The sequence below is a fragment of the Candidatus Anaeroferrophillus wilburensis genome (genome assembly GCA_016934315.1).
Classification (GTDB): domain Bacteria; phylum Desulfobacterota; class Anaeroferrophillalia; order Anaeroferrophillales; family Anaeroferrophillaceae; genus Anaeroferrophillus; species Anaeroferrophillus wilburensis.
Genome location: JAFGSY010000039.1, coordinates 1 through 93000, shown reverse-complemented (window position 1 = coordinate 93000; position 93000 = coordinate 1). Strand labels below are relative to the sequence as shown.

Here is a 93000-nt window from a genome sequence, read left to right as displayed (position 1 = left end):
TGACGGCTTCTGCGGATGTTTCATAGCAGGACAGCGACGGCACAAAGCTCCAGGATTGTCCCACGGCAACCAGAGGTTTCCCCAGTTTCCGAGCAATACTAATCTCCGCCAGAGTTCCATCAGACCCGGGGAGGGCAACAACACCGTCAGCTGAGTGTATAATCACGAAATTGCGGAGATGACCAAGGCTGGTGACAATCTCATAATCGACAAAAGGATTTGCCTGATGACGCTCCCCTCCGGGAACAATGCCGATGGTCGTTCCCCCAGCCCCCTTGGCACCCCGGGCGGCTGCTTCCATAACCCCTCCCAGTCCGCCACACAAGAGAAGGTGGCCGGCCGCCGCCAGACGGCGGCCCACATCAGCAGCTAGGCAGGCAACGTCGGCATCACACACACCGGCACCGATAACGGCAATCTGCCGACCTGGCGCGCGATCCGGGTCATCCCGTACCATATTTCCCCACTAACTTGACAAAGTTGCAGGGGATCAATTTATCCTGCTGGCAGAGACCTTGGAAATCCTTGGTAATGCGGTAGAGATATTGACCCTCCTCTTCTATGAGAGGAAGGAGCAGTATGCCGCCGGGCATCAGTTGCTCAAGCAGGGGCGGCGGCGGAGAAACGGCAGCGGCAGAAACCACAATAATGTCAAAAGGAGCTTCATTACTCCAGCCATAGCTGCCGTCAAATATTTTGACCACAACATTGTGGCAGTTCTGCTGTTCCAAACGCTGACGTGCATGAATGGCGAGGGAACGATATTTTTCGACCGTAAAGACCCGCTCGGCCAAACGGCTGAGGAGGGCAGTCAGGTATCCCGATCCCATGCCGATTTCGAGCACTTTTTCATGGCCTTGGAGGTTTAGCTGACTGAGAAGAAAGGCAACCACATAGGGTTGGGTCATGGTCTGCCCTTCACCGATGGGCAGAGAATGGTCACCATATGCCTGATCCGCCAGGGCCGAATCAAGAAAATAATGGCGTGGAACCGTGGACATGGCCGCTATGATCCGGGGGTCATCAATCCCCCGGGCGACAATGTGTTCCTCAACCATCTTTTTTCGCCAGCCAACATATCTCATGATCTGTTGTTAACAAAAAAAGATGGAAAAAAGCAACTTAAAACCGCACAATTAGTCATGATTATCAATAACAGTTGCGCAATAACTAGTGCATGAAGCTGACCCAAGGCCAGCTTCACCGGCAGGTGAAAGCCTGCGGTAATTGGCTGCAAGGCAATCACGCGTGTTTGCCGTCGAACCCTGATAGATAATCAGACGGGGATCACTCAATCCCCGGAATAGTTGGCTTCAATAAATTTTTCCGCCTGAACGGCCGCCACCGCACCGTCAGCAACTGCAGTGACAATCTGGCGTACAGGTTTCTGGCGAGCATCACCAGCTGCAAAAAGTCCCGGACAGGAAGTAAGCGTATCTTCACCGGCCTTGATAAAGCCCCGCTCATCCATTGCCACCAGGTCCTGGAGAAAATCTGATTGTCCCCGCATGCCAACATAGATAAAAACGCCGGCAACCGGAATCAGCTGCACCTCCCCAGTCTGCACATGCTTGATTTCGATCCCTTCAACACTCCCCTGACCGGCAATACGGACCGGTACATGGTTCCAGAGAAACGCTATCTTTTCATTGGCGAAGGCACGTTCCTGGACAATTTTCTCTGCCCTTAGAGCGTCACGACGATGAACGACATAAACCTTTTGGGCAAATTTCGTCAGAAAAATCGCTTCTTCAATAGCCGCGTTGCCACCACCGATGACCGCAATCTCCTGATCGCGGAAAAAAGCACCGTCACAGGTGGCACAGTAGGAAACTCCGCTGCCCCTCAGCTCCTGCTCACCGGGAATTCCCAGTGAAGACCACTGAGTGCCGGTGGCAACAATGACGGTTTTGGCGGTCAGCTGCTCACCGGAAGGTGAGAGCTCAACCTCAAAACCACGGGTCTGGGGGGAAAGTTTTACCCCTTCCTGAAACTGGCGGACCTCGAGGCCAAACTTCTTGCCTTGGGCCTCAAACAGCGGCCCGACGGTGGCACCAATCAACGGATCGGTAAACCCGGGATAGTTTTCCACCGTCTCAGTGGTGGCCACCTGCCCCCCCAGCATCATTTTTTCCAGCACCACCGTTTTCAGCCGTGCCCTCGCTGCATACAATCCGGCAGTCAAACCCGCCGGTCCACCACCAATAATGATCACATCATAATCAGCCATTATGCCCTGCCTCCTTGAAAATTAAGACAATAATCATCCAACGACAACAACCTAATGGTTTCATCTTTCGTTGTCCAGCAGAAAATACATACCATAATAAACAAGTTTAACAATAAATGCTTATCTGATTGAATTATTGGTCTTTTATGAATTACATCACTGGCGAAGAACCTGTCTGATGCTTCACTTTGACGACCCGTAGGGCGGCAGTAAATGTGACAGCAACAAGGCGCGGCGTGAGTACCTCCGGCTGCCCTTCAAGGAGAAAAAAGCATCAAGGCTCCCTGAGCATGTGACAGTTTATTTCCTGAATATCAAAGGGTACCTGCTGTCGCGACAGAGAGACCGGATTGAGCGGCTGGTTGATCTGCAGGGCGGAGAAATGCAGATCCATACTGCCAGCCGAACAATGGATCACCAACCGACGGGGAAACAACTTGCCTTCTTCAACAGCAACAAAATCGTCAAAGCCGATATGCCATTCATCTCCGTCAATAAAACGGATAATTTTGCCGGCCGGCACCTGCCTCTCTTCGGCCACCAGATACTGCACGGTATCAACCGGCATACGAGGGATTTCAAGCTGCGGTTCGGCTGTCGGATCTGCCGGCGGGCGGGATAACATCTGTGACCAACCGGCCAGCAGCTGGATATACGTCCACCAGGAATTGCCCTGCCGGCACTCCTCGCCCTGGTCAGCTGTCAGAAATCCATGATAGGTTGCCTGCTGATTGCTGTCAGAAAGCCAGAACTGGCGATCGGCGATCAAGAGCTGCCAGGCAACACTCTGCCAGGGGGTTAACCATTGAACTTTTATCCGGTCCGGAGCCTGGGCAATAAAGCGGATACGCTGCGAAGCCGACTGACCGTCACCCGTCTTCAGCTTCACCACTCCCCTTGCCGTCACCGTCTCAACATTCACCAGTTTGTTCCAAACGGCCGCCGTCATTCCGGGACCGATCACGCCGGGAGAAAGAACCTCCAGCCGGCGGCCGGCACAACCGCCGACAATAACAACGGCCAGCAGCACTGCAACCAGCAGACGACTAACGGCGGTGAAATCTCTTTTCCAGTTCATTCTTACCCATGGTTATGTAAAGGGGACGTCCATGGGGGCAGGTTCGCCCCACGTCCACCTGATCAAGCTTGGCCAGCAGCAACTGAATTTCTTCAGGACTCAGGAAGTGATTGGCTTTGACCGCCAGCCGGCAAGCCATGCGGGCAGCCAGGTCATCCGCCCCGGGAACAGCCTGCAGCTGCCCTTCACTTTCCTGCAGGTCGCTGATCGTCTGCTGGAAAAGGCTTAGGGGCTCCCGATCACCGGCCACCGGCGGCACACCGGTGAGAATGATCGCCCGGTTGCCGAAGGGTTCATAGAGAAAACCTAGCTTTTCAAGCAGATGGCGATACTCCTCCGCCACGGCCTGCTCAGCGGGAGACAAATCAATAGTTACCGGCAGCAGCAGCTGCTGGGTTGGCTGAGCCCCATCCATCTGCCGGCGCAATTGATCAAAAAGAATCCGCTCATGGGCGGCATGCTGGTCAACCACATACAGCTGGCTGCCATGACTCAGGATAAGATAGCTCTGCCAAACCTGGCCGACAATCTGCATGGCGGCAAAAAATCCGCCGGTGGCCGGCTGAGGAAAACCAGGTTCCGGAGTTGCCGGTTCCTGGTTCTGATGGCCATAAAATGCCGTAGCGTCGGTTTCTCTGATCGCCGACGATGGCGGATGCCAGGGGGGCAGAACCGATGGCTGATACGGTTGGTTTCCTGCGGCTGGGAAGCCGGTGGCTGTATGCACCGGACTAAAAAGCAGGGAAAAAGGGTCATCACTGAGCATTTCTCCAGCCGTCGGCACACGATACCCACTCAAGGATTCCTGGATTGACCGACTGATGAGCGAAAAAATCCGCCCGGGCTCGGCAAAGCGCACCTCCTCTTTGGCAGGATGGACATTCATATCCACCAGTGCCGGGTCGATGGTCAAAAAAAGGACACAAACCGGATAGCGCCCTCTTTCCATCAGCCCCTGGTAGGCCCTGATGACGGCTTGGGAGACCATCTGGTCACGCACCACCCGGTTATTGACAAAAAGGTAGAGGGAGCGGCGGTTGGGGCGATGAACCGTTGGCGGAGAGATATAACCGTCCAGTTGGCCGCTATCCGTCCGGCCGCTGGCTATCGGCAGCAGTTCCTCCCCCACCTGCCGCCCAAGCACCTCAATGATCCGGCTGCGGACACGGGCAGAGGCAGTCCTGACAAACAGGGTTTTCTGATTATGGATCAACGTAAAACTGCATTGGGGATGGGCGAGGGAAAAGCGGTTCAGACAATCGACCACCCCCCCCCGCTCGGTAGAGGTGGCTTTGAGAAATTTTCGCCGGGCGGGAATATTATAAAAAAGATCCCGTACCGTCACCGTTGTCCCGATGGGCGCACCTGCCGCCGTCACCAGGTGAGCATTGCCATCACATACGATACGTACCGCTTCTGATGCCCCTTCCTCCCTGGTCTCAAGAATAAAACGGGAAACAGCGGCAATACTGGGCAATGCCTCGCCACGGAAGCCAAAGGTCTGCAGAGCAAAAAGATCGGCATCGCTGATGATTTTGCTGGTGGCATGCCGTTCCAGAGCCAGGAGGGCATCTTCCCGCCCCATACCGCAACCGTTGTCGATAACCTTGATCAGTTGTTTGCCGCCCTCTTCAATGATGACGGTAATCTGATCGGCACCGGCATCAAGGGCGTTCTCCACCAGCTCTTTGACCGCTGAAGAAGGCCGCTCAACCACTTCACCGGCGGCAATCTTATTATGAACCTGGGGAGGCAGGATATGAATTCTGGACACAGCACTCATGCGGACAACCTCCGCCGATGCTCATTGACAATTTCCGGCGGCACCAAGGAAAGAAAGAGGCGGCAGGCAAGAACGATAACGACTAGGTCATCAAGCTGGCCAACCACCGGCAGCATAAAATCGGGCAGCAGATCATACGGTGACAGCAAGTAAAAAACTGCCGCCACCGGAATCATTTTAACCGGCAGCGAAACCCGGGAATCCAGCAGCAGTCGCCAGCACAATCGTACCATGAAGAGCAACTGATGCAACACATTACCCAGCTGCCACAGATTTCGGGACTGAAAATTCTTACTCATGATTTTATCCAGCCTGCAGCCGGCAGTCAACCTGGTTGAACAACCCATGACTATCTCAACAGGAATTTTCGCCGGCCAGCGCTTCGACCTCCGCCACCAGGACATCCAGCAGCCGGTCTTCCGCCACCTTGCAGACCACTTCACCCTGCTTGAACAGCAGACCGTTCCCTCGACCGCCGGCAATGCCCACATCTGCCTCCCGGGCCTCACCGGGACCGTTGACCACGCAGCCCATCACCGCCACCTTCAGCGGTTTGCGAATATGCTGCAGGCGGTGTTCCACCGCCTGCGCCAAGCCGATGAGATCAATCTCGGTTCGACCGCAAGTGGGGCAGGAGATCAGCTCAATTCCACGATGCCGCACTCCAAGGCTCTGGAGTATCTGGTAGGCGACGAAGATCTCTTCCACCGGATCGCCAGTCAATGAAACCCTAAGGGTATCCCCGAAACCAAGATAAAGCAAAATACCAATGCCCACCGCCGACTTGATAGCGCCCCGCAGGGGAGTCCCCGCTTCGGTGATCCCGATGTGAAAGGGATAATCCACCTCCTGAGCCAGCAGGCGATAGGCTTCAACCGTATGGGGAACGTTGGAGGATTTCAGCGACACCTTGATCAGATCAAACTGTTCATCTTCCAACAAACGAATATGGCCCAGTGCACTGGCAACCATAGCCCGGGGGGTATGACCATGGGCTGCCACCACCTCTTTTTCCAGAGAGCCGGCGTTTACCCCGATGCGGATGGGAATCGAGTGGTCCCGACAGGCCTGAACCACTTCCCGCACCCGGGCAGCCGAACCGATATTGCCGGGATTCAGCCGCAGGCCATCCACCCCCTGTTCCACCGCCTCAATGGCCAGTCGGTGATGGAAGTGAATATCGGCAATCAAGGGAATGGCAATCCCTGCTTTAATCGCCCCCAAGGCTTTTGCTGCCGCCATATCCGGCACCGCCACCCGGACTAGTTCGCAGCCCACCGACTCCAGCCGCTTAATCTGGCCAATCGTTGCTGCGACATCCCGGGTGTCGGTGTTGGTCATCGATTGAACCGCGATCGGCGCATCACCGCCAACCGGCAGATTGTCGAAAACGATCTTTTTTGTAGGTCGCCGCATTGCTCTGGAGCCTCTTGACTTTACTCTACCAGATCACTAGTTTGACAGTTATATACCCTTAATGGTAAAAATTGACAACCGCAATAAAAACTCATAACACCTGAAAGACTATCTTCATGAACCAGCCGCAACCGGCATCTCCATGCTTTATCCAGCTGGAAAAGCTGACAAAAACCTATGCCGGTGCCGTGCCGGTTGAGGCCCTCAAAGGCATAGACCTACAGATTATGGCCGGCGATCGCCTGGCCCTGCTGGGCAAAAGCGGCTCAGGGAAATCTACCCTGCTGAACCTCCTGGCCCTGATTGATAAACCAAGCAGCGGCCGCCTGTTGATCGACAGCCAGGAAGCATCTTCATTCTCGGAAAAAAATGCCACCCTTTACCGCCGCCATGACATCGGCTTCATCTTCCAGTTCTTCAACCTGTTGCCCACCCTGACGTTGGCGGAGAACATCAGTCTGCCGCTGGCCCTGCTGGGCCGCAGAGAAGGTCAGCTCCTTGCCGATCTCTGTCAGGCAGCCGGCATCAGTGACAAGCTTCACCGCTACCCTGAGGAGGTCTCGGGTGGAGAGCAGCAGCGGGCGGCAGTGATCAGGGCCCTGGTGAAAAAACCCCGGCTGATCCTGGCCGACGAGCCGACCGGCAATCTTGATCTGGAAACCGGACTGAATATCGTCGCTCTCATGAACCATATCTGCAAGACCTTCGGCACCACCCTGATTATGGTCACACATAGCAGCGAAGCAGCGGCGGTTTGCTCCCGCCGTCTGCATATTATCGACGGACACCTGCAAAACGATGTTTAGACTTCTAAAAGCCTTCATGCTGCACCACCGGCGGCAGCCGCTGTCGACGGCCATCTGGATTTTCGGCGTTGCCCTGGGGGTGAGCATGGTCTCCGGTATCCACCTGGCCAACCGCTCCGCACTGCAATCCTTTTCCCAAGCCACCACGGCCATCACCAGCCGGGCAACCCATGAAATTTCCTCTGCCAGCGGCATCATTGATGAAAGCATCTACGGCCTGCTGATGACTGCCATCCCAGGCCTGCAGGCAGCACCGGAAGTGCGTGGCACCCTGCCGGTTAGCGGCCGGGAAATAACCATGGTTGGTCTCGACCCGCTGGCGGCCAGGAAACTCAACCCGCTGTTTGACCAGTCCCTGGCACCGGACACTCTGAGCCGTTTCCTGACCGAACCCGGCACCGTTGCCGCCACCCCTGCAGCGCTCAAGCTGGCCAACGGACACCAGCAGCTGCACCTTGACAACGGCGGCCGGGACAGCAGGATTCGCACTTTAGGCATTCTGACAACCATCGCGGTTCCCGAAAGCAGTGACCGACCGGTTGTCTATGGTGATATTTCCTGGGTCCAGGAGATGCTGCAGGGACGTGGCAAGCTGAAAAGCATCTTGCTTCTTATTGATAATCAAAAGACGGTAACGGAGGTCGAGCAGCTATTGCCCGAACATCTCCAACTGGTAAAAACCGCCAGCCGCACCGACCTTTACACCTCCATGCTGGACTCATTCAATCTCAACCTCACTGCCTTGAGCCTGCTATCGCTTTTTGTGGGGTTTTACCTGGTTTACAATACCGTTCTCTTCTCTCTGCTCCAGCGCCGCCGGGAGATCGGCATCCTGCTGACCATGGGCTTTTCCCCAACCCAGATTTCCTGGGCGCTGCTCACGGAAATCACTCTGGTCGCCATCATCGGATCCTTGGTCGGCCTGTTGCTCGGATATGGCCTGGCCCGCTACTCGCTGGTGATCATCAACCAGACCATCTCCGATCTCTACTTTTTTCTTCGCTCACAACCACCTAGAATCACAGTTGTTTTCCTTGTTCAGGGATTGCTGGTGGGAGTTGCCGCCGCTTGGGTAGCGGCTTTTTTCCCTCTCTTGGAGATTCGTCACGCCACCATTGTTTCCCTGCTCTCCCGCCGTCAGGGAGAGGATCGGACCTTTACCCACCGCCGGCGAAATTTCCTTGCCGGGCTCGGAACCATTCTTCTTTCTCTGATCATTGCCTACCTTCCTTCACCTACCCCCTACTTCGGCTTCGCCGCCGCCTTCGGCATTTGTCTTGGTTCCTCCCTGATGGTTCCATTGGCCACCGAACGCTGCATCTCATTCCTTACCGCCAGCACCATGCCCCTCATCAAGTGGCGGCTGGCGGTCGGCGCCGTCAAACGCTCACTGAGCCGGAGTGCACCGGCCATTGCCGCCCTGATGGTTGCTTTGGCGATGTCGATGGCCATCTCGTTGATGATCGGCTCCTTTCGTCAAACGGTCGACCACTGGTTTCTCAACAGTATCCAAGGTGATTTTTTCATTACCGACAGCGACCGGGATTATGACGCCAGTCTCCTTGATCCACAGCTGATCACCGCTGTCCGACAGCTTGACCACGTAGCAGCCATCAACCGCTATCGCAACATCCGCTATCAGTTCAATCATCGCCTGGTGAGGCTTTCCGGGGTTGATGCCAGAACCCTGCAGCACCACTCCAGCTATCTCTTTACCGCATCCCTGCCGGGAGATCCCTGGGAGAGAATGGCCACCGGCGACGAAGTGTTCATTTCCGAAAGCCTGGCACGAAAAAACCAGCTGACCGCCGGCGACACTATCAGTCTGGATGGTTATGCGGGCCGCCGGGCGTATACCATTGCTGCGGTTTTTCGCGATTATATCACCGAACATGGCGTTATTCTGCTGGATTACGACAACCTGGCCAGTTTGCTCAATGATCAGGGAATTAATTCCATGGCGCTTTTTCTATCTCCGGGTGTGGATCGGAAAGCATTTGCTGCCACCTTGCAGCAACAGCTCAAATCCCTGCCCTGCTTTGTCTATGCCAACCATGAACTGCGGCAGCGGATCATGGAGATTTTTGATCGCAGCTTTGCCATTACCCTCAGCACCAGGATGATTGCCATTCTGGTGGCTTTTTTCGGCATTATCAGCGCCCTGCTGGCCATCTATATAGAAAATGAGCGGGAATACGGCATTCTTCGGGCCCTGGGGCTGAGCCGGGGAGAGGTCTTTTCCCTGGCCCTCGGCCACTCTTTGACCCTGGGAATGCTGGCGATTGCTGGTGCGGCATTCTGCGGCCCCCTCCTCGCCTGGGTTCTGATCAAGGTTATTAATCTGAAATCGTTCGGCTGGACGATCGATTTCAGATTTGATGTAAGCCTCTATCCTGGCATGGCGGCCGTCACCGCCCTTGCATCGATGGCCGCCGGTCTTTATCCCGCTTGGCGGATAGCCAACAGCCAGCCATCATTCCAGATGCGGGAGCGGTAGCCATGACCACCATCGGTAAAAAAACCATTGGCTGGCTTTTTTTCCTCCTGCTGGCCCAGAGTTTCTCCGCTTTTCATCCCGCCCTTGCCTGGCAGCAGGCCGTCGCTCCCCGACCCTTCCAATTTCCCAGGGATCACGGCAGCCACCCGGATTTCAAAACGGAATGGTGGTACGTCACCGGCCATCTGGAAACCGAAACCGGCAGGCAGTTCGGCTACCAGTTCACCATCTTTCGCCAGGGACTGCGGTTGGAAAAGACCACGGACAAAGATAACGTCTGGAAAATCCGGGACCTCTTTATCCTCCATAGCGGTTTGAGTGACGTCGAAAACCAGCGTTTTTTTTCCCATCAGGATATTAGCCGAGCGGGTCCCGGATTGGCAGGGGCGGCGATCACTACCATGAATACCTGGCTCAAGGGCAGCCGGATCACCATGAAGCCGGATGGCAAGGGCATGGAGTTGACGGTTAAAACGCCGGAGTATGGCATCAGCCTTCAACTTCAGCCGTCCTACGCCCCGATCCTGAACGGTACCAATGGCCTCAGCCATAAAGGTTCCGGTCCGGGACAGGCATCCTATTATTATTCCTGGCCTCGGCTGGAAAGCCGTGGAACCATTACGCTCCACGACCAGCAGATGACGGTAAGCGGCCTCAGCTGGCTCGACCGGGAATTTGCCACCAATCAGCTGGGCGCCAACCAGGCTGGCTGGGACTGGTTGGCTATTCATTTTAATGATGGCCGGTCCCTGATGCTCTACCGGATGCGCAACAAAGACGGCTCTCAGGATCCAGCCTCCAGTGGCACCATGATTGCTGCCGATGGGACGGCTACACATCTGACCAGCAGCGATTTCACGGCAACTCCGATGGACGACTGGCAAAGCCCGCACACACACAACAACTATCCGCTGTTCTGGAAGTTGAACATTGTACGACCGGAAAAAATGCTGCTGCAGCTCTCCCCTCTACAGCTTGACCAGGAAATCAGAGCTACGGATACCACGCTGGCCAACTACTGGGAGGGCGCGATCAAAATTAGCGGCACATCGGCTGTCAATGAACCACTGCTGGGCTACGGCTACCTGGAACTGGTGGGCTACGGCCAGCCACTCACCACTCTGAAATAAAAAAACCGGGGCCATATACTTCATGGCCCCGGTCCAGCAACATTCTGCAGTCATTGAACAGCGGCCTACTGCCGCCGGAGAAGAATCAAAAACTCCCGATTTCCCTTCTGGCCAAGAATGGGGGAATCCATCCGCCCATCACAACGCAGCCCTCGATCACTGGCCACGGCAATAACGTTTTCCACGGCCTCCAGCTGCTTTTTTTCATCCCTGACAATACCACCTTTACCAATATCAGAGCGGCCTACCTCAAATTGTGGCTTCACCAGGGCAACCAACGGCGAACCCGGAGCCACCAGGTTGGCAACAACCGGCAGCACCTTGGTCAATGAAATAAACGACACATCGACAACCGTAAAAGTAAACAACTGGGGAAAATCACCCGGGACAAGTGAACGGATATTGGTTCTATCCTTCACCACCACCCGTGGATCCTGCTGCAGCTCCCAAGCCAGCTGGCCATAACCCACGTCAACGGCAACCACCTGCCGGGCGCCATGGAGCAGCAGGCAGTGGGTAAAGCCGCCGGTTGATGCTCCCACATCAAGCGCTACGCAACCGGTCGGATCAATGGTAAACGTTTCCAGCGCGGCTGCCAGTTTAACCCCACCGCGACCGACATAGGGGATATCATTCCCCTTCAAGCGGATTTGAGCATCGCCAGGCACTTTATGTCCGGCCTTGTCAACCGTCTGATTGTTGCAGATAACCTTGCCGGCCAGAATGAGGGACCGGGCACGCTCACGACTGGCGGCCAAACCCCTGGAAACCAGGAGCATATCAAGCCGTTCCCGATGACCGCTCATCTCACCCCTTAAGGGCGGCGTTCATCTCATCAACCAGCTTCTCTGGATCAAGCCCATGAGCCAAAGCTCCCTCCTCAACCGTTTCAAACATTGAGGCAGAACAGCCCAGACAGCCCATGCCCTTGTCGGCAAACACCTGAGCAGCTTTAGGATATTTGGTCAACAGATCACGAATGGGGGTAGATTTACCAATCATATGCGTTTCCTCCGATCACATCATTGCAGCTTTATGTTAACTAATTTAATGCTCTTTATATCATATCCTGATAACCATGTCAGCTTAAATCTGCCAACAGCATGGTGTCATCATAATGACGGGGAATTACCTGGTGTTCATGGTTAAGGCAGGAGGCAATTTGGGTGGCCGGCACCACAATGAAAACGGAAAGATAGTTTCTCGAATATCCCACTAAACCGCTGCCGCGATTATCCATTACTGCCTTCTCTTCAGCCAGAACCTTGAGAGGCTGGTTGAGGCAGTGGCGGTAATGATCACGCTTCTTGTTCGCAGCCATGGCCAGCAGCATGGCTGACCGGTCTTTCTTTTCAGCCGCTGAGATCTTGTCGGGCAAACCAGCCGCTGCCGTTCCCGGCCTCGGGGAGTATGGAAAAACATGGAGATAAGCCAGGGGAAGATCAGCAAGTACCTGGCTGGTATCGGCAAAAGCAGCTCTTGATTCGGTGGGAAAACCAACGATAATATCGGCCCCCATGGTTACCCGGCTGTTCCGGTTCCGGATTATTTCCACCAGCGAAACAATATCACGCTGACCATAGGGGCGGCCCATTGCCGCAAGCACCTCATCATTGGCCGACTGCAACGACAGGTGAAGATGCTCGCAAAGATTATTGTCTTCGTCACACAACAGCTCCAGAAGGGCCGGGGAAATCTCCGGCGGCTGAAGAGAACCCAGACGAACACGCATTGTCGTATGCATACACAGCAACCTGAGCAAATCGACCAAACCGTCTTTCGTGCCGCCATCAATTCCGTATTGACCAAGATGAATGCCGGTGAGCACCAGTTCACGGTAGCCATTATCTTCCAGCTGGACCGCTTCAGCCACAACATCATCCATCGGCAGACTGCGGGGGCGCCCGCGAAGATAGGGAATAATGCAATAGCTGCAAAAAGCACTGCAGCCATCCTGGATTTTCATGAAGGCCCGTGTCCGGCCAAGTGAATGGCGAGCCCGCAACGCCGCCACCGGCATCTCACCAGCAAAGCCGAACCGGACCGGAAACTGACTGCCCATGCGGCCATCCCCGGATAACCATTGGGGAATTTCAGCTTTGCCGGCATTACCAACAACCGCCCTAAGTCCATCAATGGCGGCAGCAATATCAGGCTCATACTGGGCATAGCAACCGGTCATAATCACCCGGGCATTCGGGTTATTCCTTATCTCCCGGCGCACTGCCTGGCGGCTTTGCATTCCCGCTTTGCCGGTCACTGCGCAGCTGTTGATAATGATGACATCAGCAGCACCGTTGCTGACCACCTGCATCCCCAGATGCGCACACGCCTCGCTTAAAGCACACGATTCATAGAAGTTCAGCTTACATCCCAGGGTAATGATTTTCACGTTCATCAGCAGATCCAGCCGCCACCCAGAAGGCAACCATCATCATAGAGAGCCGCTCCCTGCCCTGGCGTTATGGCGAACTGCGGCTCGGCAAAATTCACCTTGAGATGGCCGTTATCAAGAAACTCAACCGCCGCTGCAGCCGGCTGATGACGATAGCGGATCTGACACCATAGGCTGGCCGGACAGCGTTCCGGTTTGATAAACCAGTTCATCCCTTTAATGACTGCGGTTCTGCCATAGAGGTCATCCCGCTCACCCACCACCACCTCATTGCGTTCGGGAACAAGAGCACAGACATAGAGCGGGCTGGGATGGGCAATCCCCAATCCACGCCGCTGGCCGATGGTAAAATGATGAATGCCCTGATGGCGGGCAACAACATCACCGGCGCGATTGACAATCAATCCAGGCTGGCCGTCAGTCATCCCAGGATGGCGGCGGAGCACATCAACGTAGGACCCCTGGCCGACAAAACATAGTTCCTGACTTTCCTGATAGGAATCTATCTGGAAACCAGCGGCAGCGGCAAGGGCAACCGCTTCCGTTTTCTGCAGACTGCCCAGAGGGAACCGGCAGTCAGTAAAAAGCTCACGATCAACCGCCTGCAAAAAATAGCTTTGGTCCTTGCCGTCGTCCCTGCCCTGGCCGGGAACCAGCTCACCGCCCCGCCATGACCTCTTGGTTACATAGTGGCCGGTGGCCAGCCAGCGGGCGCCACATTGCTTCTGTGCCCGGGCAAGAAAACTGAATTTCACCAGGCTGTTGCATCTGATGCATGGATTGGGAGTTAAAGCCTTGAGGTAGGATGTCGCCAGGTAATCGATCACATGACGTTGGAACGCATCACCAACCATGACAATTTTGAGAGGCAGATCGAGAAGTGCTGCCGCACTCTCCACCCGATGACGGAAGAGAGCCGCCGTTGCTGTACCCATATCAAGGGCAACCAGCTGCACAGCATATCCTTCAGTTTGGAGCAGAATGGCCGCAGCAACGCTGTCAACGCCACCGCTGAACCCGACAACTACCGTATCAGCCATGATCTGCCGTCTGCGACAAAAACAAAAAAACTGCCACTGGCAGAGGGGAGAAAATCTCAGCCACCATTATTATCGTCTCGATTATTGTCCGTGGAACATAAACTGCGGGCGGTCAAAATCCATACATGCTGCTGCCGCAGCCATTGGCCGGCCGCTGAAGAAGCAGTGCGGTAAACATCTCAATACAGGGGGGAGATGGCTTGTAAAGATGTACTGACGTTTTTCAATATCTCAACAAAGGTGTCAATCTCATCAATGGTTGTCCAGCGACCAAGGCTGATCCGCAAAGAACTCTGGGCAATGGCGTAGGGAATGCCCATGGCACCAAGCACCCGTGAACCCTTGCCATTGCCTGATGAACAGGCGGAACCAGCGGACACGGCAATACCCTGCAGCTCAAGATGGACCCGCAATGATTCACCATCAACTCCAGGGACTGAAAAACTGGTTGTATTGGTCAGCCGCTCGGCCACGGCACCGTGAATCGTTACCCCTTGCAGTTCACTGGTCAAAGATGCTTCACAATAATGGCGCAACTTCGCCAACCGCTGCATCTCCTCTGGCTGCCTATCAGTCAGCAAGGATGCGGCTTTACCCAAGCCGACAATGCCGGCAACCGCCTCGGTACCACTTCGCCGGCCCTGTTCCTGCCCTCCCCCATGGATGAGGGGTGCAACAGAAACCCCGGACCTGATCCATAGGGCACCAATCCCTTTGGGGGCATAAAATTTATGACCGGAAATCGACAGCAGATCCACCCCCAGAGATTGCACATCAACTGGCATTTTTCCCACTGCCTGCACCGCATCCGTATGCAGCAATACCCCACGTGCCCTGGTAACCTCGGCAATTTCCGCCAATGGAAAGACGACTCCCGTTTCATTATTTGCCAACATCAACGAAACCAGCAACGTCTCGTCGGTCATCGCTGCCGCCACCTGTTCTGGCGTAAGCCGTCCATGCCGGTCAACCGCAAGTCGGGTAATGCGAACACCCAGGGACTCCAGGAAGGAACAACAGTTGTCGACCGCTGGATGTTCCACCATTGAAGTGACGATATGAGGTGACGGCTGGCCGGGCCGCCAGTTGGCGAACACTATCCCCTGCAACGCCAGGTTATCACTTTCGGAGCCGCCGCTGGTAAAAACAATCTCCTCGGGGGAGCCGCCAAGCAACGCTGCCACCTGCCGGCGGCTGTGTTCTACGGCTTCACGAGCCTCTTTACCAGCCCAATGACTGCTGGAGGGATTGCCGTAATGCTCCCCCAGGTAGGGCAGCATACTTTCGCGGACCGCCTGATCAACCGGCGTTGTACCGTTATAGTCCAAATAGACGGTCATACCTGGCCGGCAATAATATCCTGCAAGGTCACCGAGCTGAGAAAATCGCCGATTACCTGTTCAAGTTTTTCCCAGACCGGCCTGGTCATGCATTCGGTGCTGTCTTTTTTAAGATTGCACCCCGGTTGCTGCATCGTGCAATCAGCACAGTTAACCGGCTGGACTGATTCCTGCACGACACTCATAATCTCGGCAACGCTGATATCATTGAGGCTTCTGGCCAGCAGGTAGCCGCCGCCCGGACCCCTGACGCTCTGCACCAGTCCGGCACGTCGCAAATGGACAAACAGCTGTTCAAGATAACTGACGGAAATCCCCTCGTGGACGCTTATCTGCTTCAGGGATACCGGCTTATGCTGATGATTGGCAATGGTGGCCAAGGCCATCAGCGCCCGGACGGAATACCTTCCTTTGGTAGATAATTTCAAAAGCTCACCTCCATCGCCCGTGGGGGACAGGCAGTGACGCACAATCCACAGGCACTACATTGTTCAGCGAAAAAATGCACTTCCATGGATGGCCAGTCAACAGCCAGGGCACCGGTGGGGCAAATGGCTGTACAGGCACCACAATGAATACATTTTTCCTCGTTTCTTTTAACATTTTTGTTAACAGGATTGACATCAACACCCTTATCCCGCAGATATGCAAGGCCCTGCTCCAACTGGAAATCACTACCGCTGATTTCCATCACCAGATAACTCTCCTGTTTGGGCAGCAACACGGCGCGCACGATATTAAAAACTAGATCATAGTCTTTAATAAGGCGGTAGACGATGGGCTTATCATAATTACTCTGATCAAAGTGGAGTACATAGGTATGTTTCATACGTATCCTTTCAACGACGACTGCCGGCCACCGGTATCAGCTCAAGCGCCCCCCCGGCAGCCAGGTCCTCGCCTTTAATAATGACAACACCATGGACACCAGCATGACGCAAGGCTTCATTAACAACCGGCTGGAGATCGTCTTTATGGTGCACCCGGTTGCCCATTGCGGTAGCCAAGGCATCGGCTGCCGCCGTTGAGTCGGCATAGATGGTGACCAGATCAGCAGAACCGAAACTCAAAGAATGCCCTATGGTTGCCGAGGAGGAGCAAACCCCGGCAGCAAATGGTAGCGGCCGGCTCAAACGGATCGCCAGCTTGCCGGCAAAGGGCGAAGCACCGGCAAAAATTCCCAGCGTGTAACTGCTTTTACCAGCCAGAAAGATATCGCCGCCATTTTCCACCATCACCGTCGGTGAATACGGCAGAAGGTCACGGCCAACCCTTTCAGCGATTGCCCCGGCAACCGCAGCCATCGGCCCCACCCCGGCCTGATGACCTGCGGCAAGCATCTCTTTCACTACCGGCGGCAAGAGCAGTTCAGTAGAGGGAACAAAGGGGTGCAGCTGCATCCGGACTTCAGGATAATCAGCCAGAAAGGCTTCAATCTGCCGCCGATAGACAATGACCCGTTCACTGACCAGCCGCTGCAAACCGGCATCAGCTGCCCGCACCAGCAGGTCGGTTTCCCCCATGGCGACGGTAAAGGATGCCAAGGAACCAGGCCCGTCCAGCTGGCGATACCAGCGCCGGCCATAGGAAGAAGGAGAAGCCAGGTTGTTTTCCATGCAGCCGTCTCAGCAAGAGATTGTAAGCCGAATCTGCCTTCTGCCATACCCACATGAGATTGTCAAGTATATGCTTAAAAAAACAGCCTCATGTGAGGCTGTTTTTTTGCTGCACGCAAAAAATCCTAACGGTTGGCGATCAATGTTGCCACCTCATCAGCGTCAAGCACTTTCTCCCGCAACCCGGCACGAAACTGCAGAACACTCCACATGAACAAATTCTGCCGTTCATTGACCTTAACAATGGTGTCGATAGTTTTCTTATCCCCGACAAACTGCCCCATCAGCTCGACAATATCCCTGAAGGTCGCCGGCGGAACTTCCTGACCCTTGATCTTCTTCGGTCGCGGGAAGAGTTCCTCGGCATCAGGGTTGCCTGAGATATCAATTTTGGCGTATGGCTTCCTGACAAAGACCGTCCACGCACGCGATTCCATCATCATGCGGGAGACAGCCATTGACATATCATCCTGTGCCAGTCCCTGGCCGGTGGGACAGGGGGAGAAAAATTCGATCAACGAAGGACCCTTGTAGGCTATGGCCTCCTTGAGAATTTTCAGGGCATAGGCGGGGTTGGCAAGGGAGAGGCGAGCCACATACACTCCGGGAATAACCGTTGCCTGCATGGCAATCTCACGATGAAAATCCTCTTTTCCCTGCAGCTCCAACCCATAGGGAGAGGTCGTACGGTTGGAACCATAGCGGCTGGCACCGGATTTCTGGAAACCGGTATTCATATAGGCTTCATTATTGTAGATAATCCAGGTAACATCCTGGTTTTCCCCCAACGCAAAATTAAGACCCTGATTACCAATATCGTAAAACGCTCCATCACCGCCGAAGACAAGAACTTTGGTCAGCTTCTCAAGGTAGAAATTCCTAAAAGCGCTGAACAGTGATATCCGGGAACCCAGGGCCGCCGCACTGGCGGTACCAAAACCATAATGGCCCGACTGGTAAATTCTCGCATTGTAGGGATTGCCCAAGCAGGACACTTGAGCACAGCCGGTGGCATTGATGGTATAGAGATGAAAACCGTGGTCAACCATATGCTGCAGCCCCTTGCCATGGTGCTTCTTCATCAGTTCAGGAATTGACTGATAGGTCTCTTCAATAATTTTTGGTTTTTTGCGGACCATCTCCGCCGCCGTAAAAACCAGATTTTCAATCACCCCTTCACCGCATCCCGGACATAAGCTGTGGCCTCCGGGAAGGAATTTCTGACCGGAATAACCAAGCATGAGCTGCTGGAGAGGCTTGCTCTCTTTGACATAGGGAAGAACCTTCGCACTCTGATCTAGGTCATAAATCCCTTCATCGAGAAACTGTTTCTGTGCATCAGGCGTTATAAGTGCCTTATCAATCATCTTTAAAGCACCGGCTTTACAAACGGCGACACAAGCGCCACAGCCTTTGCAATAGGATGGCACCACATTGATATTAAGATAACTATCTTTGAAGGAGGCATCCCCATAACCGGTGAAACGATTCAGGTTAACCGACTTGAACAGCCGCTGGCTGGCGGCGGGCAATGCATTATAATCATCATCATAAATAACCGTAACCCGCAGGGCATAATCCGGACAACTGGTGACACACATGCCGCAGGTAACACATTGCCCCGCTTCATAGACGGGCAGGGCGGTACCAATCAGGCTGGCATTGTGATATTCCGAAGTCCTTGCCGGCACAATATTGTGAAAGCGATCCCAGGGGATGTCTTCACCCTGCTGAAGGGGACGCAGGACATCGGCAATAAACTTTTCATGGTAGCGGGCACCATAGACCGCCGGAAAAATCGGTGTGGCATACTCATCATCCTCCGTGTAGCCAGCCACATGCGGCGTAAAAAAGCCCGGCAGGTCTTTAACCCCAACCTCCTTGGCGGCAACTTTTTTCTTGCTTGCGCCGGCATTGGGCAGGCCGCTGTCGGTCCTGCTTCTGATGCTATAGGCAACATCCAGAAGTTCCAGGTTGACATCGATCATCTCCGGTTTTTTGGTACCAAATTTGGCGCTCAACTCAGCCTTAAAGGCCTCCTTAAACTGCTTTTCCGGCAGCAGACCGGTGATTTTATTAATGACCCCCAAAATCGGCGTACCCGGCAGGTTGCGCTTCAACTTCTCCAGCGCCGCACTGGTGGCATCCAGCAACACCACATTGAAAGAGGCTTTTTCAAGGCTTTGTTGAATCTCCGGGGTTGTTTTCGCCAACAGTTCATCAAAATCTTTTACCGTGTTGATGATCAGATGGCCGCCCTTCTTAATCCCGAGGATAAAATGCAGTAGGCAGTTGTCCTGGAGATATTTATCATTAAAAATGGACAGGGTTTCAACCTTGGTGACATTGGAGCAGTTGCGGATATGGCTGTCCGAAACCCGGGCATTCATCACCACCATGCCGCCTTTTCGTGAGGCGCCGTATTTGGCGCTGGTCTGCACATACTTGCCGCTTTTGGCAATGATTTTAGCCAGGGTCTCCTGTGCCGTTTTCACCCCTTCGGCACCGATGCCGATAAAGGTGACGCCAACCTCTTTTTCCACCAGATCCTCTTTCACTACCGGCGCCAGGGTCTGGGGACCGCGAATGCCACATTTAAACTTTGTCTGTGGGTGATCACTGAGCATATTTTCAATAACTGCACAGCAGTCATCCAGGCTGATATCCTGATTGCCAAGACCATAGGTGCCGGCAGTAATCCGGGGATGGCAGTGGCAGTCCTGCCGGTCATTCAAAAGATACACCGCCTCTTTGACATCTTTGAGCAGGTACTGTTCATTACCCTCGGCAACCTTTTCCAAAACGCTGATCACCCGGGCATTCTGCACCCCGGCGGCAATCTCTTCACTGCAGACAGGATAGAAAAGTACCGGCCGAACGAGACCGACGGCAATCCCCTTGCTGCGATAGTAGTCGATTGCCTCCTTCATGGTTTCTGCGACGGACCCCATACAGACCACCACATACTCGGCCGTATCCGCATGATACCGTTCTACAACCTGCAGGTCAGTGCCAAGTATGACATTCATGATATTCATGGCCGCCTGGATATACTTTTTGCTGTTAAGCAATGCCTGATCCTGTTTCATCTGGACCGGCATGGTAACACCGATGTCCGTAAACGTGCCCATCAGTACCGGATGGTCAAAATCCGGTTGATAGAAGCGGTTGGGCTCACCAAGATAATGTTTCAGAAATTCGTCAGAGACCGTTTTGATGTTCTCGATGGAATGGCTCTTAAGAAAACCTTCACCGGCGACGATGGCCGGCAGCATGACCTGGCGCTGTTCTATGGCTTTAAAGGTCAGAGGAACCAAATGATGAAGCTCCTGATTGTTGCAGCTCATCAACTGAATCCAGCCGGCACCCCGGGCCGCATAGAGATCTCCATGACCATTATGAATGCTGAGGCTGCCCTTGTTGAGTTCCCTGGTCTGCACGGTCATTAAAACCGGCAGCCTTTTGCCGGCAACCGAGTACATGTTCTTGATTTTATAGGTTAGGCCCTGAGATGAGGTGTTGTCGGCAAAGCGGCCGCCCTGGGAGGCGGCACCCTCCAGGAAGGCCATCGCACCCAATTCACTTTCGGGCTGGAAATAAAAAATTTTTTCACCAAACACATTGCTGAAGCCATCGGCATAAGCCTTTGCCATGCCTTCGGCAATAGGAGTCGAAGGGGTTATGGGATAGCCGACCAGGCCGGTAACAATGCGTTTGAGCACTTCAACAACAACCGCATTGCCATCACCGATAAAGTCATGCCTTTCCTGCATTTTGGCATAGGTTTCCGGACCTCCGGCAGCAATAATATCATCGATAAACTTTTCAGCATCAAACAGCCGGGCACCATTAAACTGATGGTCAAAATCCTCACTGAAATTTTTAACTCTCCTCTTTAGAACCACGTTCATCCTCCACCATAAGCAACATGATTATTCTGTATAATGTAAACATTAACCAACCTTTACAGGCGTTCATAGAGCAAACGCATATAGCACCATTATCAACAAAAATCCACCATTAAGCACTTGGATACAATATAATATTGTCTAAATAGATCATGGTTTTAGCTGGGCTTGGTACAGAAAGAAATAAAAGGAGGGAGAAAAGCAGTAATCACCATGGTACTAGTAGGAAACGGAGCGCAGCACCAGGCCTTTGGCCGGAGCAGTAATTCCGGCAGAGCGCCGGTCGACAGCGGCAACAATGGCAGCCATCTCTTCGGCGCCTCGTTTTCCCAGGCCTATTTCGTAGAGGGTACCAACGATGTTGCGCACCATATTTTTCAGGAAACCATTGGCATGAATCATAATCAGGAGATAGGAACTCCGGCGCCAGACCCTTGCCCTGCTGATCGTGCGGACGGAGGTAGCTGTTTCACCATCGGCAGCTTTGAAGGATGCGAAATCATGGGTTCCCAGCAGCTGCCTGGTTGCCTGGCGGATCGCGGCCATATCGAGTGTTTTTCTCACATGCCAAGAATAGAAGCGGCTCAAGGGATTGGCCAGCGGCTGGTTATCAATGCAGTAGCAATAGGTTTTCCCGGTCGCTGATTTACGGGCGTGGAAGCCGGCGGACACCGACGAAAGGGAGCGAATGACGATATCGTCAGGAAGAAGGGCATTCAGACCACGCCACAACCCCTGTTCAGGAATGGATGTGGTTGTGGCAACATGGGCAACCTGCCCCCAGGCATGCACCCCGGCATCAGTCCGCCCAGAGCCAAAAACAGTCAGATTTTCGCCCGTCATCGCGGCCAGGGCATGTTGCAGCTCCTCTTGGATTGTTATCCCGTTGGGCTGAATCTGCCAACCATGATAACGGCTGCCATCATAAGCAATGACCAGTTTAAGTGTACGTACCTGCGATTGCACGACAAGAATCTACTTTACGTTAATGTCCATAAGCACAAAGGTTTTAAGGCCGCCCGGCGTTTTAACCAAAACCTCCTCATCAAGTTTTTTGCCGATCAGCGCCCGGGCGATGGGGGCGGAAATTGATATTTTCCCCTGATCAATATCCGCCTCATCCTCACCAACAATCTGGTAGGACATTTCATCACCGGTTTCTTCATCGGAAAGAGTTACAGTCACCCCGAAAACCACCCGATCCGTACCGGCGATCTTGGCAGCATCTATAACTTCCGCACGACTTAAGCGGTCATCAAGCATATTAATGCGACCTTCAATAAAAGCCTGTTTTTCCTTGGCTGCCTCATATTCGGCATTTTCGCTTAAATCGCCATGCGCCCTTGCCTCCTCGATGTCCCTTATAACTTCAGGACGGGCAACGGTTTTGAGCCGACGCAGTTCATCTTTCACCTTTTTAAAACCTGCCGCGGTCATGGGTACTGCATCAAACGTGGTCATACAATGTTTCTCCAGATCATAGGGGGATGCCGCCATAGGGCAGCACATAAATTAAGCCGCTGGCACCATTTAACTTTCCAGCACCTCCCCACGGCAATCCACCCCGATGGTGATAGACGATGCCGCTTAGTGGCGCAGAATAGAAACAGCCAGCGAACATAATGGTAAACGAGCCATAAACTAAGCATGCCTGCTGAATGAGTAGATCATTAACGATAGTCCTGAAGAGCTTTAATGGACAAGCCACCAGTGCGGATTGCCTTAATCGCCTGGGCAGCGGCTGTAGCGCCGGACAGAGTGGTGAAATATGCAACACCACGGTCAAGGGCAGTCCTGCGGATATATAATGAATCTTCCCGGGACCGGCTGTCCCCGGGAGTATTAATAACCAGATCTATCTCGCCATTAACCAGTGAATCAACCACGTTTGGCCGGCCTTCTTTCTTTTTATTGATCCGGATATTGGCAAGGCCATGGTCATCGAGATAGGCTGATGTCCCTGCTGTTGCCCTGATTATATAACCGCATTCAAGAAGATCCCGAACCACTTTTTCAATACCCGGTTTTTGATGGACACTGACAAAAGCGCAGCCGGTCAACGGCAACGGGGCCCCGGCGGCATCCTGGGCCTTGGCAAATGCTGCGGCAAAGTGCTCATCGATACCCATCACCTCACCGGTGGACTTCATCTCCGGACCCAGCATGGTATCAACCCCGGGAAATTTCAGAAAGGGAAATACCGCCTCTTTCACCGACACCCACGGTGGCCTCAGCCGCTCCACCACCTTCATTTCAGCCAAAGTCCTGCCCACCATGATCCTGGCAGCCAGATCAGCCAACGGCAGGCCCACCGCCTTGCTAACAAAAGGGACGGTCCGAGAAGCCCGTGGATTGACTTCAATGATATATATCTGGTCACCCTGGACGGCAAACTGGACATTCATCAAGCCCCTGACCTGCAGCTCCAGCGCCATAGCGCGCGTTTGACGGGCAATTTCCTGTATAATATCATCTGCAAGGGTGTACGGCGGCAAAGAACAGGCCGAATCACCCGAATGAACCCCGGCCCGCTCAATATGCTCCATAATACCACCAATGATGACCTGTTCCCCATCACAGACGGCATCAACATCAACCTCCACTGCATCGTCAAGGAATCTGTCAATCAACACCGGATGATCGAAGGAAACCTTCACCGCCTCCTTCATATAACGCTCAAGGTTTGTCTGATCATAAACAATTTCCATCCCTCGGCCGCCAAGGACATAGGAGGGACGGACCAGCACCGGATAGCCGATTCCCGTGGCAATTTTTATTGCCCCGTCAACCGAGACAGCGGTGCCATTTTCCGGCTGTCGCAGGTTGAGGAGTTCCAGCAGCTCCTTGAACCGCTGCCGGTCCTCAGCCCGGTCAATGCTGTCCGGTGAAGTCCCGAGAATCGGTACGCCGGCCTGTTCCAGGGAACCGGCCAGTTTGAGCGGCGTCTGGCCACCGAACTGGACAATAACGCCTACTGGTTGCTCGATTTTGACAATCTGCAGAACATCCTCGTGGGTAAGGGGCTCAAAATAAAGCCGGTCAGAGGTATCATAATCGGTACTGACAGTTTCCGGATTGCAGTTGACCATAATGGTCTCATAGTCTTCAAGCGCAAGAGCAAAAGAACAGTGCACGCAACAATAATCAAACTCAATTCCCTGACCGATGCGGTTCGGTCCTCCACCAAGGATAATAACTTTCCGCCTGTCGGTGGGCAAGGCCTCATCTTCACACTCATAGGTTGAGTAAAGATAGGGCGTATGGGCCTCAAATTCCGCCGCGCAGGTATCGACCCGTTTGTAAACCGGCATAATCCCATACCGGTTGCGCAGCTTGAAAATATCTTCTTCCCGGACCCGGAGCAGCGCCGCAAGCCGCCCGTCGGCAAACCCCATCTCTTTAGCCCGTTGCAGGGTATCGGCATCAAGAGGTATGGCGGTGGTATGCAACAGCTCTTTTTCAAAATCGATAATTTCCTTGATGTGATAGATAAACCAGGGATCGATACCGGTCAAGACCGCAACCCGTTCAAGGGAAAAATCGAGCCGCAGGGCATCACCAATATACCAGAGGCGATCCGGCCCCGGAATCCTCAGTTTCTCCTCCACCAGATCGATAATGTGCTCATCAGCAGCATCGTAGGCCTGGGCAGGCAACTGCTCATCAAAACCACAAGAGTCAATTTCCAGGGAACGCATAGCTTTCTGGAGAGATTCCTTGAAGGTTCTCCCGATGGCCATGACTTCACCCACTGATTTCATCTGTACGGTAAGCGTCGCGTCAGCTTGGGGAAACTTCTCAAAGGTAAACCGGGGGATCTTGGTCACCACATAATCAATCGTCGGTTCAAAAGAGGCTGGCGTTTCCCTGGTAATATCATTGGGAATTTCATCAAGGGTATATCCCACTGCCAGTTTGGCGGCAATTTTGGCAATGGGAAAACCGGTTGCCTTGGAAGCCAGGGCGGAACTTCTCGAAACCCTTGGATTCATTTCGATGATCACCAGCCGGCCATCCTGCGGATTAACAGCAAACTGAACGTTCGATCCGCCGGTATCCACTCCGATCTCCCTGATTACCCTGATCGCCGCATCACGCATGATCTGATACTCTTTATCCGTAAGCGTCTGGGCCGGGGCCACGGTAATGCTGTCACCGGTATGGATCCCCATGGCATCAACATTTTCAATGGAGCAGATAATCACCACATTATCTTGGTGGTCACGCATAACCTCCAGCTCGTATTCTTTCCAGCCGATAATCGATTCTTCGATGAGAATTTCATGGGTTGGGCTCAGCTCCAGGCCCCATTTCACATAACGTTCAAAGTCGGCGACATTGTAGGCAATATTACCGCCGGTCCCACCAAGGGTAAAGGAGGGTCTGATAATCGCAGGGTACCCCACTTCAGCAATGATTTCCCAGGCATCAGCCATCGAATGGGCATAACCACTCATGGGCAGCCCCAGACCGATTTTCACCATTGCCTCTTTAAACAGCTGACGGTCTTCGGCTTTTTTTATGGCTTCAAGACTGGCACCGATCAACTCAACATTATATTTTTCTAGCACCCCGCTTTCGGCCAGTTCCACCCCCACATTAAGGGCGGTCTGCCCCCCCAGGGTCGGCAGAAGCGCATCGGGACGTTCTGCTGCCAGTATTTTGGCAACCGTTGCCGTGGTTATGGGCTCCACATAGGTACGATGGGCAAACTCCGGATCGGTCATAATGGTTGCTGGATTACTGTTCACCAGCACCACCTCAAAGCCTTCCTCCTTCAATGCCTTACAGGCCTGGGTCCCGGAATAATCAAATTCACAGGCCTGACCGATAACGATTGGCCCTGAACCAATGAGCATGATTTTTTTAATGTCCGTACGTTTAGGCACGCTCTTATCCTTATGTCTCTAGCTTATGGTTTGGCTTCCTGATCCACTTGTTTCAAAAAGCACTCTTCTCTCTGTTTACCGATCATGTAGACCACTCTGCGGCTGGGTCCCAACCGGTGTTTTCCTAAGGAGTCAGACACATCGGCCACTGATTGCTTGACATGAACTTGACTCTGAGTCTATAAAACCAATCACTGACAGCCCCAAGCAAGCTGGGACGTCAGCAACCCTACAGATGACCCGCCACCGGATTTGATGAAATCAATTTTTATTGCCGATGCCCATTTAAAGCACCCAGCCGATAAAAATTACCGGAAAATGGTTGCTTTTCTCAGCAACCTGCCCCACGATGTGGACAATCTTATCATCCTTGGTGATTTCTTTGATTTCTGGTTCGGCTACCATGATGTGGTCTATGCAGACTATGTTCCCATCCTGGCAACCCTAGAAACACTGGTAGAGCGGGGAATCAGACTCTACTTTGTAGAGGGAAACCATGAAATCAACCTGGGGCCCTATTTTTGCAATCATCTGCGGACCCATAGCAATCCCCGCCAACTTTCACTTTCCATCGACGGACAGCGACTCTACCTGGCCCATGGTGATCTACTCAATGATGATCAATGGCTCTACCTGAAATGGCATAAACTGTTAAAAAGCCAGCTGATCACCAGGATTATTCATCTCATACCGCCTTCTGTCACCCGCCGCCTGGCCCGCCGCCTTTCAGCCGGCAGTCGCAAACGCGGCCGGCAGGCACATGGCATCCCCGCCACCCTGACGGCCAAACTCCAAAAGATTCTCCAGGTTGGCTATGACGCTGCCATTATTGCCCACTACCACCAACCACTAGAACAACGGACGACCGTCAATGGTCGGCAATGCCCGATTTTTTTCCTTGGTGACTGGCTGACCGACTACTCCTATCTACTGCTTGAAAACGGCACCTTTGAGCTTAAAACCGCCTCCTGACCAGCAAGCACTTCCGCATGCTGGACAAGGCTGCTCACAACCGGCGCAGCATTACTTGTTGGCGGCCATCAACTGAACAAACTGCTTGAACAGATAGGCTGAATCATGGGGGCCGGGGGAGCTTTCGGGATGATACTGGACTGAAAAAAGCGGATAGCGGCGATGACGCAATCCCTCCACCGTATGATCATTAAGGTTGATATGGGTAACTTCCACCTCATCTCCCAGGGACTCCGTATCAACGCAAAAACCATGGTTCTGGGACGTAATTTCAACTTTTCCAGAAGCCAGCTCCTTTACCGGCTGATTACTGCCGTGGTGGCCGAATTTCAATTTATAGGTTCTGCCGCCAAGGGCCAGCCCGATAATTTGATGCCCAAGACAGATACCAAACATCGGCTTGCGGCGGATTAATTGCTGCACCTGTTGGACGATATTAGGTAAAGCGGCCGGATCACCGGGGCCATTGGAAAGAAAAACGCCATCGGGATTCAGGCCCAGCACCTCCTGCGCAGAGGTGTCTGCGGGCACAACGGTAACCTTGCAGCCGGCATTGACCAGCAGCCGCAGGATATTATATTTGATGCCAAAATCGTAAGCAACCACATGGAAAGCCGCAGCCTCGTTTGACTGCTGATAACCGCCGGCAATGGTCCACTGCCCCTGGTGCCACTCATATTTGCTGCTGCAACTGGCCCCGTCCACCAAGTTGACTCCTTCAATACCCGCCCAGGAACTCAGCTTCCGCAGCAAACTCTGCTGATCATCATCGACGGTGGAAATAATCCCCGGCATCGCCCCGGCTAAACGGATACGGCGGGTCAGGAAGCGGGTATCAATTCCCTCAATACCTACCACACCGGCCTGCTCAAGATAGCGGCCAAGGGTGGCATTCTGCCGCCAGTTGCTGGGATAGCGGCAATATTCCTTGACGATAAATCCTGATAGAAAGAGTTTTCGCGACTCAACATCCTCAGCATTGACGCCATAGTTGCCTATTTGAGGATAGGTCATGGTTACCATCTGCCCGCGATATGATGGGTCGGTCAACACCTCCTGATATCCCGTCAGGCTGGTGTTAAAAACAACTTCGCCGATCGCCTCGCCGGCGGCGCCGAAAGAACGTCCGGAAAATGTCGTTCCATCAGCCAATACAAGGACTGCCTTGGTTGCCGAAAATGCCATGTGTCTTTGTACTCCAAACCTTATTGCGGTGAATTATGACGATTACCTGAATTGATCATCCTGATAGACTACGGTCCCGCCAACGATGGTCAGCACGGCCTTGCCGCGGACCTGCCAGCCGTTGAAAGGCGTATTGCGACTTTTTGAAGCAAAGTGCTCTGCGTCGATGGTCCATGAAATCGTTGGGTCAATAACAGTAATATCGGCATCCATACCGATCCCCAGACCTCCCTTTTGCTCCAGACCAAGAATCCTTGCCGGCGCCACACTCAAGCGTTCAACCATGACCGAGGGGCTGAACAAGCCATTCTCAACCAGACGCAATGTAAGGGGCAGGGTTGTTTCAAGACCGATCACCCCGAATGGCGCCAGCTGATATTCAACATCCTTCTCGGTCGCTTCATGGGGCGCATGATCGGAGGCAATCACATCAATAACACCGGTCGCCAGTGCCTGTCCCATCGCCGTTACGTCATCCGGTTCCCTCAAGGGTGGACTCATTTTAGTGAGGGGATTAAACCTGGCAGACTGCCGCCTCTGGCCATAAACTACATCCTGACGATAGTAGAGGTCAACCACCGCCCGATGATCAAGCGTAAAATGGTGCGGGGTCACCTCCGCGGTCACCTTCACCCCCCGTTCCTTGGCCTCGGCAATCAGACGCACCGAACCCCGGGTACTGACATGGGCAATATGAACCGGCAGTTGAAGGTACTCAGCCAACATGATGCAGCGAGCGGTGTCAATCTCCTCCGCCAGCGAAGGTATGGCCGGCAGTCCGTAGAGGGCGGAAATCTCCCCTTCATGGACCACTCCGCTGCCGAAAAGGAAGCTGTCCTGACAGTGACAAATGATTATTTTCCCCAGGCTGCCGGCATACTCCATGGCATGGCGATACAAACGTGAATTTTCGACCGTCTTCCCATCTTCAGAAAAAGCAACCACTCCGGCGGCTGCCATTTCCGCCATTTCCACCATCTGGCGCCCCTGCATGCCTACGGTGACGGAGCCGATGGGATAGACATTGACAACAGCTTCACGGGCCTGTTCACAGATAAAACGGGTGACGGCTGCACAATCATTCACCGGTCGGGTATTGGCCATGCAAGCTATGCCGGTAAATCCACCGGCGGCTGCCGCCTGTGCACCGCTGACTATGGTTTCCTTATATTCCTGTCCCGGCTCCCGCAAGTGGGTATGCATGTCAATCGCACCCGGCATAACCCATCGGTTGTCCAGCTCAATTGTATGGCCAGCCTCAGGAGCCAACTGCAAATTATTACCAACGTCAACAATGGTGCCGGCGGCGATGAGAAGATCCAGCTTCTCATCACGCGAATTCAACGGATCAATGACTCGTCCCCCTTTCAGCAGCAGCCGATTCATTCTGTATGCCCTCCTAAAAGGTATAAAACAGCCATCCGAACCGCCACACCGTTTTCCACCTGATCAAGAATAACCGAACGGCTGCCATCGGCGATTTCCGAGGTGATTTCCACCCCACGGTTCATTGGTCCCGGATGCATGATAATAACATCGTCCTTAGCATAAGCAAGACGCTGCCGGTTCAGACCGTAGAGCCTGGCATATTCATTTCCCGAAGGGAACAGGCTTTCCTCCTGACGCTCCAGCTGAATGCGCAGCATCATAACCACATCAGCTCCATCGATGGCTTCCTCGGGACGGCTATACACCCTGACCCCAGGAAAACCGGCCATCACCCGGGGCATCATCGTCGGTGGACCACACAACCGGGTATGTATCCCCAGAAGAGCAAAGGCACGCATGTTGGAACGGGCCACCCGACTGTGAACGATATCGCCGATAATCGCCACCTGTAGATCCGCAAACGTTTTTTTATGCTCTTTGATGGTCAACAGATCAAGAAGTGCCTGAGTCGGATGTTCGTTTGCGCCGTCACCGGCATTCACCACGCTGGCTCCTACCCGACTGGCAATAAAATGTGGTGCCCCCACACAGGAATGCCTGACGACAATGATATCAGGAACCATAGCCTGCAGATTTTTGACCGTATCCGACAAGGTCTCGCCCTTGACAACGCTGCTGGTGGAAGCAGAAATATTGACGGCGTCAGCACTGAGCCGTTTGGCGGCAATTTCAAATGAGGTACGGGTACGGGTACTGGGTTCATAAAACAGGTTGATGACCGTCTGTCCTCGCAAAGTCGGCACTTTTTTGATCGGTCGGCGAGATATCTCTTTGAACGATTCCGCTGTTTCCAAAATCGTCATCAATTCCTGGGCGGTCATCCCTTCAATAGCCAGGAGATCCTTATGGGGGAAAATCTTCTTTTCCATCTACCCTATCCCTTCAACTGACGTGAATCAACGCTCACCGTTACGGAATCGTAGCCATCACCTTCCTGCATCCTTACCTTGACAAGGTCGGCAGGTGATGAAGGTACATGCTTGCCGACAAAGTTGGGCATTATCGGCAGCTCCCTGAGACCGCGGTCCACCAGAACGAGCAGCTGTATGGCTTGCGGCCGGCCGAAATCCATCAAACCGTCCATGGCTGCACGAACCGTCCTGCCGGTATAGAGAACATCATCAACAAGAATGACCACCTTATCGTCAAGAGAAAAAGGAATATCCGTTTTCTCCAGGACCGGATGATGGATGCCGCGGCTTAAATCATCCCGGTAAAGGGTGATATCAAGAACCCCAAGTGGGACATCAAGATCGGCAATCCGGACAAAGAGGGCCTGTAGCCGCTGGGCCAGATACACCCCCCTGGTTCTAATTCCCACCAGCACCAGGTCGTGCTGACGGGGGTTACGCTCCAGAACTTCATAGGCCATTCGTGACAACACCATGGCCATCCCGCGATCATCAAGCACAAAGGTATCATGTGTCATGGCTTCCCCTTCACAGGCATCGACTCATCCTCACCGACAGGCTATTCAATGGGCGGCAGTTCATCGAGACTCTGTTTGATCTGCACAATCTTTTCCATATGGGTTATATGAACCACTTCCGCAACCATACCGGTTGGCCGCAGGAGAACAAGGCTGCCGTTTTTCTGGACAAGGTGTTTGTAGAGGGAAAAAAGGACGCCCAGAGCGGATGAGTCAATGTTTGGAACATCACCCAGATCAACGACCAGATGTTTCAGTCCTTCAACAGCCAACCGATCAACAATTCCGGCATAGAACTGATCCCGAACAGCAACGGAAAGTGCCCCTTGAGGACAGGCAACCAGGCGCTGTTTTTCCACTATAAACCGGATGTCCAGTTGTTGGTCCATGTTTTCCCTCCATCAATGCGGCTAACCGCATCCATGCTGCCGTTCCCCACCTTCGGCACGAACAATTACCGCCGTTGCGCTAATTTAGCAACTATCTGATTAACTGAGCCAAACGACTAACGCGCACCTTATACCAGATTTTTTTGGCCTGCTTGTCCCATGACCAGTAGATAATCATTGCCTTGCCCTTTATCTTGCCGTAATCGACAAAACCCCAGAAACGGCTGTCATAACTTCGATCCCTATTATCTCCCATGACAAAAACATTATTCGCAGGCACCACCACCGGGCCGAAATTATCCCGGGGTACCTGAGAAACAGTCAGGGGATCACGAAAAGTACCATAAGGATCATCCAGAAGCTTGCCATCTATATAAATTTTTTTCTGGAGAATCTCAACCGTTTCACCCGGCAAACCGATAACCCGCTTGATAAAATCTTTTTTATTGTCTACCGGATAGGTAAAAACTATAATATCACCACGTTCCGGTTCGTTACGGACAAGGAGTTTTTTCTCGGTAAAAGGGATATGGAAGCCATAGCTGAATTTATTGACCAACAGATGGTCGCCGATCAGCAGCGTCGGCTCCATGGATCCCGAAGGAATTTTGAACGCCTGAACAATAAAGGCTCGGATGATCAGGGCGATAATTACCGCAATAATTATCGATTCGGCGTATTCCCGGACTACCCCTATTGAACGATTAGAACTCATAGGTTATCTCCAGTGTAAAGCTACGTTATTCCCAAGGACAGATCAGTGGCCTGCGGTACCCGATAAATCAAGGACAGCTTGCACGGCAGCAGAGCACGAGCATGCACGTACCTACCACAGCCGAACTGCATGGAACAGTCCGGGAGGCACCAATGACGGCGTCTCAGCAACCAGAATATCATCGCGCAAACATCAGTTATCGATATTAAGCATTGCCAGAAAGGCATCCTGGGGCAACTCCACCTTCCCCACCCGTTTCATCCTCTTTTTACCGGCTTTCTGCTTCTCCAGCAACTTGCGCTTGCGGGTAATATCTCCACCATAGCATTTAGCCGTAACATTTTTTCGCAAAGCTCTGACAGTTGTCCGGGCAATGATCTTATTGCCAATCGCCGCCTGAATGGCAACTTCAAACATCTGCGAATGAATCAGCTGCTTCATTTTTACCGTCAGATCGCGCCCCCGCTCAAAAGAACGTGATTCATGAACAATAAGTGACAGGGCATCGACCAGCTCGCCGTTGATGAGAATATCAAGCTTCACCAGTTTTGCCGGTCGGTAGCCGGCCGGCTCGTAATCAAGGGAAGCATAGCCGCGGGACAATGATTTCAGCTTGTCGTAGAAATCGAGAACTATTTCATTAAGCGGCAATTCATAGCTTATCATCACCCGGGTTTCATCCAGATATTTTATCTCCTGCTGCTTGCCCCTCTTATCTTCACAAAGCTTCATGATATTGCCAATATACTCATTGGGGACATGGATGGTCGCCCGCACCACCGGCTCTTCTATGGAGCTGAATTCCTGGGGTGGCGGCAGCTTGCTCGGATTATCAATATACACCACAGAACCGTCTTGCATATTGACCTGATAGACAACTGTCGGCGCGGTGGAAATCAGATCGAGATTGTACTCCCGCTCGAGCCGCTCCTGGATGATTTCCATATGCAGCAAGCCGAGAAAACCACAGCGAAAACCAAACCCCAAGGCAACCGACGTTTCCGGCTGGTAAAAAAAGGAGGCATCATTAAGGCGCAGTTTTGCCAAAGCGTCTCGCAACGGCTCATACTGGACCGAATCGACAGGATACAGGCCGCTGAACACCATCGGCTTAATCTCCTGAAAACCCGGCAGGGAAACCGGCGTTTTATTGGCAGCCGTCGTTACCGTATCGCCGATTTTGCAGTCCGCGACATCTTTAATCCCGGCAACCAGGAAGCCTACTTCACCCGCAGCCAGGCTGGTAACCAGAATATCCACCGGAGTGTGCACGCCGATTTTCAATACTTCAAACTCCTTGCCGGTGGAAACCATTTTGATCTTCATTCCCGGTGTAATTTCACCTTCAAAAACCCTGATCATAGCCACCACACCCTGGTAGGAGTCAAACCAGGAATCAAAAATCATCGCTTTCAACGGCGCTGTCCGGTCACCGGTTGGGGCCGGGACACGGTGGACAATAGCCTCCAGTAAATCCCCTACCCCAACCCCGGTTTTGGCGCTGACCAATATGGCATCATCAGCCGGCAGACCAACCACCTCTTCAATCTGATGGATAATCCGTTCGGGATCAGCAACGGGGAGATCAATCTTGTTCAAAACAGGAATAATTTCCAGATTGCCGTCGATGGCCAGATAGACATTGGCCAATGTCTGGGCTTCGACCCCCTGAACCGCGTCAACCACCAGAATTGCACCTTCAGTTGCCGCAAGACTGCGGGACACTTCATAGGAAAAATCGACATGTCCGGGGGTATCAATGAGATTCAGGGAATAGAGCAGGCCATCCTTGGCTTTATAGAGGAGACGAACGGTCTGGGCCTTGATAGTTATCCCCCGTTCACGTTCAAGGTCCATACTATCCAGCAGCTGTTCTCTCATCTCCCGGGAGCTTACCGCGCCGGTGATCTCCAACAGACGATCAGCAAGGGTGGATTTACCGTGGTCGATATGGGCAATGATGGAAAAATTTCTTATCTGTTTCTGGGTAATCTGCATAAAATGTTTATACTATCCATCTATAGAAATCGATGCCGCAGGAGTTATCATGAGCGCTTCAGTCTGGCAACCTTGCCAAAATGCCTCGGAAACAATAAGCCGTTAGCTAACAAAAAAATAAAACACCAGAAGATCTTCCCGTAGCAGAAAAACATGCTTTATTTTACCACAAAAGAGGTAATGCCTTCCTGTTCCTGCAGACGTTTCTGCAAACGAATCGCAGTCTGGGGATTAGGAATATCAACAATCCGCACCCGATACCAGGTGCCTTTCCCGGCAATGGCGGCGGCCACCACCACAGCTTTACCATAGCCCTCCTGAACCAGATGGTTGCGAAACAAGCGGGCCTTCCCCTCCTGGTCATAGGACGCAACCTGCAAAACAATACCTCCAGGCTGAACAGTCGGGGTGCGGGGCAGCAAAATCGCATCCTTTTTTCCCACTCCAGTGTCCGGCTTTTTCACCGGCAACCGCCGATCAGATTCAGCGGCACCCACCGGTGTTTCCTTCTCACTGGTCAACGTTTTGTAGAACGTATAGTGAATCTCCTGGGCACCATCCCCCGGAAGCGGCAGCCCTGTGGTTGGTGACGCCTGTTGGGCACTATCTGTCGATCCGGCAACCGGCTGCAAAGACAACGGCAACGGTGCCGGTGCTACTCTGGCGCTTTCGCCTAAAGCAGTTTTTTCCCGATCAGCAACCGGAACCACCTGTTGTACCGGCAGCGTAGCCGGCATTTCTGCAACTGCCTGAGCCATTTTACGGTGAGACAGATCGCTCAGGCTCTTACCCACCAGTACGCCAGCCAAAAAAACAATAATGCCAAGAAAAAAAATAACAACAAAATTTCGCAGGGTATTCATTGTTTACCTACATGGACGTAGGAGCATCAATCCCAAGGAGCCCCAATCCCATCTGTAACACCAGTTGAAGCTCGGCAACCAGCAGCAGGCGAGCGCCCGTCAATATCCGGTCATCCGATATCACCCGGTTCTTATTGTAATAGGAATGAAAAAGCGCCGCCAACTCAGAAACAAAATAGGTTACCCGATGAGGTTCAAGGTAACGGGCGGCCGATTCAATAACAGCAGGAAAAGAATCCAGCTTTTTGATCAAGTCCATTTCCTCATCTAGAATCAGCCGTGACAGATCAGCGGTTGCCACTTCGGGGAGATTGATGCCAGCTTCCCTGGCTTTTCTGAGGATGCTGCAGAGACGGGCATGGGCATACTGCACATAATAGACAGGATTCTCATTATTCTGGGCCTTGGCCAGCTCCAGATCAAAATCCAGGTGACTGTCAGGGCGACGGAGAAGGAAAAAGAACCGGGCTGCGTCTTTGCCTACCTCCTGGACCACCTCATCCAGGGTAACAAACTGCCCGGCCCGGGTGGACATGGCTACCGGCTGGCCACTGCGCATCAAATTCACCAGCTGCACCAGCACCACCCTGAAGGCATCCTCAGCAATCCCCAAAGCATCGAGAGCAGCGGTAAGTCTGGGCACATAGCCGTGGTGATCAGCTCCCCAGACATCAATCATCAGGTCAAAACCACGCTCATGCTTATCCTGATGATAGGCAATATCTGAAGCAAAATAGGTTTTCACACCATTGCTTCTTACCACCACCCGGTCTTTTTCATCACCAAGCCTGCTGGAAGCAAACCAGAGGGCATCATCTTTTTCATACAGAACCCCCCGGGTTTTCAGATCTTCAATAACGGCATCAACCTTACCATCCTGAAAAAACTGTTTTTCGCTGGTCCAGTTGTCAAAACTGATGCCGAAACTGATTAAATCATCACGGATACCGGCCAGAATTGCCTCGCTGGCGTAGTCAATAAAGAAGGGAAGGGAGGTTTCTTCTCCCTCTTTCCCGACCAGCTCATCACCCTGTTCACCCCGCAGTTTCCTGGCCATGCCCGTGAGATAATCACCCTGATAATAGGACTCAGGATACTCGCCCCGGGAACGTCCCAGGAGTTCAAGGTAACGCCACTGCAGGGAACGGCCAAGGGTTTCCATCTGGTTGCCCGCATCATTGATGTAGTATTCACTGATGGTCGTATAGCCGGCTTTGCGGAGAATACGGGCCAGGCTATCTCCCACCGCCGCCCCGCGCCCATGGCCAATATGGAGCGGACCGGTGGGATTGGCACTGACGAATTCAACCATCACCCGCCGGCCGGCACCCATTTCCAGGTCACCAAAATGCTTGCCCTGCATGCACATGCGGGCAAGGCACTGCTGCCAGCAGGTCTTGCTCAAGGTCACATTGATAAAACCGGGGCCGGCAATGGAAGCCTGCTCAATATCCGGTGTATCAGCGAGCTGCAACTGAATCGCCGCAGCTATATCACGGGGATTTCGTTTCAGCACGCTGGCCATCTGCATGGCAATATTGCTGGCGAAATCACCAAACTTTTTCTCCTTGGGCTGCTCAACAACCACTTCCGGCAAAAAATCCTGTGGCACACCCCATGATTCTGCCACTGTTCTGACGGCATCGCCAAGCAAATTTATCAACTGTTCCTTCATAACATCCTGTCATTGCAAAAAAAATGTTTCACCAGCAGAAACACCAAGACACCACTGATAAGGGGGTATCTCCTCTGCTGACCTTCATTGAACCGGAAACCCTCTTCACCGACAAACGCCAAACAGACTGCACCATTGAGTGCTCAAAAAATGCTCATCAACTAGTGACGCTGTTTTTCGCCGGCGGATTTTTCCGACTCTGCCGGCAGGTCATGGGCAACCCGCACATCACGACAGAAATCAGGACAATGGGCATCGCCGGCCGAAACCCTGAATTTCTTCCGGCAATCCTCCCGCCAGGCACAGACGACGCAGAGAGTTTTCTCATCGACAGTCACGGTAATACCCTTGTTTTTGCCATCGCCGGCACTCTATGGTAAATGCCAGTTCAGCATGGTCTTGGCAGCCATAAAAAACCCCCCATACCGCTGGTGGGGGGATACCTATAATAATCTGAAAGTGTATCTACCGGTAAAGAATATGTCAAGGTTTTTTGCATCTGCAGGCACCAATCATCACCACATCGCCCCCATCTGGAAAAACCAGAACGCCCTGAAACTACCTGAATATAAAGACCTGTTCATTCTCCCGAACCATCCCCAGTTCTGTTCTAGCGGCCAGCTCCTGATATCTGACATCGTCCTGCAGCAACAGAACCGTACGTTTCAGACGTTCATTCTCTGCCTTCAACTCTTTGGCAGACAACTCAATGCTGGCGATTTCACGCTTCATCATTGACAAATGCAAAAAGCCATTGTCTCCGAATACGGCAAAACCTAGAAACGCACAGCACAGGCTCAGTAGCAGTAACGGTATGAGCTGTTTCATCTACTTAATGGCAAAACGAATGGTTATGGTCCCCCACTGATCGCTATGGGGGTCATCGGGCGACAGGGTGTTGAAACGCCACGCTTTCAGATATATTTCAGCAACTTTAACCAATGCCAGATCACCTATTACCAACGGTTCAACCCGACCAACAGTGCCATCGGGACGCAGCCAGAATTTAAGTTTGACTTCCGTCTCCTGTTGCAGGGAAACCTGGGGAAGCGCCGGCTGGGAAACAACCGTCCGCGATTCGGCAACCGGCCCTTCAAGACCAAGAATACGATTTTTCACCGCCGTGAAGTTTTCCTGCTGATCCACATCCTGCTGTAGTGCCGCCAGCAATCGCTGTTCACTGTCCTGCGACTCCAGATAGCCGGCTGGCAGCAACGCCTGGAGCGTCACACCGCTCATATCGCCTGGTGTTCGGGAACCAAGCTCAGCAAAAAAATCAGCAGTGGTATCGGTTGCTGAAGGCGTCATGGCGATGATCCGGTTCTCCTCAGCGGGCCGGAAACTGCTTGACGGCAATTCCAACTCTTTGGGGGCCGGCACCGGCACATCACCCAACGCCAGAATAGCATTAATCCTTTCTTCTACCAATGAGATGATTCTGCTATCCACCCTGGGTCCATCAGGGGCGTTCGGTCCGGCCGGTGGCGCAGATACGGGTTCAGGCTCAGGCGGCAGAAGCATAACCTCGATTTTAGTCTCCGGCAGCAGCTGCATCTGCTGCAAATGGATGGCAAAAAAATGGGAAATGTCCGGCAGAACAAAGAGAAACGAGAGATGAAGGAGAATGGAAATAAAAGAAAATACGATTATTCGGGAAGTAACCGACATCTACGTTATTTTTCCTTTGGTTCGGTAGCGATTGCCAATTTGTTCAGGCCGGCGTTTTTGGCAGCATCCATTACCGTGACGACGATGCCGTGGTACACTTTTTTATCGGCTTCAATAATAACCAGTGTTTCAGCATCCTTCTTTGCCAAACCATTGAAGATCGCATCAAGTCTGGCAAGCGAAACCTTTTTCCCATCGGCATACATGCTGCCATTAGCCTCGAGAGCCACCCTGATTGAAGATTTTTTGCTTTTCACCTGCTCAGCTGACGATTTAGGCAGATCAACCTTAATTCCAGGGTTGATGGAAAGCGTTGTTGACAGCATGAAAAAAATAAGCAGAAGAAAAACAACATCAACCAAAGGGGTTACATCCAGCTGCACTTCTTCCCTTCTGCGGGGTTGAAAACGCATCTCACACCTCTCGTTGATTTTCAAAGAGATCAAGGATATCGATAGATATCCGCTCCATCCGGAGAATCATCTTATCTACACGCGAACGAAGGTATTTATAAAAGACGAAGGAAGGGATGGCGACGGTCAGACCGGCGGCGGTGGTAATCAGTGCTTCAGAAATTCCTCCGGCAAGCAGTTGAGGATTGCCAACCCCTGACTGAGAGATCACCGTAAAGGCTTTAATCATCCCGGTTACGGTCCCCAGCAACCCAAGAAGCGGGGCAATGCCGGCAATGGTTCCCAGGGTCGTCAGAAACCGCTCCAATGCCGCAGCTTCCATCCTGCCAACCTCTTCCACCGCCTCTTTTACCAGTTCACGCTGCTTGCCAAAATTTTTAATGCCGGTCAAGAGAATGCGGGAGATGGGCGTGTTGCTCAACCTGCACAAGGTCATTGATTCTTCAAGCTTCTGCCGTTTGAGGAGGTCGCCGATCTCAATGATAAAACCATTGGGAATAATCTTGCTACGTCTCAGAGCCCATATCCGCTCCAGGAGAATCGCCACCGAGAGCACGGAACAAATCAAAATGGGATACATGAGAACCCCGCCTTTAATCACAAACTGATACATTAAGCTAACCTCCCTGTGGTTAATTGGCAACGCCAAGGTTGAGCGATTCCCGGGCGAAAAAACGTCCGCATAACGATGCTGCAATAAATGCCCTGGGCACCTAAAAGCGGCCCTCAGAACTTATACATCAAATCGATGCGGCACAAATACTAACCTTCTTTATCAAGGCCTGCAAGCCTTTTTTTCACCTGCTCCTGCTGCTGGGCAGTCAACGGGTACTGCAGCAACTTGCGGTATGTTTTAACGGCAGCTTCGCGATTTTGTTGACGGTCATAATAGTCCGCAACAACCAGAAGCGACTTGACAATCCACTCCTGCTGGTCAGCAAACAGGTAGGGTAACCGGAGAAATTGTTTTATCGCTTCACTCTCATTACCAGCCTCCAGCATGACGACCGCCTGGAAATAGTGCGACTTGGCAGCCAGGGAAGGCTTGGGATTTCCTGCTCCCTGCTGATAGAAAAAAATTGCCTGATCATATTTTTTCTGCCGGCGATATAATGCCCCAAGACTATCATAGGCGGCAAAGGTAATGGAATCCCGGCTATCTTGGGAGACCAGGCGCCGATAAAGCTGTTCAGCCTCATCCCAACGGTCACTCTTTTCATTGATACGGGCACTGGACAACAGAGACTGACGCTGCAAATGCAGGTCGTCACAGCCGGTCAGATTGGGCGCCAGAGACTCAAGCGCCTGATCATAGGCACCCTGCGCAGAGTACACTTCAGCCAAGACCAGATTGCAGTCATACTGATACTTCCCTCCGGGGAACATTTCAATCATCTGGCGACACAATGATTGCATCTGCGCCTCATCCTGCTGTCGTCTGGCAATATTGATCAGCTGAAAAAGGGCATCCATTTTGACATTATCTGGATGGTGCCCGGCAAGAATCTCCTGGAGCAGGGTCTTGAGTTCCTGCCATCGTTCATCCTGCTGGTAAATCTCTGCAATCATCAGCATCAGCGGGGAAAGGTAGGTGGATTCCGGGAAACGCTCAAGAAACGGCTTGAATTCCGCCTCCAGATAATCGTCGTGACGCTGTTTATAAGCCAGCAGCAGCAGACCGTAACGAGCCTGTTCTTCCAAAGGCAGGCCTGTGTAGGTTTGGGCGGTACGCAGATAGGTCAACTTGGCACGAAGGTAGTCCTGAGCATTAAAATAGCTTTCGCCAATTTTCAGCAACGCCGTACCGGCATAGGATGATTGGGGGAAATGGTTGATGAGATATTCATATTCATGAATTGCCTGGGGAAACATCCCGAGGCTGAAATAACTCTGACCACGCTGAAAAAACACCGCATCCTGCAGGCTGGTTTCAGGATAGGTATGCAGAAGATCAAGGAAGACAGCCAAAGCCTCACTGGCTTTTCCCTGTCGCAACAAAATCCACCCCTGATAATAGCAGGCCCGGTCATTGAACATGCTTGATGGGAAACGCTTGCCAAAATCGGCAAACAGTTCAAAAGCTGCGGCATCCTGATGCAGGTTGAAGAGGCACTCCCCCTTATTAAGCAGGGCATTCTGCACCGTCTGCTGATCAATAAGATCTGACACCTGCGGTTCATTGCTCAGAAAGAAATCCAGTGCAGTCAGTGCCTCAGCATAGGCCTCCCCTTTCATAAAGGCCCATCCTTGCTCATAGGCTGCCAGAACCGATTCGGGGATTGCTGAATTACGGGGGATTACCTGCAGGATAGTAAGAGCCTGGTCAATGTTGCCAACCGTATTATATCCCCTGGCCAGCAGCAAACGACACCGGTACTTCTCCGCAGAAGACAGCCCGGAGCTGCGTTCGAGAAGCTCCTGCAGGATGCTTTCGGCTTCGTCAAACCTGCCAATCTGCTGGAGAATCCTGGTTTTTTCAATGAGCAACGGCACAGGGGATTCACCCTGATCAGCAACCACCGACAAGCCATTTTCCACTATTTCCAGAGCCGGAACAAAGGTGTTGACTGTACCGTACATCAGGGACAGCCGGCGGAAGTCCTCTCCGGACAACACCGTTGGGGGAAATTCCTCCACCAGCAGCTGCGAGGCCATAATGGCTTCAGAGATCATCCCATGATCATCATACCAGGCAATGATTTTCCGCAAAACCACAACCGCAACCTTATTGCTGCGAACCGGTTCTGGTCGGTTTTCCACCGCTTCCAGGGCATCACTGATCAGCTCCTGGCGGATGAGTGACAACCCGTAGCCGAGAAAAGCCAAAGGCATGGTATCGTGGGGAGCACCAGGAACCAGCAACTGCCGGAAGCGCTGGACAGCCTGCTGATCCTCTTTGAGATAGTAGTGACACCATCCTGCGGCCAGCAGCGATTGGCGAACCAGCACGACATCCAGGGTCAATGGCTGCTCAGCAGTGAAGATATCATCAAAAAATGCAAGAGCCGTTTCATAGGCCTTGTTGTTAATTGCCATGGAGGCCAGCAAATACCTGGCCTGAAGTTCATACGAAGAACCCGGGTAGCGCTCCAGAAGACGTGTAAGCACCGTCCAGCTCTGCTCCAGCTGTTGTGCCCTGTGCAATGATTCTCCCTGCCAGAACAAGGCAGTTGGCTGTAATGCCTCTGTTCCGGGAAGTTGGCCAACAGCGGAAAAATGATTGGCAGCGGCAAGAAATGCGCCCTCCTGATGTGCCAGCCAGCCAAGGGAATAAGAAGCATAACCGGCATATTGGCAATCGGGATAGGCTGCTGCCCGGGAAAAAAAATTCCGGGCTTCAGCATAACGATGTTCTCCATAGGCAATCTCCCCAAGCCAGTACAGTGATGAAGAAACAAAAGGGCTGCGGGGAAACTTTTCAATGCCAGTCGAAAAATAGTAGCGGGCCTCCTGATACACTCCATCCACATACTGCTGCTTGCCACTGTAATAATATCCCTCAGCACCGGTAAATCCACGGGCCAGGTACGCAGTCACCGAATGGCGATAGGTACATCCGGGTGATTGCAGCTCAGGAGTTGTCCACACCGGTGAGGTTTCATTGCCGCCCGTATCAAAGGCAAGCTGGTCATCAGCCGGTTCCAGTTTGGTCCCGGGATCAAGGAGCGGCATCAGGGTAAAATCGCGAAATCCTTCCAACTTGACACTGTCACGGCCCACCACCACCACCTCGGGCAGCGTCAGTCCTTTGCCGGCCTGATCTGATTTCAGCCCTGGGGACCAACTCAGCGTTAGTACCGCAAAGCTAAAGGCAACAACCCACCATTTTACAACTGCCGACCTGTTCATGATCTGCACTATACTCCAACACCAAGATCTGCCAGTTCATGCCCGGGGAGCTTCATCTGCGGCTCGCCAAGGGTGAAATCACCTGCCTGAATCCAGCTTTTCAATGTTTCCGCTATCTCCCTGGCCCGAAAATAACTGGACAATGGGCTGGTCTTGGTTTCCTTGCCGTTGATGACAACCATGCCCCGTTTGAGATCCGCATATGATACCTCTTGAATAACCTTGCCGGTGCCCATGGGATAATCGTAGCTGTAGTCAACCACCGGGGCGAAGATCTGCTCATCGCTGACGGCGGTAAAGCGCGCCATCTGTTCATTGAGAATCGGAATGGGAATGCCAATACCCACCGCCAGGCTGCAGCCGTAGCCCAGCATGCTGACCCCCACCAGCCACTTGGATGACATCTGCTTCAGGTCACCGGTAACAAAAAGCGTTCCAGCACCGCCCCGCACCACTCCGTTTGCCCCCCGTTTCACCCCGGGATTATGCTGGGTTCCATACCAGGTGACATAGCCGATACCGCCGCCGAGAAAAATTCTGGTTCCCAGACCGGTGGTCAGATAATAGGGATCATTAAGCAGGGGACTCAGCTGACCGGCACTGCAGTAGGTGGCATTGCCACCCCGGGGACGCAGAACCCCCATATAAGTATAGATCGTCTTGTCTGAAAGGTTAATGGCACAATTATAGTTCTGGTAGGCATTGCGGGGATTGCAGAGAATAGCGTTGGGCATATCTGCCAGCGTCAGCTGTTTTTCCGCCACCTTGCTGGGATAGCAGGAGGTACCGTAGCCCTCCATATAGACATGGACCTTTTCCCCGGCCACCAGATCCTGGATGACGTGCCCGCCACCGTAACGAAACTCTCCGGGATAGATTTTATTCAATGGATCTTCAACACATGGTTCCGTCGCCCCCAGATATGCATCGACAGCGGCAACCCCACCATAAGCAGGAACATTGTTGAGCCATACCTTGCTGGCGCGCATGCGCGGCGTACAATGGCCGAGATTAAAAAAAGCACCCGAGGAACACATGGGGCTGAAGGTTCCGGTGGTCACCACATCAACCTGATGGGCTGCCTCTGCGGCACCATGCTCGCCAACAATACCGATCATCTCCTCGGCGGTGACCACTACCGCTTCGCCCTTTTTTATCCGCTGATTTATTTCCTCAATGGTTTTCTGCACTTTTGCCACAGACAACCTCCCCTCACGACCTGCTTCATCAAAGGTTTTTCAGATATCACGATCACTCAAGCTAAGGACAATTATGCAGTAATGAGCCCCAACTCAAAAAGCTCTTCCTGCTTGGCGTACATCTGCTCGGCAACGGCTAGCGGGACCCCCACATGCTCATAACCACACAGATGGAGCAACCCGTGAATCATATAGTACAACAAGCCCTCCTCCAGACGGTAACCAAGATCAGTCGTCTGCCGGGCCACGGTTTCCACGGAAACAATCACCTCGCCCAGCAAGCCGAACTCTTTCTCCTGCGGAAACGAAATTACCGTCGTGGGCTCAGGATTATCAAAATAGTCAGCATGCAGCTGCGCAATTTGCCGGTCGTCAACAATGCTTATTTCCACAGCCGGAGCATCAGCATCCAGTTCGGCCAAAACAACAGCAATCCGCTGAGTCAGCCAGGATTCATCAATCTGAACAATATTCTGACAGTTTACCAGTGTAGCGGACATTGGCTGAAGGGTCAATGAAAGTTATCAGATATCAGGATGTTATCACGAAAGCATGCTGGTTTGCCGGCACGTCGGAGAAGTGGTCGCACCCGGCAAACGTGCCCTGGCGGTGGATGGCTGGGCTGATCACGGACCTGAGACTACTTTCAACCAATCCATCTGCCGACCCTGGCCATAACCGCTTAACCGGGTCGCGACACCTGAAGTCAGGAATGTCGCTCATAGGCGGCAATGATTTTTTGAACCAGCGGATGACGCACCACATCAGCCTGCGACAGGTAACAAAAGGAAATCCCTTCAACTCCCTGCAGAATACCCTGGACCTTTACCAGTCCTGATTCCTTGTTTTCCGGCAGGTCAGTCTGGGTGATATCACCGGTAACAACTGCCTGAGAACCAAACCCGAGCCGGGTAAGAAACATCTTCATCTGCTCAGCAGAACTATTCTGGGCTTCGTCAAAGATGACAAAGGCGTTATTCAGGGTCCTGCCGCGCATAAAAGCCAGAGGAGCCACCTCAATAATCCCTTTATCCAATAACATGCTTGAGCGGCTAAAATCCAGCATATCATGGAGAGCATCGTAGAGCGGCCGCAGATATGGATTCACTTTTTCCTGCAAATCGCCGGGAAGAAAACCGAGCCGCTCGCCGGCCTCCACTGCCGGACGGGTCAGAATGATGCGATCCACCGCTTTACTGGTCAGCGCGGCAATGGCCATGGCCATGGCAAGGTAGGTTTTGCCGGTGCCAGCCGGCCCAATGCCAAAGACAATATCATGATTTCTGATGGCATCGATATAACGCTTCTGGCCGACAGTTTTAGGTGCAATGGGCTGACGCTTACTCCCTTTATGGCTGATATACACCTTGTCCAGGAAAATATCACGTAAACGTGCGCCGGCATCTCCTGCCTTGATCCGGTAGGCATAATCAATGTCTGTTTCATACAAAGGATAGCCGGATAGCACCAGCTGATACAACTCCCGCAGCAATCCGGCAACCAGCTCCAGCCGAATTTGATCACCGTCGATCATCACCGTATTGCCTCGGCATTGTATCTTAAGGCCGCTTTTCTCCTCAAGCAGCCGGATATGCTCATCCCGATCCCCAAGAATAATCCGCAATGCTGCGGTGTTGTCAAACTCAATTTTTTCCATAGCTGCTAAAAAAGAGGGACTTCATTCCAAGACAGATGTTATCTTATGATAATTACACAGGTATTGGTGCTCTGCAATTGATGCTTTCCATAGGACTTGTTCTTTTTCAGCAATCGGGAACCGGCATAAAGTCTTTTGCCGAATGCCAGATTGCCACCGCACTTTCTCTACGATTTCAATGCACCAATGGAGCAATCAATAATCATTTCCACCTCTGCATCGCTGAGAAAGGGGTGGACCGGCAACGAAAATATCTCTTTGCAAACCTGTTCGGCGATCGGCAGACAGCCCTCCTGATAGCCAAGATGGGCAAAAACCTCCTGACGATGAAGGGGGATCGGATAATGAATTGCCGTGGGGATTCCGGCCTTCCGGAGAGTTTCCAGTATCCGGTCGCGGAACTTCGAACGAAGAGAGTACTGGGCATAGACCGAACGGCTGCCGATTTTTTCAACCGGCACCTGAAAAGAAGCGGCAAAGGCTGAAGAGTAGCGGGCTGCTATGGTTCGACGACGATCAATCTCCGTCTCAAAAAAAGGTAATTTGGCCAGCAAAACAGCAGCTTGAAGGGTATCGAGCCGACTGTTCACACCCAGCAACTGGTGGTGATAACGCTGATTTTGACCATGATTACGCAACATACTCAGCCGCTCGGCACACTCTGCATCCCGGGTAAAAATCATCCCCCCGTCACCATAGCAGCCCAGAGGTTTAGCGGGGAAAAAGGAAGTTGCAGCCAGCGTACCGAATGACCCACACTGCTTGTCCTGCCACCTGCCGCCGAGCGACTGGGCGGCGTCTTCAATGAGCGCGACGCCATGGCAGTCGGCAAAAGCCTGCAGACGTCCATAATCAGCCGAAAAACCAAAAATATCGACGGCAATAATCGCCTTGGTCCGGGGCGAAACAACATCTTCGAGAAGATCAGGGTTGATCATATAGGTATCAGGCTCAATATCGATGAAAACCGGGGTTGCCCCCACCAGAGCAATGGTCTCCGCCGTGGCAATGAAGGTAAAGGGAGTGGTAACCACCTCGTCACCGGGACCGATCCCCAGGGCCATCAGAGATAAGAGCAGGGCATCAGTTCCCGATGCACAGGCAATACCATGATCAACCCCGACCATGGCTGCCAGTTTCATCTCAAGTTCGTTGATGGCAGGGCCGCCGATAAACTGGGACGTGGTCAGAACCGCAGCCACAGCCGCATCAATTTCCTTTTGATAAGCCCGGTACTGGGCCGTCAGGTCAACAAACTGCATCTCACTTTATCCTTTCGCACATTTTTAGAACAATAATCATCAACTCCCGGCCGACAAGCCAGTTTTGCTCATCTCAAGCCGGTCGGCAACCGATGACCAGCCTTGCCGGCGTCCGAACCGCCGGATGAACAGCTTATATGAGCGGTTTTCTCTTCAGAGCTTCAAGCCCCTCGTCCGGACCGACGACAATAAGCATATCACTGTCTTTAATAACAAAATCAGGATCAGGGGGAAAGTGCATCCGCTCGGGCACCATCTCCTTGATGGCAATAACCTGGATGCCGTAGCGGTTTCTCAGCTTGAGGGTCCGTAGTGTTTGACCAATGATGCCTTTATCCGCCGCCATCTCCATGATGCCGTAGCCCTCACTGAGGGGCAAATGCTCAATGACGTTCTCCGAACCGAGGCGATCTGCCAGCCGTACCCCGGAATCACGCTCAGGGAAAATCACCATGCTGGCGCCGATCTTCTCAAGTATTTTACCATGGTCATCGGTAACCGCCTTCACCACCACCTCCTTCACCCCCATCTCCTTGAGATACAGGGTAATCAGGATACTGGTATCAAGCCGGTCACCAACACTGACCAGGGCCACGTCAACATCAGCAAGTCCGAGCCGTTCAAGACTTTCCCGGTCCGTGGCATCTGCCACCACCGCCCGGGAAACCTGATCCTTGATGCTCTGGACCAGTTCTTTGTCATGGTCAATAACCATCACCTCCTGCCCCAGAGCATAAAGCCGTTTTGCGGCATAATAGCCAAAACTGCCCAAACCGATAACCACAAACAGTCTCATGGAAAAACCTCCAGCCGATCAATCAGCCGATCATTACCTGTTCTTCGGCATACTGATACCTGCCATGGGGACGGCGGCGGGCCCATACCAGAACGGCGGTCAAAGGTCCCACCCGGCCGGTAAACATCAACAGCACAAGCAGGAATTTTCCCGGGTCGGTCAGGGTCGGGGTCACGCCAGTTGAAAGTCCCACAGTGGCAAAAGCCGACACCTCTTCAAAAAGTAGATGGAGAAAACGACCATGCTCAACCGCCAAAGGCAGATGCAGCTGAGCCTCTGAAATCGATAATGCCAACAGAAATACTATCAGCACAAGCGAGGCGGTAATAATAATGGTCAACGCGTCAACAATCGTGCTCGGGGGAAAAGTACGGCCAAAAAGGTTGACCGTATCCCGACCGGCAAAGCGGCTCCAGCACATCAGCAGGAAAACCCCGAAAGCTGTTGTCTTGACTCCACCGCCGCAGGAGCCCGGAGAAGCACCGACAAACATCAAGAGGATGACGATCAACAGGGAAGGATTGCCAAAAGAGCCGATATCCAGAGTGTTGAAGCCGGCAGTGCGGGCACTGACCGCCTGAAAAGCTGCCGCCAGCAGTCCCCTGCCCGGCGATAGTTCACTCAGGGTATGCACCTGTTCAGTGAGAAAAAGCAAGCATGTTCCACCAACAATCAGGAGCACTGTCACCAGCAGAACCAGCTTGCTGTGCAGGGTCAGCCGCACCCGTTGATGCCGCAGCCGCTGACGGACAACATAGGGGATTTCCATGATCACCAGAAATCCCAGGCCGCCGGCGATAATCAGTACCATGACCGTCAGGTTGACAAAAATATCATGGCGATAGCTTGTCAGACTGTCACTGAAAAGGGAAAAGCCGGCATTGCAAAAGGCTGAAATCGCATGGAAAACAGCCAGGTAGCCGGCATGGGGCCAGGAAAAATCAGGCAGCCAGCAGCAGAAAAGGATGACCGCCCCACACCCCTCAATGGCAACCGTAAAAAGCAGTATCTGTCTCACCAGGTAGCGGATATCATTGACGGGCAGGTGAGAAAAGGCATCGCTGATCAGCAGCTTCTCCCGGAATGCCAGCTTGCGCCCCAGCAGCAGAACAAAAACCACCGAAAACGTCATAATCCCCAGCCCGCCCAGCTGAATCAGGGCGAGAATCGTCAACTGACCAAACAGAGTAAACCGGGTGCCGGTATCAACCACCACCAGTCCGGTGACACACACTGCCGACGCTGAGGTGAAGAGGGCATCAATAAACCTCAAAGGCGGTCCGTTCACCGCTGCCGGCAGCATGAGCACCATGCTGCCGAAGATAATTGCCACCATAAAACTGATGACAATAAGCTGCGGCGGATTGAAATGCTTGACGGCCATTGTTTAAGCCTCGCTACGTGGAATGACGCCGGTGCGGATCAACTCAGCCAGCACCTCAAGCATCACTTCCATGGTATCGGCCAGCAACGGCAAGACCTCATCCACATGGGCACTGAACTCCTTTTCCAGCTCATCCGAACCCACATCAGTAACACCGCGTAATACCAGCGCCGGCAATCCATTGCGCCGGGCAACCCGAACCACCGCCGCCCCCTCCCAATCAGCTGCCAACGCCTGAAACTGTTCATGAAGCCAGGCCCTTTTTGCTGGTGTATCAGCATTTTGGTCGGCCGAAGCCACCGGGCCCACATGGAGTCCGGCAACCCGGTCAGCCAGCATTTCAACAAGCGACGGCGCACACTGCAGGCGGGGAACATCTTTATGCAGGCTGGCAAAATCATATTCAACAACCGACGAGGCCAAAACCTGGTCGCCAATCTTCAGATGCGGGGCAACCCCGCCACAGGAACCGACATTGATCAGTATAAGCGGCTGAAAACGGCTGATCATCAGTTGCGAGGTGGAAGCGGCCATCACCTTTCCTAGTCCGGATGAGGTGGCAACCACCCCGCAGCCTTGTAACTGACGGCGGTAAAAAGATCGTCCGTCATAAGATTCCTGCCGCCACGGCTGGGCAGCCAGCAGCGGTGCAAGTTCATGGCGAAAAGCAGTGATAATGCCAATCATCATCCTTCCAGTAGCGGAGTTGTTATTTTTGTGCCGGATAGCGATGGCAGCACCGGTCAAGCCAGAGAGAGAGCTGCTGGTTGTCAGTCGGCGCATAGCCGAAGACATCCAGCCAGAGCCGTTCATGTTCCATGCAGAAATAGAGAAACACATCGGGGGCATGCTGCCTGATTTCGGCCACCAGATGGCGATACATGGCACGGCGAATACCGGAGAAGTAACGCATTTTACCATCCAGTCCACGGACAAATTCCTGATAGATAATGCTACTCTCGGGGTGCTGCTCTTTGATCGCCTCTTTCATCGGCGGCAGATAACGAAACGCCCCCAGTGAGATCCAGATAATATCATCAGGAGCAAGATAATCAAAGATCAACCGTACCGTTTCACGATACTCCTGCTGCCAGCCAGGAAAAAATACCAGCGGATCGAAGTGCAGACCGATGCGATACCCACGCTGCCGGCAGCGGGCAGCGGCTGCCAGTCGCTGTTTAAGCGATGGCGCCCCCAGCTCCTCCCGGGCAACCACCGACGGTGCATTCAGACTCCAGGAAACGATCGTTTCGCCAACCTCCCCTTCAAGCTGCAACAGGTTGTCCACCGCTACACTTTTGGTTTTCAACTCCAGCACGGCGTGTGTCTGCCGGGCGAAATAGGGTACCAGCTTTGCCGACAACCGGGTCAGGGGGTCCATGAACAGGCTATCGGTGAACTCACCGGTGCCGATGCGGAAAAAAGAGTCAGGGTGGCTGCTGAACACCTCATCAAGCTCACGCAGAGCATCGTCAAGATTGACGAACTGGGTAATGAAGGGGTTATTCAGATACCCCTGCAAAACACAATAACTGCAGCCGATGCTGCAGCCCAAGCCAAGATGGAGGATCTGGTAAAGACAGCAGCGGTAGTTCTCTGCCGTCCCCGGACAGGGTTTGAAAAATTTACCCCGGTGAACCATCAACAGCAGGGTTTTGGCCGGCGAAAAGTCCAGTTCATGGAACAACTCCTGGTCAGGATGGCCGATGGTAACGACCTCCGCGGCTGGCAGCCGCTGGAGAATTTCTTCCGTGTAAGGGTAGGAAAAGGCATCCTGCTCCACCAGCACCCGGGTCGGCTGAAACATGCTTTTAGTCATTGATGGACTCGTAGCAACGGGCAAAACGCCGTAAAAAACCGGCAACCATCCAGTACAACCCTGAAAGGACGCTTCGCAACAAAGAAGGTATCATTGTTACGAAGCCATCAGTCATTAAAAAGCTCATCAAGCCTGTTACCCTCAAGATTTGACACCCACTTACAAGCAGATCTCCACTCCGCTGGCGAACGAAAACGGATCTCCAGGGTATATTCGTCACCCTCAAAATTGGGCGGCGCGACCAAGTGGACATGGCGGGGCAGCTGCAGAGATGAGCAGAACTCCCGGAAACGGTTTTCCTGCGCACTGAGACAGGGAAACAGCCTGACCTGCAGCTGCTGGCGGAAATCTGCAGCCGAATGGCAACCTTCGGGCAGAGAGTTGGCAACCTCATGGATCACCTGTGCGGGTTTTTTGCCGTCCCGACGGGCAAGGTCATCCACATTCTGGACCGTCTGACGCAATTTATTGCGGTTCAGAACCAACTCATGGGCCACCGTCATCAGCAGTTCATGATCTTCCGCCGGCCAGCTCTTTATGATGTCAACCGTCTCCCCATCCATCGCCCCCCGGGCCAGCAGTAGCCTGATGGTGGGTGACAGCTGGACAATGGCGCGATAACGTTCCAGATACCGTCGTTTGGAAGGAACACCAAGATGGGGCAGGAAATCAGCCCTGATCGTCGGCTCATCGTACAGCTCTTCCAGGCGCCAGACAATGTCGGCAGTCTCCACCAGGTTGAAGGAACGATGAGCGAGATTATCCCACAAGGCCAGGGAAAACAGGCGTTGTTCATCATCAGCCTCAACCATTCTGGCTTCGATCGTTTGCGCCGGCGGAAAAACAGCCGAGGCTGCCTCCAGACGTCGCCGGCCACAAACAATGACATGTCCACGCGGCCCATGGATCAAGAGGGGCGGCACCGCAATGCCGATCTGTTCAACGGAAGTAAGAAACGTTTCCGGCAACGGCCCATAGGAAAAAGGGAACCGGCGATCAGTAAAATCCAAGTCGGAGAGAGTACAGGAAATTAGCTCTTGTTTCGGGAAAGAAAAAACCATATAACGGCATCAACGTTGTTCGCACGGGGATTGTTGGTGGTCATTGCGGATTATAGCAGCCTGCAGGCTGCACAGTCTGCTGATATACCATGCTAATCTTCAGGGGCTATATCACAGCCATACACCGAGTACAAGCCGTTTCCAATGGATTTCAAGCTCAAACTGCGCCAATCACTACGCCAGATGTATGATGCCGCCGCCCGCCAGCCCCTCGGTTTGCTGGGAGGGGTCAGCCCGGCCCGCGGCATAGCCCTTTTAGAAGAACTCGGTTATGCCACCGAAGACCTCCAGCCCCTGCCTGATTTTCAGATCGGAACCAGTTTCCCCTGCGGCAACCCCCTGCCGGTCATCAGGAATCTGCAGCCATCCGTTGTTTTTGACCTGGGCTGCGGCAGCGGGCTTGACCTCTGCATCCTGGCTGGGGATCGCCAGCTGAACCCCGCTCTTCTCGGCCTTGATCTGAGCTGGGAGCTGCTCAGCCTGGCCAGGCGTGCCCGGGAGCTGCTGCAGCTTGCCACCACCATCCAGCTGGTTCATGCCGATTTCAGCCACCTTCCCTACCATCACGCTTTCATTGATCTGATCTCTATGAACGGCTCCTTCAATATTATCGTTGACAAAGCATCGTTTTTCCATGATATCGCCAGCCTGCTCGTCCCGGGAGGCCATCTCCTGATTCATGATCTGCTCCTGGTTGGTGATCTGCCTGCCGGATTTGCCGATGAGGTAACCAACTGGTCATGGAACATCGGTGGAGCCATCAGCGATGGTGAACTGCTCCGACTGGCGACCAAAGCATCACTCTCCCTTGTCCATCTCTACAAGAGGGAACTTGTGGAGCCAGTCTGTCGGGGAGAAATCCTCCTGCAGAAAGGAACTAACTCTTCATCGAAGATGGTGCCGCCCGGGAATCGCTGGCAGCGGCAACAGTGAAAGGGCTGAGCACCTTGCCATCCGGACGCCGCTATCAAAACCGGGAAAAAGGCTGAAAGCGGCAGCCAGGGTTGGCAACCGCCCACATAAAAATAATCAGGAAAGGTGGTCAGGATGTAAAGGAAGGCTGAAGCATTGGCCGGCCACCTGGACTGTATCAACCAGCCAATCGGCATCGTCCCTCTCGGGATAATCAATATTATAGTGCAGACCTCGGCTTTCCTTGCGATACATGGCCGCGCTGATAATCAGGTCGGCAACAACGGCAATATTGCGCAGTTCCAACAGGTCGCTGGACAGCACGTGATCCCAGTAAAATTCACGAATCTCATTATGAAGCAGATCAATACGATGTTTGGCCCGCAACAATCGTTTCTGTGAACGAACTATCCCCACATAGCTCCACATCAGCCGGCGAATTTCATCCCAGTTATGGGAAATAATAACATTTTCATCGACATCGCTTCGCTGCGTATACACCCAGTCGGGAAATCTGGGAACCGACTGGCGGTCAGCAGCCAGGGCGTTCACGGAAGCCCGGGCGGCCCGACTGGCATAGACGACCGCTTCCAGCAGCGAATTGCTTGCCAATCGGTTAGCTCCGTGCAATCCCGTACAGGCTGCTTCGCCACAGGCAAATAACCGGGACAGGGAGCTACAGCCATCATGGTCGACAACGATACCGCCGCACAGATAGTGGGCGGCTGGAACCACCGGAATCGGTTCACGGGTAATATCGATGCCCAGCTGGAGGCAGGTTGAATGGATCAAGGGAAAACGCTTCTGAATGTAATCCCGGGACAAGTGGGTAATATCGAGAAAGACACAATCGTCACCGGTTGACTTCATCTCATTATCAATTGCCCGGGCAACAATATCGCGGGAAGCAAGTTCTTTGGCCGCACTGTAGCGTCCCATAAACTGCTGGCCGTCACGGCGGCGCAGGATCCCACCTTCACCACGGACCGCTTCAGAAATAAGGAAGTTTTTTGTTTTCGGGTGATAAAGACAGGTGGGATGAAATTGAAAAAACTCCATATTGGCAATCCGGGCGCCGGCCCGCGAGGCCATTGCCACCCCATCACCAGTGGCAATATCAGGATTGGTGGTAAAAAGGTATACCTTGCCGGCGCCACCAGTGGTAATCACCGTCTGTCGGGCAAGAAAAGTATGAACCATACCGGTCTTGCATTCCAGGGCATACGTCCCCCAACAACAGTCATGTTGGGGCGGAACATCCAAATATTTGCTGGAAGTCAGGAGGTCGATGGCTGCCATGTCCTCAAAAATGGTAATCCGCGGATGTTCCTGGCAGTGGTTGATCAAGGCTTTCTCAATCTCCCTGCCGGTCCAGTCCGCCGCATGCAGAATCCTCCGGTTTGAATGCCCCCCCTCTCTGGTAAGATCATACGTACAGCCAGAGGACGACTCTGTAAACTGAACCCCCAGTTGAATCAGATCATTGATGCGCTGGGGCCCTTCATGGACCACCATTTCAACCACATCTCGATGACAAAGACCGGCCCCGGCCTGCAGGGTATCCGCAATATGGGAATCATAGGAATCGCCCTGCCCGACGACCGCTGCAATGCCGCCCTGGGCCAGATTGGTATTGGAATCCTTTTTCTTCTTTTTGGTAATCACCGCCACCGTCCCATGGGGAGCAACCTGCTGGGCATAGAAAAGACCAGCAATACCGCTGCCGATAACAAGAAAATCAAACTGGTGAATCATCAGTGTTCTTCCACCTCAGGGACATTGGCAAACAGCAAAGGTCGAATGCAGTCTGGAGCACCCCATGAGTGGGGCATCCTCATAGTCCATCGCCCGGACAGCATTGATGATGCCGCCCGCCGGCCGGGAACCAGGTTGTCTGGTTAATGCCTTTTCCAGCCTCGAGGTTGGCAACATGCACCCCGCCAAACGATGGTTGTAAATAATAATAGTGTAAAGATAGAGGAACGGCAAGGAGAAAATATCCCCATCTTGCCATCCCCAGGAGAATATGGTAGACAGCTTGAAAATAAGAGTGATGAGGTAGCGGTAATGGATCTTGATTTTTGGCTTGAAACCTTTCGCAGTCTGAGCAGTAAAATCAGCAATGCGATGGGGCGGTACGCCGGCACCAGCGAAGGTGCCCTGATCATGGGCAAGGGAGCCGGCGGCGATATGACCCTCAAGATAGATAAGCTTGCCGAGGATATCATCCTCGACAAGCTGGAAACTCTGCATACCAACTACGGCTTTGATTTTGTCCTGATTTCGGAAGAACTGGGGACCAGAACCTTCGGCGAGGATCCTCACTGGCGTATCGTCATTGATCCTCTTGACGGCAGCTTCAACGCCCGCCAGGGAATTCCCTACTATGCCACCGCCATGGCGGTGGCCTCCGGCAGTACGGTCGGGGATGTGGTCCTTGGCTACGTCAAGAATCTGGCAAACGGTGATGAATTCCATGCCAGCAAAGGCTCAGGGGCGTTTTTCAACCAGCAGGCCATAAACGCCAAACAGGTTGATATTCCCCGGGCTTTTGTTTTTGAAGCGGCCCACAACAAAGCCGGGCTCAAAAGAATTGAGCCCTTACTGGAAATGTTTGAACGGGCCCGCTCCCTTGGCTCCACCGCCCTCGACATCTGCTACCTGGCCGCCGGCACCATTGATGTCTTTTTCTACCCCATCCCTTCACGGACGATCGATTATGTTGCCGGCAAGATTATTCTTGAGGAGGTTGGCGGAGTTATCACCGGCATGCTGGGGGAAAACCTTAATGAGCTGACCCTTGATCTGGAAAAAACTCACCCGATCGTCGCCGCCGGCAATCCGCAGACCATGAAAAAAGTGATGGATATTATTCAGCTTTCCCGCATTTGATCCTGATAGGGCAACGGATCAGCCAAACCGTTGCTCTTGAACCCTGCCAACCGCAAACGACAACTGTCACATAGACCGCAGGGATTTCCCCGGCCATCAGGCTCATAGCAGCTGTGGGTCAGTGAATAATCCACTCCTAGACGCAGCCCCAGGGCGATAATTTCCTGTTTACGAAGTGATATAAGGGGAGTTTGCAGGCGAAAATAGGGGGCTTTTTCCTGTACCCCCAGTTTGGTACCCAGATTCACCGCCCGTTCCATGGCTGCCACATACTCCGGCCGACAATCGGGGTAGCCACTGTAGTCAAGGGCATTAACCCCTAGAAAAATATCACGGGCTCCCAGGGTTTCAGCCCAGGAAACCGCATGGGCAATAAAGATGGTGTTGCGGGCTGGAACATAGGTGGAAGGAATCTCGCCGGTCAGCAGATGCACTCCTCCCTTCGGTACCGCCAAGCGATGATCGGTCAGTGAAGACCCTCCGATTCTCCCCAAGTCCAACCGCAGAATCAGATGTTCCACCGCTCCCATAGAGGCGGCCACCCGCTCCGCCGCCTGCAGTTCAAACGCATGGCGCTGGCCATAGTCGAAACTCAGGCAGTAGAGATGATACTCCTCAGCTCTAGCCACGGCGGTCACCGTGGCCGAATCAAGACCACCACTGAGCAGGATTACCGCTTTCTTTTCCGCCATTATCTTCCGCGCTCCTCTCCGGGCCATAACAGCCGGTGCAGCTGCAACTGCAGCCTGACCGGCAGCTGTTCCTGGAGAATCAGCTCCGCCAGCCGCCGGGGAGCCAGCAGACCGTGCACCGGACTGAATAAAATTTCGCTGACGGATGACAGATGTAAGCGGATAAAATCACGGCTCCACCAAAAATCATCTTCATCAGTCAGGACGAATTTCACCTGGCAGTTATCCCCCAGGCTGGAAAGGTTCTCCAGACGATTACATTCAGCCATCCCGCTCCCCGGGGTTTTAATATCGAGAATAATCTGCACCCGCTGATCGATCCTGGAAATATCCTGGGAACCATTGGTTTCCAGCAACACTTTTCTACCGGCCGCCAGCAGACGATCGATCAACCGGGGGGTTTCAGGTTGGAGCAGGGGTTCCCCGCCGGTGATCTCCACCATTGGCACCTCCTCGGCAAGAACCAGCGCGACAACCTCATCAATCGTCATTTCCCGGCCCGCTGCATACTCCCGGGCATAGGTGGTATCACAATAGGAGCAGCAAAGATTGCAGCCGGCGCAGCGCACAAAAACACAGGGGAGTCCGGCAAATGTGGACTCCCCTTGGAGGCTGGTAAATATTTCTGCAAGGCGCATCATCAGTCGTTCATCCCCACTTAGACCTTTTGGTTCTGGCGCTGCAGAAATTTCATCTTGCGCATGGCAATGACCACCGGACTGGCAATAAAGATGGAAGAATAGGTCCCCACCACGACACCGACAATCAAGGCAAAGGCAAAGTCATGGATGACACCGCCGCCGAGGAAATAAAGACTGATCAGAACCAATAACGTTGTCAGGGAGGTCAGAATTGTCCGGCTCAGGGTTTCGTTGATCGACGCATTGATAACGTCCTCATAGGTTTTGCGCCCCGCTTTACGCAGGTTTTCCCTGATCCGGTCATAGACGACGATCGTATCGTTGAGCGAATACCCGACGATGGCCAGCAGGGCGGCAACAATCGGCAGGCTGAACTCCATGTTGAGCAGTGAAAAGAGCCCCACGGTAATCAGCACATCATGCACCAGCGCGACTACCGCACCGACGGCAAACTTGAATTCAAACCGGAAAGTAACATATACGAGAATACCAATTATGGCGTAGATAATGGCAAATATCCCTTTGCGGCGCAGATCCTCGCCAACCTTGGGACCAACCATCTCAACCCGGCGGATGTCCACCTGTCCGGGACCATACCGTATATCCAGAGCCCCTTTGATCTCATCAGAGAGATCCACCAGATCAGCTTTTGATTTCTCCACCCTGATGAGAAATTCCCCCCCCTCCGCCTCTTCAAACTGCTGGATGGTACTATTGCCCAGGTCAAGACCCTGAAGGGCATCGCGAATGGCATCAGGCGTGGTTGCCTGGCCGAACTTCACCTGCACGAGGGTACCCCCGACAAAATCGATGCCATAATTCAAGCCACCATGGAAGATCAGGGATATGAGGCCAATCGCAATGACGGCCGCTGAAAGGCTTAGGAAAAGGAATCTCCGACTGACAAAGTCAATGGTTGTTCCAGGCTTAATAAACTGCATTGGCATGCTCCTTGAAAAATAAGGTAGTGCATCAGGTCATCAACGATCGTATTATCATGAAATTTTCAGCGATCACCACTCAATAGGAACCGGGTATAACCTCACAGTTCCACCGGCCGGAGGACAACGTCCAGTCGTTCCAAAACGATGCGGTATTGCTGATTCACCTTAAATACTTAACCGTTTCAGGGCTTTCCGCTCCTGAATAAAATCATACACCAGCCGGGTAACAAAAATGGCGGTAAACAAGCTGGAAATAATCCCGACGGACAAGGTAACGGCAAACCCCTTGATGGGGCCGGTACCATACTGATAGAGGACAATGGCGGCAATCAAGGTCGTTATATTGGCATCCATAATGGTCAAAAATGCCTTGCCGTAGCCGCTGTCAAGGGCAGCCCGGGGGGTCTTGCCCAGCCGCAGTTCCTCCTTGATCCGTTCAAAAATCAGGACATTGGCATCAACGGCCATACCGATGGTCAGAACAATGCCGGCGATACCCGGCAGGGTCAGGGTGGCCTTGGCCAATGCTAAAATGCTCAGAATGAAGAGCATATTGAGTACCAGCGCGAGGTTGGCAACCAAACCGCTGAGACGGTAAAAGGCAAACATGAACAGAACTACCAGGAGACCACCAACAACCATGGATATCAGGCCCTTACGGATCGAATCATGGCCCAAAGAGGGACCCACCGCTCTTTTTTCAAGAATTCTGATGGGTGCCGGCAAGGCCCCGGCCCGCAGCACGATGGCCAGGTCGCGTGCTTCCTTGGCGGAAAAACGGCCGCTGATCTGAGCCTTGCCACCGGCAATCCGCTCCTGGATGACCGGGGCAGAATAAACATGATTATCGAGGATAATCGCCAGCCGCCGTTTAACGTTCTCAGCCGTAATCCGATCAAACAGCTTCGCCCCCTGGGAGTTAAAGTCCATCGCCACATAGGGTTCGCCGAACTGGGAGTTGAAGCGAACCTTGGCATCGGCAATATATTCGCCGGTCATCAGGGACTCCTTCTCCAGCACAAAAGGAACCTGACGGACCACTTTCTTGGTCACCGGATCATATTCCTGCTGGTACAAGACCTCAAGGTGATCAGGCAGAGTACCTGATTCCAGGTTCCGGGGATCAAACGATTCACTCACCAGCTTGAACTCAAGCAGTGCCGTTTTACCGATCAGATCAATGGCCCGCCTGGTATCCTTGATGCCGGGCAACTGCACCAAAATCCGGTTGTCTGCCTGGGGTCTGATTTCCGGCTCGGAAACGCCGAACTGATCGATGCGGTTGCGCATGGTTTCCACGGCCTGGTCAATGGCAAGCTTTTCAATCCGCCGGCGCTCATCACTGGAAACCCGATAACTGACCACCTGCTCCTCCGCAGACATCATCTGCCATTGAGGCATTTCATTCCCCAGCAGATCTTTTATCACCGAACTATCCCCAGCATGGGTAAGAACAATGGACAACGTTCCGGCATCAACTTGCTTCACCTGCTCAAAATCAATCTTTTTATCACGCAGCAGGCGCTGCATTTCTCCGGCTACCCGGTCGGTTGAAGCAGAGAGGGCTTTTTCAACATCAACCTCCATCAGCAGATGAATGCCACCCTGAAGGTCCAAACCCAAATGGATCTTATCAGTTGGCAGCACCTTCCCCCACCAGTCAGGCAGGTCGGACACCACCGACGGCATCAGGTAAACCCCTGCCAGGATAATGGTGGCCAGGATAATCAGCAGGCGAAGCTTAACACTTTTAATCATAATCGGATAACTCCTGCAGCAAACGCGTAACGGTTATGATGACAGATCACCCTGAACAATGGTCATTACCTGACTGCGGAGAATCCGCACTCGGATTTTATCCGCCACTTCTATCGTAACCACCCGATCGCTGATGGCGGTAACCTTGCCCATTAAGCCACCGGCAGTCACAATCTCATCTCCCCGTTTGAGATTGGCCAGCATGTTTTTATGTTCCTTCTGCTTTTTCTGCTGCGGTCGGATGAGCAGAAAATAAAAAATCGCGAACATGAGGATAAGGGGGAAAAAAGCCTTTAATCCTTCAAGACCACCGGCCGGTCCACCCCCGGCAGGATTCTGTGCCATGGCAAATGCTACTCCTAACATACGATCTCTCCTTACTTAATGTTAATAAATAATCACTAATGCTTGATTGCGTTATGCTTTTCGCTCGCCGGCCCCGGACAGCAACAGTGGCAGGACGCCGTCCATGAACGCGGTAAATGTTCCGGCCTGGAGATGATCTCTGATCTTTGCCATCAATTGATGATAAAAATAAAGATTATGGATCGTTGCCAGTACTGATGACAGAATTTCAGATGCCATGAACAGATGACGCAGATAAGCACGTGAAAAGTTGCGGCAGACATAACAGGAACACTGCTCGTCAACGGGCAACGCATCCGCCTTATAACGTGCTTGTTTAATACTTAGCGGCCCCTGCCAGGTAAAGTACATGCCATTACGGGCGTTTCTGGTGGGCAGGACGCAGTCGAACATATCGATGCCGGCCGCCACCGCCTGTACCAGGTCTTCCGGCTTGCCCACGCCCATAAGATAGCGGGGACGATCAGGCGGCAGCATGGGAGACGTCACCCGGATCATGTCCAGCATCAGGGCTTTCTCCTCGCCAACACTGAGCCCCCCGACAGCATAGCCGTCAAAATCAACCTCCAGGGTCAGATCCGCACTTTCACGACGCAGCTCTTCAAACATACTCCCCTGAACAATGCCAAAAAGCAGATTGTCAGACCGCCGGCGAGCTGCCTTGGAGCGCCGGGCCCAGCGGGCGGTCAGCTGGAGAGATTCCCTGGCCCGTTTAAAATCCACCGGATAGGGGGTGCATTCATCAAAGGCCATAATAATGTCGGCACCCAGGGCCTCCTGCACCTCAATTGCCCGTTCAGGAGTCAGGAGATGCCGACTGCCATCCACCGGGGAGCGGAACGTCACCCCCTGCTCTTCAAGCGTACGCAGGGATGAAAGGCTGAACACCTGGAAACCACCGCTGTCGGTGAGGATTGGCCCGTCCCACCCCATAAATGAATGCAGCCCACCAAGATCGGCAATCAGCTGATGGCCGGGACGCAAAAACAGATGGTAGGTATTGGCAAGAATGATCTGGGCACCGATCTCCTCCTTCAGCTGCAAAGGAGTTATCCCTTTAACGGTCGCCCTGGTTCCCACCGGCATAAAACAAGGCGTTTCAATAACCCCATGCTCCGTGCGCAATCGTCCCAAACGGGCGGCACTGCCCTGATCATTGGCAGTCAGAGAAAAACAATTCATCAGAGTATCAGCATTCCGTCGCCATAGCTGTAAAAACGGTATCCCTCCCTGACCGCGTGACGGTATGCTGCTAGCATGCGCTGGCGGCCGGCATAGGCGGCTACCAGCATCAGCAAAGTAGAACGGGGAAGGTGAAAATTGGTAATTAAACCATCAATGACCTGAAAGATATAGCCTGGATAGATGAACAGATCACACCAGCCTTGCTGGTGGCCGGTTCTGGCTTGATACTCAAGCGCCCTGGTAACCGTGGTGCCGATGGCTATGACCCGTTTGCCCTTGCTTTTTGTTTCGGCAATGCGCTCCAGAGTAGTGGTGGAAATCTCGAACAACTCCCGGTGAATCTGGTGATCTTCCACCACGGCAGCTTTCACCGGTGAAAAGGTACCCAGCCCCACATGGAGCGTCAGCGGGGCAAACAGGACTCCGGCCGCCTTCAGGCTGGCGAGCAGCTCCGGCGTAAAATGAAGTCCTGCCGTGGGAGCAGCAACGGCTCCCTGCTTGCCCACCTCGGCAAAAATAGTCTGATAGCGGTGTCGATCATCATCCCCGGGATCTCGTTTGATATAGGGAGGCAAAGGTACCTTGCCGATGGCATTAATAACCTTCCGAACTGTCCTGTCCTGATCCGTCAGCAGCGTGATAGCCCCTGGGTTGGCAGTCGAAGGAGCCACAACACGCCCGCGCATCTCCTCACCAAAACAAATCTCCTGCCCCAAACGAACTGATTTGGAGGACTTGTACAGACATTGCCAGACTTCCTCGGTGGGGCTGCCATGCTGATAGTCAAGCAGAAAGACTTCCACTTGCCCACCGGTCATTTTGCGGCCCAGCAAGCGAGCTGGCAGCACCCTGGTATCATTGTAGACCAAAAGATCTCCAGCCTCCAGCCATGAAGCAAGTTGGCAAAACCGGCTGTCATGAACATCCTCCTGCTGACGACCGAGAACCAGCATCCGGGACTGATCGCGGGACGGCAGAGGATGCTGGGCGATATGCCCTGGTGGCAGGTCATAGGAAAAAAGGTCAACATCCATATTTTCAAAGACCAAAATGATTGATTTTAGAGGGGTTTTAAACCATAAGTAACCGGCTAAGTCAAGTTCTAAACTGCGCACGCCATGGGGACCACCCACAGACCGGCTAAAATTGCCGGCAGCGTCCATGGCAGTAGCGGCCACATATCAACAGCCATAACGCTGTAAAAAGGTCAGTCTAGCTCATTTTGGCAAGGTACATGATGGCTACGCCGATCAGCATTGCTGTCAGGCCGAACAATCTCAGCGACTGGGCCGGCATTTCCTGCAGCGATGCCAATAGACGCTTTATCCCGGAGGGAAAGAGAAAATAGGGCATCCCTTCAATGACCAGAGCCAGACCGCATGCCGTGAAAAAAAGTTTCATTGCTGTCCGCCTTCATCCTGCAGTTTACGGCGGTCTTTTTTCTGCAGCTCCCGCTTCAGGGCCGCATCATGGGTAAGCCGTTGCAGCAGCTCATAGACCGCCGTTTTTTTGTCCTGGTATCCCAGACGTTCATAAAAAACCGTCAACCGCAAGGCTGCCAGTTCCTGGTAATGTCCTCCGGCAGCGGCAAGCTCTTCATACAGGGGAAGAGCGTCAAGGGGCTTATCAAGGTGGCCATAGCACTCCCCCAGGAGAAAAAGAGCTTGATGAAAAAAATCCTGGGAAGGTTGCACCGGCAAACCTTTAAGCCACAGCAAGGAGGGGACCGCTTGGCCGTATTCCTGCTGCCGGTAAAAATACCGTGCAACACTGAACACCAGGTGAGGATACTCTTTGAGCAACTGTTCATCGGTCCGCCGATCCAAAGAAAATTCCTGCAGCACCTGTTTCGCTACCCACGCAGCCCGTTCGGCATCACCCATTTTTTGCGACAGCCGATCGAGGACGTATAGTACTTTGATTTTTTCCTCTCGCTGGGAGATCTGACCATAGAGCTTCCGCAACAGAAGAAAAGCATCATCCTGCCGGCTGGCTTGTTCCAGGCACAAGGCATAGAGATATGCTGCCTCCTGCCTTTTTTCACCGCCAAGGTCTGCAAAAAGACGATCTGCGGGCGGCAGATTTGCAAGCGCCTGCTGATATTTCCCCAGCACCGATTGGGCCATGAGATAGGTTAACAGGATATCATCATCATGAACAGTCGCTGGAAAATGCTCCAGCAGCTGATCCAGTGAAGTAACACACTGAACATAGTTTTTGCTATTGTAGGAAAGCGTTGCCAGGAGCTTCAAATGCTGGGACTGTTCCGGCAGCCCCTCTTCCAACGGAATAAGTTTGATCAAGAGGGAAACCATATCCTGCTGCCGGCCGGTTGCCAGATTGCCATTTACCAGGTAACCGTAGGCCAACCGATGCTGTTCAAGCTTGATGCCTTCCTGGGCAACCAGCAACAAAAGATATTTCCGGGCCGCATCATACTGTTGATGGCGATAATTCTCCTGACCGACAGCAAAGAGGAGATCGGCGTCCTGCTTCACCTGAGGAAATTCTGCCAGCCACTGATCCATCACCTGGTTGGCAATGGACACCTGGTTCCCCTTCAGGGATGCATCCACCAGAACCTTGAAGTAATACTGTTTTGCAGGTGGATCCATCCCATCAGCATAACGATCGCAATAAGAACGCAGCAACGGCAACGCCTCGGCAAACTTGCCGATCCGATAACAGGACAGACTGGCAATCGATAGCAGTTCCTTCTGCTGTGGCGGTGAAAAGCGGCCGTCATCGCCGGTCACGAAAGGCAATGCATGGTCGACAGCAACAGCGAACTTTCCTTGGTGAAAAGCCATCTTGGCCAGCAGAAAATGGGCCTGGGAAGCCAGCCCGCTGGTTGGATATGACTGGATAATTTCCTGAAAAAAAAGGTCCGCATGCGGAAAGTCAAGTTCTTGAAAAAAGCAAAGCCCCAACTGAAACAACAGTTGGGGTGGGGAAAAGCCAAGCGCTTCAAGGCGGCCTTCTTTTGCCAGCTCCGGCCAGATGACTGATGCTTCCCGACATTCACCAAGCTGCAGATAGGTCATTAATAGAATCAGTTTTATTTGTGCAACATGGTAGGAGTTGGGGTAGGCAATGAGGAAATCTTCCAATTCTTCCCGGGCTACATCATAGAAACCGTCTTGATATGCCCCGATGGCTACCTTGGCTATCTCCTCCTCTGAACGATCGGCACGGGCAGCCGGTACCGCCATAGCAACATAAAAAAACAGCAGGAATGAAAGCAAAATAGATATTTTTTTTATCATTACAGACAGCTACTCAACTTTAGGCAAACAATGCTTCACCCGCTGCATGAGCCGGTCAAAAGTGACAAAATCGAGGGACTGCAAACCGTCAGAAAGGGCACATTCCGGCTGTGGATGGACCTCAACCATCACCCCGTGAGCCCCGACAACAAGACCGGCGACAGTCATCGGCGCAACCAGGGAACTCTTTCCCGTCGCGTGGGAAGGATCGACAATAATTGGCAGGTGGGATTTTTCCTTAACCAGCGGCACAATCGCCAGATCCATGGTATTTCTGGTCGCCGTTTCAAAGGTTCTGATGCCACGCTCACACAGGATGACTCGGGGATTGCCGCCCACCAGAATATATTCCGCCGCGGCCAAAAACTCATCAAGAGTGGCACACATGCCTCGTTTGAGGAGAACCGGCTTGTCGATTTTACCAACCTCTTTCAGCAAATCAAAATTCTGCATATTGCGGGCACCGATCTGCAACACATCAGCGTAACGGGCTACTAACTCCAATTGGCCGATACGCATGACTTCGGTCACCACCGGCAAACCATTGCTCTTGCCGGCCTCACTCAACAACCGCAGGCCAGCTTCACCTAAACCTTGAAAATTATGCGGCCCAGTACGAGGTTTAAATGCTCCCCCACGAAGCATATGCGCCCCGGATCTTTTCACCTGCTCGGCAGTGGCAAACATCTGCTCTTCCGACTCCACCGAGCAGGGTCCGGCAATGATAACCGGGTCATAGCCTTCGCCGACCTGTAAGTCATCCACCGTGACAATGGTATCCTGAGGGTGAAAATCACGGCTGACCAGCTTATACGGTTTAGTCACATGAATAACATGGGAAACTCCTGGAAGCCGGGAGATAGCCGTATCTTCAACATACCCCTGATTGCCAACCACGCCAATGGCAACCCGGCCGGCACCGGGAATAACCCGACCGTGAAAGCCCATTGATTCCACCGCCTTTACTGTTCGGTCGATGGCCTCCTGCGAAGCTTCTTTATCCATCACAATTAACATGACCCCTCCTACACTTCCCCCTCAATCGCCGGCCGCATTACGGTTTTCCTCCTGAAAGCACACCGACATGATCCCGTTGATGAGCACGCCTGAAAATTACGGGTAAATCAGCGAAATTTTGACACAAATGGACTTGCTGGTCAAGGAGATATCACAGATATATCATGAATAATACCTGAATAGTACTTGACAGGCAGGAAAGGGCTGCAGTAAAGCCATAAACAGCTCATGAAGAGATGAGTATCAGCGAGAACAGGTGCAGTTTACGGCGGCGGCTGAATGCCCCTTGAAATCAGAGGAACCATGGTTCATTTGCTTTTTATCGGTCTCGGTGGTTTTTTTGGTGCTATTGGTCGTTTTCTGATCACCGGCTGGGTCCACAACCAGGTTGGCACCGCCATGCCTTACGGCACCCTGGCCGTTAACGTTGCCGGCTCATTTCTGCTCGCCCTCCTGCTGCAAGGCTTCACTGCCCTCCCCGAACTTCCCCCCCAGCTGAAAAGCTCCATAACCATAGGCTTCCTGGGGGCCTTCACCACCTTTTCAACATTCAGTGTTGACACTCTGCACTTTATTGAACATGGCAACTGGCAGAAAGCCCTGATTAATATTCTGCTGAATGTGATTATCTGCCTGGGGGCGGCCGGATTAGGTCTGGGATTGGGGAAAGTATGGCACTAAGCGTGGGACGGGATGCTGCCCACACATAGTCTGGCGGCCGGCATCTCGCAAGGTGAATTACTCAAAACTGCAGAGAAGGATTGGAAAACAGCGGTTTTCAGGGCACTAAATACTGAGAATTTTTTCCCGGCCGTAATAGTCTGCCGCTTCATATTCCCGGGCCGCTTGAAAACGTTTGATGCCGCTATTGATCTCCTCCAGCGCCTTTTTCATTTTGTCGCAGTAGGCATTGCGATGGGCACTACCGGAGGAACCGATTTTCATCTCCTTTTCCAGCAGATAGATATAGCTGGCCAGGGTCTGCAGCGGCTGGTTGATGGTGTGCGCCAACGAACCGGCCATTTCCGTAACAGTTTTGTCGCGCTCGGCAGCCATCATTTTCTTATTCAGACGGTGAATTTTGATGGCCAACGCCAGCTGTACGGCATAGCCACGGAGGAATTCAATAATCATTGCGGCCTGCTGCTGCTCCGGCCGGCATAAAGCAACAAACCCACCGACCAGCGATGCGGAACTCTGGACCGGAACAAAAACTCCTTGCGGGTCATTCAGCTCAGCCTGAAACAGATGTAAAAACTTCGTGGCAAGTTCCGGCATCGCTGACTGCTGCCCGCTGGTAAACCAGACTTCCTGCTGCTCTCTGCCAGCAAAAACAGCATATTCCTGTTCAGTAATTGCCATGGCACAACCAACCAACTGACGATAGGCTGCCGGGGCCCCCTTTACCACCAGCTGCCGGCCTTTCCGGTTGTAGAGCAGGATGAATATCTGTGACATGCCCAACGACAGCTGGATGTTTTCCAGCATCCGGTAAAAAGCCTCGCCCAGCTGAAAATTTCCCAGAAAATAGTTATAGGTATTAAAGACGGTCAGCGCCTTCTTCACCATCTCCTGGTACGTATCACCCAGAGAGATCACCGAATCATCTGTTACGGCAGCTTCGTTTTCAGCAGCAGCGGCAACCTCCACCAGCCCATCCCTGAATCCCAAGCCCTGAAACAGATTCCCGTGAAAAGGCTTCACCGCCCGATTGACATCAGCCAGCAGGACCTCCAGACACAACTGCGGCAGGGCAGCATGTAAAAATGTCCTGGCATGGGACAGGACAGTAATCTCATCATCTGCCAGACTGACGCTTTTTGCCAGCAGGTTGGCAATTGAGAGCAGCGCCGTCAGATCAGGCTGCTGCATATCAGAGTCATCTTGCTGGTGATGGTTGACCATCGCATTGAGCAGCTCATCATCAAGGAACCATTCGTCAGCCAACCAGCCGGCCACCATCACATGGTCGAAACCAAAAACCATCCGTTCCGCTTCCTCCCCACGAAGTCCTGTTTTGCAGGCCTGCTCATAGGCAGCAACCTTATCGGGAAAATTAAACCACAAAATAGGTTTGCCGATATCGTGCAGCAACCCGGCAATAAAAGCCTTTTCAGGATCAATGGCTAATGCAAGCTGGGTGACGATGGCTTTGAGAAAAATGCCGGTCAACAGGGAGTGGTCATTATGCTGCTGGAACAGATGCGGCAACCGTCTTTTATGCATCGGAAAAATAGCCAGGAACGATTCGCTGACACAGATCATCCGGATGGTCTCCTGGCCAAGGAGGGAAATGGCATGGCTGACCGTTTCAATTTTGTTACTGAATTGGTAAAAAGGGGAATTTGCCACCTTAAGAATTCGGGCCGTCAGCGACGGATCATTGAGGATCAGCTCCCCCAGTTCTGCCGATGAACAGCAATCCTCGGCAATCATTGTCAGCAGTTTGGTAACAATCTGCGGCGGACTGGGAATCGTTAAGGCGATATCATGTTTCTGGAGCTGTTTCACGCCGGTCCTCAACAAGCAAAATGATGATGCAGTTACCAGCAATCTAAGCATAAAATATGCCAACAAAACAACAAATGGCAAAGAGATTATGGCAGCGGCATAACAGTATCACGTATCCGGGACAAAGACGCCTAGCGGTGAGGGAAAGTATCGATTTGCAGTTGGCTCAAAAACTGCGTGGCCGGCTACCGGTGGCGGCCAACATCAAGCAGATAGTCTCGACGGACATTCCCCAGGGCATGAAAAATACTGTCCTTCACCCTGGGATTGTCAGCCTGGAGTCGTTTCAGCAGGTCTCTGACCAGCATTCTTTTCTGATTGTCTCCCGACAGTGGGCAGGGCGGCTGATTGGCCGGCAGGTTATGGTGGACACAATAGGCGATCACGTCCGTTTCATCAAGATATGCCAGGGGACGGATCAGGGAGACCGCATTATTGAACAGTCGCTGGTGGGGAACCATGGTGCTGAAATTGCTGCCATAAAACAGGTTCAAGAGGGCTGTTTCGAGAATGTCGTCCCGGTGATGACCAAAGACAATCTTACTGATCCCCTGTTCACGGGCATGGTTAAAGAGCGCCTGCCGCTTCCAGCGGGAACAATGAAAGCAAACGTGCTCGGTCAGCGGCTCATGGCGCAGCCGGTAACCAATATCTGTTTTGACAACCTGCAGATGGAGATTGAGCGATGAGACGATCGTTTCCAGTACGGTCAGCCGCTGCTGATCTTCCGGTTCACCCAGACTGACAAATACTGGTTCGAGATAGTAGGTAACCGGAATCCACTGTTTCCGCGTTTCCAGAATATGAAGAAGGGCCAGACTGTCCTTGCCACCGGACACTGCCACCATCAGCCGGTCACCATCGGCAGTCATGGCATAATCAGCCAACGCTTTGCCTACCTTCGCCCTCACTCGCCGCAGTGTGCCCCGGTATCGTATTCGACTCACAACAACCCTGGTGATCCCTGGTGATAGACCCGCGGCAACCGGCTGGTCCAGCCACACAAGACCTCATAGGAGATCGTCGCCGCCCAGTCGGCCACTTCTTCTACGGCAATCCGCTCGTCACCCTGACGCCCGATAATCACCACTTCATCGCCAACCTTAACATCATTGATATCACTCACATCAACCATTGTCCAGTCCATGCACACCCGACCGATAATCGGCATCCGCCGGCCGCCAACCAGCACCCATCCCCTATTGGACAACAAACGCGGCAAACCATCAGCATACCCTATCGGCACCAATGCCACCCGGGTAGGCCGGCGGGCGGTAAAGGTACAGCCATAGCTGACCGACTCACCGGCTGCCACTGTTTTAAGCATGACAATGGCGCTGACCACCGACATCACCGGTTCAAGGGCCAAATCAGCACTGAAATCTGGTGCCGGATACGCGCCATAAAGCATAATCCCCGGACGGCAGAGTGTACAGGCTGCCAGAGGATAGCGGATAAGAGCGGCGCTGTTGGCCAGATGAATATGATGAGGATTAATGCCGAGTTGTAGAACCTCCTCCACCAGCGCCAAAAAAAGTGCTATCTGCCGATGACAATACTCACGTGCATCGACCGAAGAACCGTCAGCAGCCGCCAAGTGGGACATTAAGCCAGCCAAAACCAGGGATGGTTGTCGATCAATCTCGGTTATAAGAGCCAACGCCTCGGACAATGGTACCCCAGCCCGGTTCATGCCGGTATCCACCTTGACATGAACCGGCAGGCAAAACCCTTCCCGGCAGGCATATTCGGCCAGTCGCTGAGCGGTATCCTGCTGCCAGACTACCGGCACCATATCACCGCCGCCCAAGGATGCCAGATCCTCTTCATAGAGGCTGCCAAGAATAAGAAATTTCCCCTCAACCCCGGCGGCCCTGATGGCCAACGCCTCGTTCACCGTCGCCACCGCAAAGAAAGAAACCCCTTCCCACTGCTGCAGCGTCCGGGCCAATACAACGGCGCCATGACCATAAGCGTCGGCCTTGATCACCGGCAACAACCCCATGGACGCTCCTGCCTTGTGCCGCAGGAGACGAAAATTATGTCTGAACGCGGCAAGATCAATATGCACCTCGGTTGGTCGCTTAGCCAACATTATATCACCTTGCCCCCATTAAAAAATATTCGATCTCCATTGACCGATTACAACATTACCAGACAGTCACAGCCTTGATGGTCAACTACCGGTATGGCCAAAACCGCCTGAACCCCGGTCAGTGTTCGGCAGCTCATCTACTTCCTCCCAGCAACAGCGGACGACCGGGGCCACCACCAGCTGTGCCAGACGCTCACCCGATTTCACCACAAAATCCTGCTTGCCATGGTTAATTAGAATGATTCCGATTTCACCTCGATAATCAGCATCAATGGTCCCGGGACTGTTGACCAGAGTGATGCCATGTTTGACCGCTAGACCACTGCGGGGTCTCACCTGGACTTCGTAGCCTTCCGGCACAGCAATGGCAATGCCGGTGGGAATCAGCGCCCGGGCGCCCGGTGGCAAGACAACATCTACTGATATCGCAGCCCGGATATCCATGCCGGCAGCATCTTTGGTCATATATCGGGGCAGTGAAACACCCTCCCGACGAACAATCTGTATGACAACATCTTCTCGCACAGCGTACGCCTCTTTTCCCTTAACCGCTGGTTGCCATGATTGCGACACCATCATAATAACCTTATCTCGCCGGATGCCGGCACCCTTCCCCTGGGAGCCGGATGGCAAAACCATTACAGATGCCGCAGCGTTTCGATCTCCCTATCACTACCGAGAACCACCAACTGGTCGCCTTCCCTGATCCGCTCATCAGCTGCCGGCACAATCTGCCGAACCTCAAGCTCACCCACCACTCGTTTAACCAGCAAAATCTGAACGCCGAAACGGGCCCTGATATTAATTTCCCTGATCGTCCGGCCAACAAAAGAAACCGGCACCGGAATCTCCGCCATCACATACCCATCAATAAAGTCAACTTTCTGCACCTGATCAAGCAGTTTGACCGAAGAAGAAACTTCCTGGCTCAGATTGCGTTTGACAAGCTGGCGGTTATAGGCTTCAATTACTTCCTTATGTTTGATGGAACCAACAATGACATCGGGATGCAGACGCTCGACCACCGGCAATTCATCATGTTCAAAGGAGCCAAAAAGTTTCATGACCTGATCCAGACTGTCCTCCATGGTCACCCGGGGAATTTCCCGGTTCACCAGATCAACGGCAATCAGCAGATCGGCAATATAATCCCGATCCAGCAAAGCTTTCCTGACCTCCTGCAGTGATACCGAACCCATCAGCTTCTGCTGCTCGTTGACAACATAAAACTGGCTGTTGGGATAATTGGCCACCAGCTCCAGCAACGCAGAGAATTTCAAATTCGGTGGAATGATCACGGGCTTTTCATTAATATAATCAGCAACTTTCAACGACCGCAGCAGGTTGACTTCGCGACCCTGGAAAAGGTCAACTCCACGACGAATAAGTTTCAGGGTATAGATCGATTCTTTTTTCAGTTTAGTGGTCAGCAGGGTGGCAATGATCGATGAAATCATCAGCGGCAGGATAATTTTATAGTCATTGGTCAGTTCAAAAATGATCAGAATGGCGGTAATAGGGGCATGGGTGGCCCCGGCGACCACGGCCCCCATGCCTACCAGGGAATAAGCTCCTGAGGTGGCAGTGGCTGCCGGCAGCAGATAATGGATCAAGGAACCAAAGAAGCCGCCGGTCATGGTGCCGATAAACAGGGAGGGCGCAAAGACCCCGCCAGATCCCCCGGAGCCAAGACTGATGCTGGTGGCCAGGATTTTGGCAAAAATCAGGGCCAGCATCACCAGGCAGCTCAACTGTCCATGAAGGGCCATGTTCATGGTATTGTAGCCGACTCCGTAGATACTGGGAACCAACAGGCCCATAAGACCAATGAGCAACCCGCCGATGACGGTCTTCACAATAGCGTGGAGACGCAGTTCATCAAAATAATCCTCAAGGAAGTACAGCACTTTGGTAAACAGCAGGGCAACCAAGCCGGCCAGCAGGCCCAACACCGCGTAAGGAACGAGTTCAAAGGGGCTGACCAGTTCATAATGGGGAACTTCAAAGGCCGGAAAGTCACCGAGAAAATGACGTGACACCACGGTTGCCATCACCGAAGAGATGACAATGGGACTGAACTGGGCAACACCGAAATCACCAAGAATAATCTCTACGCTGAACAAGGCGCCGGCGATGGGTGCGTTAAAAGCGGCGGCAATACCGGCCGCCGCACCACAGGCAACAAAGACTTTGACCCGTTGGGCGGTCACCCCGAGGAACTGGGCCACCGTTGAACCAATGGAAGAACCGATCTGGATAACCGGTCCCTCACGGCCAACCGACCCCCCGGAACCGATGCAGATGGCCGAGGCAAACAGCTTGGCAAACACCACCCGAGGGCGGATGACTCCGTTGCGCAGGGCGATGGCCTCCATCACTTCAGGAACCCCGTGCCCCTTGGCCTCCTTGGAAAAAAAGTGAACAATGGTACCCACCAGCAGACCGCCAAAGGTTGGTACGCCAATTTTAATCCAGACGGGCAATGTTTTCAGATAGGCCAGGTCGGGCTGCCAGGCACCCCAGAGCAGTTTCTGGAAAAATTTAATCATAAACTGGATGCCCACCGCGCCAAAACCACCCAGCACGCCAATAATAATGGCAACAATAACCATGAACGCATGTTCCGTAGCCCGGAACCGATGCAGATGGTCATTGAAAAATAATCTAAAGCGACTGAAATGGCGAACCATAAACTGGTGCAAAAACTACTCCTTGAGAAACATTTCGATCAGACGGGGGATCCGGTCCCGTTCAGCTTCGTCCACCATGGTAACACCCGCCTCCCGGGCAAACCAGGTATATTGACGTTTGGCGTAGTGCCGGGTATCCCTGGCAGTCTGCCTGACAGCTTCATCGAGGCTGATTTCTCCCTGGCAGTGAAGGATCAACTGTCGGTAGCCGATGCTCTGCAGAGGCTTCAATGACGGCGGGAAACCCATGGCCAAAAGCCGCTTCACCTCATCCAGAAATCCAGCCGCCATCATCGTCTGCACCCGTTGATTGATCCGCTCATAAAGCAGCTCACGATCACAATGGAGAAACAGGTGCAGGAACCGATAGCGGGGCCGGGCAAAACGGTGCTGCCCCTGAAATCGGCGGATACTGGTACCGGTGGCCAGAAACACCTCCAACGCCCGGGAAACTCTCGATTGGTCACGGGGCGTCAGCTGATCGGCCGTCTGGGGATCCACCCGGCGCAGGCGGTCATGAAGAACCTCGACGCCATCCTTTTCCAGCTGCTGGCGGACCTCCTGGCGGATAACCGGCGGGATATCCGGTATGGAGCACAACCCATAGAGCAGGGATCTGATATAAAGACCGGTGCCGCCAACCATCAGGGGAACTTTTTGCCGCTCATCAAGCCCGGCAATCACCTCATCTGCCTCCTTCTGATACCGGGCAGCGCTGTACGGTTCATCGGGATCAACCACATCAATAAGATGATGCGGCACCACCGCCTGCTCCTCTTTGGTTGGTTTTGCCGTACCAACATCAAGGTGGCGATAGACCTGGAGTGAGTCAGCATTAACGATCTCGCCGTCGATGGCAGCGGCCACGGCAATAGCGGTAGCGGTTTTGCCGGCCGCTGTAGGACCTGAAATAACAACAATTTTCAAAAGGACCAATCCTTCATCGGCCGGCGACAATTGTCGAGCAACCGTAATCCAGCAGTTCGATCTCCACCGGCGATCCTTTTTTCACCGGCTCATCACCTTCATTGAGCACGACAAGACAGTTGCTCACCACCATGGAACGCAGGATTCCTGATCCTTGCGGGCCGGTGGTCACCACGGTTGTGAGTCCCTGGGGAGTTTGGGTCGCCACCCCGCGTAAAAAATAACGACGCCCCCTGGCAATGGGCATCTCCTCGCCGGCAATCGCCGTCAGACGGGGTAAAAACCAGGCAGATGGAGGATAACCGAGCATTTTCTTGATCAGTGGCCTGACAAACTGTTCAAATGAGATCATCACCGATACCGGATTGCCGGGCAGGCCAACCAACGGAGTGCCGGCCACCGCACCGTAAACCAAGGGCTTGCCGGGCTTCATTCTCACCTTCCAGAAATGAACCCCCCCCGACACCTCATTGAGCACTGTTTTGACAAAATCATAATCTCCCATGGAGACGCCGCCGGTTGTCAGCACCAGGTCGGCAGCAGTGGCAGCCTGCTCCACCCGTTGGCGCAGCAGGTCAGGGTCATCGCCGGTAACCGGAAAGACAATCGGCACCCCGCCGGCATGTTTCACCAGGGCCGCCAGAGAATAGCTGTTGCTGTTGCGTATTCTACCGGCAGTCGGCGGCTCGTTAAAATCAACCAGCTCATCACCGGTGGCCAGCACGGCCACCCGCGGCTGCCGAATGACCGCCGCAAACGGCAGGCCGACGGCGGCCATCATGCCAATCATCGCCGGAGTAAGCACGGCTCCTGCGGCAATGATCGTTTCCCCCCGGCGGACATCCTCGCCCGCATAGCGGATATCATTGCCCAGGGGAACCGGTTCCACCAGCGTAATATAATTCTTGCTCTCCTGGACATATTCACGCCTGATCACCGCATCAGCACCAGTGGGGATCGGCGCACCGGTCATAATTCGAACGGCGTCACCAGGCTGCAGACAACCGGCAAACTGCCGTCCAGCCGGAATCTCGCCAACCACCGGCATGCGAAGTGGTTGGTCTGCGGCAGCTTCTGACGTATCCATTGCCCTAAGGGCATAGCCGTCCATCGCCGAGTTATCCAGCGGCGGAATAGTCATATCCGCCACCACATCTTCAGCCAGCACCCGCTCCAGGGCAGCGGTAATGGCGATTTTCTCCGGTGCCAGGGGAACAGCACCGGCGAGAATCACCTCTTTAGCCCGCTCAACAGTAATAAATTCTTCCATATTTTTCAGTTCCTGAGCACAGTTAACATGACACTTCGCCGGCAGAGTAGCAAAGGGGCTATCTCCTGTCAAGAACAAGGACCAAAGGAAACCATCGGGAGGGAAAGATGGGCCGTTAAGGGGAAAATTCCCTTGCAAATTGTCGACAATTGCATTATGCAAAGGACGTTTTTTCGGCATGCTGGAAATGCCATTCGTTTAATGAAGAATCAAGATTAGTTTGATTGAAAAAAGGAAATCACCATGCTGCAATCCATTCCCCTGCTTGGTTATCCCGGGGGACTGCTGATTTTTATGATTCTTTTTCTGGGAAGTCTTAACCTGGCTGTGGGCACTCCCATTCTTGCTTTGATCGCTGAACGGCAGAAAGTGGCCAGCAATGATGCTCACTACCGGCTGCTGGCTGGCAGTCTGGTAAAAACGGCCATGCCTTTGCTCTGCCTGGGTACGGTTGCCGGACTCCCCCTGCTGTTCAGCATTGGCAGTTATTTTGATCCCTTTTACCGCGGCATTCTCGGACCCTTCAGCCGCCTTGGCATGATTGGCGTGGTACTGCTCTGCACCACCATGGCCCTTTTATACCTTTTCTTTCTTTCCTGCGGCCGACCCAAAAAGGGTTATTTTTTTCATTTCCTGCTTGGCTTGGCAGCCAGCCTCAGCGCCCTGCTGCTGACCCTTTTTTGTCACCTGATCCCCTCCTTTCTCCTGGTGCCGACAGCTGAATTCCGCTTGAACGGCTCCGTATCCCTGGGGGAAATCGTCTTCAACCAGTTAATGCTGCCCCTCTACGTTCATGCAGTGGTAGCCAGTCTTGCCTTTACCGGCCTGATGATCATGCTGGTGGCTGCCTACCAGAAGGATTTCAACCGCCGGCAACCACGGGAATACTATCAAAAAGCATTCAAATTCGGTGGCCGCTGGGCCCTCAATGCCACCCTTTTTCAGCTCATCCCGGGCGGCTGGATCTTCTTTTCCCTGCCCCAGGAACTGAAAGATGCGGTCATGGGTGGAGCATTGACCGGCTGGTTTGTGGCAGCCTTGATCTGCACCTTTATCGGCCTGCTGCTATTGCTGAAAATGCTGAAGGACAACCTGGTCAACAGCCGGGCCACCACCATTGTCACCATCCTGCTGCTGGCTGCCATGATTCTCATGCAAACCACTACCACCCGCCTGCAGCAACCTCAGCCGGCAGATGGCCTCACAACATCGATCTCTGACCGTCAGGAATAATGAGTACAATGAAATTGTTTTCCCGCATTCTCTGGCTTTGCATCATCATTCTGCTGATCAGCGAACTGCTGATCTTCCGTCAGGACATCCTCTACCATCTCCATGGCACAACGCCGAAGCTGCTGACTGCCGGCAGTCAAACTACCCTGGAAAATCAGTATGTAACCCTGGATGCAGCCCTGGATGCCGATCGCAGTCTGGTCATTGAAACTCCCGGCTATGAACTACAGATATTTCAACATCCGTCGGTGCCAAATCTCTATTTTTACGACCTCGGGAACAATCTTAAAGCTGATCACCAGGCGTTTAGCAGCAAAACAACGTTCAGCGGCCGCCTTCTGCCCCTTACAGCCGCACCCTACAGCAGAGAGACCAGCAATCATTTTGCAGTCAGTAACCCGGCTGAAGCCAGCGTTCTGCTGCTCAATGTCGCCCCCCGAAAAAGCACTTTCACTCTTTATCTGGCGGCAATCCTCTTTACCATCCTTCTGGTTGCCGTCACCCCGTTCATCCGCAGGTTCAACCCCGGGATCCCATAATTCGCCGGCGCTGGTGCCCCTAACCTGCATAATCGGTCACCAGCACCGCCAGGCCCAGCTCAAGGGATAGGTTGCCGCTTAACGAAGAAGATGGAGTCGTTGCGAAGCCATCATCCTTTGATGCAGATCAGGGGCCTTACCCTGGCAACCTTGCGGGCCAAACCGGCGGCCTGGGCGACATCAACAACGCTCCCCACCTCTTTGTACGCTCCCGGCGCCTCCTCGGCAATCCCTCTCATGGACACACTGCGGATTGCAATCCCCTGCTGTTCCAGGGTGGCAATAATCTCCCGACCCCGCCATCGTTTGGTCGCCTGACGGCGACTCATAACCCGTCCGGCACCATGACAGGCGGAACTAAAAGCCCGCTCATGACCGCCGGCAACTCCCACCATGATATGGGAGAACGTCCCCATGCTGCCGCCGATGAGCACCGGCTGACCGACGTTTTGCAGCGATGCCGGCAGGGATGGATGGCCGGGGCCGAAAGCACGGGTCGCCCCCTTGCGATGGACATACAACATTCGCCGTTCGCCATCAACCTGATGTTCCTCCTCTTTGCAGGTATTGTGCGAAACATCATACAAAAGCGTCAGGGTGACAGCCGGAAAAAATCGAGCAAAAACCCCCCTGACCAGATGGGTCAATACCTGCCGGTTGGCCAAAGCACAGTTGATCCCAGCCCGCATGGCCCCTAAATACTGCCGACCGAGAATCGAGGACAAAGGCGCGCAGGCCAGCTCCCGGTCCGGCAGCTGCAGACCATGGGCCGGCGCCTGGACTACCATCTGTTTCAAAAAGTCGGTGCCGATCTGATGTCCAAGCCCCCGGGAGCCACAATGCAGACTCACCACCACCTCATGCTGCCGCAAACCAAGCGCCATGGCACTATCAGGATCATAAATGCGGTCAATCTCCTGCACTTCAAGGTAATGATTCCCTGAACCCAGGGTCCCCACTTGGTTCTGCTGCCGCTTTTTAGCCCGCGCGGATACCGAAGACGGCTCGGCCCCGGCGGCGCAGCCATACTCCTCAATCCTATCCAGGTCGGCTGGATAACCATAGCCGCGGGCCACCGCCCAGGCGGCACCGCCGGTCAGCATCTCATCCATCTCCCTGGCCTGCAGGTGGAGAAAACCGGTGCTGCCAACACCGGCGGGAATCTCCCGCTGAAGCTGGTCAGCCAATTGATGCTGCTGGACAAGAATATCATCAACATGGAGACCGGTAAGCATGGTACGAACTCCACAGGAGATATCAAAACCAACTCCGCCGGCCGATATCACCCCGCCCTGAGCTGGGTCAAAATCCCCTACGCCACCGATGGGAAAACCGTAGCCCCAGTGGGCATCAGGCATTGCGTAGGAGGCCTGCACGATGCCGGGCAGGGTCGCCACATTGGTCACCTGGGTAAAAACGTTCTGATCCATCTCCTCAATCTGCGGCAGGCTGGCATAGATAATCGCCGGCACCCGCATCTCGCCAAAGGGCTCGATCCACCACTCAAACTCATCCTGTTGCCGCAACCGGTTATCTTTCATGGCTTTTCCCCCACCAGATCATGATTGGCACAGACACATAGAGTGAAACTCCCCGGGACATTCTGCAAAGGGTTTTGGTAACTTCCTTTCCGGGAAATTGCCCAGCTGGCATCCGGTAGTGGTTGCAAGCGGTTTCATCCGCCGAACCAATCACCCGGATGGTGATAGGCGTGGATGCCTCGGAGCCGGCCAAGGATGGCCGGCGAGAATGAGCGGCAACCACTGCCGGATGCCAGCCCACCACAGAACACACCCAACCATTTCATCGATATATCACGCTACCCTGCAGATTGAACCTACACATCGACCACCGCCTGCGCCAGCCAACCGCCATTGGCATCCTGACGGACCGCCAGTTCGGTAAATGTCACCCCCTTCACCTCCACCACCGGCCGGTGGCGAACCAGGGAAACCGGCTCGCCCCGGATGACCGCCTCCAGCTGATAGGCCCCGGTTATTCGCAGGTCAAAGGAGCTGAACAACATGCCGCAGGAAGACATCTCGAAAACCAGCTCATTAAGCCAGTCATAGAGCAGCAGTTCAGGATCATCGGCTGAACAGGTTATCTTTCGGCGGTATTTGCTCCTGATGGCTTCAGGATTCGCCACCACCGCCGTCAGCGCCTGCGCCACCGCAGCAAAGGCATCCGTCATGGTCGCCCCGAAACCACGGATGCCGATATCAGCCTGATGGGAAAAGTGCTCCCAGCGACGTTTCTCATTCATAGTCAGACACGCTCCTGCATTTTCATAAAGAGACTATGGCCTTATTCTAATAACACGGTTTCCGGCTGTCAAATAACCCCAACAAGGCATAAAAAAACCCACATCCATCCAGGATATGGGTTTTACATCCATGTGCGACGCGCTGTATGCGGATTACAAGGCCTGCTCATGGTTTCCCGTACACATTACACCGTATACCGTTCCCTTATCATTTCCCGATGGCAACCACATCCCCCATCTGGACTCCGCCGCCCTGGACAACCACCACTTCCGCCAGATCATAGCCGAAAAAGCGGCGGACCCGAAGGAGGGCTTTCGGTGGACCGGGTACCATGCCCACCACCTGGCCGCTTCTTGGCTCACGAATCGGCTGCAGGACACCATTGACTTGGAGTATCTGCCCCGGCTGCAGGCCGCTGTACTGGCCGGCGCTGACATAGATCACCGGCCCCTGGACCAGAAAGACCATCCCTTGCCAGGGAGCCGCTGCCGTCAACTGCCGGGAGCGGCCGGCCATCTCCATGAAACAGGAGTACAGGGCCGGCGCCAGTTGCTGATACACGGCAACCGGCCGGCTGACAACGACTTCCGGATACAACTGACCGGTTGCGCCGTCGGCCAGCAGATAAGAGAGGCGCAGCTGGCCGGGGAAATACCCCGGCAGGTCGATTGACTGAAGGAAAAAAAGGTAGCGGGTCCCGGGATATTCGGCCAGAAACCGGCTGATCTGGGCCGGATGCTGCAACTGCAGACGATGAGGATAGGCATTGAGAACGGTCTGCATCTGTTCGGTAGCCACCGGGACGAAACCGGCCTGGTGGAGAATAGTGCCCACCTGCGGCAGGACCTCGTCAAGAGCAGGATGCCGGACAATGGTCGCAGAACAGAGAATGCCGGCTTTGGGCCGCAGCAGTACCGGTCCCCCGGCGCCCTGATAGACCTGCTGCTCCAACTTTGCCAAGCGATCGACGTACTTCTGCTCATCACTGTCTTTATCACCGCTCAGCATCTTGCTGATATTGAGGGTCCGCTGGTTGATCTTCCCTTCCCGCACGTCATCGGCGGAGACCATCTGCGGCTGGAAGATCTGCCGTGACTGGGCATCAGTGAGGTTGTTGAAATCAAATGGTTCCGTTGCCGACACCGGCAGTGGACAATGAACAGCCACCAGAAAAACCACAAACAACAGAGATAACCACGGAAAAAAAAGTCTCTTGCACGAAGAACAGAGCATGCCAGCACCCCAATCATCAACCGGAAAAAATTATAACTTGCATGAGTAATAAAAGTATTGTCGTTGAGCTGTCAGGAGCAGGTTGCCGCTCATTCTCGCCGCCCATCCATGGGCAGCTCCGAGGCGCCCACCGCCAATCACCATCCGGGTGATTGGTTCGGCGGCCAAAACCGCTCCCATCCTGCTCCTGCCATCTCAGGCACATCCGGGAAAACCATCGACATCAGCAGCAAAAAAAGCTGAAAGGATTTCCAACAAAATCCAAGGTACGCAAAAAAAGCGGGACATGCAAGGACTTTCTGTCCTTTTGCATGTCCCGCTGCTGGATCACACGTTAAGAAAATGTGCCGACTTGGGCAAACCTAGAAATTCCAGATGAATTCCATCCCCAGACGGGTGGCAACATCGTCACATTTTTCGCCGCTGTAGGCTTCAGTGATATCTTCAATAACTTCACCGGGGAACAGGAAGGAAAATTGGCCTTTGATGAACATGTTCTTGCTCAGTGCCAGGGTAATCTCGTTATCCCATTCGGTGCCGGCATAGCCGGAATCAATCTCAGCCACCGTCCCGGCCATGGTCGGCAGACGGAAGTCTTCGTTGAAATTCATGACATTGACGTTGGTACGGTAGAGAAGGAACCGTTTCGGCGCCATATCCAGACCAATACTGTACATGGTCAGACCGGGGTTGTCACCGCGACCGGCACCGGTACCGGCCAGATTCTGCAGACCGCCGGTGGCCACCGGTGTACCACTGCCGTAGAATTCAGGCAGAAAGCCGTACAGGACGGTACCCATCAACAGGTTGGTATCGCCGATAATGGTATTCTCACCACCCCAGTGGTAGGAAAAGCGCTGGGCGTTCTCGACCCCGGTATACCCTTCCAGATCGCCATCGTCAGGATCATCATCACCGGAGGTATACATGATGCCGATATGGGGAGCGAACTTGAAGCCGATGGCATCCTTGAGGTCGAAAGCCAGGTCAGCTGCCAGGGCATAGGCTTTGATGTCGTAATCTTCTTCGTAACCATAGGCCGACAGACCGGTGTCATCGGCGGAACCAAACTGATAAACCGCTTCCACAAACGGCTTCAGGATACCGAAATCACCCTGGTAGTAAAAGCCGAGATGATGGGAATCGGTTTTAGCCTGGGTGGTATTGGTGTAAAGGTAATTGTTATAAATGTACTGCTGTTGGGCATCCAACGTTGCCTGGCTGGTGCTGATATATGCCTGGGTACCCACCAGCGTAGCAGCAGTACCAAGACCAATTGCCCCATCAATAAGTGCTGAATTGGCCGTCACCACAGCAGTATCAACCGTACCTCCCTCAACAACAAATTCCACCGGCAAAGCTGCTGGATCAACCACCGTTCCCGTTACCGTGCCACCATTAACCAAGTCAAGAGCTAACACTGAGCCTATTGAATAAGCGGACGAACTCAAATCATTCTGTCCGGCATTGATAGCACTCTGGGAGGATGCCAAGCTTGCATCAATATTGCTGCCGAACAGATACCCCTGGACCGTAGTGGCGGCAATGTTGCGAATCCGGTCAAAAGCATACATGAACTTGACGTGATTGGTTTTGTTGATATGATAATCCAAGGAGGCGGTATACAGATCACGGTCGTCATCATAGTTCCCGGCACTGAGATCAGAAGCCTTCCAGTCATTCTCCTGCAGCTTGTGATAGCCAACCTGGAAGTCGGCTTGCTCACCGATGTTGCCGGTAATCCAGAAACCCGGGTTGTCATCGCCGTAGATCAGGCCAGCGCCATCAAAGACGTCCAGGTGATAGATATCCCAGCCGGCATGGAGACGGAGGTTCAGTGAATCGGCAAAGGGCAGTTTCACCGTGCAGTGAAGGCGCTCCAATCCGTAGTTGCTGTTGCCGGTATCATTCTGACCGCGGTCATCCACTACGGAGGTGTCGGTGACGCTGTCAAATTCCAGGGCGCCGTAGAAGCTCCACACCTGATCGTTGGGCATGGCGTTGAAGTATATCTTGTTTTCGGTCCGGATGTAGGCGTTGTTCACCCAGCCGGCCTCATTGGCATGGTTCTGAAACAGATCCATCCCCCCGATCTCATCGGAAAGACCGAAATCATAGTTGCTTTCACTGGTGGGAATGATCCGCACCGTGGCCCCGAAACTCATCTGGATATCGCCGGCCTTGTGCACGTTAATGCTTCCCGGTCCCACCAGCCCGGCCTCGGTAATATCTTCGGCAGCCTTCTGCAGGTCATCAGCCGCCAGGGCAGTTCCGGCCAAGGCCAGCGACACCACCAGCACCATAAGAATCATCCATTTTTTCATCTCCAGTCCCCTCCCTTATGTTCGTTGATAACATGCCACCCGTTAAAGATGAACAATCATTCATTAGAATGTCCTCATATACCATCCACCTGGGCTTGTCAAGCCATTTGTAAAACATAATTTTAGTGAATTCCAACGGAGTAAAGCCGGTCAGCTGGAGGACGGAGAAGGGGGTTCCTGCTCAAGAATCATGGTTACGGTCTTCAGCAGTTCGGTGGAACGGGTACGGTAGGCACCGTAGCGCTGGGCCCGAGAAAAAGCATCCCGGGCGGCGGCCAGGTCACCGGCATACCAGGCGCAGTAGCCGGCCAGGAGGAACTGGTAGCCGTCGTTGTTCGGCAAGCGGTCAATGGTTGACAGGAGATCATGGCCTTCCCGGTAGCGGCCGGCCCGGTAGAGAATCTCCCCACGGCGGAGCTGATTTTCCGGCGCTGGGGAAACGGCCTGTTTTTTCTCCAGCCAGAAAAGAGCCCGGTCAATATCGCCCGCTTCGCCATAAAGAGCAGCCAGCCGCTCCATCTCCTGATCGCCGACCTGCTCCTGTCCCTCAAGGCAGCGTTCCAGGGTTTTGGCGGCGGCCAGCGGCAGTGAAACCATCTGATACAGTTGGGCCAATGTTTTCAGATCCCGGGGCTCAGGATCGATAAGGGCCACCAGCTTGTAGGCCGCCAGAGCGGCTGTTGGCTGTTCCACCGTCACCCTCACCTGCCCCAGCAGGCGCCAGTAGGAGACCTGCCGGGGAAAGCGGTCCAGCAGACTGACCAGAAGAGCCTCGGCCGGCCGGAGCTCGTTCAACTCCAGATAAATCCGCAGCAGCGCCAGACAATGCTCCTCAAGAGGATTCTGACGATCATGTACCAGCTGGGTGAACAGCGGCTGCGCCTCACGGTACTCGCCGGCCAGCAGATAGGCGTTGCCGGCGTAGGCCAGCAGCCGGTCCCGCTGGTCGGGAGCATCCTTGGCGGCCAGGGCCGCCGCCCGGACTAAAGGTCCGGCGGCTTCATGGTAGCGTTCCAGAGCCAGAAGGGCCATCCCCAGGTTCTCTTGGGCCTGGAGAAAATCGGGCGCCAGCTTCACCGTCCGCCGGTAGGCATCGGCAGCCGGCTGGAAATGATCAAGAAAAAAATTGAGATTGCCGCTAAAAAACTCCACCAGCACAAAAGACCGGCGGGGATTTTTTTCACGAAATGCATCGATGCCGGCCAGCGCTTCCCGGTACTTTTCAGCTTGCATCAGTTCCTGAACCCCAACCAGCAGCTGGTTTGCTTCATAGGATAATTCCTGCTGATACCGATCGCTGGCCGACGACGGACTGGCTGCCAGCAGGAAACCGGCAAAGATAACCGCCCAGAAGAACATCCGGCAAACCATCTTATTTATCGAGCTTAAAGACAATGGTGGTTTCCACTTCAGAGTTGACTGAACTACCGCTGACCACCCCCGGTTGGAAGCGCCAGCGAGACAGGGTTGACGCCACTGCCTTTTCAAAGTAGCCAGAGGGTTCAGCGCTGACAATCCTGACATCCTTGACAAACCCTTGACTATCCACCAAAAAGCGAACCTGAACCTCGCCTTCAATGCCACGGCGCCGGGCGGCAACGGGATAGAGGGGTGCCGGCGTCGCCAGGGGCAGAGGCTGCTGGTCCAGCTCTGCGGTCCGGTACAGCCCCTTGAGGGGACGCTCCATGGGAGCTACCGCCACCGTACCGAGATCGGTTGGCGCCACCGCCAACGGGGGCAATGGCAGGTCAAGGACGGGGGTGGGCTGAGCAGTCAAACGGGGTACGGGGGGCAAAGGCAGCGGCGGCAACTTGACCATCTTCTTGATCGGCTCAGGCTTTTCTTCCTTCAGCCGTTCCTCTTCCCGGGGTTGGTGTTCAACCTGCCAGACGGGAACCGGTCGCAGTTGTGTCACCTGCTTCGGCAACGATCGCTGATGAAAAAAAAGCGGAATGGACGCCAGCAGCACAAGATTGATAAGCACCGCCCCGACAATGCCGCTGGGCAGCCGGCGGCGGGTTCCATGTTTACAGGACATAACCTGAACCCGCTTTCTTATGATTCCCGGGTAGCGGCAACCGCCACCCGGGTGGCACCGGCAAGCCGGCAGAAGTCAAGCACCCGGACGGTAATGCCGGTTTTCGCCTCCCGGTCGGCAACAATCAGTACGCTGCCGTCGGGGTTTTCGGCGAGGAAACGTTCAACAATAGCGCGGACACTGCGGACGTCAACCTGCCGGCCGGCGGCAAATACCTGGCCAGCCTGGTTGATCCCCAAACGGAGACTGCCGCTCTCCTCCGCCTGCACTGTTTTGGCAGCCGGCCGCTGGACCTCTACCCCTGATTCCCGGACGAAGCTGGTGGTCACCAGGAAAAAGATCAGGAGGATAAAGACCATATCAAGCATGGGCGCCATGTTGATCTCCGCCCTCTGCCGCTCCCGCCGCAGCCTGCCCTTGACATTAATCATAACCATACTCCCGCATCAATCTTTAGCACCTGCTGAACATCTAACGCGGGCATTGCCCGCAAATAAGTGCTCTTATCAGAACGTTTTCTTGTTTTCCAAACAAGAAAACAACCTGCAAGATACTCAATAACTAAATCATCTATATATTTACGTCGAAGCCGCGTTCCCCTGCATGATTGCCGCCCGGAACTCTTCCAGATGCTGGGCGATACGGCTGATCCTGCGGTTGAGAAAACTGGCCATGAACAATCCGGGGATGGAAACAAACAAGCCGCTCTGGGTGGTAACCAGCGCCTCTGAAATCCCCTGGGCCATCGCCCGGGCATTGCCGGTTCCAAAGACGGCGATAGCATCAAAGGTGGAGATCATCCCGCCCACCGTCCCCAGCAGGCCGAGCAGCGGCGCAACCGCCGCCAGGATGTAAATGTAGCTAAGATTGTTCGACAGCCGGCTGATTTCCCGATTGATCAACGTTGACAGGAGAGCTAGGTCGGTCTCCCGATCGGTCGTCTTCTTTTCAATGAAATGGAACACAACATGACGCAGCGGGGTGCCGGCCAACGGCTGTTCCTGTCCCTGCTGAACCCAGGCCACCGCCTCCTTGACACTGAAATCATGTCGGTTCACTTCATACAGCTCCTGCAGCTTAACAATGATCATCCCCCACATCATCAGGGAAACGGCAATAATCGGCAGCATCAGGAAGCCGCCGCTGCGGCCGTAGTCAACAATCCTGATCAATATCTCCATCATGGTCAGATACTTTGCCGTTTTTTATTGACCAGCGCAACCGTCAGACCCACCGCCTTTTCTTCCATGTCGCCGATAACCGTCTCCACCTTGCGGGTAAAGAACGTGTGCAGCAGAATGATCGGAATCGCCACCATCAACCCCAGTTTGGTGGTCACCAACGCTTCCGAAATCCCCCCGGACATCATTTTGGGATCGCCGGTACCGAAAATGGTAATTACCTGAAAGGTATCAATCATGCCGGTAACCGTACCCAGCAAGCCCAGGAGGGGCGCAATGGCCGCCAGGACTTGGAGGGTCGGCAGAAACTTCTCCAGCCGTGGCAGCTCCTTCATGATCGCCTCTTCAAGAACATTTTCCAGCACATCCCGGGTTGCATGGCGGAATGTCAGACCGGCGGCCAGCACATTATAAACCGGACCGTGGCGGTTTTCCAGCAATTCAAGGCTTTCCTGCCCCTGGCCGGCGGCAATCAGGCCGGTAACCTCGACCATCACCGTATCGGTATTGCTTTTCACCCGGCGAAGAAAAAAGAACCGTTCAAGACTGATGGCAAAGGCAATCACCCCGATCAGGAGAATCGGCCAGATCAGCATGCCCCCCGACTGCAGCCGCTCCCAGGCGGTCGGCTGGAGAGCCAGCTGGCGGACCGTAGTGCCGCCGGAGAAATCAAGATACACCTCGTGACCGGTACCGGCGAGATACTTTTTCAGGCAGCGCTTCACCGCCCACGGCGCTTTGGATATGGCCAGCAGAACATCGTTCTCCTTGCCATAGACGGCAAAGCCCACCTGCTGGTCGTCATCCTGCTGATAGATAGCAGTCAGGGCCCCAAAACGGACAATGTCGCCGGCCGTAAAACGGCCGTCAAGTCCAATAAAACGGCCATGGGTTTTTTCAATCCGGCCTCCGGCCTGGATTTCATCAAAATAGATGGCGGTGATCGCTTTCACCTCAGCCATCGTGGGAAACCGCTTATCCGCCAGCAGAGCGGCGGGTACCGCTGCCCGTCCTGGCTGCGTGCCGGAAACCAGAGAGGTCTCCAGCAGGGCGGTAAGATCCCGGGCGCCGGTACGGACGGTGCCAGCCAGTTCATTCATCTCCGCCAAAACGGTCTGCTGCTTGGTCTCCAGCTCCTGCTCATGGTGAAGCAGATCATCAAGCCGGGCTTCCAGCTGGGCATTCCCCTGCTCCAGTCGGGCGACGGTCTCCCGTTGGCTGACAAGTTGATCCTTGAGCTCTTTTTTTGCCGCAGCAATCGAGCGCCGTTGCAGATGCTGCTCCTCAACCGCCTGCCGGTATTCGGCAGCCAGCTGCTGCTGGGCCTCTTCAAAAGAGGCGGCCGCCGCCGAACCCGCAAGGAAAAAACTTAGCATGACAATAATGAAGACGTTTTTCATTGCCAGCCACCCTTGCCCAAAGGAAGTTTCACCAGGTCGATGGCCCGCTGCTTCATCGCCATCCGCAACGCCTCCTTCACCGCCTCCAGATGGCGGCCGGGCAGGGGCTCCCACTGGTTGACCGAGGGGTTGTACCACCCTGCCTGGGTGCCATCCAGGGACAGATAATAGAGGCCGATGCGACCCAGACGAAAGATATTCACCGTGGTCTCCACCCCGGCCAACGGCAGCATTCCCTCGCCAGCCTCCACATGGTGACCGTAGCGGGCTTCGATATGGAGCATCTCCAGCACACGCCGCAATTTATCGGCCGGGGTCGCATCATAGCTGTCAAGAAAGAGAGCCAGATCAGCAAACCGCTGCTCCCGCTCATCAACCAGAAAAGGCAGATCCTTTTGATAGAGGCTTTTCGCCTGCTCGAGGGTCGCATCAAGAAACGGCTCCAGCTCCCGGGCAACATTCTGCTGCTCGGCAATGCTCTGCTGGAGTTCGTCAATCCTGGTTTGCCGTTCCCGGATATAGGCCTGCAATTTCTGCTGCCGATGGCGCAGCAGGTCAGCCTGCATCTTCAAATTCTGCAGGTCATTATCCAGCTGTTGGCGCTCCAGCTCCCAGGCACTGACCTCTTTCTGCGTCTCCTGCTGCACGGCAACCGTTTTTTCAACCGTGCGGGTAACCGCATCAACGGCTGCACCAAGAGCAGCCGCCGGCAAAAGAAACAGCAGCAACAGAGCAATCAAGGAAAAATGACGTTTCATTATACTCACCAGCTGATCGTTCCAGAATCCTCTTGCCGAGGAACTTCCGGGATTATTGAGGAAAGGTTTAATAGGAGAAAAAATCAGGAAGGCTTCTGCCGTTGTCATCGGAAAATCGCCGACTGGGGCTTCGTGCCCCTGTTCGAGAACGTTTCTATAAACACACCTTCACACCGCTGTCAACAGGGAACTCTCCGGCTAAAAACCAGTCTGCAGCTGTCACAGTTCAATTAGCCTACATGAATATCAGGCAAGAATTGTCCCTTGACAAATTCGGCAAACAATGAAATCTAGATATGCAAATTTCAGCATACTGTTCCGGCAATAATGAAAGATTACTATCACACCCACACATGAGGGAGGGAAAGCACGATGAAAAGGATTCTTGCATCTACAATGATGGTTTCGCTGCTGCTACTGACTATGCTGCCCGCATCAGCCCTGGCCGCCAAACCGATCCATGTGGGGATCGTGGACTGTTACAGCGGCCCGGCCAGCACCTATACCAATGACGTCCTCGACGGCTTCAAGCTGGTGGTGGATGAAGTCAATGCCAAAGGCGGCGTCCTGGGCCGGCAGATAACCTACACAACCCGGGACAGCAAGTTCAAGGTGGGGCTGGGACTGAGCGCCGCCAAGGAACTGATTATGAAGGAAAACGTTGACATCCTTATGGGCACTATCAACAGCGGTCTGGCCCTGGCAATTTCCGACCTCTGCAAAAACGAAAAAATTCCATTCTTTGCCACCTTCGCCAAAAGTGCTAAAATCACCGGCGAAATGGGGCATCGCTACGTTTTCTCCATGAATGAGAACACCGCCATGATCGGCAAGGCGGCGGCCCACGGTCTGGCCCTGAAACCGTTTACCACATACTGGATTGCCGGCGATGACTATGAATACGGTCATGCCCTGGCCGACGGAGTCTGGAACAATCTGCAGCAGCTCAAACCAGGAGTAGAACTGCTCGGCCAATCCTGGTGGAAGGTGGGCGAACCGGATTTCACCCCCTACATCACTTCGATCCTGGCGGCCAAGCCTGACTGTGTCATCATCGCCACCGGCGGCCGGGACTGTGTGCCGTTTCTGAAAGCTGCCAAAGCCACCGGCTTTAATGAAAAAGTACCCTTCTACATGCATACGGCAACCGAACTTTCAACCCTCAAACCCCTGGGGCTGAATGCGCCCGAAAAAGTCATCGGCACGTCCAACTATCATTTTCATTATCCGGCAACCGGTGCCAACAAAGCCTTTGTCGCCGCTTTTCAGAAAGCCTACAACCGACTGCCCAAGGTGGGTGCCCTGTACGGCTATACCACCGCGAAGCTGATCATCAACGGCTATGAAAAGGCCGGCGCCGTCAATACCGAAAAATTTATCGATAGCATCGAGGGAATGGCCATCGATTCACCGGTCGGCAACCTGACCATGCGGGCCTTCGATCACCAGATGATGTTTCCCATGTTCATGGGGACGACGGCCAAGGTTGAAGGATATGACTTCCTCATGCCCGTTGATCTGGTTACCATCCCCGGCAGCGACGTTATTCCTTCAGTTGAAGAGATCACCAAGGCCAGGAAACAATAGATGGGCTGCGCCGCCAACCTCAACCTGGCTGCCTTCTGCCAGCAGATTCTTGTCGGCCTGAGCAAGACGACGATTCTGTTCATCGTCTCATCCGGCCTCAGCCTGGTGCTTGGAGTTTTGCGGATCCCCAACCTGGCCCACGGCTCTCTCTACATGATCGGCGCCTTTCTCACCTACAGTCTGGCGCTGCTTTTCGGCGGCGGCGGTCTGGGCTTCTGGCTCGCCCTGCTGCTGTCACCTCTCTGCGTCGCCCTGGCGGGACTGCTGATGGAGAGGGGCCTGTTTCGTCACCTCTACGAGCGGGAGCATCTGATGCTCCTGCTCTTCACTTTCTCCTTCACCCTGGTCTTCGGCGACCTGGTAAAACTGGTCTGGGGCTCGGAATACCGTTCCCTGCCCCTGCCGTCATTTTTCCAGGGCTCCATTGAAACCTTCGGCCTGCCGTTTCCGAAATACAACCTCTTTCTTCTGGCGGTAGGTCCGCTGGTGGCGGCCGGTCTCTGGTATCTCACCAACCGGACCGCCATCGGTAAGATTGCCAGGGCGGCGGCGGTTGACCGGGAGATGGTGGGTGCCATCGGCATCAATGTCAGCCTGGTCTTCTGTGCCGTCTTTGTCATCGGCTGCTTTCTCGCCGGCTTCGGCGGCGCCCTGGTGGCTCCGACCCAGAATATCACCCAGGGGATGGACCACGGCATCATCATGGAAACCTTTCTCATCGTTATTATCGGTGGTCTGGGCAATATCTGGGGCGCTCTGCTGGGGGCCTTGATTTTCGGACTCACCGATGCCATCGGCATCCTGCTCCTACCCCAGTACGCCATTGTCTTTCCCTACCTTGCGGTGATCATCGTCCTCACTTTCCGGCCCAACGGCCTGCTGAAATCAACCTGGTAGAAGGAGAACTGCTGTGCTGACCCGCATCATCAAGGACCGGCAGTTTCTTGCAGCGCTGGCCACCGCAGTTCTCTTTGCCTTGTTGCCGGTTTTTCTCTCCCGGTTTTACCTCTATCTGATTTCCCTGATGTTCGTCACCGGCCTGCTGGCTACCAGCCTCAACATGGTCCTCGGCTTCGGGGGAATGTATCAGTTCGGCCACGCGGTTTTCTATGGCGTCGGGGCTTACACTCTGGCCCTGTTCCTCACGAAAACCGACCTGCCGCCATGGATTGGCTTTCTGGCCGCACCTCTGGTGGCCGCCGGTTTTTCATTGGTCATCGGCCTGATCTGCGTCCGGCTTTCCAAACTCTATTTCGGCATGCTCCAGATCTCCCTGGGATCGCTGGTCTGGGCGATCACCTTCCGCTGGTATTCCCTGACCGGAGGCGATGACGGCATCAACGGCATTCCCCTGCCCGAGCTCATCAGTTCGACCACCGGGGCCTACTACTGCACCTTGGCCATGGTCCTTGTCTCCTTGCTGGTAATGTTCTGCATTACCCGCTCCACCTTCGGCAGAATTTTCCTCGGCATCCGTGACAATCCTGAGCGAAGTGCCTCTATCGGCATCAATGTCAAGGCCCACCAGCTGGTCGGCATGGTCATCGCCGGCTTCTTCGCCGGGGTGGCCGGGTCACTGTTCGTCGTGGTGGAAGGCAGCGTCTTTCCCGACCTGATGTTCTGGACCCTCTCCTTGGAGATCCTGATCATGTGCCTCCTGGGGGGCTGGTTTACCTTCTTGGGCCCCATGGCCGGAGCGGCAATCATTGTCGCCATGCAGACATTTGTCGGCAGCTACACTGAGTATTGGACTATGATTCTCGGCATCGTCCTGATGCTGGCTATCTTTTTCCTCCCCGAGGGAGTGCTGGGCTTTCTGCTCGAAAAGCTGGCCATCCGATCAACCACAGGCACGGGGGACTGAATGCTGATCCTTGAAGGCATCACCAAATCATTTGCCGGTTTTATGGCGGTCAACAATGCCCATCTGACAGTCAATGAGGGGGAGATCGTCGCCGTCATTGGCCCCAACGGAGCCGGCAAAACCACCCTTTTCAGCCTGATTACCGGCACCCAGACCCCAACGACCGGCAGTATCCAATTTAAGGGGGTAGAGATTGCCGGACTTGCCCCCCACACCATCTGCCGCCGGGGAATCAGCCGCTCCTATCAGGTGGTGAACATCTTTCACCGGCTCACCGTCTTTGAAAATGTCCAGCTGGCAGTCCTCTCCCGGCAGGGAAAAACGTTCAATCTCTGGGCACCCTCCCGACGGCTGGCCGTTGCTCAAACCATGGCAATCCTCGATAGCGTCGGACTGGCTGACAAGGCGGAGCAGACCAGCGGCATGCTCTCCCATGGCGATCAGAAGGTGCTTGAAATCGCCATCTCCCTGGGAACCAATCCCGATCTCTTGATCATGGATGAGCCCACCGCCGGCATGTCGGTTGAGGAAACCCGGATGTCCATTGAGTTGATCCGCCGGCTCTCCTCGGAAATGGGGGTGACCATTCTCTTTTGTGAGCACGACATCGACCTGGTTTTCTCCATTTCCCATACGATCATGGTAATGCAAAGGGGGGAGACAATCATCCAAGGAAACCCAGCGGTAGTCCGGGAGAACAGCCGGGTCAAAGAGGCCTATTTAGGGGAAGGAAACTATTGTGCTTGAAGTGGTCGACATCCACACCTTCTACGGACTGAGTCACATCCTCTTTGATGTCTCCCTGGAGATCGCCGAAGGAGAAATTGTCTGCCTTCTGGGCCGCAACGGAGCCGGCAAAAGCACCACCATGCGGAGTATTATGGGCCTGACGCCGGCAAAACGGGGCACGATCCATTTTCGCGGAACAGAGATAACCGGCGAAAAACCGTTTCGCATCGCCCGGCGCGGCATCGGCTATGTTCCCGATAACCGGCGGGTCTTTACCGACCTGACGGTGGGAGAAAACCTCGACATTGCCGCCCGCCAACCTGATGACCGTACGGATCTCTGGGACAAGGAACAGATTTACGAATTTTTCCCCCAACTAAAGGCGATCAACAACCGCCGGGCCGGGTTTCTCAGCGGCGGCGAGCAGCAGATGCTGACCATCGGCCGGGCCCTGATGACCAACCCGGACCTCCTTCTGCTTGACGAGCCCACCGAGGGTCTCGCCCCCCTGATTGTCGCTCTGCTGGAAGAGCAGATCATGAAACTCAAAGCGGCCGGACTCACCGTCCTGCTGGCCGAACAGAATCTTGGGGTTGCCCTGCGGCTCAGCGATCGAGCCTACGTCATCGACAACGGCGTCATCCGCTACCAAGGAACCATTGATGAACTGCGGGAACATGAAGAGGTCTGCTGCCAGTATCTGATGGTCTGAATAATACCACTCCAACGTTTTTTGCAGTTGTTTCTTGTTCATCACTTTTGAGACTACC

85 protein-coding genes are annotated in these 93000 nt (G+C 53.7%); 14 read left to right on the top strand and 71 right to left on the bottom strand.

Annotated features, from left to right (window positions below):
- From JXO50_10535 to ispG, 7 genes are all read right to left on the bottom strand, one after another.
- On the bottom strand, positions 1-457 hold a 457-nt coding region (locus JXO50_10535; GenBank protein MBN2333526.1), incomplete at its 3' end, for a TIGR00725 family protein.
- The gene (locus tag JXO50_10530; GenBank protein MBN2333525.1) at positions 444-1085 is read right to left on the bottom strand and encodes a protein-L-isoaspartate(D-aspartate) O-methyltransferase; all 642 of its coding nucleotides are present in this window, start codon (positions 1083-1085) and stop codon (positions 444-446) included. The genes JXO50_10535 and JXO50_10530, both read right to left, overlap by 14 nt.
- A 206-nt stretch (positions 1086-1291) precedes the next feature.
- The gene (trxB, locus tag JXO50_10525; protein MBN2333524.1) at positions 1292-2230 is read right to left on the bottom strand and encodes a thioredoxin-disulfide reductase; all 939 of its coding nucleotides are present in this window, start codon (positions 2228-2230) and stop codon (positions 1292-1294) included.
- A gap of 274 nt (positions 2231-2504) precedes the next feature.
- Positions 2505-3308 (bottom strand): hypothetical protein, encoded by an 804-nt coding sequence (locus tag JXO50_10520; protein MBN2333523.1) that lies wholly within the window; start codon positions 3306-3308, stop codon positions 2505-2507.
- Positions 3277-5091: a DNA mismatch repair endonuclease MutL gene (mutL, locus tag JXO50_10515; protein MBN2333522.1), complete on the bottom strand. Its 1815-nt coding sequence runs from the start codon at positions 5089-5091 to the stop codon at positions 3277-3279. The genes JXO50_10520 and mutL overlap by 32 nt, the downstream gene beginning before the upstream one ends.
- Positions 5088-5390, bottom strand: coding sequence for a DUF1232 domain-containing protein (locus tag JXO50_10510; protein MBN2333521.1), 303 nt, complete (start codon positions 5388-5390; stop codon positions 5088-5090). The genes mutL and JXO50_10510 overlap by 4 nt, the downstream gene beginning before the upstream one ends.
- 55 nt (positions 5391-5445) lie before the next feature.
- Positions 5446-6507 (bottom strand): flavodoxin-dependent (E)-4-hydroxy-3-methylbut-2-enyl-diphosphate synthase, encoded by a 1062-nt coding sequence (gene ispG, locus JXO50_10505; GenBank protein MBN2333520.1) that lies wholly within the window; start codon positions 6505-6507, stop codon positions 5446-5448.
- Positions 6508-6623: 116 nt separating this feature from the next.
- On the opposite strand from ispG, the gene JXO50_10500 reads away from it, so the two are divergent.
- Genes JXO50_10500 through JXO50_10490 form a run of 3 tightly spaced genes read left to right on the top strand, consistent with a single transcriptional unit; the run spans position 6624 to position 10940 of the window.
- Complete coding sequence (locus JXO50_10500; protein MBN2333519.1) at positions 6624-7313, top strand: ABC transporter ATP-binding protein; 690 nt, start codon at positions 6624-6626, stop codon at positions 7311-7313.
- A complete protein-coding gene (locus JXO50_10495; GenBank protein ID MBN2333518.1) occupies positions 7306-9810 on the top strand; it encodes an ABC transporter permease in 2505 nt (834 codons plus the stop codon). Before JXO50_10500 ends, JXO50_10495 begins: the two co-directional genes overlap by 8 nt.
- Positions 9811-9812: 2 nt before the next feature.
- Positions 9813-10940: a carotenoid 1,2-hydratase gene (locus JXO50_10490; GenBank protein ID MBN2333517.1), complete on the top strand. Its 1128-nt coding sequence runs from the start codon at positions 9813-9815 to the stop codon at positions 10938-10940.
- 65 nt (positions 10941-11005) lie between these two features.
- Here the strand turns inward: JXO50_10490 and JXO50_10485 are convergent, their stop codons facing one another.
- The 12 genes from JXO50_10485 to carB form a co-directional block, all read right to left on the bottom strand.
- On the bottom strand, positions 11006-11746 hold the full coding sequence (locus JXO50_10485; protein ID MBN2333516.1) for a TlyA family RNA methyltransferase: 741 nt from the start codon (positions 11744-11746) through the stop codon (positions 11006-11008).
- A gap of 1 nt (position 11747) precedes the next feature.
- Positions 11748-11942, bottom strand: coding sequence for a DUF1858 domain-containing protein (locus JXO50_10480; protein MBN2333515.1), 195 nt, complete (start codon positions 11940-11942; stop codon positions 11748-11750).
- Positions 11943-12021: 79 nt separating this feature from the next.
- On the bottom strand, positions 12022-13338 hold the full coding sequence (mtaB, locus tag JXO50_10475; protein MBN2333514.1) for a tRNA (N(6)-L-threonylcarbamoyladenosine(37)-C(2))-methylthiotransferase MtaB: 1317 nt from the start codon (positions 13336-13338) through the stop codon (positions 12022-12024).
- Positions 13338-14375 carry a tRNA 2-thiouridine(34) synthase MnmA gene (gene mnmA / locus JXO50_10470; GenBank protein MBN2333513.1) on the bottom strand — a complete coding sequence of 346 codons (1038 nt, stop codon included), beginning with the start codon at positions 14373-14375 and terminating at the stop codon, positions 13338-13340. Before mnmA ends, mtaB begins: the two co-directional genes overlap by 1 nt.
- A 179-nt stretch (positions 14376-14554) precedes the next feature.
- Positions 14555-15715 (bottom strand): cysteine desulfurase, encoded by a 1161-nt coding sequence (locus JXO50_10465; GenBank protein ID MBN2333512.1) that lies wholly within the window; start codon positions 15713-15715, stop codon positions 14555-14557.
- Entirely contained in the window at positions 15712-16143 is a 432-nt protein-coding gene (locus JXO50_10460; GenBank protein ID MBN2333511.1) for an Rrf2 family transcriptional regulator, read from the bottom strand. The genes JXO50_10465 and JXO50_10460 overlap by 4 nt, the downstream gene beginning before the upstream one ends.
- Complete coding sequence (locus JXO50_10455) at positions 16140-16544, bottom strand: 4Fe-4S binding protein (protein MBN2333510.1); 405 nt, start codon at positions 16542-16544, stop codon at positions 16140-16142. Before JXO50_10455 ends, JXO50_10460 begins: the two co-directional genes overlap by 4 nt.
- A gap of 10 nt (positions 16545-16554) precedes the next feature.
- Complete coding sequence (locus JXO50_10450; protein MBN2333509.1) at positions 16555-17331, bottom strand: UPF0280 family protein; 777 nt, start codon at positions 17329-17331, stop codon at positions 16555-16557.
- Positions 17332-17456: 125 nt separating this feature from the next.
- Positions 17457-21242, bottom strand: coding sequence for a 2-oxoacid:acceptor oxidoreductase family protein (locus JXO50_10445; GenBank protein MBN2333508.1), 3786 nt, complete (start codon positions 21240-21242; stop codon positions 17457-17459).
- A gap of 216 nt (positions 21243-21458) precedes the next feature.
- Entirely contained in the window at positions 21459-22205 is a 747-nt protein-coding gene (truA, locus tag JXO50_10440; GenBank protein ID MBN2333507.1) for a tRNA pseudouridine(38-40) synthase TruA, read from the bottom strand.
- A 9-nt stretch (positions 22206-22214) separates the two neighbouring features.
- Positions 22215-22676 (bottom strand): transcription elongation factor GreA, encoded by a 462-nt coding sequence (gene greA / locus JXO50_10435; protein ID MBN2333506.1) that lies wholly within the window; start codon positions 22674-22676, stop codon positions 22215-22217.
- A gap of 233 nt (positions 22677-22909) precedes the next feature.
- Positions 22910-26128 (bottom strand): carbamoyl-phosphate synthase large subunit, encoded by a 3219-nt coding sequence (carB, locus tag JXO50_10430; GenBank protein ID MBN2333505.1) that lies wholly within the window; start codon positions 26126-26128, stop codon positions 22910-22912.
- A gap of 255 nt (positions 26129-26383) precedes the next feature.
- On the opposite strand from carB, the gene JXO50_10425 reads away from it, so the two are divergent.
- A complete protein-coding gene (locus tag JXO50_10425; protein MBN2333504.1) occupies positions 26384-27100 on the top strand; it encodes a UDP-2,3-diacylglucosamine diphosphatase in 717 nt (238 codons plus the stop codon).
- Between the two features lie 51 nt (positions 27101-27151).
- Here JXO50_10425 and carA read toward each other — a convergent pair whose 3' ends face one another.
- From carA to JXO50_10305, 24 genes are all read right to left on the bottom strand, one after another.
- A complete protein-coding gene (gene carA, locus JXO50_10420) occupies positions 27152-28285 on the bottom strand; it encodes a glutamine-hydrolyzing carbamoyl-phosphate synthase small subunit (protein MBN2333503.1) in 1134 nt (377 codons plus the stop codon).
- Between the two features lie 42 nt (positions 28286-28327).
- The gene (locus JXO50_10415) at positions 28328-29671 is read right to left on the bottom strand and encodes a dihydroorotase (protein MBN2333502.1); all 1344 of its coding nucleotides are present in this window, start codon (positions 29669-29671) and stop codon (positions 28328-28330) included.
- The gene (locus tag JXO50_10410) at positions 29668-30603 is read right to left on the bottom strand and encodes an aspartate carbamoyltransferase catalytic subunit (GenBank protein MBN2333501.1); all 936 of its coding nucleotides are present in this window, start codon (positions 30601-30603) and stop codon (positions 29668-29670) included. Before JXO50_10410 ends, JXO50_10415 begins: the two co-directional genes overlap by 4 nt.
- 5 nt (positions 30604-30608) lie before the next feature.
- Positions 30609-31163 carry a bifunctional pyr operon transcriptional regulator/uracil phosphoribosyltransferase PyrR gene (gene pyrR, locus JXO50_10405; protein MBN2333500.1) on the bottom strand — a complete coding sequence of 185 codons (555 nt, stop codon included), beginning with the start codon at positions 31161-31163 and terminating at the stop codon, positions 30609-30611.
- Positions 31164-31204: 41 nt separating this feature from the next.
- Positions 31205-31552, bottom strand: coding sequence for an STAS domain-containing protein (locus JXO50_10400; GenBank protein ID MBN2333499.1), 348 nt, complete (start codon positions 31550-31552; stop codon positions 31205-31207).
- 91 nt (positions 31553-31643) lie between these two features.
- Positions 31644-32267: a signal peptidase I gene (lepB, locus tag JXO50_10395; GenBank protein ID MBN2333498.1), complete on the bottom strand. Its 624-nt coding sequence runs from the start codon at positions 32265-32267 to the stop codon at positions 31644-31646.
- 192 nt (positions 32268-32459) lie between these two features.
- Entirely contained in the window at positions 32460-34265 is a 1806-nt protein-coding gene (gene lepA / locus JXO50_10390) for an elongation factor 4 (protein ID MBN2333497.1), read from the bottom strand.
- Between the two features lie 158 nt (positions 34266-34423).
- The gene (locus tag JXO50_10385) at positions 34424-35128 is read right to left on the bottom strand and encodes an SPOR domain-containing protein (protein MBN2333496.1); all 705 of its coding nucleotides are present in this window, start codon (positions 35126-35128) and stop codon (positions 34424-34426) included.
- A gap of 7 nt (positions 35129-35135) precedes the next feature.
- The gene (locus JXO50_10380) at positions 35136-36803 is read right to left on the bottom strand and encodes an arginine--tRNA ligase (protein MBN2333495.1); all 1668 of its coding nucleotides are present in this window, start codon (positions 36801-36803) and stop codon (positions 35136-35138) included.
- 161 nt (positions 36804-36964) lie between these two features.
- Entirely contained in the window at positions 36965-37141 is a 177-nt protein-coding gene (locus JXO50_10375; protein ID MBN2333494.1) for a hypothetical protein, read from the bottom strand.
- A gap of 220 nt (positions 37142-37361) precedes the next feature.
- Entirely contained in the window at positions 37362-37631 is a 270-nt protein-coding gene (locus tag JXO50_10370; GenBank protein ID MBN2333493.1) for a septum formation initiator family protein, read from the bottom strand.
- Entirely contained in the window at positions 37632-38471 is an 840-nt protein-coding gene (locus JXO50_10365) for an energy transducer TonB (protein ID MBN2333492.1), read from the bottom strand.
- 5 nt (positions 38472-38476) lie between these two features.
- A complete protein-coding gene (locus JXO50_10360; GenBank protein MBN2333491.1) occupies positions 38477-38884 on the bottom strand; it encodes a biopolymer transporter ExbD in 408 nt (135 codons plus the stop codon).
- A 1-nt stretch (position 38885) separates the two neighbouring features.
- Entirely contained in the window at positions 38886-39497 is a 612-nt protein-coding gene (locus JXO50_10355; protein MBN2333490.1) for a MotA/TolQ/ExbB proton channel family protein, read from the bottom strand.
- Positions 39498-39646: 149 nt separating this feature from the next.
- On the bottom strand, positions 39647-42733 hold the full coding sequence (locus tag JXO50_10350) for a tetratricopeptide repeat protein (GenBank protein MBN2333489.1): 3087 nt from the start codon (positions 42731-42733) through the stop codon (positions 39647-39649).
- An 8-nt stretch (positions 42734-42741) separates the two neighbouring features.
- Complete coding sequence (locus JXO50_10345; GenBank protein MBN2333488.1) at positions 42742-43938, bottom strand: homocysteine biosynthesis protein; 1197 nt, start codon at positions 43936-43938, stop codon at positions 42742-42744.
- Between the two features lie 65 nt (positions 43939-44003).
- Positions 44004-44432 carry an rRNA maturation RNase YbeY gene (gene ybeY, locus JXO50_10340; protein MBN2333487.1) on the bottom strand — a complete coding sequence of 143 codons (429 nt, stop codon included), beginning with the start codon at positions 44430-44432 and terminating at the stop codon, positions 44004-44006.
- A gap of 206 nt (positions 44433-44638) precedes the next feature.
- Complete coding sequence (locus JXO50_10335; protein ID MBN2333486.1) at positions 44639-45589, bottom strand: PhoH family protein; 951 nt, start codon at positions 45587-45589, stop codon at positions 44639-44641.
- 167 nt (positions 45590-45756) lie between these two features.
- The gene (locus tag JXO50_10330; GenBank protein ID MBN2333485.1) at positions 45757-46851 is read right to left on the bottom strand and encodes a DegT/DnrJ/EryC1/StrS family aminotransferase; all 1095 of its coding nucleotides are present in this window, start codon (positions 46849-46851) and stop codon (positions 45757-45759) included.
- Positions 46852-46984: 133 nt separating this feature from the next.
- Positions 46985-47647, bottom strand: a complete 663-nt coding sequence (locus JXO50_10325) for a TrkA family potassium uptake protein (protein ID MBN2333484.1) — start codon at positions 47645-47647, stop codon at positions 46985-46987.
- Between the two features lie 22 nt (positions 47648-47669).
- A complete protein-coding gene (locus JXO50_10320) occupies positions 47670-49031 on the bottom strand; it encodes a potassium transporter (GenBank protein MBN2333483.1) in 1362 nt (453 codons plus the stop codon).
- A gap of 3 nt (positions 49032-49034) precedes the next feature.
- Complete coding sequence (locus tag JXO50_10315; GenBank protein ID MBN2333482.1) at positions 49035-49721, bottom strand: 5'-methylthioadenosine/S-adenosylhomocysteine nucleosidase; 687 nt, start codon at positions 49719-49721, stop codon at positions 49035-49037.
- A 19-nt stretch (positions 49722-49740) separates the two neighbouring features.
- Positions 49741-50850 carry a DNA photolyase gene (locus JXO50_10310; GenBank protein MBN2333481.1) on the bottom strand — a complete coding sequence of 370 codons (1110 nt, stop codon included), beginning with the start codon at positions 50848-50850 and terminating at the stop codon, positions 49741-49743.
- A 107-nt stretch (positions 50851-50957) separates the two neighbouring features.
- Positions 50958-51911: a ParB/RepB/Spo0J family partition protein gene (locus JXO50_10305; protein MBN2333480.1), complete on the bottom strand. Its 954-nt coding sequence runs from the start codon at positions 51909-51911 to the stop codon at positions 50958-50960.
- 144 nt (positions 51912-52055) lie between these two features.
- Here JXO50_10305 and JXO50_10300 point away from each other — a divergent pair, with 144 nt between their 5' ends.
- Complete coding sequence (locus tag JXO50_10300; GenBank protein MBN2333479.1) at positions 52056-52844, top strand: methyltransferase domain-containing protein; 789 nt, start codon at positions 52056-52058, stop codon at positions 52842-52844.
- 96 nt (positions 52845-52940) lie between these two features.
- Here the strand turns inward: JXO50_10300 and nadB are convergent, their stop codons facing one another.
- Entirely contained in the window at positions 52941-54578 is a 1638-nt protein-coding gene (nadB, locus tag JXO50_10295) for an L-aspartate oxidase (GenBank protein ID MBN2333478.1), read from the bottom strand.
- Positions 54579-54890: 312 nt separating this feature from the next.
- On the opposite strand from nadB, the gene JXO50_10290 reads away from it, so the two are divergent.
- Positions 54891-55715 carry a hypothetical protein gene (locus tag JXO50_10290; GenBank protein MBN2333477.1) on the top strand — a complete coding sequence of 275 codons (825 nt, stop codon included), beginning with the start codon at positions 54891-54893 and terminating at the stop codon, positions 55713-55715.
- On the opposite strand, the gene queC is transcribed toward JXO50_10290, so the two are convergent.
- From queC to aroF, 10 genes are all read right to left on the bottom strand, one after another.
- A complete protein-coding gene (gene queC / locus JXO50_10285) occupies positions 55697-56407 on the bottom strand; it encodes a 7-cyano-7-deazaguanine synthase QueC (protein MBN2333476.1) in 711 nt (236 codons plus the stop codon). The genes JXO50_10290 and queC overlap by 19 nt on opposite strands.
- Entirely contained in the window at positions 56407-57045 is a 639-nt protein-coding gene (locus JXO50_10280; GenBank protein MBN2333475.1) for a radical SAM protein, read from the bottom strand. The genes queC and JXO50_10280 overlap by 1 nt, the downstream gene beginning before the upstream one ends.
- Before the next feature lie 20 nt (positions 57046-57065).
- Positions 57066-57989 carry a protein translocase subunit SecF gene (secF, locus tag JXO50_10275; GenBank protein MBN2333474.1) on the bottom strand — a complete coding sequence of 308 codons (924 nt, stop codon included), beginning with the start codon at positions 57987-57989 and terminating at the stop codon, positions 57066-57068.
- 168 nt (positions 57990-58157) lie between these two features.
- Complete coding sequence (gene secD, locus JXO50_10270; GenBank protein ID MBN2333473.1) at positions 58158-59750, bottom strand: protein translocase subunit SecD; 1593 nt, start codon at positions 59748-59750, stop codon at positions 58158-58160.
- Between the two features lie 33 nt (positions 59751-59783).
- On the bottom strand, positions 59784-60116 hold the full coding sequence (gene yajC, locus JXO50_10265) for a preprotein translocase subunit YajC (protein MBN2333472.1): 333 nt from the start codon (positions 60114-60116) through the stop codon (positions 59784-59786).
- A gap of 51 nt (positions 60117-60167) precedes the next feature.
- Complete coding sequence (gene tgt / locus JXO50_10260) at positions 60168-61298, bottom strand: tRNA guanosine(34) transglycosylase Tgt (protein ID MBN2333471.1); 1131 nt, start codon at positions 61296-61298, stop codon at positions 60168-60170.
- Positions 61298-62335: a tRNA preQ1(34) S-adenosylmethionine ribosyltransferase-isomerase QueA gene (queA, locus tag JXO50_10255; protein MBN2333470.1), complete on the bottom strand. Its 1038-nt coding sequence runs from the start codon at positions 62333-62335 to the stop codon at positions 61298-61300. Before queA ends, tgt begins: the two co-directional genes overlap by 1 nt.
- A 178-nt stretch (positions 62336-62513) precedes the next feature.
- The gene (locus JXO50_10250; GenBank protein ID MBN2333469.1) at positions 62514-62702 is read right to left on the bottom strand and encodes a DUF2065 domain-containing protein; all 189 of its coding nucleotides are present in this window, start codon (positions 62700-62702) and stop codon (positions 62514-62516) included.
- Positions 62699-64567 (bottom strand): hypothetical protein, encoded by a 1869-nt coding sequence (locus tag JXO50_10245; protein ID MBN2333468.1) that lies wholly within the window; start codon positions 64565-64567, stop codon positions 62699-62701. Before JXO50_10245 ends, JXO50_10250 begins: the two co-directional genes overlap by 4 nt.
- 9 nt (positions 64568-64576) lie before the next feature.
- On the bottom strand, positions 64577-65584 hold the full coding sequence (gene aroF / locus JXO50_10240) for a 3-deoxy-7-phosphoheptulonate synthase (protein MBN2333467.1): 1008 nt from the start codon (positions 65582-65584) through the stop codon (positions 64577-64579).
- A gap of 303 nt (positions 65585-65887) precedes the next feature.
- On the opposite strand from aroF, the gene crcB reads away from it, so the two are divergent.
- The gene (crcB, locus tag JXO50_10235; GenBank protein ID MBN2333466.1) at positions 65888-66265 is read left to right on the top strand and encodes a fluoride efflux transporter CrcB; all 378 of its coding nucleotides are present in this window, start codon (positions 65888-65890) and stop codon (positions 66263-66265) included.
- A 105-nt stretch (positions 66266-66370) separates the two neighbouring features.
- Here crcB and JXO50_10230 read toward each other — a convergent pair whose 3' ends face one another.
- From JXO50_10230 to JXO50_10200, 7 genes are all read right to left on the bottom strand, one after another.
- Positions 66371-68095: an HDOD domain-containing protein gene (locus tag JXO50_10230; GenBank protein ID MBN2333465.1), complete on the bottom strand. Its 1725-nt coding sequence runs from the start codon at positions 68093-68095 to the stop codon at positions 66371-66373.
- A 185-nt stretch (positions 68096-68280) separates the two neighbouring features.
- Entirely contained in the window at positions 68281-69042 is a 762-nt protein-coding gene (locus tag JXO50_10225) for a phosphoadenosine phosphosulfate reductase family protein (GenBank protein ID MBN2333464.1), read from the bottom strand.
- Positions 69039-70190 (bottom strand): alanine racemase, encoded by a 1152-nt coding sequence (alr, locus tag JXO50_10220; protein MBN2333463.1) that lies wholly within the window; start codon positions 70188-70190, stop codon positions 69039-69041. The genes JXO50_10225 and alr overlap by 4 nt, the downstream gene beginning before the upstream one ends.
- A gap of 81 nt (positions 70191-70271) precedes the next feature.
- Positions 70272-70766: a dUTP diphosphatase gene (gene dut, locus JXO50_10215; protein MBN2333462.1), complete on the bottom strand. Its 495-nt coding sequence runs from the start codon at positions 70764-70766 to the stop codon at positions 70272-70274.
- Positions 70767-70828: 62 nt separating this feature from the next.
- A complete protein-coding gene (locus JXO50_10210; protein MBN2333461.1) occupies positions 70829-72892 on the bottom strand; it encodes a chloride channel protein in 2064 nt (687 codons plus the stop codon).
- A 3-nt stretch (positions 72893-72895) separates the two neighbouring features.
- Positions 72896-73816, bottom strand: a complete 921-nt coding sequence (gene miaA, locus JXO50_10205; GenBank protein MBN2333460.1) for a tRNA (adenosine(37)-N6)-dimethylallyltransferase MiaA — start codon at positions 73814-73816, stop codon at positions 72896-72898.
- Between the two features lie 4 nt (positions 73817-73820).
- Entirely contained in the window at positions 73821-75077 is a 1257-nt protein-coding gene (locus tag JXO50_10200; protein MBN2333459.1) for a molybdopterin molybdotransferase MoeA, read from the bottom strand.
- Between the two features lie 243 nt (positions 75078-75320).
- Between JXO50_10200 and JXO50_10195 the strand changes: the two genes are divergently transcribed.
- Positions 75321-76310, top strand: a complete 990-nt coding sequence (locus JXO50_10195; protein ID MBN2333458.1) for a cytochrome ubiquinol oxidase subunit I — start codon at positions 75321-75323, stop codon at positions 76308-76310.
- Positions 76310-76849, top strand: a complete 540-nt coding sequence (locus JXO50_10190) for a hypothetical protein (protein MBN2333457.1) — start codon at positions 76310-76312, stop codon at positions 76847-76849. The genes JXO50_10195 and JXO50_10190 overlap by 1 nt, the downstream gene beginning before the upstream one ends.
- Positions 76850-76959: 110 nt before the next feature.
- On the opposite strand, the gene JXO50_10185 is transcribed toward JXO50_10190, so the two are convergent.
- The 10 genes from JXO50_10185 to JXO50_10140 all read right to left on the bottom strand — a co-directional run bounded on the left by JXO50_10185 (position 76960) and on the right by JXO50_10140 (position 88050).
- Entirely contained in the window at positions 76960-78390 is a 1431-nt protein-coding gene (locus tag JXO50_10185) for an RtcB family protein (protein MBN2333456.1), read from the bottom strand.
- Positions 78391-78686: 296 nt separating this feature from the next.
- Positions 78687-79115 carry an archease gene (locus JXO50_10180; protein MBN2333455.1) on the bottom strand — a complete coding sequence of 143 codons (429 nt, stop codon included), beginning with the start codon at positions 79113-79115 and terminating at the stop codon, positions 78687-78689.
- Between the two features lie 208 nt (positions 79116-79323).
- Positions 79324-80301 carry a hypothetical protein gene (locus tag JXO50_10175; protein ID MBN2333454.1) on the bottom strand — a complete coding sequence of 326 codons (978 nt, stop codon included), beginning with the start codon at positions 80299-80301 and terminating at the stop codon, positions 79324-79326.
- Between the two features lie 410 nt (positions 80302-80711).
- On the bottom strand, positions 80712-82673 hold the full coding sequence (locus tag JXO50_10170) for a hypothetical protein (protein ID MBN2333453.1): 1962 nt from the start codon (positions 82671-82673) through the stop codon (positions 80712-80714).
- A gap of 150 nt (positions 82674-82823) precedes the next feature.
- On the bottom strand, positions 82824-84032 hold the full coding sequence (locus JXO50_10165) for a tetratricopeptide repeat protein (GenBank protein ID MBN2333452.1): 1209 nt from the start codon (positions 84030-84032) through the stop codon (positions 82824-82826).
- Positions 84033-84045: 13 nt separating this feature from the next.
- A complete protein-coding gene (locus JXO50_10160) occupies positions 84046-84711 on the bottom strand; it encodes an energy transducer TonB (protein ID MBN2333451.1) in 666 nt (221 codons plus the stop codon).
- 17 nt (positions 84712-84728) lie between these two features.
- Positions 84729-85142, bottom strand: a complete 414-nt coding sequence (locus JXO50_10155) for a biopolymer transporter ExbD (GenBank protein MBN2333450.1) — start codon at positions 85140-85142, stop codon at positions 84729-84731.
- A gap of 147 nt (positions 85143-85289) precedes the next feature.
- Positions 85290-85895 (bottom strand): MotA/TolQ/ExbB proton channel family protein, encoded by a 606-nt coding sequence (locus tag JXO50_10150; GenBank protein MBN2333449.1) that lies wholly within the window; start codon positions 85893-85895, stop codon positions 85290-85292.
- Positions 85896-85897: 2 nt separating this feature from the next.
- Positions 85898-87292: a MotA/TolQ/ExbB proton channel family protein gene (locus tag JXO50_10145; protein MBN2333448.1), complete on the bottom strand. Its 1395-nt coding sequence runs from the start codon at positions 87290-87292 to the stop codon at positions 85898-85900.
- On the bottom strand, positions 87289-88050 hold the full coding sequence (locus tag JXO50_10140) for a DUF3450 domain-containing protein (protein MBN2333447.1): 762 nt from the start codon (positions 88048-88050) through the stop codon (positions 87289-87291). Before JXO50_10140 ends, JXO50_10145 begins: the two co-directional genes overlap by 4 nt.
- A gap of 372 nt (positions 88051-88422) precedes the next feature.
- On the opposite strand from JXO50_10140, the gene JXO50_10135 reads away from it, so the two are divergent.
- The 5 genes from JXO50_10135 (at position 88423) to JXO50_10115 (ending at position 92942) form a co-directional block, all read left to right on the top strand.
- On the top strand, positions 88423-89637 hold the full coding sequence (locus tag JXO50_10135; GenBank protein ID MBN2333446.1) for an ABC transporter substrate-binding protein: 1215 nt from the start codon (positions 88423-88425) through the stop codon (positions 89635-89637).
- Positions 89638-90534 (top strand): branched-chain amino acid ABC transporter permease, encoded by an 897-nt coding sequence (locus tag JXO50_10130; GenBank protein ID MBN2333445.1) that lies wholly within the window; start codon positions 89638-89640, stop codon positions 90532-90534.
- A 127-nt stretch (positions 90535-90661) separates the two neighbouring features.
- Entirely contained in the window at positions 90662-91501 is an 840-nt protein-coding gene (locus JXO50_10125; protein MBN2333444.1) for a branched-chain amino acid ABC transporter permease, read from the top strand.
- Positions 91502-92248, top strand: coding sequence for an ABC transporter ATP-binding protein (locus JXO50_10120; GenBank protein ID MBN2333443.1), 747 nt, complete (start codon positions 91502-91504; stop codon positions 92246-92248). It begins immediately after the preceding gene.
- Positions 92241-92942, top strand: a complete 702-nt coding sequence (locus tag JXO50_10115) for an ABC transporter ATP-binding protein (protein MBN2333442.1) — start codon at positions 92241-92243, stop codon at positions 92940-92942. Before JXO50_10120 ends, JXO50_10115 begins: the two co-directional genes overlap by 8 nt.
- Positions 92943-93000 lie beyond the last annotated feature (58 nt).

What these genes read in the sequence shown, in the direction of transcription:
- JXO50_10130 (MBN2333445.1), top strand. Translation starts at nt 89,638, where the DNA reads ATGGGCTGCGCCGCCAACCTCAACCTGGCTGCCTTCTGCCAGCAGATT.
- lepA (MBN2333497.1), bottom strand. Translation starts at nt 34,265, where the DNA reads ATGCAGATTACCCAGAAACAGATAAGAAATTTTTCCATCATTGCCCAT.
- tgt (MBN2333471.1), bottom strand. Translation starts at nt 61,298, where the DNA reads ATGAATTGTTTTTCTCTGACTGCCAATGATCAGGGCAGTGCCGCCCGT.
- JXO50_10120 (MBN2333443.1), top strand. Translation starts at nt 91,502, where the DNA reads ATGCTGATCCTTGAAGGCATCACCAAATCATTTGCCGGTTTTATGGCG.
- JXO50_10450 (MBN2333509.1), bottom strand. Translation starts at nt 17,331, where the DNA reads ATGGAAAACAACCTGGCTTCTCCTTCTTCCTATGGCCGGCGCTGGTAT.
- JXO50_10500 (MBN2333519.1), top strand. Translation starts at nt 6,624, where the DNA reads ATGAACCAGCCGCAACCGGCATCTCCATGCTTTATCCAGCTGGAAAAG.
- crcB (MBN2333466.1), top strand. Translation starts at nt 65,888, where the DNA reads ATGGTTCATTTGCTTTTTATCGGTCTCGGTGGTTTTTTTGGTGCTATT.
- JXO50_10245 (MBN2333468.1), bottom strand. Translation starts at nt 64,567, where the DNA reads ATGATAAAAAAAATATCTATTTTGCTTTCATTCCTGCTGTTTTTTTAT.
- JXO50_10465 (MBN2333512.1), bottom strand. Translation starts at nt 15,715, where the DNA reads ATGACCGTCTATTTGGACTATAACGGTACAACGCCGGTTGATCAGGCG.
- JXO50_10320 (MBN2333483.1), bottom strand. Translation starts at nt 49,031, where the DNA reads ATGGCCGTCAAGCATTTCAATCCGCCGCAGCTTATTGTCATCAGTTTT.
- JXO50_10195 (MBN2333458.1), top strand. Translation starts at nt 75,321, where the DNA reads ATGCTGCAATCCATTCCCCTGCTTGGTTATCCCGGGGGACTGCTGATT.
- JXO50_10485 (MBN2333516.1), bottom strand. Translation starts at nt 11,746, where the DNA reads ATGAGCGGTCATCGGGAACGGCTTGATATGCTCCTGGTTTCCAGGGGT.
- JXO50_10190 (MBN2333457.1), top strand. Translation starts at nt 76,310, where the DNA reads ATGAGTACAATGAAATTGTTTTCCCGCATTCTCTGGCTTTGCATCATC.
- yajC (MBN2333472.1), bottom strand. Translation starts at nt 60,116, where the DNA reads ATGTTAGGAGTAGCATTTGCCATGGCACAGAATCCTGCCGGGGGTGGA.
- secF (MBN2333474.1), bottom strand. Translation starts at nt 57,989, where the DNA reads ATGCAGTTTATTAAGCCTGGAACAACCATTGACTTTGTCAGTCGGAGA.
- nadB (MBN2333478.1), bottom strand. Translation starts at nt 54,578, where the DNA reads ATGATTCACCAGTTTGATTTTCTTGTTATCGGCAGCGGTATTGCTGGT.
- mnmA (MBN2333513.1), bottom strand. Translation starts at nt 14,375, where the DNA reads ATGGCTGATACGGTAGTTGTCGGGTTCAGCGGTGGCGTTGACAGCGTT.
- JXO50_10125 (MBN2333444.1), top strand. Translation starts at nt 90,662, where the DNA reads ATGTTCGTCACCGGCCTGCTGGCTACCAGCCTCAACATGGTCCTCGGC.
- JXO50_10310 (MBN2333481.1), bottom strand. Translation starts at nt 50,850, where the DNA reads ATGACTAAAAGCATGTTTCAGCCGACCCGGGTGCTGGTGGAGCAGGAT.
- carA (MBN2333503.1), bottom strand. Translation starts at nt 28,285, where the DNA reads ATGGCATTTTCGGCAACCAAGGCAGTCCTTGTATTGGCTGATGGAACG.
- alr (MBN2333463.1), bottom strand. Translation starts at nt 70,190, where the DNA reads ATGTTGGCTAAGCGACCAACCGAGGTGCATATTGATCTTGCCGCGTTC.
- JXO50_10335 (MBN2333486.1), bottom strand. Translation starts at nt 45,589, where the DNA reads ATGGAAAAAATTGAGTTTGACAACACCGCAGCATTGCGGATTATTCTT.
- JXO50_10300 (MBN2333479.1), top strand. Translation starts at nt 52,056, where the DNA reads ATGGATTTCAAGCTCAAACTGCGCCAATCACTACGCCAGATGTATGAT.
- JXO50_10355 (MBN2333490.1), bottom strand. Translation starts at nt 39,497, where the DNA reads ATGTATCAGTTTGTGATTAAAGGCGGGGTTCTCATGTATCCCATTTTG.
- JXO50_10445 (MBN2333508.1), bottom strand. Translation starts at nt 21,242, where the DNA reads ATGAACGTGGTTCTAAAGAGGAGAGTTAAAAATTTCAGTGAGGATTTT.
- JXO50_10495 (MBN2333518.1), top strand. Translation starts at nt 7,306, where the DNA reads ATGTTTAGACTTCTAAAAGCCTTCATGCTGCACCACCGGCGGCAGCCG.
- queC (MBN2333476.1), bottom strand. Translation starts at nt 56,407, where the DNA reads ATGGCGGAAAAGAAAGCGGTAATCCTGCTCAGTGGTGGTCTTGATTCG.
- dut (MBN2333462.1), bottom strand. Translation starts at nt 70,766, where the DNA reads ATGGTGTCGCAATCATGGCAACCAGCGGTTAAGGGAAAAGAGGCGTAC.
- greA (MBN2333506.1), bottom strand. Translation starts at nt 22,676, where the DNA reads ATGACCGCGGCAGGTTTTAAAAAGGTGAAAGATGAACTGCGTCGGCTC.
- JXO50_10140 (MBN2333447.1), bottom strand. Translation starts at nt 88,050, where the DNA reads ATGAAACGTCATTTTTCCTTGATTGCTCTGTTGCTGCTGTTTCTTTTG.
- JXO50_10155 (MBN2333450.1), bottom strand. Translation starts at nt 85,142, where the DNA reads ATGATTAATGTCAAGGGCAGGCTGCGGCGGGAGCGGCAGAGGGCGGAG.
- JXO50_10520 (MBN2333523.1), bottom strand. Translation starts at nt 3,308, where the DNA reads ATGAACTGGAAAAGAGATTTCACCGCCGTTAGTCGTCTGCTGGTTGCA.
- mtaB (MBN2333514.1), bottom strand. Translation starts at nt 13,338, where the DNA reads ATGAACGTGAAAATCATTACCCTGGGATGTAAGCTGAACTTCTATGAA.
- JXO50_10305 (MBN2333480.1), bottom strand. Translation starts at nt 51,911, where the DNA reads ATGGTTTTTTCTTTCCCGAAACAAGAGCTAATTTCCTGTACTCTCTCC.
- pyrR (MBN2333500.1), bottom strand. Translation starts at nt 31,163, where the DNA reads ATGACACATGATACCTTTGTGCTTGATGATCGCGGGATGGCCATGGTG.
- JXO50_10410 (MBN2333501.1), bottom strand. Translation starts at nt 30,603, where the DNA reads ATGGAAAAGAAGATTTTCCCCCATAAGGATCTCCTGGCTATTGAAGGG.
- JXO50_10165 (MBN2333452.1), bottom strand. Translation starts at nt 84,032, where the DNA reads ATGTTCTTCTGGGCGGTTATCTTTGCCGGTTTCCTGCTGGCAGCCAGT.
- JXO50_10330 (MBN2333485.1), bottom strand. Translation starts at nt 46,851, where the DNA reads ATGCAGTTTGTTGACCTGACGGCCCAGTACCGGGCTTATCAAAAGGAA.
- JXO50_10145 (MBN2333448.1), bottom strand. Translation starts at nt 87,292, where the DNA reads ATGAAAAACGTCTTCATTATTGTCATGCTAAGTTTTTTCCTTGCGGGT.
- JXO50_10185 (MBN2333456.1), bottom strand. Translation starts at nt 78,390, where the DNA reads ATGAAAGATAACCGGTTGCGGCAACAGGATGAGTTTGAGTGGTGGATC.
- JXO50_10370 (MBN2333493.1), bottom strand. Translation starts at nt 37,631, where the DNA reads ATGAAACAGCTCATACCGTTACTGCTACTGAGCCTGTGCTGTGCGTTT.
- JXO50_10490 (MBN2333517.1), top strand. Translation starts at nt 9,813, where the DNA reads ATGACCACCATCGGTAAAAAAACCATTGGCTGGCTTTTTTTCCTCCTG.
- JXO50_10170 (MBN2333453.1), bottom strand. Translation starts at nt 82,673, where the DNA reads ATGAAAAAATGGATGATTCTTATGGTGCTGGTGGTGTCGCTGGCCTTG.
- ybeY (MBN2333487.1), bottom strand. Translation starts at nt 44,432, where the DNA reads ATGTCCGCTACACTGGTAAACTGTCAGAATATTGTTCAGATTGATGAA.
- trxB (MBN2333524.1), bottom strand. Translation starts at nt 2,230, where the DNA reads ATGGCTGATTATGATGTGATCATTATTGGTGGTGGACCGGCGGGTTTG.
- JXO50_10415 (MBN2333502.1), bottom strand. Translation starts at nt 29,671, where the DNA reads ATGAATCGGCTGCTGCTGAAAGGGGGACGAGTCATTGATCCGTTGAAT.
- lepB (MBN2333498.1), bottom strand. Translation starts at nt 32,267, where the DNA reads ATGAGTTCTAATCGTTCAATAGGGGTAGTCCGGGAATACGCCGAATCG.
- JXO50_10510 (MBN2333521.1), bottom strand. Translation starts at nt 5,390, where the DNA reads ATGAGTAAGAATTTTCAGTCCCGAAATCTGTGGCAGCTGGGTAATGTG.
- JXO50_10380 (MBN2333495.1), bottom strand. Translation starts at nt 36,803, where the DNA reads ATGAAGGAACAGTTGATAAATTTGCTTGGCGATGCCGTCAGAACAGTG.
- ispG (MBN2333520.1), bottom strand. Translation starts at nt 6,507, where the DNA reads ATGCGGCGACCTACAAAAAAGATCGTTTTCGACAATCTGCCGGTTGGC.
- JXO50_10250 (MBN2333469.1), bottom strand. Translation starts at nt 62,702, where the DNA reads ATGAAACTTTTTTTCACGGCATGCGGTCTGGCTCTGGTCATTGAAGGG.
- JXO50_10290 (MBN2333477.1), top strand. Translation starts at nt 54,891, where the DNA reads ATGGATCTTGATTTTTGGCTTGAAACCTTTCGCAGTCTGAGCAGTAAA.
- JXO50_10385 (MBN2333496.1), bottom strand. Translation starts at nt 35,128, where the DNA reads ATGAATACCCTGCGAAATTTTGTTGTTATTTTTTTTCTTGGCATTATT.
- JXO50_10135 (MBN2333446.1), top strand. Translation starts at nt 88,423, where the DNA reads ATGAAAAGGATTCTTGCATCTACAATGATGGTTTCGCTGCTGCTACTG.
- JXO50_10455 (MBN2333510.1), bottom strand. Translation starts at nt 16,544, where the DNA reads ATGAAACATACCTATGTACTCCACTTTGATCAGAGTAATTATGATAAG.
- JXO50_10180 (MBN2333455.1), bottom strand. Translation starts at nt 79,115, where the DNA reads ATGAATGAGAAACGTCGCTGGGAGCACTTTTCCCATCAGGCTGATATC.
- JXO50_10150 (MBN2333449.1), bottom strand. Translation starts at nt 85,895, where the DNA reads ATGATGGAGATATTGATCAGGATTGTTGACTACGGCCGCAGCGGCGGC.
- JXO50_10530 (MBN2333525.1), bottom strand. Translation starts at nt 1,085, where the DNA reads ATGAGATATGTTGGCTGGCGAAAAAAGATGGTTGAGGAACACATTGTC.
- aroF (MBN2333467.1), bottom strand. Translation starts at nt 65,584, where the DNA reads ATGTTAATTGTGATGGATAAAGAAGCTTCGCAGGAGGCCATCGACCGA.
- JXO50_10365 (MBN2333492.1), bottom strand. Translation starts at nt 38,471, where the DNA reads ATGTCGGTTACTTCCCGAATAATCGTATTTTCTTTTATTTCCATTCTC.
- JXO50_10360 (MBN2333491.1), bottom strand. Translation starts at nt 38,884, where the DNA reads ATGCGTTTTCAACCCCGCAGAAGGGAAGAAGTGCAGCTGGATGTAACC.
- queA (MBN2333470.1), bottom strand. Translation starts at nt 62,335, where the DNA reads ATGGATGTTGACCTTTTTTCCTATGACCTGCCACCAGGGCATATCGCC.
- JXO50_10280 (MBN2333475.1), bottom strand. Translation starts at nt 57,045, where the DNA reads ATGCGCCTTGCAGAAATATTTACCAGCCTCCAAGGGGAGTCCACATTT.
- JXO50_10315 (MBN2333482.1), bottom strand. Translation starts at nt 49,721, where the DNA reads ATGATGATTGGCATTATCACTGCTTTTCGCCATGAACTTGCACCGCTG.
- mutL (MBN2333522.1), bottom strand. Translation starts at nt 5,091, where the DNA reads ATGAGTGCTGTGTCCAGAATTCATATCCTGCCTCCCCAGGTTCATAAT.
- JXO50_10325 (MBN2333484.1), bottom strand. Translation starts at nt 47,647, where the DNA reads ATGAGACTGTTTGTGGTTATCGGTTTGGGCAGTTTTGGCTATTATGCC.
- JXO50_10480 (MBN2333515.1), bottom strand. Translation starts at nt 11,942, where the DNA reads ATGATTGGTAAATCTACCCCCATTCGTGATCTGTTGACCAAATATCCT.
- JXO50_10400 (MBN2333499.1), bottom strand. Translation starts at nt 31,552, where the DNA reads ATGGACCAACAACTGGACATCCGGTTTATAGTGGAAAAACAGCGCCTG.
- JXO50_10425 (MBN2333504.1), top strand. Translation starts at nt 26,384, where the DNA reads ATGAAATCAATTTTTATTGCCGATGCCCATTTAAAGCACCCAGCCGAT.
- JXO50_10160 (MBN2333451.1), bottom strand. Translation starts at nt 84,711, where the DNA reads ATGTCCTGTAAACATGGAACCCGCCGCCGGCTGCCCAGCGGCATTGTC.
- JXO50_10350 (MBN2333489.1), bottom strand. Translation starts at nt 42,733, where the DNA reads ATGAACAGGTCGGCAGTTGTAAAATGGTGGGTTGTTGCCTTTAGCTTT.
- JXO50_10200 (MBN2333459.1), bottom strand. Translation starts at nt 75,077, where the DNA reads ATGGAAGAATTTATTACTGTTGAGCGGGCTAAAGAGGTGATTCTCGCC.
- secD (MBN2333473.1), bottom strand. Translation starts at nt 59,750, where the DNA reads ATGATTAAAAGTGTTAAGCTTCGCCTGCTGATTATCCTGGCCACCATT.